Consider the following 115,343-nt stretch of genomic DNA (forward strand, 5'->3'; position numbering starts at 1 on the left):
TTGAAAATCCTTCACAAAGAGCCTTTATCCCCGATTCGAGCCGGGGGGTAGCATTCAATTTTTTCATCCCGAATTTCGATGCTAATTTTTATGTAACCGGCGATATACAACGGCCGCTGAAAAGCCGCGCATTTGCAAGCCCTTCATATTATAATACCTCATCACTGCGCATCGGCCAAAATGCTTTAAATCATTTCAATGCAAATGCCAATGCCTATGCGGTAATGCTCAAGTTTTTTACCAGCTTAAACGGTAATGTTGAAATGGGCTTTTCGGCCCAAACTAAAGTAGAAGGTAAAGGCGTGGTTTCCGATGAATCTATTGCTTTTCTTGATGGACCGTCAAATTTTGCGCGTGATAATTATGATAATATATTCAACAACCATTATAGGGTACAGATGTATGACCAGTTAAGTTATATTTACCGGGAGCAGGTTAATAAACAACTGTCGTTAGGTTTTAAGCTGAGCTACCTGTCTGGTGTTGAATATAACAAAATAGATGTGGAAGAGTCGAGCCTGCAAATTAACCGCGACCCGGCAAATCCTGACAATGACAATGCCGACGTTTATATGAGGGGACGGTATTACAGGAGCTATGTGCCCGGCAGACTAAACGGGCGCGACTTTTTACCAACGTTTCGCAACCCCGGTGCATCGATATCAATGGGTGCAACTTACCGAACAGAGGATGGGGTCCTGATACAAGGTAACATCAAAGACCTTGGCTTTATCCACTGGAACAAGCGCTCGACCATTACTGATTTTAATAACACAACAAACATAACAGATATTACATCCCAGCATCGTGATGAGAATATATATAATGCTGTATATGACTTGTTCAGGGGCAACGGAATGGTTACCTCATTTAACACAAAAACCAATGCCAAAGCCGAATTGAGCATATCCAAAAGCTACTGGCTTGATGATGAAAAAACATTCAGGTACTTCCCGACGGTTGTAGCCCAAAAAGAAATGTTCTTTTCCGGTTTTACCGGTGCAATGGTCAACTCAGTACAAAAAAACAATCTGATAGCTACCTTAACGGCCACTTATGACGATTATAAGTTGTTTAATCTCGGCGCACAAATTATGATAAAATCCCCTAATGTCGAATTTTTTATAGGTTCAGAGCGCTTACTAAATACAGGCCGTCTTACCTTGGCCGCTTTAAATAATACCAATCAAATAAATAGGGTAGGCAACTATAGCGGGGCGGATATCTTCCTGGGCTTTTCATTGAAATTTGGACGGGTAATTGAACATCCCATGAACTCCAGCTATATCCCTATGGGCGAAAAAGGATTTTTTGGCCGTTTGTTTGGCCGTATTTTTAAAACCAATAATTAAAGCGCTTTTTTTCCGGCTATAAAATCTTTAAGGTAGTAAGGCTCGTAATAAGCTACATCTTCAAATGCGCCATCAGTAAATTTTTGAGCTGCTTTTTGGGTAAGATATATTGCCGAGTTTACAAAATCATCCAAAAACAAGGCATTCGGGCTTTCACTTAAAACACCTTTGCATTTTTCGGCACCATCACCAAAAAACAAGATCTGATGATCTTTCAAATAGTTGGCAAAGCTGTTTCCTTCTATGATATCAGCAGCTGTTTCACGCGCTCTGTTGCCGGCTGCATCAAATAATGCTGTGTAAACCTCCATTCGGCGGGCATCTATCATCGGGCATAACAGCATATTACCATCAGCAGCAAACCCCGGGCTGTTAATAACGCCATAAGCCATAGCCTCAAGCGTTTCAATTGCTATCAAAGGCTTATCAAGGGCGAAGCACAATCCTTTGGCTGTAGATACACCTATCCGTAAACCGGTGTATGACCCCGGACCGCTGCTTACAGCAATAGCATCAAGCTCGTTATAAGTTACTCCCGTTTTATTCAGCAATTCATCTATATATAAAGTAATAACTTCAGCATGGATATTACGGACGTTTATTTGTTTAAAGTCCAAAACCTTGGCATCGCGGGCAAGTGCTACGGAGCAGGATGTTGTTGCTGTTTCTATTTGAAGTATAAGGCTCATATTATAAATTTATGGTACCGGATCATGCCCATGACCACCCCAGGGATTACAACTGGCAATGCGCTTTATGGTTAACCAACCACCTTTAAAAGCGCCATACTTCCTGATGGCTTCAACACCGTACTGCGAGCAGGTGGGTGTATACCGGCATGATGCAGCCGAAAGCGGAGATATAAAATATTGGTAAAATTTGATAAGGATGATGAAAACTCCCCCAACTATTGCTTTTAAAAACCTGGTGATTGTATCCATAAGCCCATTCATGTTAATTAGCCGTGACTGGTATTGCAGCAGTTAACTCACCTGAAAGCTGGGCAAGCATCCTCAGCATTTTTTTTTCGATGAAAAGGTATGGTTCAATTTCTTTGCCTACATAGCCTACCGAAACAATTATCTTTTTATCCGCTTGCTGCAGAATATCATAAAGATGCTGCTGTTTGTGGAGCCTGTACGCTTCGCGCATCAGTCGTTTTACCAAATTACGGTCAACGGCGTGTTTATAACGCTTTTTAGGAACGGAGAAAAGAATTTGCGCAGGATAGGGCTGTGGCTCGGGATTGACAAGCCAGGATACCCGGAAGGGATAACATAAAAAAGAAGAACCGTTATGAAAAAGCTTGTCAATAAGCCTTTTGTTACATAACCGTTCTTCTTTTTTAAAAGTATACATAGTTGCCATTTTTGAACCGAAGGATAAAGCAGATAAGCGGTTCCAAACCCTTATAAATAGGGTAGGGCAACCTCAATTATGCTTTGTGCCTGCCTTCGTCAGAAACAGTTAACCTTTTTCTGCCTTTAGCTCTTCTGGCTGCTAATACTCTTCTACCGTTAGCAGTTGACATGCGTTCACGGAAACCGTGTTTATTTCTTCTTTTTCTTTGAGAAGGCTGAAACGTTCTTTTCATGGCTATATTTTATTCTATTCGTCTTTTTAAAACAAGAGCGCAAATGTAGTTATTTTATTTAATAATTCAAACACTATTTTTCTTATTTATAATAACATGTGTGCTGCCGCCCGGTGGCTGCAAATCAGTGGCACTTTTTCCGGAAAACTAATTGTATACGCAATAATTAAATTCGAAATCCTGTTCATTGTCTGAACTAAATAACAGCGCTAAGCTATCATTACAAATCATATTAAATAAAAAGTTAAATTTAACATTAATTATTTGTTACAGATTCAATTTTGCAACAATGTGCAATCGCGAACTACGGCATTTGCTAAAAAAAGCTGAATAAATAGGTCCGAATCATTAACAAAGTGTAAATTCAACAGGTTATCCTAACAAATGAAATTAATCCTCTCCATACTATTTATTTCCTTATCGGCTGTTACCATAGCGCAGGAACTACCTGCAACACATTATAAAATTTACAGCACATCGGCACAAAAGATCATCACGCCCGATGATATTGTTAATGACATAGCCAATGCTGATGTGCTTTTCTTTGGCGAAGAGCATAATGATTCAACGGCGCACTATCTGGAGTTTAGCTTGTTCAAAAAGCTTTCGGAAAAATATCCGCAGAAAACAGCGCTTTCCATGGAGATGTTTCAAACTGACTGTCAGCTGGTGCTGAATGAATATCTCGCGGGGCTTATTCGCGAAAAAAATCTGGTAACAGATGCACGTACCTGGCCTAACTATAAGGATTACAAACCGCTTGTTGAACTTGCCAAATCCAATCATCTGCCGGTAATAGCAGCCAACGCTCCAACCCGCTATACCAATATGGTTACACGCGGTGGCCTTGATGCTTTAAAGCAACTTGATGCCCAGGCTAAAAGCTATCTTGCACCTCTGCCTATCGATACCGCTGCCGGGGCTTATTATGATAAATTTGCTAAAATAATGGGAGGTCATGCCTCAACGCCGGGCATGCAGATTTATCAATCGCAAAACCTTTGGGATGCTACGATGGGCTGGTCGATAGCGAAATTCCTGAAAAACCACTCCGGCTTTAAAGTATTGCAGCTTAACGGCGGCTTTCACAGTGAAGAAAAACTGGGCGCGGTAGCCCAACTTAAAAAATACGCACCCAAATTACGCGTGCTTAACATAGCAACCTACATGGATGATAGTTTTGACAAGCCCGACTGGAGCAAATTAGCCGGCATGGCCGACTATATCATTTTAACTGATCCTAAGCTGCCAAAAACTTTTTGATAGTTGATAGTTTATGGTTCATAGTGGATGGTTCATAGTCATTAGGATAAAAAAACGCGAACCATAAATTTGGTGACTATGATTGATAGTTAGGAAATAGTTGATGGTTTATAGATAGCCATATAGCACAAAAACTATGATCCATGAACCATCAACTATGAACTAAATTCCATTAAGCTTTCTTAGCCAGTAAATCGCGGATTTCGGTAAGTAAAACTTCTTCTTTAGTTGGTTCAGGTGGTGCTGCCGGGGCTGCTTCTTCTTTTTTCTTCAAAGAGTTGATACCCTTAACAATTAAAAAGATACAAAAAGCAACGATTAAAAAATCAATTACATTATTGATAAATAAACCGTAATTAATCGCGGTTTCGGGTGTTTTATCAACAGACGGTTTAAGTACGTACTTTAAATCTTTAAAATCAATACCCCCGGTTGCCATGCCAATAGGTGGCATAATAATATCTGCAACCAGCGAGGTAACAATTTTACCAAAAGCAGCGCCAATGATAACACCTACAGCAAGGTCAACCACGTTGCCCCGCATTGCAAATTCTTTAAACTCTTTTACTATTGCCATAAATTAAAGTTTGGTTACTTAAAGTTAATAATATTACATAAACTATCAATTCATATAGTTTTTTTGATAGCGCTAAAACAATTGGCATGCCTAAAACATTTAACAACTTTAAAGCAGATACCTCAAGTAATTTTTAGTTAATATTAATTTGATGTATTTTTGGCTACATCTTAATTATGCTTAAACAGAACCTTCAACAAAAACTTTTACAAAAACTTTCGCCCCAGCAAATACAATTTATAAAATTGCTGCAGGTGCCTACTGTTTCGCTTGATACCCGGATAAAAGAAGAACTGGAAGAAAACCCCGCGCTTGAAGATCTGAGCCTTACCAACCTAAACGAACCCGAAGAACAATATCCCGACCGCGACCCCGACGAAGATAATTATAACAACGATGAGGAAAAGGGCGAGATGGATGAATTTAATATTGACGACTACCTGCAGGAAGATAACGTAAACGATTACGGATCTCGCTATGATCAAAATGGTGATGATGAGGATGAGCGTAAAGAGATCCCTATTGCTGTGCAAAGCTCATTTTTTGAAAGTCTGCAAGCCCAGTTAGACCTGCTTCCCCTAAGTGATAAAGATTTCATGATTGGCAAGCAGATCATAGGCAGCCTTGATGACGACGGCTATCTGCGCCGCCCCATCATGTCGCTAACCGACGACCTTGCATTTTCACAAAATGTATTGGCTGAGGATGACGAAGTAGAAGAGATGCTCAAGGTGATCCAGGGCTTTGACCCCCCCGGGGTAGGCGCGCGCAGCTTACAGGAATGCCTGCTGATCCAGCTTAGAAAAAAAGACGCAAGCGACCCGATCGTAAAAAAAGCCATACAGGTTGTTGAACATTATTTGGATGAGTTTACCCGTAAACATTACGATAAGCTTGAAAAATCATTGAATATGAACTCCGTTGAGTTGCGTGCCGTGGTTAATGAGATCTTAAAACTCAATCCCAAACCCGGCGATTCAAACGAGATCAACACCAAGCAAATGCAGGTGATCCCTGATTTTCATATCACTAACAATGATGGCGTGCTCATCCTTACCCTCAATTCAAAAAACGCCCCCGAACTTAGGGTAAGCCGCTCATACCAGGAAATGTTTCAGCATTATGACAAGGCTTCCCAAAAGGATAAAAAGCTGAAGGAAGCAGTGCAGTTTGTAAAGCAAAAGCTTGATTCGGCCAAGTGGTTTATTGATGCTATTAAACAGCGCCAGCAAACGCTGCTTAAAACCATGAATGCCATTATGCAGTACCAGTATGAGTTTTTTCTTACCGGTGATGATAAAAACCTGAAGCCGATGATCCTGAAAGACATTGCCGACAGGATTGGAATGGATATTTCAACGGTATCCCGGGTAGCCAACTCCAAGTATGTACAAACCGAGTTTGGTACCTTTCTGCTGAAATCTTTCTTCTCCGAAGCCATCCAAACCGAAAGCGGTGAGGAAGTATCCAACAAAGAGGTTAAAAAGATTTTGGAAGAGCATATCGGCAAAGAAGATAAGCGTCACCCGCTTGCTGATGAAAAATTGACCGAAATACTCAAAGACGCCGGCTACAACATAGCCCGCCGTACCGTAGCCAAATACCGCGAACAAATGAACATCCCGGTAGCGAGGTTGAGGAAGGAGTTGTAGCTTTTTAGAGATTAGAGGTCGGAGATTAGAGATTAGTTGCAAATCAGATTTGCTTGGCAGTGTGCTTAGCGTATGAGGCGCTGAAACAAGTTACCCATGACAACTTAAAAAAGGGGTGTCATACTGAGCCCGTCGAAGTATGGCGGGCGGGCCTCTGCGCACGAGTCTTCGACAGGCTCAGACTGACAGGCCCTCTTTGTTATTTCACCTTCAGAGGCCCCGGATTTAATTTACTTAGCATGCCCCTACCAAATAAAACTCCTTAAGAACCAAGTTCTTAAGGAGTTTATATTAGCGTATTTTCAAGCTTATACATTCACAGCACAAAGCTCACGAACTTTGGCTACTACAAAATCAACTTCTTCTTTTGTATTATACTTTGAGAACGAGAAACGCACCGATGGCCGTGAAGAGCTGGCCCCTATAGCAGTTAACACGTGTGAACCAATGTCGCTACCCGAACTGCAGGCGCTGCCACCCGAAGCGGAGATCCCGGCAATATCAAGGTTAAACAGCAACATATCGCTCATTTCCATCTCGGGGAAAGCCACGTTCAATACTGTATATAAACTTTTGTCAGGGGCGGTTTCTCCGTTAAAACTTACGCCCGGAACGTTGGCAATCAGTTGCTCCATCATATAAGATTTTAAGCCCTGAATGTGGTTTTGGTGCTGTTCCATTTCGTCGTAAGCAAGTTCAAGCGCTTTGGCCAAACCAACTATACCATAAATATTTTCGGTACCGCCGCGCATGTTGCGTTCCTGGGCGCCGCCGTAAATAAATGGTTTTATTTTGATTTTATGATTGATATGCAGGAACCCCACTCCCTTAGGGCCATGCAATTTATGACCGGCACATACCACAAAATGAGCTTTAAGCTTGCTCAGGTCATGCTGGTAATGGCCCATGGTTTGCACAGTATCACAGTGATAAATGGCATTGTATGCTTCGCACAGGTCACCAATACGTTCCATGTCCGATAGGGTGCCTATTTCGTTATTGGCATGCATTAATGAAACAAAACTGCGTTCATTTTCTTTCAATAATGTTTCCAGGTGATCATAATCAATAACACCCTTGCTGTCTATATTTACCAGGCTCAATTTAATAATGCCCGATTTTTCCATTGCTTCCAGCGTGTGGAGCACTGCGTGATGCTCGGTGGGGCTGGTGATAGCATGGGTAATTTTGTGATCAATGATCCCGCACCTGATAGCCGTATTATCGGCCTCCGTACCGCTTGATGTAAAAAAGATTTCGGCGGGCGAGGTGTGCAGTAAACCGGCAATCGTTTTCCGCGAACGCTCAATTAAAGTACGGGCTTCCCGGCCGTGGGCATGTATTGACGACGGATTACCAAACTGGCTTTCCATCACCTTATACATCTCCTTCATCACATCCGGATCAAGCGGCGTAGTGGCGGCATTATCAAAATAAACGCGCATTTTTTTAAAAATTATAAATTAATGGATCAGTAACTTCAAAAACACATGCCCGGTAATTATATATAAGCAGGCAACCAACGGTATTTGCCGCCGGTTGCCTGCTATTTTTAATACCAGTAAAATTAACCTTTCAGTTGTAAGATCTCCTTAATATCGATGATGATCTTATTGGCCAAACCGTTTGCCACGGTTTCAGAATTACCTTCAGAGTAGATCCTGATAATGGGCTCGGTGTTTGACCTCCGCAAATGTACCCATTCTTTATCAAATTCTATTTTCAGGCCATCAATTGTTGAGTGGGGTTGCTTGATGTATTTTTCTTCAACTTTCGCCAAAAGGGCGTCTATATCCATTTCGGGCGTTAAAGTGATCTTGTTTTTTGAAATAAAATAACCCGGATATGACGCGCGCAAACTCGAAACCGACTTACCATATTTAGCCAGATGAGTTAAAAACAACGCGATACCAACTAAAGCGTCACGGCCGTAATGTAACTCAGGGTAGATAACCCCGCCATTACCTTCGCCGCCAATAACCGCGTTTACTTCTTTCATTTTGTTAACCACGTTAACCTCTCCAACCGCAGCCGCATGGTATTCGCCGCCTGCTTTTTCAGTTACATCGCGCAACGCACGGGTTGATGACAGGTTAGATACCGTGTTGCCCACATTGTTTTTCAAAACATAGTCGGCTACGGCAACCAGTGTATATTCTTCGCCAAACATGTTACCATCTTCGCAAACAAAGCAAAGGCGGTCCACATCCGGATCAACAGCAATACCCAAATCGGCACGTTTACCCACAACCTCTTTTGATAAAGCTATCAGGTTTTCGGGAAGCGGCTCAGGATTATGCGGAAAATTGCCATCCGGCTCACAATATAGTTCGTGAACGGTTTCAACGCCTAAAACTTTGAGCAAGGCCGGTACAAAAATACCGCCCGTTGAGTTAACACAATCTATTACCACTTTAAAGTTGGCTTTCTTTATCGCCTCAACATCAACCAGCGGCAAGGCCAATACAAGGTCGATGTGTTTTTGAAGCCAGGTATCATCATAAGTAACTTTACCCAGATCGTTTACATCGGCATAATTAAAGTCGCTGTATTCGGCAATTGTTAGCACTTCCTTGCCATCGGCATCACTGATGAACTCGCCGTTTGCATTGAGCAATTTAAGGGCGTTCCATTGTTTTGGGTTGTGGCTCGCGGTTAGGATGATTCCACCTGCTGCCTGCTCACCGGTAACGGCAACCTCAACAGTCGGCGTAGTTGATAAACCAAGATCAATAACATCAATCCCCAAACCCTGTAGTGTGCCAATAACAAGATTGTTCACCATAGCACCCGATAAACGGGCGTCGCGGCCTACCACAATCTTTTTAATCCCCGATTTTTTTACAGCCCATGATCCGTAGGCCGAAGTGAATTTTACAATATCAAGCGGTGTTAAACCATCGCCAACAGCACCGCCTATGGTGCCGCGTATTCCTGAAATAGATTTTATTAATGTCAAAATGCGAAGTTTTTGGTGTGGTAAAAGTAAAAAATATAAGCTACAAATGATATTGTTTTAAGGATTTACGCAAACGCTTGCATATAAGGTTACGGTTAATTTGTTGTTTTTTAATACGGTGCAGGGTGGTTTCAATTGTCATCCCTGCGCATTATTTTATGCTTAACGGGATAATGCTGCTGCTAAGTATTAAAATTTGAAGGATTTTTTAAGCTATTTGATAACTTTGGAAATTACAGTAAACAAACACCTATAGTAAAAAACAATGCCCGACTATCTTTTAAACCTCGACCGGCATTTATTTTATTTCATTAATCATGACCTGTCCAATTCCTTTTTCGACTGGATCATGCCCTTATTGCGTAACCCCAAATTCTGGATCCCGCTGTATATTTTCATCATCATTTTTTGTTTATGGCGATATAAAAAAACAGGCGCTGTTATTATAATGCTGCTGGCGGTATCGGCAGGCGTTGCTGATTTCACCAGTGGAGTTATTATCAAGCACAATATTCAGCGGCTTCGCCCTTGCCGTGATCCGGTTGTATCTGCAACCGATATCAGCCGTGTGCCCTGCGGTAGCGGTTATAGTTTCCCATCAACCCACGCCACCGATCATTTTGCCATGGCGATATTCCTCGGCTTTGTGTTTTTCAGAAAATGGAGGTGGGTATGGCTTTGGGCGATACTTTGGGCAGGCAGCATTTGCTTTGCACAGGTATATGTGGGGGTGCATTTCCCGGTAGATGTATTGTGCGGCGCTTTATATGGGGCCTTTGTTGGATGGCTGTTTTCATTATTGTTTAAAAAATTACAACCTGCCTTTTAATGGGATATTGGAAAATTCTGCTGCTTTTTTTTGCTGCCTTTTTTGGCGGTACTTCTGTATTTTTATTTAAAGGCGATAACCACAAAACGCTGAAACTGGTGCTGTCTTTCAGCGGGGCTTACCTGTTTGGTATTACCGTTTTGCACCTGATTCCCGATGCTTACCACGGTAATGATAACTACGTTGGCGTATTCATATTGGTCGGCTTCCTGTTTCAGATTGTGCTTGAACAATTTTCGGACGGGATTGAGCACGGCCACATGCACAAACACCCGCATGATATGGCAGTTTTCCCGATTGGCATCATGGCAAGCCTTTGCCTGCATGCTTTTTTGGAGGGAATGCCGCTTGCCCAGGGCAATCAGGACCAATTAGTTTACGGCATTGCCTTACACCATATCCCGGCAGCCTTCGCACTGGCTACAGTGTTGCTCACAAACAAACAAGGCAAAAACAAAACCATACTTTTTGTAGCGGTATTCGCGGTAATGGCGCCGGCAGGTTATTTTTTCAGCGATGCGTTAAGCAACGGAAACATCGGCAACCTGCAGCATTATTTTAACAGGATCATGGGCGTTGTTATCGGCATCTTCCTGCATATCTCCACTACCATCCTCTTTGAATCGAGTGCTGATCACCGTTTCAATATGCGTAAAATGATGGCGGTATTGGCCGGTGTGGCCATTGCGCTACTGGGCTTTTTGAAAGAGCTATAGATTATTAACGCTATTACTTTGTGTGAAATTAATTTCTATATAAACTTTTATTTTTCCAGCTCCAGGCCCCAGTCTTTCCCTTTATCAACCGCAGGAACTCCCTTATCCATCCAAACCGGCATTGGCGCGCCTTTTAAAAAGTGATCGAAGAATTGCTGCTCACGTATAGTAATATCTTTGCGGTTTTGGCGCAGTACCAGGTTATGAGCCTCGCCATTGTATTGCAGTAACCAAACAGGTTTACCTAAACGGCGTAAAGCTGTAAACATTTCAATCCCCTGGTACCATGGCACAGCGCCATCGGCATCATTACTCATGATCATTACCGGTGTTTTTACTTTAGGTAACTGGAACAAGGGCGAGTTTTCGATATACAGCTCGGGCTTTTCCCAAAGCGTGGCACCAATGCGGCTTTGTGATTTTTCGTACTGAAATTGCCTGTTCAGGCCAGATTCCCAGCGGATACCGCCATAGGCGGAAGTCATGTTAGCTACCGGCGCGCCTGCCCAGGCTGCTGCATACATATTGGTTTGGGTAATGAGGTAAGCCACCTGGTAACCGCCCCAGCTTTGGCCCTGTAAGCCAATATGTGCAGCATCAACCCATGTGTTTTTCCTTAAGGCCTCAACACCCGAATTTACAAACTCGACCGCTGATGCCCCCGGATGACCGGTTTGATAGCTGATATCAGGTGCGAAAACAAGATAGCCGTTGCTCACAAAAAATGAGATAGGCAGGCGGGAAGGAGTGGGAGCCGGAGCAATGTAATTATAAAGCCCGTCAGAAAGTTTCTCATAAAAATAAACTATCATCGGGTACTTTTTGGCCGGGTCAAAATCTTCGGGTTTGTACAGGATCCCTTGCGACTGATAGCCTTTAGGTGTCGTCCACCTCACAAGCTCGGCAGTGCCCCAGTTATATTCACTTTGCTGCGGGTTGATATTGCTTAGCTTGACCTCTTTTTTCAGATCGGATGAGAAGTACAAATCAGGCGACTGTTTATAGCTTGCTTTGGTGTAGATGTAAGCTTCGGCGTTTTTAGCTTTCAGCAGGTTATCATAACTCATTGAGGCCATGACCGCTTTTTCGGGCAGATTGTTAGTCTCAGGAAATTTCCTGAAATATCCCCATTGCCTGGTTTCTTCGTTTTGGGTTAATAGCCACATGGGCTCTTTCAGCGGGATGAATTTTTGCTCCGGGTCAGTTTGATCATACCTCATGATCAGTTTGTTTTTACGCCCGATGCCTTTGGTAAAGTTAAACGCGTCGCCCATTGCCGGGTCAAAACGCCATATGTCGTACCGGTCATAAATAAATACGGCCTTGTCTCCTGCTAACCAGCCGGCCATACCATAGGCCGAAGCATACCCTGGCACATCGTTCAGTTCGTCGCCCATTTTGGTGCCGGTTGCTTTGCTCAGGTTTATTTTTTGCCCTGTTGCAATGGTATAACAGTACCATGCCTGATCTTTGAGATCAAACCATAGTACATAATTGCCCTGCGGAGAGATATAATAACGGCCCAAAGAGGCATTAATAAACCTGTGATTGCCGCTTCGGGTATCAATTAAAATGGCTTGTTGCCTGGTACTGCCTTCCCACTGGGCCGATACGCGTGCGCCGGTGTCGGTAAGCCCTAAAACATAGCGGGCATCTTTATTTTCGGCAGTTAATATTTCTGGGATGGCCTTGTTACCTAATTGAACAGTTTTGGCGTTCGTTTCTTCAGGTTTTATCACAGCAAGATAGCTACGCTTTAGGTCGGTTTGCAGGTTTTTGAGCTGCTGGGGTTGCAGATAATCATCTTTGTAGTTCCAGATATCCAGTTTGGCTACCTCAAAATCAACCAGGGTGGTATCGGCAGGTTTGGGGATAGGCGCAGTGCCAAAGAAAAGGCTATTGCCGCTTTTGCTAAAGCTCACTTTGCCATCACCACTTACCGCCCAGTTATTGGATATGCCTGCAGTTCCGGCAGCGGCAATAACTTCCGCGCTATCTTTTGCCGTGTTGTAGTAATAAAGCTTAAAAGGTTTTACCAATGCCTTTTCCGGATTTTTTTCGGCAGTAAAAGCTACCTGGCGCCCGGCATCATCAATGCTGATGTTACGGTAATTACCCCTGCCGGTGCTTAATTGTTTAACCGTGTTTTTTTCCGAATCAAATAAATACAGACCAGATACAGTCTCTTTTTGTTTAGCCGGCGCTGTTACAGCAAACGCAATCCATTTTCCATTTTTACTGACCTGGTATTCGGTAACATATTTAAAAGAGTGTTCGGCGGCGGTTTTTAACTTTTTAATAGTTAAATCTGCACCTTCATGTGTAGGCGGGGCTACAGTTGCAGCTACCGCTTTTTTTGTGGTATCGCCTGATGCAGGTTTTTTAAGCGTATCGGCTGTTGCGAGGTAAGCAATAACAGCCGCATCTTCGGCTATTTTAAATGAACGGATGGCCGGGACTTTCCTTACGGATGATGATCCTAAAGTAATTATACCTAAAGTATCTTTAGGGAAATCCGATTGTTTTTTCTTCTTTATTTTGGCCTGCCTGGTATCCTTATAAAACGGACGGATAAGGCATACAGCAAATTTTGAATCGCTGCTTATCTTAATTGTGTCAGCTCTCGGAATTTTTACCAAAGTAGCGTTCCTGGCGTCTTTTATAATCAGTTCAGCATCGCCCTGCTGCGGCTTTATGACATAACCTATCCATTTACCATCATTGCTGATGCGTTGCCCTGCTATACTTTGCCATCCGTCAAACACAGTATGATCTAAAGGTTTTTTAGCTGTTTTTTGAGCAGATACATGAAACCCAATAGCTAATAACAGGCAGGCTGATAGTAAAAGTTTACGCATACAGGAAAGATGTCAAACCTAAATATGCTGAAAACTTATGGTTAAAAGAAATTAGTTACTGTAAAGTTACAATTGATGTGAAAGGTGAAAGGTGAAAGGTGAAAGGTGAAAGGTGAAAGGTGAAAGGTGAAAGGTGAAAGGAATTATGTTAAATAACCAAAAACAACCTTTGGCCTTTTAGCTTTCGCCTTTCACCTCAAAAATTAGCACATTGCTTTATTCAAAGCGCGGATCGCCTCATCGAAATCTTCGCGGGCTATCAAAAACTGGATATTGACCATCCTTAATGCAAAGCCACAGCTTTTGATATTGATCCCTTTTTGGGCCAGTGCTGTTGCGGATTTGGCCAGTAAGCCCGGCTGATCCATGTTGGAACCTATCAGGCAAACCATCGCCATTTTTTCCACAGCAACTTTTTCGTAATTGTCTTCCAGTTCTCCAATCAGTTTTTTATTGTAGTCCTTCTCCCATATCACTATAGAAATGCTGTTAGCGCTGGTGGCTTTGAAGCTATAGCTAACGCCAAACTTGTAAAACAACTGCATGATATGAAAATCCGTACCTACGTTACCAACCATTGAGGGATCGTAAATATCAATCATGATCACCTTATCGGTGCCGGTGATAACCTCAACACGCTTTTTATCACAAATGTATTCGCGGGTGATAAGCGTACCCGGGTGTTCCGGTTGGAAGGTGTTTTTGATCCGCAGGTCGATATCATTTATTTCCAACGGTTTTGACGCTTTTGGGTGGATAGCTTCCATGCCCACGTCGGCCAACTGATCGGCAACATCATAGTTGGTATTACCTACCGGGAAACAGTTTTCAACGCCAACCAATTGAGGGTCGGCAGTGCAAAGGTGGTATTCTTTGTGGATGATAGCTTCCTGTGGTTGTACAGCCACGGCAATTTTACTGAAAGTAACTTCCGAATAGCCGCGGTCGAACTCGCGCATAATACCTTCCGTGCCCTTAGCGTATCCGGTAACAATGGTAATGGTTTTTGAAAAATCAATATGGGCAAGGTCTTTCTTAATGCGTTGATCAATGGTTAATGCACGGTGGTCGTGAAAACCGCTCAGGTCAACCAAAGTAGCATTGATACCCATATTTTGCAGGATATTGGTAAAGTTAAAAGCCGAATGGCTTTCACCTATTGAGGCCAGGATCTCTCTCGCGGCCTGTAAAATGCCTTCTTTACCTACGTATCCCGATGCCAGGATATTAGCCAGGTTCTCCAGATAGGTTTGTGCATCGTTGATCCTTGTTTCAATGTACTTATCCGCTTCGGCTATGTTCAAACCAAGGCCTTCATAGGTTTTATTAATCTGCTTCAGGCGCGTAATCAATTGTTTTAACGGCGTATGAAAATCCTTGTAATTGGCAAGCTTGTGATATACGCCCGGCGCGCCTGTCTTTTTGTTTTCGAGCAGGAGGTTGGTTACTCCTGAAAATGCCGATACTACAAATATGCGGTTGTAAAGTTGTTCTCCGCTACGTTCAAACAGGATAATGTTTTTTATCACATCACCCAAAGCGGTCATGGATGTACCGCCAATTTTTTCTACTGTTAACATTTTATACTGAAAAGATCAGCAGTCAAATACCATAACCATACCAATTACTGTAGTTATTTATAATTGGTTGAATGTAAATAGCTTGTACTTGAACTGCTTTTTAAAAAAATAACTCATTTTGATATGCCCTATCAAAACGATTTAAATATAATGATTCAAAAGCTTTAAACCTTCAGCATTAAGCTTTCTGCTTAAACTAACTGTCCTTTTTATACAAATCACCTGCTTTTTCGGCCGACAGACGGATGCCTTTGATCATGGCTGAGCTGAAACCGTGGTGCTCCATTTCATTTAAGCCGGCAATGGTACAGCCGCTTGGTGAGGTTACCTTATCAATTTCCTGCTCGGGGTGCGATGCCAGTTGTAGTAACAAGTCGGCCGCTCCCTTGGCTGTTTGGGCTGCCATCTTTAAGGCGTCATGCGCGTGAAAGCCAATCTCTGTTCCTCCTTGTGAAGCAGCGCGGATCGACCTTAAAAAGAAAGCGATACCACAGGCACAAAGAGCTGTGGCCGAGGTCATCAATTCTTCATTGATCTGGATAGTTACACCAACCGTATCAAACAATGATTTGGTCATGTTGATATTTTTATTGGTGCCGTTATCTGTAGCGATACAGGTCATGGAGTGGCCTATCGCAATCGCGGTGTTCGGCATTGCCCTGATCACCTGTACATTGAGGTCAAGGTGCTGGCGGATATCGGCACAGCTAACGCCTGAGATAACAGATATCAATAATTGCTTATCCGGCTTTAACGAAGGTTTAATCTCATCTAACAGTTTATTGAGTTGTTGCGGCAGTACGGCCAGCACAATAATATCGGCTTTGCGTACGGCACGCAGGTTATTGTCTGACACATGATACCCCTGCTCCGCATATTGAGCCAGCGCAGCTACGTTACGACGGGTTAATGATATTTGCTGGGGTTTACAAATACCCTTTTTAACCAAACCTTTGGCTAATGAAAGCCCTATGTTACCGGAGCCTAATATTGAAATGTGCTGTTGTGCGTTCATGCGCTTTTTGTTAAACGTGTTCCAAATGGTTTGTTATCTTTCAATTGGCCCAGATCATCTGATTTGCCAATAATTACTGCCTTCACACCACAAGCAATTGCGGTAAAAGCGTTGTCAAGTTTAGGTAGCATACCACTGTGTATTATCCTTTCCACTTTTAGTTCCTCGTAGTGCTGCGGGTTAATTTCCCTGATCAGCGATTCTTCGTCATTAATATCCTTTAGCACACCCTTTTTTTCAAAGCAGTATATGAGGGTGGTTTCATATAATCCCGATAACGATACCGCCAATGCCGAAGCAATGGTATCTGCATTGGTATTTAGCAGCTGCCCTTCGCCATCATGCGTTATAGCACAGAAAACGGGGGTAAAGCCTGCTTCCATTAACCGGCTTATATTTTCGGGGTTGATAGAGTCTTTAACAATATCGCCCACAAAACCATAGTCAATAGTTTTTACCGGCCGTTTAACCGCTTTAATAAAGTTGCCATCGGCACCGGTCAGGCCTATGGCGTTGTTGCCAAAACGCTGCAACTGGGCTACAATATTTTTATTGATGAGGCCTCCATAAACCATGGTGACCACCCTCAGCGTTTCAATATCAGTGATGCGCCTGCCATCAACCATTTTCGATTCAATACCTAAATCTTCGGCCATTTGTGTGGCCACTTTTCCACCGCCATGTACCAGGATCTTCAGGCCGTCGAGCGCTTCAAAGTCCTTTAAAAAATGATATAGGTTTTCAGAGTTATCAATAACGTTTCCACCTATTTTGATTATATAAAGGCTCTTATTTGATGGTAATTTCCCCGTTTTGATATGATCTGTATCAATTTTATTCATTCCAGCTGTTAATATAACTCTTTTAGTGCCAAATTTCCACTTTTTTAAGCGGAAAACTGTTAAAATTACGAAAATATAGTGTGTTTTTTCAAAAATTGATTTAAAAATGAATAATTGGACTTGCAGTTTAAGTTTACAATTTGATTATGAAAGAATTAGTAATATTGGAAAACTTTAAGGCATTATCCTTGCTTATAACTATCAATGGAGCAAAAAAAGAATACCAGGCCGCGGGTGGCAATTATAGGGGGAGGATTTGGCGGGATCCATTTAGCTAAAAAGCTAAAAAATGCGCCCGTTGATGTACTGATGATTGACAAGCATAATTATCACACGTTTCAGCCCTTGTTGTACCAGGTGGCAGGGGGCTCCATAGCTGCCGATTCAATTGGCTTTCCATTGCGCCGGATCTTCACCAGGCAAAAGAATTTTCGCTTCGCGCTTGCTGAGGTTCAGAAGATCAATCCCGAAACTAATACGCTTGATACTGACATCGGTACCATTTATTACGATTACCTTGCTATAGCTACCGGCTCTAATACCAACTTTTTCGGTAACAAAGAGATAGAGCATTTTGCTATGCCGATGAAGAATATCCCTGAGGCCTTAAACTTAAGGAGCCTGATCCTGCAAAATCTGGAGATGTCGCTCGTATCTAAAGATCCGGAAGAAAAAGCGGCGCTAATGACCTTTGTGGTTGTAGGAGGGGGGCCAACCGGCGTGGAGCTATCTGGTGCACTTGCCGAAATGCGCGAGCTGATATTAATGAAGGATTACCATGGTTTGCGCAAACACAGCATGAGTGTTTACCTTGTTGAGGGTAAAGCGGAACTGCTGGCCGCGTTTTCGCCGGGGGCGAGGGCCAAGGCGAAAAAGTTTTTGCAGGATATGGACGTAACCATTTATAACAGCGCACATGTGGAAAGCTATAATGGCTATGAACTCAAGATAGATAATGGCACATCGCTGTTAACTCGCAATGTACTTTGGGCGGCAGGAGTAAAGGGGGAATTTCCTGAAGGTATTTCTGCCGATAATATAGCCCGGGGTAACCGCATCCTGGTTGATGAATTTAACAAGGTAAAGGGCTACGAAAATATTTATGCTATAGGTGATGTTGCCGCTATGATCACCGATGAATATCCAAACGGGCATCCAGGTGTTGCGCCTGTAGCTATCCAGCAGGGACAAAACCTGGGTGAGAACGTGTACCGAATGTTCGACCGTAAACCGTTGGTGCCCTTCAAATACAGGGATAAAGGTTCGCTTGCAACCATAGGCCGAAATAAAGCCGTGGCCGACTTAGGAAAAATTCATTTCCAGGGATTTTTTGCCTGGCTGGTATGGGGATTTGTACACATCATGTCGCTGGCAGGCTTTACCAATAAGGGTATCATATTTTTTAGCTGGGCCATCAACTATTTCACCAAAAACAGCGACAACCGACTTATTGTACGGTATTTTGATACTGAAACCCGCATGACGGATCCTGAATCAAGATAAAATCAAACAATAGACGGTTTAAATCCTTACTTGTAAGTATTTATGGATCTGTTTGTTGTAATTGCTTTATTGGTTATTGTCAGCGCGGTTTTCTCGTACCTTAATGCGCGGTTTATAAAATTGCCGGGCACTATTGGTATCGTGTTACTGGCAACAATTGCTTCTATATCGATACTTATTGTTGATAAAGTTGACTCATCAATTGCCGATTACCTGGGCACACTTGCCAAAAATATCAATTTCTCAAAAGCGGTATTGAATGTGCTGCTTGGTTTCCTGCTTTTTTCTAGCTCATTTAACTTAGATGGCCGGAAGCTGAAGAGAGAAATGCGCCCCGTATTTGTACTAAGTACATTGGGGGTTGTTATTTCGACTGCGGTGTTTGGATGCCTGTTATTTTATGTAGCCCCGTTTTTTCATATCCATATGCCGCTGATCTATTGCCTGTTGTTCGGCGCTTTGATTTCACCCACCGATCCGGTGGCGGTTGCAGCCATTATCCGTAATTCAAAGTTACCTGCCAATCTTGAAACTATTATTTCGGGCGAATCGCTTTTTAATGATGGGATAGGGCTGATCCTGTTTGTGATCATCCTGGAGGTGGCGCGGGTAGGAGAAGAGAAAATTGAACTGGCTAAGGTAGTAGCGCTTATTGTTAAAGAAATTATTGGCGGGATAGTAGCCGGGGGAATTTTAGGTTATGTCGCTCACCGGTTGATGCGCTCGGTTAAGGATTTTCAGACTATCGTATTGATCTCGCTGGCCTTAGTAATGGGTTTATCCGTATTGGCAGTTTTGCTTGATTTTTCAATTCCATTGTCGGTTGTTACAGCGGGACTGTTTGCCGGGAGCCAATCTATTAACCAGGATAATAAAGAACGGTCGCACGAGGCACTGGAGAAATTCTGGAAGCTGGTTGATGAGATACTGAACACCATTTTATTTGTAATGATTGGCTTGCAACTCGTTAACCTGCCTTTTGTAAATAATTACTGGGTAACGGGAAGCCTTTCTATAGTTACAGTTTTAATAGCCCGTTGGCTGAGTATTATGCTGCCGCTAACGTTTTTAAGGCATACTCTTAAAGTGAACTATAGCAATATCAACATTATGACCTGGGCCGGTCTGCGCGGGGCTATATCTATAGCCCTTGCGTTGTCTTTACCCAATACGCCATACCGGCACCTGATTTTGTCCGGCAGTTATTTTATTGTGATATTTTCGGTAATAGTTCAGGGATTGACGTTGAACAGAATGATAAACAGCGCTTCCAAAAAGATAGAAGAATAAACCATGCTGCGCGGGTTTGGTGCAGCGTAACCCGGTAGGATATTATTTAAGACGCGACATGTATTTGCCAATCTCCGCTTCAGTAGTGTCTGTACTTTTGCCTAATGCATTGATGATGTTTTCCCGTTCCGTTTCGCTACGGTTTTGACTAAGTTTTTGTTTGCCTTGCAGGTCGTCAACTATGATTTCGAAGGCTACTATACCTTTCATCATCCGTTGCTTATATTCGTCTGGTAAATTATTCCATTGGGTAAGATAATCGGCCTCATAATTACCGATCATCTGTGCTAACAGCTTGGCTGTTTGTTCGCCTTCAGGCAGGATTGTTGCTTTGCCGTAAGCGTGTACCGCGATATAATTCCAGGTAGGTACGTTGGTTCCCTTTTCGTAATGTTTGGGTGAGATATAAGCGTGAGGCTCAGTAAAGATCACCAATATTTCCTTTCCAATAATTTCAGCAGCCTGCGGGTTGGCCTTGGCGAAATGAGACGACAAAACAATTTTATCATCGCGTTTGCTTACCAGGAAGGGAAGATGCGTAGCAAACGGAACGTTATCAGTAGCTGTTACAATTGTTGCAAAGCTATAGCGCTGCATAAAGCTGATTGCTTCCTGTTCATCAGTTAACTGAAAATGTTTTGGCGTATACATCGGGAGGAAAGATTTAAGACGAGAAGAAACAAGAACCAAGACAGATTTGCTTTGATTCTTGCTTTTATATGAACAACAATTACTTACAAACTTTCCAGCATTTGTTTGAGCACCGCCTGTGCGGCCCAAACACGGTTGCCGGCTTCGTGTACCACAATTGAGTTTGGCCCGTCTAATATTTCGTCAGAGAGCTCCAGGTTACGGCGTACCGGTAAGCAATGCATTACTTTGGCATTGTTGGTTTGCTCCAGCTTTTTGTTAGTAAGCATCCACTCTTCGTGTTTGCCTAATATATTGCCATAAGGCTCATACGCCGACCAGTTTTTTACGTAGATGAAATCCGCGCCGGCTAAAGCCTCATCCTGATCATAAGAGATATTTGCACCCTGGGTAAAATCGGTACAAAGCTCATATCCTTTAGGCTGCACGATAGTAAAGTCGACATCCGCCTTGCACATCCACTCCGAGAATGAGTTAGGAACAGCCTGCGGCAAAGGTTTGATATGCGGCGCCCAGGTTAAAACCACTTTAGGACGCGCTGTTGTTTTGAGCTCTTCAATAGTGATCAAGTCGGCCAAACTTTGCAGCGGGTGGCGGGTAGCTGATTCCAAACTAACAACCGGCACCTTGCAAAATTCAACAAACTTATTGAAAATCATTTCGCTGTAATCTTCCTCACGGTTCCTTAAGCCAGGGAACGAACGAACGCCAATAATATCAGCGTATTGGCCCATAACGCCTGCGGCTTCACGGATATGCTCAACAGTAGTGCCATCCATGATCACGCCATCGCGAAGTTCAAGTGCCCAGCCTTCTTTATCGATATTGAGCACCATTACATTCATGCCCAGATTGATAGCAGCTTTTTGCGTACTCATGCGGGTACGCAGACTTGGGTTTAAAAACACCAGGGCAAGCGTTTTATTTTTACCAAGTTGCTGATGGGCAAAGGGATCCTGCTTAAGCGCCAATGCCTCTTTTACAAGTGCGTTAACATCAGCAACATCATTAACAGAAGAGAATAGTTTCATGAACTTTACAATTAATTGGTGTGTTTTCTGTTATCTATTTTTTTTAAGTCTCCCCTTTAGGGGAGATTTAGAGGGGCGTCTATTGATTCAATACATTTACAAAAGCTTCCAGGAACCTATCGGCATGAGCTTTAGTTAAGTTCAAAGCAGGTAATAACCTGATCACATTTGGTTTAGCTTCACCAGTAAATATATGGTGCTTGTTCAGCAATTCTTTACGCGCATGGGCCAATTCCTCAGGCAATTCAATCCCGATCATTAAACCACGACCACGAACTTCTTTAACCTGTTCCAGCTTGTTAAGCTCCTTTATTAAGTAGCCGCCAACTTCAGCAGCATTTTGCAACAGGTTATCCTGTTCCATAGTTTCAAGAACGGCTAAACCTGCAGCGCAAGCCAGATGGTTCCCACCAAAAGTAGTACCTAACATGCCATATGCCGGCTGTATTTTAGGCGAAATGATGATACCTCCCACAGGGAAACCATTACCCATGCCTTTAGCCATACTGTAGATATCAGCATTAACACCGGCAAAATCATGCGAAAAGAATTTACCTGTACGGCCGTAACCGCATTGTACAGAATCAGCAATGAATACGGCATTATACTGGTCGCACAATGAGCGAATCTTTTGCAGGAAGCCCTCTGGTGCAGCCTGGATACCACCAACCCCCTGAATACCTTCGATAATTACTGAAGAGATTTCGTTGTTTTTGAATGCTTCTTCCAGCGCTGCTTCATCGGCCCATGGCAAAAAAATCACCTTATCAGTTTCGTTGATAGGAGCGACGATCTTCGGGTTGTCTGTAACCGCCACAGCCAATGAAGTACGGCCATGAAATGATTTGCTGAAAGCAATAACTTTCTTTTTACCATTATAAAAAGAAGCCAGTTTTAAAGCATTCTCATTTGCCTCAGCACCTGAGTTACACAAAAACAACTGGTAATCTTCCTTGCCTGAAACTTTTCCCAACTTTTGAGCTAACTCTTTTTGAATAGGAATCTCGATAGAATTAGAATAAAAGCCAAGTTTATGCAATTGATCTTCTAAGCGTTTTACGTAGTGTGGATGGGTATGACCAATAGAGATCACAGCGTGACCGCCATACATGTCAAGGTATTCAGTATCGTGAGCGTCATAAACTAAACTGCCCTGGCCCCTAACTATATTAATTGGATTTATAGGATAAACATCAAATAATTTCATATCGTGTTAAGCTTAAAGCTGAAGGCTTAAGGCCGAAAGCTTTTATTTTCTTAGTGTTTTGATCAGGCTGATAAGCATGGCCTTCACTTCATTAATTAATTTATCTGTTTCCTGGTAAAGGACCTCCTCAACGTAAAGCAAGTCCTTACACATTAACAAGCAATACTCCAATTCGTGAGCTGAACCTAAAGCCTGATCTAAAAAATGAGCGAAGTCACGTTCCGTGTGTCTTCCGCATCCTTCAACTATGTTAAGCGGAATCGAGTATGACGCCCTTTTAGTTTGGCTCATCAAGTCGAATTGCTCACTTCTTGGAAATTTCGGAAGTACAGATTTGTAAACGAACATGTTAAGCGCATGTGCTTTTTTCCAAACCTCGTATTTTTTATAATCCCTCATAATTAAATGCTTTAAGCTTTCAGCCTTCGGCTTTCAGCTCTTCTAAAAGCCGATCGCCTTAAGTCGTAAGCCTGCGCGTTCATCCAGCCCGAACAATAAGTTCATGTTCTGTACTGCCTGGCCGGAAGCACCCTTAAGTAAGTTATCCATTATGCTGATAATGAATATTTTGTTGTCATGTTTTTTTACCTGGATAAAGCATTTATTAGTATTTACAATCTGCTTTAAATCGATATTGCGATTGGTGACATGTGTAAACGGATGCCCATCGTAGTAGCTTTGGTAAAGTGCTAATGCTTCTTCCTCGCTCAAATCGCTCTCAGTATAAATTGAAGCAATAATGCCACGGGTAAAATCGCCACGGTAAGGAATAAAGTTGATAGCCTTATCAAAACCGGCTTGTAGCTGCCTTAACGATTGACCGATCTCATTTAAATGCTGGTGACTGAATGCTTTGTAAACAGAAAGGTTATCATTACGCCAGGTAAAGTGTGAGGTCGGCGATAAACTTTGTCCTGCGCCGGTTGAACCTGTTGTAGCAGTAACGTGCACTTCGTTGTTTAGCAAACCTTTTGAAGCCAGTGGAAGTAAACCCAATTGCAAACAGGTAGCAAAGCAACCGGGGTTAGCAATATTAGAGGCTGTTTTAATAGCCTCACGGTTCAACTCCGGCAAGCCATACACAAAACTTTTGCCGTTTAAAGTTGAGTTTTGGTTCAGTCTGAAATCCTGGCTTAAGTCAATGATCTTAACCGAATCGGGGATAACGTTTGCTTCCAGGAACTTTTTGGCGTCACCGTGACCAACGCAAAGGAATAACACGTCAATATCTGTAGATAATTCGGCAGCGAATTTCAGATCGGTATCACCAAACAGGTCGGTATGTACCTGGTAAACATAGTTACCCGCGTTGCTGTTGCTATGAACAAAAGCTATCTCCACGTTAGGATGGTTGATCAGGATCCGGAGCATTTCGCCGCCGGTGTACCCTGCTCCGCCAATTATACCTGCACGGATGCCCCCCCCGCCCCCTAAAGGGGGAGCAAAGGAAGACTGATCAATATTTTTATTTAGTTCGCTCATAATTTTAACAATTATTCCCCCTTTAGGGGGTTAGGGGGCTAAATTTATCCGATCACTATTTGTAGATGGATATGAATATAAAATAAATTCAAGATCGCTCCGGTCGTTATTGCTGATGAAATGCTTTTGTCCCGGATGGATCTCGATACCCTGTTCGGGCTTCAATACCGTAACCTCGCCGTCTATTGAAAATGTAGCCCTTCCTTTCAAAATAAAAAATACCTGCGTGGCTTTTTCGTGGTAATGCAATTGCTCCGTAGTATCTGGTGGCATCAGTTCCTGTTTAACGGACAGGGCTTCGGTATCAATAAAGGTCCATCCGTGGCAGTCGTCGCCCCAGTTATAGTGCTTGAGGCATTGGCCCTTCGAGAAGACGCCCCCTCCGCCCCCTAAAGGGGGTACCTGAACGGTTGTTTTGTCTATAGAATCAGCCATTTGTTATTGAGCTTTTGCTCCCCCTTCAGGAGGCTGGGGGGCGGCATTTACTTTATGATAGATCATTACCTGGTTACCAAATATTTTGGAGAACCCTTTAACGTCTTCGCCGCTCCAGGCGTTGTTCATTTCGCCGTAGCTGCCAAACTTGTTCGACATCAGATCGTATGGTGATTCAATGCCTACTACCTGGAAGCGATATGGGTGTAACTGAACAAATACTTTACCTGTAACGTTTTTCTGAGTATCGGTTAAAAAAGCTTCGATATTGCGCATGATAGGGTCATGAAACTGACCTTCATGCAGCCAGTTGCCATAGAAAGATGATAACTGATCTTTCCATGAAAGCTGCCATTTGGTTAGCACATGTTTCTCTAAAGTATGGTGAGCTTTGATAATCACCATAGGAGCGGCCGCCTCAAAACCTACACGGCCTTTAATACCGATAATGGTATCACCAACGTGAATATCCCTGCCAATGCCATAAGGCTGAGCAATAGCCTGTAAGGCCTGGATAGCTTTTGTTGGATGATCGTATTTTTCATCACCGATGGCTACCAACTCGCCTTTTTCAAAAGTAAGTACAAGGTCTTTTACTTCAGATGCAGTTACCTGTGTAGGCCATGCTTCTTCTGGCAGGCCAAGGTTTGAGGTCAAAGTTTCTTTACCACCTACCGATGTACCCCAGATCCCTTTGTTGATAGAGTATTTGGCTTTCTCGAAGTTCATATCAACACCATGTTTTTTCAGGTATTCGATCTCTTCTTCGCGGCTTAGTTTCAGGTCGCGGATAGGGGTGATGATCTTCACTTCAGGTACAAGGATGTTAAAGATCATGTCGAAACGCACCTGGTCATTACCTGCGCCTGTACTGCCATGGGCAACAAATTCGGCACCAATTTCTTTAGCGTAGTTAGCAATAGCTGTAGCCTGGCTTACGCGCTCGGCACTTACAGATAGCGGGTAGGTGTTGTTTTTTAATACATTGCCGTAAATTAAAAAGCGTACGCAGGTATTGTAAAAGTTTTCGGTTTCATCAACCACATGGTGAGAAGTAACGCCCATTTTATAAGCGCGTTCTTCAACGCCTTTTAACTCTTCCTCGCTAAAACCGCCGGTATTTACAATAACCGAGTGAACCTCATAACCAAGGTCCTGTGTTAAATAAATACAGCAAAAAGAGGTATCTAAACCTCCGCTATAAGCTAATACTACTTTTTTCTTCATGTTTTTGGTGAGCTTAAAGCTAAAGGCACAAGGCTCAAAGCTTTACTTATCAATTATGGTGATCTGTTTTATTAATTTACAGGTATTAACCTTTTACCTAATCCTTAAACATCATGTTTTATACGTTTCTTTATGGCGTTCTCAATACGCTCAAGCAAAGTCGCTTTGTGCGTAATGCGCTGCATTTTCTCCTCGTATTCCTTTTGTTTTTCGGCAGGATCAAAAAGCATGGCGGTGCACATGCAGTTTTTGCGGTTTTTGCTGGTTAAAATGTCAAAGTTTACGCAGCTTTTGCAGCCGGCCCAAAAATTTTCGTCCTGGGTTAGTTCCGAATAGGTAACCGGCTCGTAACCAAGCTCCGAGTTGATCTTCATTACCGCCAAACCGGTTGTTAACCCAAATATTTTGGCATTAGGGTATTTGGTACGCGATAACTGGAAAATTCGGTGTTTGATGGCTTTTGCCAATCCCGCCTTACGGAATTGCGGATTAACAATAAGTCCCGAGTTAGCAACAAAGTCGCCATGGCTCCAGGTTTCAATATAGCAGAAACCGGCCCAGGTACCGTCTTTATGCAGGGCTATAACAGCCTTGCCTTCCAGCATTTTATTAGCAACGTATTCGGGCGAGCGTGTAGCTATACCAGTTCCGCGCGCCTTGGCCGATTCGGCCATCTCATCGCAAATCATAGTGGCATAATCTACATGCTGTGCAGTAGCAACCTGAATATCAAAATCTTGTATTGTCATTTAAATAGATAATTACCGTGAAATTAATTGGCTTTACAAGCCTTAAATAATTAGATGGTTTTTTTAAAAAGACGTTTAAAAAACTCTTTTTGTGTGGACAGGAGAAAAATTAATTCAAACCCGTGGCATGTAGGTCCTTCGTCGGAGAGGGCAGTTTAAAAAAACAGTTGAACCCAAGGCAGCAGCAACCGGAGCAAAATTTGCTCTTGTAGCGGGCTTATTTAAGCTTGGTGTATTCATTTTTTTGTTGAATTACTGTGTTTTTAATTTGCTGCAAATTAGGCTATAAAATTTTATTTATACAAGAAAAAAATGTGATTATTTGTTGGTTGGTGAATGGTTGATTAAGTTTATTGAATGAGTGGTTGGTTTGTTGTTGTAACTCGCAGATTTACAGCAATAACTATTCACCTAATCAACCCAATCAACCGTTCACCTCCCTGCCACAATATCATTGATGATCATATCAGCATGAACGCGGGAGTTTTCGATGAACCAAAGATGGGTGTCAAGGCCGCCGCAAACCACGCCTGCAAGGTATAAACCAGGCATGTTTGTTTCCATGGTTTCGGGGTTGTATTGGGGGATGAATTTATCTTCAGAAAGTATAATACCAAGCTTTTTCAGGAACTCAAAATTGGGTTTATAGCCTGTCATCGCCATTACAAAATCATTAGGGATAGTGATCAGTCCATCGGGCGTTTGAATATCCACTTCGTTTTCACGAATGGCCTCGAGATTAGAATTAAAGTAAGCTTTAATGCTACCTTCTTTAATTCGGTTAATAATGTCGGGCCGCACCCAGTATTTAACCCGGTTGCTCACTTCGCTGCCGCGGATCACCAGTGTTACCTCGGCCCCTTTACGGTAGGTTTCAAGGGCCACATCAATAGCCGAATTGCTTGAGCCAACCACCACCACTTTTTGCAGGGTATAATAATGAGGATCCTGGTAGTAGTGTTTTACTTTGGGGAGGTTTTCGCCGGGGATATTGAGGTTTACCGCAATATCATAAAAGCCGGTTGAAAGGATTACTTTTTTAGCCTGGTAGGTTGCTTTTTTTGTGGTTATGCTGTAAAAGCCATTTTCCGGCTTTACTTCAGTAACTTCTTCAAAAAGATGAATGGGCAGGTTATTTGAAAGTGCTACGCGGCGATAATATTCCAAAGCATCATTGCGGGTAGGCTTGTTATGTACAGTAACAAAGGGAACGCCGCCGATCTCCAATTTTTCAGATGTGGAAAAAAACGTCATGGTAGCGGGATAGTTGTACAATGAATTTACAAGCGTGCCTTTTTCAATAATTACGAAACTTAAACCGGCTTTTTGAGCAGCAAGTCCGCAAGCTAAACCTATCGGGCCACCGCCAATAATAAATATATCAAGCATTTTATGTACTTTATGAAATTTAAGAAATCATGAACCTGTACAGGTTCGGGCATGTTTGCCGGTGCGGCAAAAATAAGAAAATAAAAAAGGGTAAGCTACTTTTATCGCGCCGCTCAACTCTCTACCCTTGCTGCGTTCCCACCCTGGGGGAGTTCAAGAGGAGCTGGCCGTAAAAGACTTACCCCGGCGCAAATATAGAAAAAGGTAGCGTTTATGGTTAAGAAAATGTTAAAAAAGGCTTATCTGTTGATTTATAGATGGATAATTTTTAATTTGCCTTGCTATAGCCAGATTATCATACTTCGTTAACACGTTTTCATCTCCCCGAAATTCAAATTCCCGATAATTTTTTGCGTGCTGATCGAGATTCAGCAGTAAATTTTTCAAAATAGTAAGCCGGTTCACAACAAATTTTACCTTCATTTCCCTTTTTTGAAAATAGGGCCAAAGCAGGTTAAATTGTTCGGGTGTGATGGCCCTTGCTATGGTAATATGAGGTATGGTACTGCTATCGCCGACAATACCCTTCAATAGTTTAATCCAATATTTATTTTGTTCGGTGAGCTTAAGCCTGGCAAAAATGGTTTTGTTATAGTCATTACTCTCATTAAAGCAATCAAATCCATCTGTTTCAAAAACAACGGGAGGCAGCAAACTAAGTTTACGGCTCAAAAACGAGAAGCCCTGAACGTCTACATCAAGCGGTTTGCGCGGATAATTGTTTATGGTGATATGCGACCGGGCATGCATGCTGGGATAATTACCGATAACACGTTTTGCTTCGCTTTTTAATTTCCGGATCATAACATCTACATGATCAGGTATCGGGAGGATAAAATGATAAAATGCGTAGTCCATGATTGTTAAATTTTAAATGAATAAATTGATTTGATCAGGGTCGCCGGCTTTAAGCAGTTCCAGTTCATCGCGGGTATAACCGGGGCCGGTCATGTTTTTAAATTCAAAAGTTTTAAACTTATCCCATTTGGCAAAGGCGTCAAGTGTATCGCGTTTCAATATGGTAAGTTCTTTGATCCAAAAAGGCTCCACCAATTTTTTATGCTTAAAATGCGGCCAAAGTGTGTCGAAATCTTTTTCGGCAATATCACGCACAACCGTTATATGTGGGATAAGATTTTTTTTAATGCGCAGCTTCTTTTTTAAGGTGTTAAACCATTCGTCGGTAGCGGGTGTTGCGCGGATGTTGGCATAAATGGTCATGCGGCTGTGCAAGTGGGTAAAATGATAAAAACCATCCATATGCAGCAATACCGGTGGCATGGTATTCAGGGCCTGTTCCATCAATTCCAGGTTTTTATCGGCCATAAAGGGCTTTTGCCTCTCCAGGTGTTGTATAGAGATATGAGCAGGCGAATCCATGCTTTTGTAACTGCCAATAAGCCTCGCCGATGCCTTTTTGTAACGCGCAATCTTATGCTTCACCGTGTCGGGAGGCGATAATAACAGCAGGTAGTTTTCATATATACTCATTTGCTTCACAATTTCTATATGTCAAATATGCTAATAAAATTAGCAAAATACAAAAAATGTTAGCATTTTTGGTATGTGGAAGTTAAACGTCATATTGTACACATTGATCTTGATTCGTTCTTCGTTTCGGTAGAGCGGAAGTTTCATCCTGAACTGATCGGTAAGCCTGTGATTATAGGGGGCTCGGCCGAAAGGGGAGTTGTGGCTTCCTGCAGTTATGAGGCGAGGGCTTTTGGTGTGCATTCGGCTATGCCTACCCGACAAGCTTTAAAGCTTTGTCCGCATGCCATTCTTATTCGCGGTTCGCACGGGCGCTATGGCGAAGCCTCACGCGAGGTTACGCAGATCATTCACGATACGGTACCCCTGTATCAAAAAACATCGGTTGATGAGTTTTACATTGATTACACCGGTATGGACCGTTTTTTTGATTGTTACCATGAAGCCACCAAACTTAGGCAGAAAGTAATTAAAGAAACGGGCCTGCCTATATCCTTCGGTATGGCATCGGGTAAAACGATAGCCAAAATGGCCACTAACCAGGCCAAGCCTAACGGACAAATGTTTGTAAAGCATGGTGATGAGCTGAAGTTCCTGGCGCCGCTTAACATTGGTAAGATACCCGGCCTCGGCGAAAGTACCCGCAATAAGTTATATCAATACGGCATCGAAAAAATAGGTGATCTGCAACGTACCAATATCCGCTTCCTGGAAACTGTTTTTGGTAAATACGGGCATTCGCTTTGGGAAAAAGCCAATGGTATCGATCATAGCGAAATCGTTCCGCATTCCGACAGGAAATCCATCAGCACCGAGCATACTTTCCATACTAATGTGTCTGATCACCGCACACTTGAAACTATTTTAGTATCCATGACCGAAGAGCTGTCATCCAAACTACGACGGGAAAATAAGCTTTCATCATGCCTGGCTATTAAGTTGCGATACGGTAATTTTGAAACCCATACCCAACAGCAAAAAATAGCACTTACGGCGGCAGAACACATCCTGATTCCCGGTGTAAAAAACCTGCTTAAAATGGCCTGGGACCAGCACCGGCCCATCAGGTTGATAGGTGTACGGTTGAGCGATCTTTGTACGGGCAGTTACCAGATCAACCTGTTTGAGGATAATGAGGAACGCATCAAACTTTACCAGGCCATGGACCAGATCAATTTCAAGTTCGGCGATAAAACCATCTGCCGGGCGGCAGGGATGGAAATTGGTACAAGGAATTTTAATCCGTTTATGCGCGGCTGACACCCCCTCTAAATCTCCCCCTAGGGGGAGACTTTGTTTAAAGCCCTCCCCATGGGGAGGGTTGGGTGGGGTTTTCAACCAATGGTCAAAGGTTTTTTACCATTGGTCAAAGTAATTTTATGGGGCAAGGGGTTGTGACTTCTTTTGATAAAAAAAGAAATCATGGAAACCACACAACGTCAAACCTACCTCGATTGGTTGAGGATCTTATCCATATTGGGGGTGTTATTTTTTCATTCGGCAATGCCTTTTGTTGCTGAGGATGGCTGGCACATCAAAAACCACGAAACCAGCAACCTGATGATGGAATCAAATCACTTTTTGCACCTTTTTCGCATGCCGCTGCTCTTTTTTATTTCAGGTACCGTGAGTTACTACATGATGCAGCGGCGCTCTACACTCAGTTTCATCGGTTTGCGTTTCCGCCGTCTTTTTATTCCGCTTTTGGTGGGCATGTTCATCATTGTGCCACCGCAAATTTACATGGAACGATTGGCCAATGGCTACAAAGGCTCATTCCTGGATTTTTATCCCAGTACATTTAACTTTCAGCCATATCCCAAAGGCAATTTCAGCTGGCACCATCTTTGGTTTATTGCCTATCTGTTTCTTTATGACCTCATTTTCGCGCCTTTATTTGCCTGGATGATCTCGCCCAAAAGCAATGGTTTTAAACAAAAGCTTGCCATTTTGGCCCGGGGGAAATGGGTTTATTTATTGATGCTGCCCGGAATCCTTTGGTTTACCTTCACCAGCTGGGACCTCCCCGAAACCAACGACCTGTTCCATGATGGCAGTTACTTTGTTTACTGGTTATTGTTCCTCCTGGCAGGTTTTATCTGTATCCTTCAATCTAAACTGATGGATAGCCTTGAGCGCAACCGCCGTTTTGCTTTAACCATCGGTTTTTTAAGTCTGATGACATGGGAAGTAATGCGCTGGAACGGTATCGAACCCTTGCATCCCTACTGGCCTTTTCAAAATATCGCATTCTCCTATGCTTTTACCGCATTGCGCCCAATTATTGCCTGGGGATGGGTGTTGGCGCTGGTTGGCTATGGCAAACATTATTTAAATAAGCCTCATAACGCGCTCAATTATTTAAACCAGGCGGTATATCCGTTTTACATATTGCACCAAACCGTTATTGTATTAATTGCCTATTATATTGTGCAAACGCAAAATGAAAGCATCCTATCAAAATATATTTATACGGTGGGTATTACCTTTTTTGTAACGATGCTTACCTATCATTTGTTAGTACGCCCTTATGCTTTAACCCGGTTTTTATTCGGTATGAAACCAAAGGAAAAACTCAAAACTGTGCCGATTCGGGAGATAGTAGAGACAAAACCCGAACCTATTCTTTCTGCCTTAAATTTGTAATTTGCTGATATGAAATTTTTCAGGAAGTACATTTTTCCGGCACTCTATGGCCTACTGGTTTATTTTACCATCAGGCTATTGCATGATACTGACATTGGTCAGCATTTTTGGGAAAGAGATTTTTATGTTAATGGCATTGAAATGGCCTGTTCAATATTGGTTGGCTATTTGGCAATCTATATTTTTGAACGGCTTTTTAAGTACCATGACAGGCACCGGACGGTACAGCTATCCTACGGAGCTGTAGTTAGGGAGTTGGCCATATTGGTGGGAGCAAATTTGATATTAGTGAACGTCGTATTTGTTCCGATGGTCATGGCTCTGCACGTAAGCCAGGGCATAGATGAGCTGATGCCCTGGGCAGATGTGGCCGATATTAATATGATCCCCACTTTGTACGCTATTGTTTATTATGGAATTGCACGTAGCAGCACCTGGCTAAAGGCCTATGTAAATAATAAGATGCAACTGGAAAAGCTCACCAACGATCAGCTGGAAACCGAATTGAAGTTTCTAAAAGCTCAATATCATCCGCATTTTTTATTTAATGCCCTGAATACTATTTATTTCCAGATGGATGAAGATGTGCCCGGCGCAAAAAAGAGTACCGAGTTACTATCCAGCCTGTTGCGCTATCAGCTTTATGACCAACACCAGCAAGTGCCCGTTAAGCAGGAGCTGGAGTATCTTGAAAATTATATCCACCTGCAGCAGATCAGGGCGAGCAGCAAAATGCAGCTCAGTGTTAATTTTGAAGGATGTTTAACGGATCAGCTCATCTATCCGCTGCTTTTGCTTCCACTGGTTGAAAACGCCTTTAAATATATGGGTGGTGAATATAAAATAGCCATTGAAGGCTGCATTATTGACAATAGATTTGTTTTTAAAGTTTATAATGATGTACCCGCAAATATGAAAGCCCCCGATAATTACAGCGGTATTGGTTTGGAAAACTTAAGCCGCAGGCTGCAATTGCTTTATCCGGATAAACATAAACTAACTGCTGGCCGCGAAGAAGATCATTACACAGCAGTACTTGAATTGAATATATAAAAGATGGCATTAATTAGCTGCATTATTACCGACGATGAACCCTTTGCCCGTAAGGGCCTGGAAGGCTATGTTAAAAAAGCTGGCTTTCTCGACCTGAAAGCGCAATGTGAAGACGCTATGGAATTAGGAGCGTTGTTAGCGCAGCAACCTGTAGACCTGCTGTTCCTGGATATCCAGATGCCGCATTTAACCGGCGTTGAATTTATTCGTTCGCTGCCCAATCCGCCAAAAGTGATCTTTACTACCGCGTTTAAAGAATACGCTACTGATGGTTTTGACCTGGATGTGCTCGACTATCTCCTTAAACCTATACCGTTTGAGCGCTTTATGAAGGCAGCCTTTAAAGCTAAGGATTACTTTGATTTAAGGAACAATACAGATAGGGTAGATTATCTGTTTGTTAAAAGCAATGGTAAGCTCGAGAAGATAATTTTTGACGAAGTGTTGTTCATTAAAGGCATGGAAAACTATGTTGAGGTTTATACCCCGGCGCGTAAGATTATAACCCACAGTACCCTGCGGGCCTTTGCCGAAAAACTGCCTCCACGTAAATTCATGCAAACCCATAAGTCATATATAGTTGCCAATAGCAAAATCACATCGATAGAAGGAAATATGTTGCATATAGGCACATTTGAGGTGCCAATCAGCAGGCAGCTTAAAGAGCAGGTGATGCATGCGTTGATTAATCAGGGCAGATAGTAATCAAGTTTTAACAATAGGATCAGAAATTTCTACGCGAATTGCTTTTCATACCTGTCCCAATTAATCGAGTTACACGAACTTTTCAATAGCGTAAATTTGAAATTGGTGTAATTAGGTTAATTCGGAAAAACAGTGCGGGAGTTTTTATTTGTTCGATTCTTCTTAGAAACTGTCAAAGCTTGAAGAATATCGTTTACGGGTAGATAAAACTTCATTGCCGTTGGTTTTAACCAACGGAATAATGAGTAGCAACATGAGGGCTTCAGCCCAAATTCGCTTGCACAATTAGGCTAAAGCCAAGACTTTTTAGCTTTTTATTCCGTTGGTTAAAACCAACGGCAATGAATATTCTGTTTTTTTAAACAGCTGCTCACCATGCATTTTAAAGTAATTTCCCTGTGTATAATTAAAACTATTTTGTAATATGCATTATTCTACTGACGCATTACTTACAAAACCTCATGGGCGGCAAAAAACTGTTCAACGCTTTATCCTTTTTTTTAACAGCAGGCTTGTGCTTAGCCGGCAATATTTCGTATGCTCAAACCCCTGCCGATAGTATTAAACTGGCCATTGAGCCATCTTATAATAATGTAAGCGGTACCCACCAATTTTTTTTAGGCGATAATTACCGCAAGCTTTGGGCGGCACCCGTCACCTTGCCGGTATTTCACCTTACCGCCGAAAAGGGTGGACTTAAAATACTGCAAAGAGGCGGGGGGAAGCAAACAAAATCATTACGCCTGCAGGATCCTACCGGCCAGCAATGGGTACTGCGCACCATTCAAAAGTATCCTGAAAAAGGTCTGCCTGTTGATCTGCGGCCAACGGTAGCCAAAGATATCCTGCAAGATCAGGTATCGGCTGCACACCCATTCTCGGCACTCACAGTACCGCCGCTGGCCGAAGCGCTTGGGGTTCCGCATTCTAATCCTAAAATTGTTTATGTACCCGATGATTCTGCTTTTGGTGAGTATCAAAAGGATTTTGCTAATCAGGTGTTTTTATTTGAACAGCGCGAGCCGCTCGATGCCGAAAAAACAGATAATACCGAAAAGGTACAACGCAAACTGCAGGATGACAATGATAACCGTGTTGACCAAAAGATTGTGCTGCGCGCCCGCTTGCTTGATATGCTTTTGGGCGATTGGGACAGGCACGAAGACCAATGGCGCTGGGAAAAAATAGATGTTAAGCATGAAACCGTTTACGAGCCCGTTCCGCGCGACCGTGACCAGGTGTACTATAAAACTTCGGGCGTATTGCCCTGGATAGTAGCACATCAATGGCTTAAATCAAAATTTCAGGGTTATAGTGACGAGATCAGGGATATCAATGGATGGAATTTCAATGCCCGCTATTTCGACCGCTATTTCCTGAACCAGTTGAGCGAAGACGATTGGAAAGAACAGATAGCCTATGTGCAAAGCAAACTGACCGATGACCTGATCAAAAAAGCGGTGCATTTTATGCCCGATACTATCTACAAACTTTCTGGGCCTGAGATCATCAGCAAAATGATAGCGAGGCGTAACATCCTGCAAAAACAGGCACTCGAATATTATAAATTCATCTCCATATATGTAGATGTACCAGCGAGTGATAAAACGGACAAATTTACTGTGGCTCATGAAACTAATGGTGACATCACGCTTACTATAGATAAGATAAAGAAAGACGGCAGCGTTGATAAGGTTACCTACCAGCGTACTTTTAAACCCGATGTAACCAAAGAGATCAGGATGTATGGTTTTGATGGCGATGATTTATTTAAGGTGACGGGCTCAACGCCATCACCCATAACTGTGCGGATGATAGGGGGGCAGGGCATGGATACGTTTGCTGTAGACAGCAGTTTAAATAATAAAGGCAAAACCTATATTTATGATCGTTCGGATCAAAAAAATGTACTTCCTCCTTCATCGCTGGCTAAAAACCGTACATCAACAGACACGGCGGTAAATAGCTATGATAAAACTGCCTTTAAGTTCGACAGGTTTGAGCCTATTATCCTGGCTAATTACAGTAATGATATTGGCATTTTGTTGATTGGAGGTTTCTCATACGAGCGGCACGGGTTTCGCAAGGAACCCTATGCTTTCCGCGAAGAATTTTTGACCAATTATTCACTGGGGCGTAAATCATTTTTGTTTACCTATACCGCCGACTGGAAAAAAGCCGTCGGTGAAAACGACCTGAAGATTAACCTGCTTTCGCGCGGGCCAAGCAACCTCAGCAATTTTTTCGGAATAGGAAATAACACAGTTTTTGAGAATAAGGACGACAGGAAGATCTCCTACTATCGTAATCGCTACGACTATGTTACCGGCGACGTTTCCCTGCACCGCAGTTTTGGAAACCTACACGTGAGCGCCGGCGTTGCAGGGCAGTTTTACAACAGCAAAGCCTCCAACAACACCGAAAGATTTTTGAATGGCTATAATGCCGCGTTTCCGGATGAGAAGGTATTTGGCACTAAGGTCTACGGCGGCTTAACAGCCAACGCAACGGTTGATACGCGGAATAAGCTGATCATCCCTACACAAGGCATTTTATGGACAACCACTGTGAGCGGCTTTAGCGGCGGAGGTTCTGGAAGTCATAACACCTACGGGCAGGTATTGTCTGAGTTTAGTTTCTATTTAAATCCCGACAAGGACTCGGTATTGGTAATAGCTAACCGCACGGGATTAGGTACTACGGTAGGGAATGCAGCATATTTTCAGCAGATGAAATTAGGCGGGGCGCAAAACTTCCGCGGCTTTCATACCAACAGGTTTACCGGTCGTACTATAGCCTATAACAACCTGGAGATGCGGTTAAAAGTATTGGATTTTACTTCATACCTGTTGCCGGGCTCATTGGGTTTAATCGGTTTTAATGATGTAGGCAGGGTATGGGTCCCCGGCGAATCATCGGACAGGTGGCACGATGGGTATGGCGGCGGTTTGTATATTATTCCAGCGCAATTGGTGCTGATTGAAGCCGTAATGGGCTTTTCAAAAGAAGGCTCGTTGCCTTATATATCTATTGGGTTTAGATTTTAAAATAGCTGCCACGGGTTTAGCGCAGCGTAACCGGTGGTTGAGCATGTTAAAAGCCTTCAGCTTTAGCTAAATTAACCGCATTTTTTGGTGGCGGCGTTCTGTCAGCACCTTTCGGTCAATTTTAAGTTTTAGCAAAAAAATCAGAAAAACAACCAAAAAATCACCCAAAAGCGGGGGTAAAGAAAGTGCTTTTTGAAACGCATGTTTTTATTCTCAAAAGTTTTATTCTTTGATTATCAGCTATTAGTGGTGTTTCGGGTGGAATATTAAATTATTGATTATCAGTGTGTTTAATTTTCAATGTGTTTCATGTTTTTACACTCAAAAAATGGAACAGTTAAAAAACGGAGTCTGCATGATTTCATTTTTTTATGGAGAACGGCGATTTTGGGACAGGCACTTTTTTACAATTATATCATAAAAATAATTACACTATCAGTCCCATAGATTACCTGCTTTTATATATTTGCATATGAATCACCTCATAGCACCATCTATCTTAGCGGCCGATTTTGCCAACCTGCAACGCGATATTGAAATGATCAATAACAGCGAAGCCGACTGGATCCACGTTGATATTATGGATGGCATGTTTGTTCCAAATATCTCTTTTGGCTTCCCGGTTGTAAGCGCAGTAAAAAAACACGCTTCCAAACCGCTCGATGTTCACCTGATGATAGTTGACCCCGATCGTTATCTTAAGGCATTTAAAGATGCCGGTGCCGATAGTATTACTGTTCACCAGGAAACCTGTCCGCATTTGCACCGCACCATTCAGGCTATTAAGCAATTAGGTTGCAAGGCAGCGGTTGCCATCAATCCGGCCACACCTGTATCTACTTTGGAAGATATCCTTGCGGATTTGGACATGGTTTTGATCATGTCGGTTAACCCAGGCTTTGGCGGACAGCATTTTATTGAAAATACCTACAAAAAAATTAAAGAACTCAGGACACTAAGTGCCGAAAAAAATCCTGGCCTGTTAATTGAGATTGACGGAGGGGTGGATGCTAACAATATCACAAAACTGATAGAAGCCGGAGCAAATGTGTTTGTTGCAGGTACTTCAGTGTTCTCGTCGGCCAACCAGGTGGCCGCAATTTCAAAACTCAAACATCCCTAAAAGTTATTATAATGATAATAATTAAACCAGCCCTGTAGGGTTGGTTTAATTATTTGCAATCAAAGGCCCGTTTGTTGATTAATTGTATATTTTTTCAAAAAATGTAAATAATGTCTATATATTTTGTCAAATTAATTAACTTCGGCCCAACAAAATACAAACTTCCTAATAGTGTATTTAGAACCTACAATTCGTTAATATTATGAAACATAATTTTGGTGCCGGACCCGGCATTCTACCACACGAAGTTTTAAAGCAAGCTTCAGAAGCAGTTATTGATTTTAATGGTACTGGACTCTCTTTGCTTGAAATTTCGCACCGATCAAAAGAGTTTGAGGCCGTTTTAGACGAAGCTGTTAGCCTGGTAAAAGAATTGTTCAACGTTCCTGAAGGTTATTCGGTATTGTTTCTGCAAGGCGGTGCCAGCACCCAATTTGCTTTAGCTCCTTACAACCTGTTACCAGAAGGCGGTAAAGCTGCTTATGTTGAAACCGGTGTTTGGGCTAATAAAGCTTTAAAAGAAGCCAAGTATTTTGGCGAAGTACAGGTTGTAGCTTCATCAAAAGAGGCCAACTTTACTTACATCCCTAAGGATTTTGAAATCCCGGCTGATGCTGCTTATATTCACATTACTTCTAACAATACCATTTACGGTACGCAGTTACAGGAGTTCTTTAAATCGCCAATTCCAGTGGTTTGCGATATGTCGTCAGATATTTTCAGCCGCGTGGTTAACGTTGCCGATTTTGGTTTGATTTATGCCGGTGCTCAGAAAAACATGGGTCCTGCAGGTGTTACTTTGGTTATTGTTAAGGACGACCTGCTGGGTAAAACCGGTCGCAAAATCCCCGCAATGTTCAACTACCAAACTCAAATTGAAGGTGGTTCAATGTATAATACCCCACCGGTATTTGCTATCTACGTATCAATGCTTACCCTTAAGTGGCTAAAAGCAAAAGGCGGTGTACCGGCAATTGAGCAGGAAAACATTACCAAAGCACGTGTACTTTACGAAGAAATTGACCGCAACCCATTGTTCAAAGCAGTGGCCGCCGTTGAAGACCGTTCAAAAATGAACGTTTGCTTCGTAATGGAAAACCCTGAGTTGGAAAAACCATTCCTGAAACTTGCCGAAGAACGCGGTATAGTAGGTATCAAAGGCCACAGGAGCGTAGGTGGTTTCCGCGCCTCAATTTACAACGCATTGCCAATAAGCAGCATCTATGTGCTGATTGACGTAATGCAGGAATTTGCTGAAAAGAATAAGTAGCCCCCTAACCCCCTAAAGGGGGAACAACAATTTTAAATAATTACCCCCGGCCCTTAAAGATGTGGAATAATCACTCCCCCTTTAGGGGGCCGGGGGGCAAAACTTTAGACATGATCAAAATATTAGCTAATGACGGTATCGACCCGATAGGTAAGAAAATGCTGGAAGATGCCGGCTTTTTCGTTGATACCAACAATATCCCACAGGACGAGCTTCCTGAAAAATTGAAAAACTATGATGCTATTACCGTACGTAGCGCTACTAAAGTGCGTAAGGCATTGATCGACGCTACCCCTAATCTTAAACTGATTGGTCGTGGTGGTGTAGGTGTTGATAATATTGATGTTGATTATGCCAAAGAAAAAGGCATTGGTGTTTACAACACGCCAGCATCTTCTTCATTATCAGTTGCTGAGTTGGTATTCGCCAGCTTATTTGGAGCTGTACGCTTTTTACCTGATAGCAACCGTAAAATGCCCGTTGATGGTAGTACCAAATTTAACGACCTGAAAAAAGCTTATGCTAAAGGCGTTGAGCTTCGCGGTAAAACTTTAGGTATCGTAGGTTTTGGTCGTATCGGCAGGGAAGTAGCTAAAATAGCTATCGGTGTTGGTATGGATGTTTTAGCTTATGACCTTTTTGATTTTAACCCCGAGCTGGATCTTGTTTTAGGCGGTGGTATCACTGTTAAAGCATCTGTTAAAAAAGCTACACTTGATGAAATCATCACTACTGCAGATTTCATTACCCTACATACTCCATTTATCGACAAAGCTCTTTTTGGTGCTGAGGAATTGGCTAAAACTAAAAAAGGTGTTGGCCTGGTAAACATCTCACGCGGTGGTTTAATTGATGAACTTGCTTTGGTTGACGCTCTAAACAGCGGCCAGGTTTCATTTGCAGCACTTGACGTGTTCGACAATGAGCCAGCCCCTCGCGCTGAAATCTTAACCCATCCAAAAATTTCCTTAACCCCACACATTGGTGCTGCTACCAACGAGGCTCAGGAAAGGATCGGTGTAGAGCTTGCAAGCTTAATTATCGAGCATTTCAAAAAAGCATAACACGAATTTGCTCTAATTAGAGCGAATTACACGAATACAAACTATAAAACAAACGGCACGAATTTCATCAATTCGTGCCGTTTGTTTTATATCTTATGTCATTAGGAGCGTAGCGTGGCAATCGCATGCTTTACAGGGCCGCTATGCTTCCGTGCGATTGCTTCGTTTCTCGCAATGACATCGAATATTATGTATTTAAATTATATAACTAACACCTTTCTCCGGCAAAGTAACTCCGTAGCCTTCTTTTTCAAGGTCATTGGCTAATAGCTGCATACTTTCACCTTCACCATGTACCAGGAATATGTGTTTGAGCTTTGCTTTATCAATGGCTTTTACGGTATTCATCAGGTCGTCATGGTCACCGTGGGCGCTTAGTACGTCGGTTTGTTTGATGGTGGCATAAACGGCCAGTTCACGGTCTTTAATGTGGACGATAGAATCTCCCCGTAACAAACGATGGCCTAATGTTCCTTTGGCGCAGTAGCCAATGAACAGGATGGTGGCGTAGTAATTTTGGATGTTATAAAAAAGATGGTCCTGGATGCGGCCGCCTTCAAGCATTCCTGCAGATGAGATAATGATGCAGGGTTCCCAATAATTAGAGATCTGCCGGCTATCCTTCAGGGTTTCTACATAGGTGAGGTTATCAAACTCAAATTCGTCGCCACGTTTTTGGTAAAACTCCTGTGCTTCCTGGTTAACATGATTATGGTATTTTCTGAATACCTCGGTAGCCTGTGTAGCCATCGGACTATCAACAAAAACTTTAACCGGCGGCAGTAAACCAGTGCTAAAGATCTTGTTCAACGTATAAACCAAAGATTGTGTACGCCCGATGCTGAATGCCGGGATAATTAAACGGCCCTGCTCTTTAATACAGGCTTTTTCAATAACCTCTATCAGGGTTTGTTCAACTGTTTTGTCTTTACTGTGGTAGCGGCCGCCATAAGTTGCTTCCGAAACCAGGAAATCAACAGGAGGGAGGGGCTGCGGATCATTCAAAACAGGGTAATTCTTCCTGCCAATATCGCCGGTAAAAGCTATTGATTTTTCTTCGCCTTTATCATTTACGTTAAATACAGCTGCTGCTGCGCCCAACAGGTGGCCTACCGGTACAAAAGTTAGCTCAATATCGCCGGTAATCCTAAACGGTTTGTTAAATCCTATGGTAACAAAGCGCTCAACCGTGTCCATCACATGCTTTTGCATGTATAGTGGTTGGGCATGCGTATTGAATTTGCCTCTGCCACGTTTGTGGTGACCGCCCTTGCTTGCCGCTTTGCGCATGAATATGTTTACAGAATCGAGCAGCAATAATTCAGTCAGGTCTGCCGTGGGAGGGGTGCATAAGATCTGTCCCTCAAAACCTAAGCGGATCAGGGTAGGCAGGTTGCCCGAATGGTCGATGTGAGCGTGGGTAAGTACTACCACGTCAATGTCTTCGGGCCGAAAAGGAAAGTTTTCGTTAGATATGATACTGCGGTCCTTTTCATAATCAAGTCCGCAATCTACTAAAATTTTATATTGTCCAACCTCGAGCAAATGCATGCTCCCGGTTACCTGCCGGGCCGCCCCGTGTATAGTTAGTTTCATTTTTATAAGTGATACCTGTGCTAAAGCGGGTATCGATAATTATATTACGTTGTAAGTAATCTTCAGTTTGTGAATATAACGGTTTACACCCGCTTTATTGCGAGTGTAAACGTATTAATGCTTTATAAGTTTAGTTATAAACCAATAAGTTTTAAGGAGTGTTACTAAGCCTGGTTACTTTCAAACTGAAGCTGGCTTAAGTATTTATAAAGACCTTGTTCATTGCCGATGAGTTCGACGTGGCTGCCGCTTTCAACTATATGGCCTTTTTCAAGTACGATGATCTTATCTGCTTCGCGGATAGTTGATAGACGGTGAGCTATGATGATCGACGTACGATCTTTCATTAATTCCTCAAGCGCCTCCTGTACAAGGCGTTCCGACTCAGAGTCTAACGATGATGTAGCCTCGTCAAGTATCAGTATAGATGGGTTTTTAAGGAGCGCCCTTGCAATGGCAATCCGCTGTCTTTGTCCGCCTGATAATTTAACACCACGCTCGCCAACAATAGTTTCATAACCCTCGGGGAAGGACGAGATAAATTGATGCGCGTTGGCACGTTTGGCGGCTTGTATGATATCCTCTTTTGATGCATTGAGCCTGCCGTAGGCAATGTTTTCCATTATGGTGCCTCCAAACAATAATACATCCTGCGGAACAATAGCTACCTGGTTACGGATATCAGTAAGGGTGTAATTGTCGGCTGGCTTGCCATCAAATAAGATATTTCCGTTTTGCGGGTGATAAAATTGTAAGATCAATGATGCCATGGTAGATTTACCGGAACCGCTTGGCCCAACAATAGCAACACGCTGCCCTGCATCAGCATTAAAAGAAATGCCTTTTAATACAGTTATTTCCTGGCGTGAAGGATATGTAAATACCACATTGTCAAAAGCAAGGTCGCCTTTAATGGGTTGTTTAATGCCATTTTCGCTTTCAATAATCGAAATAGCTTCGCCTTGTTCGTGAAGGATCTCAAGTACACGCTCACTTGCGCCAACCGCTTTTTGCAGATTGGCATACAGATCTGGAAAGCTACCCATGGCGGCGCCTACAAATATCGAGTACATGATAAAAGTAGTAAGGTCGCCAACATATATTTCATGATTGGCCACCAATACCGAGCCGTACCAGATTACACCAACAAAGGTGCCGAACAAGCAGAATACGATGAATGAGGCAAAGGTACCCCTGAATTTTGCACCCCTAACAGCGATGTTAACCACCTTACGCAGAATTTTATCGTACCGATTAGCTTCGTAGGCCTCGTTAACAAATGCCTTTACATTAGCAATACCTTGCAGCGTTTCTTCAACTATGGTATTTGATTCGGCTAATTTGTCCTGAGCCTCGCGAGATAGCTTACGGATATACCTTCCGAAGAATACAGCGAATGCAACCAGGAATGGCAATATAGCTAATAGCGCAAGTGTAAGTTTGATAGACACGATGGCCAGTAAGGTAGTGCTGCCTATCATGATCACCAACTGGCGGATCATTTCGGCAAAAGTAGTGGTCAATGTATCCTGGATTTGGGAAAGATCGGCAGAAATACGGCTGTTCAATTCACCAACCCTACGGTTGGCAAAAAAGTTCATGGGCAAGGTAATAAGCTTAAAATAGGTATCACGCCTGATATCGGCTAAAGATTTTTCGGCCACCTGCACAAACCAAACCACCCTGAAAAATGATACAAAAGCCTGTGCAAATAATATAATAAAACCCATGATGGCAATAGCGTTTAAGCCATGCGGCAGGTATTTGTATTTATAAATGCCTTGTGCTGCATCAATCAATGCGCCCAGAATGGCGGGGAATGCCAAGCCTACCAGGCTTGACAAAAACAGGAAAACTAATCCGGCTATGAATTTAACCCGGTAAGGTTTTAAGTAAGTGAGCAGTTTAGCTACGTTGCGCAGGCTGCTCCTGTTTATTTTTGCTTTAGGTAATTCTGCTTCGGCCTTGCTGCCACTGTTCAGTCGTCCTCTTGCCATGTATGCGTTTGAATGTTATGAGCCGCGAATTTACGCTTTAACACGGTTCTTTTTAACAAGCAGAAATAAAATTGACGCAATCATGAAAAGTATCACTAATACAAATATGTTTTGCCGGGTTTTGAAGTGCTCTTCTGAATTGTTTAACTGTTGTTTAAGATGCGCATTTTGTTGCTTTAACCTGTTAATTACCTGTATATAACCGGCAGCTGTAGTTTCTGCCTCCTTGCTGTGACTTTGGATCTGCCTTTGCTGAAAATCACGGTATTCAAGCAGGATCTTGAGCTCTTTAAAAATTGCATCATCTGTTTTAGCGATATCCATCAGGATGCCGGCCGAACGTCTGACATCACCTTTGGTTTGAAAGCCGAAAATGCCGGTATGCTGGCCCAGGCTTTGGTCATATTGCCCGAATTTTTGTTTACGGGCCGCCAGCATATTATTTATTTTTTTACGCTGAAGCTGGTAAGCTACAGAATCGGAGTTAACGGGGATTTGGGCCGATGCCCAACCGGTTGTTATCAAGCAAAATAAAAAAATCAGTACAGTTTTTTTCATTTATATAAATACCTTATTGAAATTCAATGATCACCTTATCATTCAGGTTCAGGCCCAGAAGGCCACTTGCATTGCCTTTATTTATGGCAATTTCCAAATGGTCACTGATACCAAACAAACAAAGTTTTTCGCCAACGGGTACTTCATTATAATGCCAGCTTAAATGGTTTATGGTTTCGTTGCGCTTAAAATTGAGCACAAAACGCCTGCCTTGCTGTACGCTGTTAAAAAACTCCTTGGTTATATTGGTTATCACATTCTGAAATGAATCGATATAAATTACAACACCTTTGATCATGTTTTTTTCAATAACAGGCTGCAAATTCATTTTGTTTTCAATATCGCTCACCGGCAGGCCTATTTCATCCAGCTTGCCGCCTTTGGCTAAATGGCAGGCCGTTTTAACAAAGATATCGGCCAGGGGGAAGTGGAGGAATTTAAGGTCCTGCATAATGTTGATCTCAACTATCTCTTCAGGCTCCTGGTCAAACATCAGCGAAAAAATACCGTTATCAGCCCCCACAAAGTAGTGCTTTTTGTAGCGGATAGCGAGGTATTTGGTATGGTCATTATAAACGGTATCAATACCGATAAGGTGTACGGTATCTTCCGGGAAATAATGAAAACTGTTTTTAAGTATAAAAGCGGCCTGCTGTACATTAAAGGCTGCAACACTGTTGGTAATATCAACAATATTTACTGTAGGCAACAATTTGTAGATACTGCCTTTTAACGCAGCCTGGTAAATATCTTTATCGCCTAAATCAGTAGTTAATGTTATAATTGCCATTAATTTTATAAATATTTATTGCTAATCTTGTAGTAGCATTTGAAGCTACAAATATTCAATTTTTAATTCATAAAAATCCGTAACTAAAAAATCAAATTAGTATTGAACGAACTTAAGCTATCAATTGAAAACGTAAACCCTGCAGTACTGTGGGGGCCTAATAATGATCATTTTGAGATCATTAAGAAACAATACCCCAAGCTTAAAATAGTTGCCCGCGGCAGTGAAGTGAAGGTTTTGGGCGATGATAACGAACTGAATATTTTCCAGGAAAAATTTTCCCATCTGATAAATCATGTTGAGAAATTTGAAAATCTCAACATAACTGATCTCGAGCGGATCCTTGGTTCGAAGGTTAACAATGCCGCTACATCCGAACCCGCTGCTGCAGATAAATTTGCGAGTGGTGAAGTGATTGTGTTTGGGCCTAACGGCGTAATGGTTAAGGCGCGTACCACCAATCAGCGCCGCATGGTTGATAGTATTAACAAAAGCGATATCCTTTTTGCAATCGGGCCTGCGGGTACCGGTAAAACGTATACCGCGGTGGCATTGGCCGTAAGGGCACTTAAAAACAAAGAGATTAAACGCATTATACTAACCCGCCCGGCGGTTGAAGCAGGGGAGAACCTTGGTTTTTTACCCGGCGACCTCAAAGAAAAGATCGACCCATACCTGAGGCCTTTATATGATGCGCTTGATGATATGATCCCGGCCGAAAAACTGAAGGTTTACCTGGAGAACCGCACCATTGAGATTGCACCGCTGGCCTTTATGCGCGGCCGTACCCTTGATAACTGTTTTGTTATTTTGGACGAAGCCCAGAATGCCACCGATATGCAGCTTAAGATGTTCCTGACACGTATGGGGCCATCAGCTAAATTTATTGTAACCGGCGACGTAACACAGATTGATTTGCCAAAAAAACAACAATCCGGCCTGCACACTGCTTTAAGGATCCTGACCGATATCAAAGGTATCGAGATAGTATACTTGAGCGGCGAAGACGTAGTAAGGCACAAATTAGTACGTAAGATATTAGAAGCTTACGGAGATATACAGTAATTAGTTGATTAGAGGTTGGTGGTTAGAGATTAGTTGCAAAGCTCATTTCTAACTAACAACCTTTAGTCTTCAATATAAAGTGATTTGAGGCTATTGAAAGGGAAGCAAACTTGCAAATCCTAATCTCTAACCTCCAATCTCTAATCACTAAAAACAATGAACTCAATAAAAGAAACACATTTCAGCTTTCCGGGGCAAACGGCTTTTTACAAGGGGAAAGTACGCGATGTTTATACGATAGATAATAAATACCTGGCCATGGTTGTTACCGACCGGATTTCGGCCTTTGATGTTGTATTACCTGAAGCTATTCCGTTTAAAGGACAGGTGCTTAACCAAATAGCAGCCCGTTTTTTAAAGGCTACAGCCGATATTGTTCCGAACTGGGTTATTTCTGTTCCGGACCCAAGTGTTACCATTGGTCGTATTTGCGAGCCGTTTAAGGTAGAGATGGTGATCCGTGGTTACCTGGCCGGTCATGCTGCCCGGGAGTACAGCGCAGGCAGGCATCATGTATGTGGAGTGGCTTTGCCTGAAGGCTTAAAGGAGAATGACATACTGCCTCAACCTATCATTACGCCTACCACTAAAGCATCAGTAGGGCATGACGAAGATATTTCACGCGAGGAGATCCTGTCAAGAGGCATTGTATCGGAAGAAGATTATGTAAAGCTTGAGGCCTATACCCAGGCGCTATTTAAACGTGGTACCGAGATTGCAGCGAAACAAGGCTTAATATTGGTAGATACCAAATATGAGTTTGGTAAAGTTGATGGTCAGATTTACCTGATCGACGAGATCCACACGCCTGATTCTTCAAGATATTTTTATAAAGAAGGGTACGAGGAACGTCAGCAAAAAGGTGAGCCGCAGAAACAGCTTTCTAAAGAGTTTGTACGCAAATGGCTTATCGAAAATGGCTTCCAGGGTAAAGAAGGGCAAGTAGTGCCGGTTATGACCGAAGAGATTGTTAATTCGATATCTGAGCGTTATATAGAGCTTTACGAAAAGATTATTGGCGAGCCATTTGTTAAGCCTGCCGAAGGGAATGTATTAGCCCGTGTTGAAACAGCAATTAATAACGCGTTGAGCGTTATGTAATTTTAAAATATCCATAAAATATTTATCTTAGCTTATTAAATTTAATAAGAATGAAATTTACTGTAGATAAACATGAGAAATATATATTATTGAAACTTAATGAATCAAAATTAAATTCAATAGTAACGCCTCAGTTAAAATCAGAACTGATTTTGATCAATACAGAGGGGCAGCGCAACATCATTCTCGACTTGTCGCAGGTGAAATATGCCGATTCATCAGGCTTAAGCAGTTTGTTGGTTGGTCACCGCTTGTGTAAAAATGCTACGGGTTCATTTATTTTGGCGGGTTTAAATGACGCAGTTGCGCGTTTAATAACCATATCACAATTGGATAATGTATTAACCATTGTCCCAACCGCCGAAGAGGGTGTCGATCTTATTTTTATGGAAGAGATTGAAAAGGAATTAAAAAAGGAAGCAAGATAAACCATTTGATTGTTTACCTATTATGAAATTTGAGGTAACAATACTTGGCAGCAGCTCCGCAACCCCCATCTTTAACAGAAATCCTACTTCACAGGTGCTCAATATCAATGAGCGCCTGTATTTAATAGACTGCGGCGAAGGCACTCAGCAACAAATGCTCCGTTTTGATATCAAAGCCAGTCGAATTGATCATATTTTTATAAGTCATCTTCACGGCGATCATTATTTAGGCCTGGTTGGTTTATTATCATCCATGCACCTTAACGGTCGTAAAAAGGCGCTTAAACTGGTATGCCCCGTGCAGTTGAAAGAAATAATTGATCTGCAATTAAGATATTCAGATACCGAACTGCAATTCCCTGTTGAATATATATTTACCAATGCCCAACAAAGTGAAGTGGTGATCAATAATAGTGATGTTGTAGTTGAAACGATACCGCTTGATCACCGCATTGCCTGTACCGGCTTCCTGTTTAAGGAAAAGAAAAGACTTCGTAAACTTATTAAGGAGAAAATAGAAAGTCTCGACATCCCGGTTGCCTATTATTCGGTATTGAAAAAAGGGGGGGATTATACTGATGAAAAAGGCAAAGTTTACAAAAATGAAGAGCTAACTATCGATTCGGCCGAGCCTAAAACCTATGCCTACTGCTCCGATACAATGTATAATGAAAACTATTTCGGCCAAATCGCCAACGCCACATTGCTTTATCACGAGGCTACTTTTTTAAATGATATGCTTGACAGGGCAGTTATAACCCATCACACCACCGCGTTGCAAGCCGGAGAGATAGCCCTGAAAACCAATGCTAAAAAACTGCTCATAGGCCATTTTTCGGCCCGTTATAAAACCCTGAATGAGTTACTGGATGAGGCTAAAATAAATTTCCCCTCAACTGAACTTGCAATTGAGGGGAAAACCTTTTTTATAGAATAAAGCTAAAAGCTTAAGGCAGAAAGCCAAAAGCAGGCTTTTAGCTTTCCTTAATCTTTCTTACCGCCAAAAACAGAGAAGCTTACATAACGTTTTGGATGTGCTTTCAGATCAATAAACAGGTTATTGAGGTTGTTTGATGCATCTGTAAGGTTTTTGTACATTTTATCGTCGTTAAGCAAAAGGCCCAAAGAACCCTGACCGGAGTTAATTTTGGCAATAGTTGCCTGCAAATCGGCCATAGCTTTATTTGCATTATCAAGTGTTTGTTTCAGGTTAGCAGCAGCAACGTCATTACTTACTTTTTCAAAGTTAGCTGTCATTCCGTTTAGGTGTGCTGTGCTTGTCTTTAAGCTGCCTGATACTTCCTCGGCATTGGTAAGTATGGCGTCGATATGTCCGGTTTGTGAACCTACCAGGTGGTCTATTTTTTTGGTAGTACCTTCGAGTGTTTGCAATGAGTTGGCAATGCTCATGAAGCTGCGGTCGATGTTTTTCTGAAAGTTAGGATTCAGGATCTTGTTAACAGCGCTCAGTGACGAATCGAGTTTAGACATCAGCATCTCTGCCTTTTTTTGTATGGGCTGCAGGCTTTCCGCAAGGCTGCCCTGAATATCGGCTTTAAGTGTATCCTGGTCTTCGGCGGGCACATTGCTGTTACCTAACTCAAAAACAATGGCTTTACTGCCCAACAGATCGGTACTTTCAAGCTTGGCGAGGGTGTTTTTAGGCACAACCACATCTGGCTCAATTTTAAATTCAACCACGGTACGCCCGTCTGGCTGAAGCTTCATTTTAGAGATGCGGCCTATCTGGTAACCGTTTACCAATACTGGTTTTGAAACGGTTAAACCTTCAACGCTGTTATAAATAGCATAGTATTTATTTGATCCTGAAAAAACATCATTACCGCGTAAATAACTGTAACCTAATATGAGTATGGTAATTGCTATTGCCGTAAGTGCACCAATTTTGGTTTCGTTAGAGATTTTCATTAAGTAGAGTTTATGCGTTAATTGTGTTTAAGGCTATAAACCTGCAACCAGGCTTATATGTTTTATGATGTACGTTTTATTTACAAGGAAGGTAACAGTTTGGCTTTTATAATTATTGCGAAATCTGTTCCATTTCTTTTTTATAGGTTGTTAATGCACGGATAATTGAAGCTACAATCTCATTTTGTCCTTCTTCTGAATTAAGGTACTTTTCATCGTCGGGGTTATTGATGTAGCCGGTTTCAACCAATACTGATGGCATTGCGCTGTGGCAAAGTACGTAAATGCCCTGCTCCCTGATCCCTTCGCTACGCCTTCCATCGGTATCAACAAACTCGCCGTTAATTAAAGTCGCCAGCTTGATACTCTGCTGTCTGAACTTTCTCTTATACTCGTTTGTTAAAATAATGGTCATGGGGTCGTTCGGGTCCAGTGCGCCGCCGTCGAGTTCGGTTTCTTCGCCAACCTGGTTTTTTTGAATGGCGTTTTCCTCTTCGCGGGTACGGTGTAAACCATAAACTAAAATCAGTACGCCTTTGCCCGACCTGTCCGGAACCCTAACGGTACGGTACACCGCTTTATGACGTTTGGTGCCAACTTTTTCGCGAACGGTTCTGTCTGATAGCGAATTGCAATGCAGGGAAATGAAGAGCTGCCCTTTGTTTTCATTGGCTATTTCAGCCCTGCGTTCAAACGAAACATCATCTTCGGTAGTACGGGTCATTACAGCTTTAACACCGCTTAATTCTTTTTCTATAGCGGCTTGCAATTTAAAGCCGATAGCCAGCGTTACATTCCTTTCTGACGAATAAGAGCCCGATGCACCGTGTGAATAATGACCTGTAGAGGCTGATGGTTTACCACCATGCCCGGGGTCGATAATAATGGTTTTAATCTTAAAACCGGTACTGTTGACAACAGTGTCTGTTTGACGGGGAAGACTATTGGTTAAAACAGAACTGTATGATTTAAAGGGAAAAAATGAAAGGAGAACCAGCAACACCCACAAACTATAAATCAATCTTTTCAATGCCTTATTTTTCATTATTTTTGAACGCTGTTAACTATATCTGCAAAAATACTATTCATAATCAATTTTGAAATTCATAACCTTTTTTTTTCTGCTTGCAATTATATTAATAGTAAACGGACTTGCTGCTAATGCCGGCACTGTTTTAAATAACAGCCATGGCAGGAGGCCTTTAACTGATACTATTATCAAACTTGATTCGCTTCGTGATAAGAAACTTCTTAAAGGTAAACAATCCGGCTCAATAACGCCGCTACGAAACGGTAAGCCGGTAAATTCTTTACCTGCAAATGATACCACTAAAAAGAATAAAGGCGGCCTGCAATCAGAAGTAAAGGCAACTGCCGAGGACTCGACCCACTCAGACCGGGAGCACCAGGTTACCTATTTTTACGGCAAGGCCCGTGTAACCTATGAAGATTTTGAGCTTGACGCAGATTATATCAGGGTTGATGATAAAAACCACCTCATATTTGCTCGGGGAAGCATTGATCCGCGTACGCACCAATATATCCGCAGGCCTATCATGAAGCAAAAAACGGATAAGCCCGTAGCATCCGATTCGCTGATTTTTAATTATCAAACAAAAAAAGTAAAGATATATAATCCTGCATCCGAACAGGAAGGCAACTTTATTTCGGGCGGACAGGCAAAAAAACTCAATGATGATGAGGTTGCGTACCGTAACGTTATTTTCAGTACCTGCGATTTGCCTTACCCAGATACACACTTTGGTATAGTGATTACACGTGGTATCGGCGAAAAGAAACGTATTATATCCGGGCCCGCTTACCTGGAGATTGAAGGGGTCCCTTTACCGCTTGCCATTCCTTTCGGTTTTTTCCCTAAGCCGGATACCAGGACATCAGGTGTTATTTTGCCAACTTTTGGTGAGGACAACACCCTGGGTTTCTATTTAAAAGGGCTTGGATACTATATTGGTATAAGTGATTATGTTGATTTGACTACCACCGGGTCTATCTACTCAAAAGGCTCGTATGAACTAAGCAGCACGGCACGATATCTTAAGCGTTATAAATATACAGGCAACGTTACGCTAAGCTTTGGCTCGCATAACTATGGCCTTGAGGGCGACCCGGCCACTAAAGACGCGCATATTTATTGGTCGCACGTGCAGGATGCCAATGCTAATCCCGGTTCAACATTCAGTGCTTCGGTTGATGCAGGTACTTCCGGTTTTTTTAGGAACACGCCATCGGCAAGTAACTATAATGTTAACTCCATTGCTCAAAGTAGTTTACGCTCAAGTATCGCTTATGGTAAAACCTGGGCAGGTACACCGTTTAACTTAAGTGTAGGCATTTCGCATAGCCAGGATATAGCCCGTAAAACGGTGAATATCGAGTTGCCCACTATTGCCTTCGGTATGTCGTCAATAAACCCATTCGACTCTAAAAACAGGGTTGGCGAACAAAAATGGTATCAAAAAATTACCGTGAGCTATAATTTGGTAGGTACCAACAAGCTTAACGATATACCCGAGTCCCAATTATTTAAAGGCGAAACTTTATCAAAACGGTTACAAAATGGTTTTCAGCATACCATCCCGGTTAGTTTGGGCTTAAACGTATTAAAGTACTTTCAGTTTAATAACAGTGTTAACTATACCGAACGCTGGTATTTTCAAAGCATTAATGAACGATTTGAAAGGGGAAGCATTGCCGGTTCAAACCAATTAATTATTGATACTATACCTGGTTTTAAGCGTGCCGGCGAGTATAGTATCAGTACAGGCATATCAACTAAATTGTACGGTACTATAAACTTTAAACATGGTAACCTGAAAGCAATCAGGCACGTGGCAACTCCGTCAATAAGTTTTAGCTATCGTCCCGACTTCAGCGACCCGAGCTTTGGCTATTACAAAACAGCTGTTAGTACAGCCACGGTTCCTTATCCGTATACCTATCAAAAATATTCTATTTTTCAAAATGGAGTTTACGGCGGCCCCTCAGCGGGTAAGCAGGCGGGTTTAAACTTTTCGGTAGATAACACGATAGAAGCTAAGGTAAAAGCTAAAAGCACTGATACATCAGGCACCGACCGAAAGATCATGATTTTACAAGGTTTGTCGTTCTCCACCTTTTACAATTTTGCAGCCGACTCAATGAAACTTTCTGATATTTCATTTTCGGGGCATACCGCTATTTTTAATCAAAAATTAAGTATCAGTTTTTCGGGAGTGTTTAGCCCATATGTAACCAAGGTAAGCGATTCAATCTCCAATAATCAGATTGTAAGAACAAGCCGTTACATAAACAGGTATGCCTGGCAGGATGGCAAATTCCCAACTTTAACAGGTTTGAACATCTCTATGGGGGGGAGTTTGAATTCAACCAAGGCAACTCCGGGGAATGCGGCCCTGAATACTATCGCAACCATGAATCCCACCCAGGCGCAGAGACTGGCCCTGGTAAACAGCGATCCGAATGCATATGTTGACTTTAATGTGCCGTGGAATATCTCGCTTAACTACAGTTTTAGCTATCAAAACTACTTAAACAACAAAACAACCAGTAATACGCTCCAAATTTCGGGTGATGTGAACCTTACGCAAAAGTGGAAGATCCAATACTCTACTACGTATGATATAAAGGCGGCTAAATTTGCAAGCGCTACCTCGTTTTCAATATACCGCGATTTGCATTGCTGGGATCTGGCCTTTCAATGGATCCCCTTCGGTGTATACAAAATGTATAACGTAACTTTAAAAGTGAAAGCCTCTATTTTGCAGGATTTGAAACTAAGCAAGAAAAGCGATTACAATCCACAATCATCTTTTTATTAATATAAATAATGCTGGCAGAAATAATAACCATCGGCGACGAGATACTTATCGGACAAATTGTTGATACCAATTCGGCCTGGATGGCTACCGAACTTAACAAGATCGGGATAAGGGTAAAGCAGATCTCATCAATAAGCGACGATAAAGAACATATCCTGAAGGCGTTAGCCGAAGCAGCAAGCCGGGTCAGTATCATTTTTATTACCGGTGGACTTGGGCCCACAAAAGATGATATCACCAAAAAAACATTAGCCGAATACTTTGGTGTTGAACTTGTTGAAAACGAGGATGCATTTGCTAATGTAGAACGCATTTTTGCCAAATATAACCGCCCGTTACTGGAGATCAACAGGCAACAAGCGCTTGTTCCTGCCAATTGCGAAGTTGTGCTTAATGAAAACGGCACTGCTCCGGGTATGTGGTTTAATCACAATGGAGTTATCTACATGTCGATGCCGGGTGTGCCATTTGAGATGATGTACATGATGGAAGGGCAGGTATTGCCTAAAATTAAGGCTACCCTGAAGCTTCCCGTAATCATTCATAAAACGCTGCTAACCGTTGGTGAGGGTGAATCATTTTTGGCCGAACGGATTGCAGATATCGAAAATGACTTGCCATCGAATATTAAACTGGCCTACCTGCCAAAGTTAGGGCAGGTGCGTTTACGATTAAGCGCTTTTGGCGAAGAGGAAGCTGCTTTGCAAAAAGAAGTTGATGCATTTGCCACCAGGTTTATTGAGCGCATCGGTTCACCGTTTGTTATTGATCAGGACATCCCGCTTGAAAAAGCCATCCTTGATTTGATGGAAAGTAACGACCTTACTTTATCAGTAGCCGAAAGCTGTACCGGTGGTTATCTTTCGCACTTGTTTACCCAACATCCGGGTTCATCGCAGGTGTTTTTAGGCGGCGCGGTTTCTTATTCGTACGAGTTAAAGGAAAGTATTTTGGGAGTAAAGAACGAAACTTTGTGGCAACATGGAGCCGTTAGTGAAGAAACTGTAAAAGAAATGGTAGAGGGTGCACTGTTAAATTTCAAGTCGGATTTGGCTGTTGCTATTACAGGCGTAGCCGGTCCGGGCGGCGGTACGGAAGATAAACCCGTTGGTACTGTGTGGATTGCAGTTGCCGCAAAAGAGAAATCATTAATAAAGAAATACACATTTGGCAGTAAACGCAGGCAAAACATTGAACGAAGTGCTGTGATGGCGCTGTCAATGTTGAATACTTTGCTTACTGAAATTAAAAAGTAAAGATTTAAATACATAATTTTGGGGTTAAACTATATTCTACTGTATGGCCAAATACCAGCTGTTATTGCCAAAAATGGGGGAGAGCGTTGCTGAGGCAACCGTTATCAAATGGGTTAAAAATCCGGGTGATAAGGTAAATGCCGATGACGCGGTAATGGAAATCGCTACCGATAAAGTCGATTCTGATGTACCTTCGCCTGTAACGGGTAAGTTAGTTGAACAACTGTATAAAGAAAATGATGTTGTACAGGTAGGTGCGGTTATAGCTATCATTGAAACTGATGAAGCTGAAACTGCCCCGGTAGTTGCCCAGCCTGAAGAGGTTGCGCCACAACCTCCCGAAGAACCGAAAATAGCAGACTCAACTTATCACGAAACTGTTCCGGCTAAAGAAGTTAAAAAAACTCCTGAACCGGAACTAAGCGAAATTCAGCCGGAAAATTTATCCGGCATTCCTGGTATTGATCAGCTTGAGCAAAAAAGTTCGCCTGCTGCTCCGGTATTTAAATCCGAAGGGCGTTTTTATTCGCCCCTTGTAAGAAATATTGCCACGCAGGAAGGTATCAGTATCGGGGAGTTGGACAGCATCCCCGGGACGGGGTCGGATGGCCGTTTAACCAAAGATGACCTGCTGAACTATCTGCAGGCAAAAACTTCATCAGTTCCAAATACACATTCGTCAGCTCATGTTGAGTCGTTTACTACTCAAACTGCCGGGCAACCTGTAAAAACAGTTGAGCCTGCTGAAGAAGCACGACCGGCTGCTGAACCGGCGCCGCAACCTATAATTACTGCGGCTCCTGAACCTGCAAAAACCGAAACGCCAAAAGCTGCCCCTGTTGAGCAGCAGCCTGCTCCGGCTGTTTCTGTATCCGGCAGTGATGAGATTATAGAGATGGACAGGGTGCGCCGTTTAATCGCCGATCATATGGTGATGAGCAAACAAACATCGCCGCATGTTACCTCATTTGTTGAAGCCGATGTCACTAACCTGGTGTTATGGCGCGAAAAAGTAAAGAACAGCTTTGAAAAACGTGAAGGCGAAAAAATAACCTTTACGCCTATATTTATTGAGGCAGTAGCGAAAGCGATCAAGGATTTCCCAATGATCAATGTATCTGTTAACGGTACTCAGATCATTAAAAAAGCGGCAATCAACATCAGCATGGCTACGGCTTTACCAAACGGTAACCTGATTGTACCGGTAATTAAAAAAGCAGATGAGCTTAACCTTGTTGGTTTAACAAAAGCCGTTAATGACCTCGCGAACCGTGCACGCAACGGTAAGTTATTGCCCGATGATGTAAAAGAGGGCACATTTACGATTACCAACGTTGGCTCATTTGGTAACGTAATGGGTACACCTATAATCAACCAGCCGCAGGTTGCCATTTTAGCTGTTGGCGCTATCAAGAAAAAACCTGCAGTTATTGAAACAAAAGAAGGCGATATGATCGCTATACGCCACATGATGTTCCTTTCATTATCATATGATCACCGCGTTGTAGATGGAGCTTTGGGTGGCTCGTTTGTAAGGCGTGTGGCCGATTATTTAGAGAAGTGGGATAGTAACAGGGAGGTATAAATTCTTAAATACATAAAAACATGCACGCCGGGCAAACTGTTCGGCGTGTCGTGTTTTTAGACCATGCGTTTCATTATTGACAAAATTGAATTTTAAATTTGTACTAATGAAGCACATAAATAACCACGAGGGTCCAAAACCCCGTAAATGATGCTTATTGGGTAAATTGTGTGAAAATTCGTATTAACTTTGCCTTTGAAAATGGCTTACAAGTATACTGATAATTACCGCGAACAGGGTGCCCGTAAAAGGCTTGTGGATGTTTTGAGAAAGAAGGGGATTGGCGACGAACACGTTTTAGAGGCTATTGGCAAGGTAAAACGTCATTGCTTTTTTGATGAAACTTTCTGGAACCAGGCTTACAGGGATATTGCGTTCCCGATAGGCGAAGGACAAACCATATCGCAGCCCTATACTGTGGCCTATCAGACCGAGCTATTGCATATCCGAAAAGGAGATAAAGTACTTGAAATAGGCACAGGCTCGGGATATCAAACCTGTGTCCTGCTTGAACTTGGAGCTAATGTTTACACTATTGAACGCCAGGAAAAGCTCTATCACCGCACCAAATACGTATTGCCAAATGAAATGGGTTACAATGCCCGTTTTTTCCTGGGAGATGGCTCTGTTGGGATAGCCGAACACGCACCTTATGATAAGATCATTGTTACCGCCGGAGCACCCACCGTGCCCGAAGTGCTGTTAAAGCAACTAAAAATAGGCGGCATCCTGGTTATCCCGGTTGGGGATGAAGAAACCCAAAAGATGGTTACAATACTAAAAGTGGGAGATAACGATTATGAAAAGATTGTGCTGGACACCTTTAGGTTTGTACCATTGGTAGGGGATAAGGCTTGGTAGGAGATTTCGGATTTCGAATTTTCGATTTCGGAATTAAGAATTATCATGATTTCATTTAAATAAATCCGAAATCGAAATTCCCAATTCCGAAATCAATTTACCTTTTCATCACCCTGTCCAGTTCAATCTTGGTATCGCGTTCCTTCATGGTTTCGCGTTTATCGTATGTCTTTTTACCTTGTGCAAGGCCAATTTCAAGTTTGGCAAATCCCCGTTCGCTGATAAATAATGCCAGGGGGACTATGGTCAACCCCCGTTCTTCGCCACGGGTCTGGAGTTTTTTTAGCTCTTTTTTATTTAACAGCAGGATGCGGTCGCGCTTGGCCTCATGGTTATAGAACGAGCCGAATGAATATTCAGAGATATGCAGGTTGCGTACATATAACTGGTTATTAATGAATGTACAAAAAGCGTCATTAATGTTAGCCTTCCCCTGCCTTATCGACTTGATCTCGGTGCCGAGCAACTGTATGCCTGCCACATACTTATCAAGTATATGATACTCAAAGTAGGCTTTTTTATTTTTTATATAGATGTTATCCTGGCTCATAATTATTCAGCCGCAAACTTACAAAATTAGTTTGACTGTGGCTTTACCACTAGTACCGGCACATTAACCTTGTGCCTTACAGAGTTTACAGTGGTGCCAAATATGAGGTCTTTCAAAGCTTTGTGTCCGTGCGAGCCCATGACAATGAAATCAATTTTTTCATTTTTTACAATTTCGGCTATGGCACTGGCCGGATTGCCGTAACCAATTTGTCCCTGGGCATTGTAGCCAAGGTTTTTTAACGTGCAAACATATTTATCGAGGTTGTTAAAATCAATTTGGGTTTCATTATCCAGCACCTGGCCGCCATAGTAACGCGCACCAGCAGTTTCAACAACGTGTATCAATGTATAATCGGCTTTTTTACCTCCCTGCATAATAGCATGCCGGAGGCAATCGGTATCATTCTTTGAAAAATCTATGGTTATAGCTATGTGGCTGTAAGTTATCGCATCAAGCTCGGTAATGGCATTGGCTATCCCATGTGGTACAATAGCCGGCCTGTCATGATGTTTAAATAATAGTGGCCGTATAAAAACGTAGATCAGTAATAGCGCTATGCCGATAATAATGGGAACCACTACGGCATAAATCCATACCGGTGATGGGGTTCCGTTTACCCAATCGCCAATTTGTTCATATACCAGTTTGGCGTTTAATGCAACGATTAATAAAGCACTTGCCCACGCCAATGTTCTTGTCTGGAAATTGATGGTAAACTTGCCCATTCTTTTTCGGTCGGAGGTGAAATGGATGAGGGGGATTACCGCAAAACCCAACTGAAGGCTTAATACAACCTGGCTTAAGATCAGGAGTTTTCCTAAACCTTCCTCGCCATAAAAAAGTATGGTGAACACTGCCGGTACAATAGCCAATACACGGGTAAGCAGGCGGCGTAACCAGGGCTCTATCCGCAAGTTAATGTGCCCTTCCATAATGATTTGGCCGGCAAGTGTACCGGTAATGGTTGAGCTTTGCCCCGAGGCAATAAGCGCTATGGCAAATAAAGTAGGCGCTATTGCACCGAAAATATGCTCCAGCAGCTTAAATGCATCCTGTATCTCTGCTACTTCAAAATAGCCGTTCCTGAAAAAGGCGCTTGCTGCTAATATCAAAATAGCCGCATTTACAAAAAAAGCAAGATTAAGGGCTATAACAGTATCAAAAAGATTAAACTTAATCGCCGCCCTGAAGCCTTCTTCGCTACGGGTTATTTGGCGGGTTTGCACCAGTGACGAATGCAGGTATAAGTTATGCGGCATTACCGTAGCGCCAATAATGCCTATAGCTATATAAAGCATTTGCTGGCTTATTTTATCACCTTTAAACAGATTGCCGGGAATAAAACCCTTTGCTACTTCTATTACATCGGGCTTAACAATAAACATTTCGACCAAAAAAGAGAGCCCGACTATAAAGATCATCGAAATAATAAAGCCTTCGAGCTTGCGCATACCCTTATTCATGAGGTAGAGCATCAGTACAGTATCGGTGATGGTAAGCGATACACCCCAGATTAACGGAAGATGAAACAATAGCTTTAAACCAATGGCCATGCCGATAATTTCGGCCAGGTCGCAGGCTATAATGGCTATTTGTGCCAGCATATACAGGCAAAAGTTTACAAAACGAGGATAGGCATTTTTGGAGGCCTGTGCAAGGTCGAGCCCGCGCACTATCCCCAACCGGGCTGCCAGTGATTGCAGCAGAAGAGCAATCATGTTGGATATAAACAATACCCAGATCAGCTTATATCCAAAAGCGCTGCCTCCTGCGATATCCGTTGCCCAATTTCCAGGATCCATATAGCCTACGCTCACCAGGTAAGCCGGGCCCAGGAAAGCCATTAGCTTTCGCCAGCCATTTTTGTTTTCGGTGGTTACTGATCCGTGTACATTGCCTAAAGATTCGTTGTGTGTATTGTTCATAGGGCTATAAGCAAGTTGTTGGCTACTTCGCGGCTGATATGCACTTCTTTATTGCCGGTTTGTACCACTACCGAATGGTCATATTCAATAATATCAGTTATCATTATTTTGCAGCCGATAGTAAGCTGTTTTTTATCGAGGTATTGTAAAAAGGATGAACTATGGTCGCGTACGCCTGAAATTATACCGCTTTGGTTAACTGTTACTGCCGAAACCGGTTTTAACTCGTGCGTGTTAAAACGGCCGTTACAGTCAGGTATAGGGTCGCCGTGTGGGTCATGTTTTGGATAACCCATAAACTTGTCAAGGCGGTCAATTAACTCTTCAGACGAGATATGTTCCATCTCTTCGGCAAGGTCATGAACCTGGTCCCATTTAAAATTGAGTTTCTCTACCAGAAAGTACTCCCACAGCCGGTGTTTGCGGATAATGCTTATCGCTATTTTCTCGCCGGAAGGGGTGAGGCTTACTCCCTGGTAGGGGGTGTAATTGATGAGCGCTTTATCTGCAAGTTTTTTAAGCATGTCGGTAACCGAAGACGCTTTGGTATTTAGCGAGGATGCGATCTGATTTGTACTCGCATTTCCATCATTTACAGAGAGATGATAGATGGATTTTAAGTAGTTTTCCTCGGCTAAAGTGTTCATTTAAACAAATCTAATAAAAAATTTAGACTAATCTAAAAAAATAAACGTTAGGAAATATGTTTTCGTTGAAGTACTTTAACGAAAAATTAAATTTTGCGAAGCAAGGAAAATACTATATTTGCATACAACTATGGCCGCCGAATTAGATAAAATAGACCTACAAATACTCAAGATTTTACAGGAAAACGGAAGGATAACCAACCTCCAGTTGTCTAACGAGATAGGGCTTTCGCCAGCACCTACTCTTGAACGCGTGCGTAAACTTGAGAACGCAGAATACATTAAAAGCTATCATGCGCTGGTAGATGAAGAGAAGTTAGGATTAGGAATCAAAACCTTTATCCAGATCTCCCTTGATTTTCATCAGAAAAACACCATTCAAACTTTTTTGGATGAAATTAAGAATATTAAAGAGGTAACCGAGTGTCATCACGTAACTGGCCAGTGTGATTTTCTGTTAAAGGTATACGTACGCGACATCAAATCATACGAGCAACTCATCATGGAAAAGATCAGCCGTATTACTGTGGTGAAAACTTTCCAAACAATGATGATCATGTCTACCAGTAAAAAAGAGCCTATAGTGCCGCTGGAGTATTAGATAAGAGTCAAGACTATAAGAATCAAGAGTCAAGAAGAAGGATTAAATATCCTTCATTTCTTGACTCTTTTTATTTTTAGCTTCTTTTAATCTTGATTTCTTGACTCTTGACGTCTTGATTCTTTCCCCTAATGTATTTGCCAGTCAATTTCTTTTTTACCTTCTTTTTTCAATATCTCATTAGTTTTTGAAAATGGTTTGCTGCCAAAAAAACCACGATCGGCTGAGAAAGGCGAGGGGTGCGGAGAGCGAATAATAAAATGTTTCTTCTCGTCAATCAAAACCGCTTTTGATTGGGCAAAAGCTCCCCACAGTATAAACACGATACCTTCTTTTTTATCGGAAATGGTTTTGATTACTTCATCGGTAAATTCTTCCCATCCTCTTTTTTGGTGCGAACCTGCATTGCCTGCCCTAACGGTTAGTGTAGCGTTCAGTAACAACACACCTTGTTTAGCCCATTCTTCGAGGTTGCCATGTGCGGGGATTTTAAATCCGGGAATATCGTTTTGCAGCTCTTTGTAAATGTTTATTAATGATCGGGGAATAGCAATGCCCTTTTGTACTGAAAAGGAAAGACCATGGGCCTGGTGAGCGCCATGATAAGGGTCCTGACCTAATATAACCACTTTAACATCCTCAAAAGGTGTATTATTGAAAGCGTTGAAGATTTCGCCGTTTTTAGGATAAACAACTTGCCCTGATTGCTGCTCTTCTTTTAAAAATTGTTTAAGTTTTATCATGTAAGGTTTGTCAAATTCCTGCTGTAAAACCTCAAGCCATGATGGTGGTAATGCAATCGCCATAAATATTTATATAGAAGTTGGTTTAGCGTACAAATAAACAGATATTTGCGCTAATATTAGTATCACAAATTATGTCAAATATTGTTCGGTTAGTTATTGCTTGTGTAGTGATGGGTGCGGCGGTTGCCCTTTGTGCATTCGGTTTTTGGGGATGGGGTATTTTTGTTCTGTTAATGGGCGGTATTATACTGCTTAGCTTCTTCTTTAACGAGAATATGATCATCGCCCAGTATTTTTTGCGTAAGGAAAATTCTGAAAAGTCGGAAGTATGGTTGTTGAAAATTACCGATTACGAAAAACAGCTGCACAAAAACCAGCACGGTTACTACAACTTGCTGATCGGTTTGATCGAATCACGCAAGGCGCCAATGAAATCAGAGAAATATTTTAAGAAAGCTCTGTCGCTGGGTATGAAAATGTCGCACAATATAGCCTTGGCGAAGTTGAGCCTGGCCGGCATTTCAATGGCTAAGCGTAACAAGCGCGAGGCGCAAATGTATTTGTCAGAAGCTTCAAAAGATGACAAGAACAAGTTGCTTACCGAACAGATCAAAATGATGAAAGGCCAATTAGCCCAGATGGATAAGCAAGTAGTAAGAGGTGGATATCGTCAGTTCTAAGAAAAAGAACAGATAGAAAAAGGTATAAAAAATAAAAGGGACGCGAAAACCGCGTCCCTTTTATTTTTCTTCAATGGCGCTGAAATAATCAGGCGTAGCTGAATGGTTTTGATAAGGCTGAACGTAGCTGTCTGTGTATGATGAATATTCAGTTTCTTCAGACGGATTGGCCACTTCAACAAGCTTCAATAAACTCCTGATGAACGACAGGTTAAAATTGCTCCTGTTAAGTTTGATCAGGTATTCGTTTTCGGTGATTTCCAATATTGAGTTGGTCATGATATTTGTATATATGTGTTTATTACAATAATAGCCAACTCTTTTTAAATGAAAGTGTTATTTTTTTTAAGCTTTTGTTAAGAAATTATAACCGCTGATTTGAGAGATTACGCTGATGGCGTTGATTTTCTTATCGGGGCCCTTGATTTTCTTGATTAAAAGATTTTATGATATATCATAAACTAAAATGGCCTGCGCGATGCAGGCCATTATTAAATATCTGGGTAATCCTAAAATCCTACAAATCAAGGTTCAGGTTTTTATTCAAACCAGGCCATTACCACTTCTTTAGTCGGCATGGTAATATCCAGTTTTAGTTTTTTACGCATCCCGCCAAGGTCGTTAAATACCTTGTTCGGGTTGCCTGCCTTTAGTTCTTCAACGGTGTTAAAGCCCATTTTATTCAATACCGGTACCCATTCGGCTGGTACACCGATGTTTATAAAATCATCAGCAGTAACAACTTTGGCTTTTTTCTCCGGACGCATTTGAGGGAAGAATAATACTTCCTGGATGGTGCTTTGATTGGTCATCAGCATCACCAGCCTGTCGATACCGATACCTAAACCAGATGTCGGCGGCATGCCATATTCAAGCGCACGTAAAAAGTCATCATCCATAGCCATAGCCTCATCATCACCGCGACCGGCCAAAATCAACTGTTCTTCCAAACGTTCACGCTGATCGATAGGGTCGTTAAGCTCAGAGTAGGCGTTCGCTATCTCCTTACCATTCACGAACAATTCAAAACGCTCAACCAAACCCTCTTTAGTGCGGTGTTTTTTGGCAAGCGGAGTCATTTCGATAGGGTAGTCGGTAATATAAGTAGGCTGGATCAGGTGATGCTCAACTTTAGCGCTGAAGATCTCATCGATCAGTTTGCCTTTGCCCATGCTTGGGTTTACTTCTATTTTTAATTCTTCGCAAACCTCGCGTAAGCCTGATTCGTCCATTGCAGATACATCGATACCGGTGTATTTCAGGATCGAGTCATACATCGATAATTTTTCGTAAGGGCCTGCAAAGTTAATTTCATTGCTGCCAACCTGTACAACCGGGATGCCGTGAACTGCTCTTGCAACGGTTTCCAAACATTCTTCAACCATGGCCATCATCCATATGTAGTCTTTGTAGGCTACATAGATTTCCATGGCCGTAAACTCAGGGTTGTGGGTACGGTCCATGCCCTCGTTACGGAACATTTTACCAAACTCATAAACACCATCAAAGCCGGCTACAATAAGCCTTTTTAAGTAAAGCTCGTTGGCGATACGTAAAAACAACGGCATATCAAGCGTGTTATGGTGTGTAGCAAACGGACGGGCCGCTGCACCACCATGTACAGGCTGCAGGATTGGGGTTTCAACTTCCATCCAGCCCTGATTATTGAAGTAACCACGCATAGCGCTGATCACTTTTGAGCGGTTGATGAAGATTTGTTTATAATCAGGGTTAACAGTTAAGTCAACATAACGCTGGCGGTAACGCAACTCCGGGTCTGTAAAACCATCATGGATGGTCCCGTCATCCTCACGTTTAACAACCGGCAGCGGTTTCAACGATTTTGAAAGCACAACCAACTCACGTACGTGAACTGAAATTTCACCTGTTTGAGTAGTGAACACGTAGCCCTTCACGCCAACGTAATCGCCGATGTCAAGGAGTTTTTTAAATACGGTGTTATATAATGTTTTGTCCTCATCAGGGCAAATATCATCGCGTTTCAGATAGATCTGCACGCGACCAGTCGAATCCTGTAATTCAGCAAACGACGCGCTGCCCATAATCCTGCGGGTCATGATCCTGCCAGCAATTACAACATCCTGGTAGGCCTCGGGTTTATCCTTAAAATTATCTGCTATATCCTGTGCCCAGGCGTTAACATTAAAAGCTTCGGCAGGGTATGGGTTAATACCCAGTGCACGTAACTGTTGTAAGGATTCGCGGCGAATAATTTCCTGTTCGGATAATGCAATACTCATGTGATGTACGGTATTTTAATAAAGGTGCAAAAATAGGTTTTTTATCTATCATTTTTAATCAAACATTTGTTTGATGTTAAAGAAGTATTCGAGGATACTTAAGCCGTAGCAACTATACAAATCCACTACTTGTATCAAATATTTTACCCCTGCAAAATAATCGGGCTTAAAAACGTGTTACTTTAGCAAAACCATTATAACACTCCCAAAACCATGAAAAAAGTTTCTGCCCTTATTTTATTGATCTCGGCGTTCGCCATTAAAGTGTTTGCGCAAACCGACGCTGGTTTGTATGATCCAAATACTAAACCTCAACTCATAGCCAAACAATTCTCCTTTACCGAGGGGCCGGCTGTCGACAAAAAAGGCAACGTATTTTTCACAGATCAGCCTAATAACAAGATCTGGAAATATGATACCGATGGTAAGCTTTCTGTTTTCCTGGATAGTGCCGGCCGCTCAAACGGGATGTATTTTGATAAGAAAGGAAACCTCATTAGCTGTGCTGATGCTGATGATCAGCTATGGTCAATCAACCCTAAAGGAAAGGTTACCGTTTTGCTGAAAGATTACCAGGGACATAAATTTAACGGCCCTAATGATGTTTGGGTTCGCCCCGATGGAGGAATCTATATAACCGATCCCTACTATCAGCGTGATTACTGGACTCGTAAACAGCCCGATCTTGACGGCCAAAAACTATACTTTCTGGCCAAAGGTAAAGCACCGGCTGTAATGGTTGATGATAAATTTGTTCGCCCTAATGGTATCATCGGCACGCCGGATGGCAAGACCTTGTATGTGGCCGATATTGGTGATAACAAAACCTATCGTTATGATATCAATAAAGATGGTACATTATCTAACCGCACCCTGTTTATAGCCATGGGCTGCGACGGGATGACAATCGACGAGCATGGTAATATTTACATGTGCGGTAAAGGAGTTACCATAGTTAACCCCAAAGGCGAAAAAATAGGCCACATAGATATTGATGAACCATGGACTGCCAACATCTGTTTCGGAGGTAAGAATAAGGACATCTTATTTATGACAGCCTCAAAAGCCGTTTACGTTTTAAAAATGAATGTAAAAGGAGTTGACTGATCTAACCTCCAAACAATACCCATCAAAATGGAAATCAATAAGTGTTCAACTTTTTTAAGGTTGAACACTTATTGTTATTTGTGAGTTGTAATTGCTTGATAATCAATAGTTATTTTTTATTGATTGCACCCGCTTGAATGGTTTTTGGTTGATTATCAATGAGTTGTGTTTTTCTGTTTTTGAAAGTTGAACACCAGTTTTTCAAAAATTGAACACCCAAAAAACCCTAAAGCCAAAAGCCGGGATATCCCGGCTTTTGGCTTTATTACTTATATAAGTTTTACGATCCTGAAGCGCCGGTATCAACCTTAACTTCAAGCGCCGTCCTAACCGAAGCAGGCAGGCTTGATAATAGGGTATAACCCGTTGCTGTTTCAATATCCTTAATGGTAGTGATATATTTGGTCCAGTCAGAATTGATGGTATTGATATTAGGCGTGTTTACTGCAATAACCCTCGTTGAAGCAGTAACCCTTGCCACATCACCATCGCCTTTAGGCAGGATCAGGGCTACTTTCCAAACGTTGCCTGGTACATTTACGTGACCATTATTGATGGTATTGGCAGCACCGTTTGAGCCTGTACCACCTGTACCGTAGCTACCCATAATGATGTAAACCTCGTTACCGGCCGCCACTTGTTCGCGCAGGTAATTTTCAAGATTGGCCCAGGTTTGCTGGTTATTTTGCGGTGCCTGCGGTATCATATTGGTCATCAGGAAGGTTGAGGAATTAGCGTTGGCTGAACTGGTGCGATCGGCCGAGGGACAGTTATGCCCCCTGTCGAACCCGCTGCCCGAATAGCTGTTGCTTTCTACCTGGTACCAACCAGCAGGAATCCCGCTCCAGCCTGCAAAATTATCCAAACGACCAGTCGCGTTGGTGGTATTGGTCGCGTCAAGGTGCCAGCTTACCCAGTTTGGTTCGCCTTTGGTGGCGTTGTATGATTCTACGTAATACTTCTGGTCTATCAGGTAGTTATCCTTAGATGCCAGTGTTGAAAGGGCATTTGAGGGGTTGCCAAAAAGCAGGTTGCTATTATCGCCGCTTGCAGGCGGGGCGTCGGCGCCGGCAGTAACGTCCCTTGGTGTTGCTGAGTTTGATGTGCCGGTAGTATCGCTGCCGCCCGTATCGGGTATGCCAACGGTGATGCCCGGATCGCCGGTACCCTTAAAGGTAATATCGTCAATATTGATGCGGGTTGTGCCAGCTTTTTTGATCTCAAACCTAACTTTACCCGTAACGCTCACTTTAAATGAGTCGGTTACCAGTGTGGTATTGGTTTCAGTAATATCGGTACCTACCTGCGTGTAATTCGCCCCGCCGTCTGTCGACATTAGCAACTGCCAGGTGGATGTGGCATCGCTGCCATATTTACCGTGTTTAATGTATAACGTAGTAAGGCCTTTGATATCAAAATTCATGGCGATATCCCCGGTACGGAGCCTTACAGATTTACTGCCATCTTTAAGGTCGGCAGCGAGGTTGCCTATCAGCGCATCGCTAAAATTCCAGCTTCCGGTGCTTAGGGTTACATCGGCTGCTGCGTAGGCGGTTTTACTGCCCTGTTCAAAACCTTCGGTAATGGAATAAGGAACCGGGGCAGGAGGACTTGCTGTAGTATCGCCGGTTTTTGGTGGAGTAGGCGAGTTTTTAAGGTCTTTGGAACATCCGGCAAAGGTTAAAGCTAAACCCAGACCGATAAGTAAGTTGTTAATTTTCATAGTGTGTTTTTTATGATAGATAAATACAATGCATAGCAAATGCGTTTACGCTGCGTAAATTTTTAAACCGGAAAGATTTAGGGGAACTAAAAGAAACAGGAGTAGGCATTCACATGCTCCTCTTGAGATATTATTGTGGCTTTACAAGGCCGGTGCACTGCTTGCACGCAAATAGTTAAAACTTAAATATTAACACCACCGGCTTTGGCAGTTGCCATAAGCACCATATCAGCCTTTCAAAATTGAACTTTATGCATTCAATTTAGGTTAAATCAATGTTAGTAAATAGGTTTTGAATAGTAACTTTTCAGTTGCAAAGTAGCGGTATAAACAACACCAGCTGGGTTGTAGCTTTATTGTAAAGGATTGATTTTTAAAATAAAAATCCCTTACACCGGTTAAGGTATAAGGGATTTATCCGCCTGTTGTTATGTTAATTTATTGTTTTGGCTTGCCATCGGCATCAAGTTCAACAATCGGGTAGCCCAGTTTTTGCAGGCCCGGATAGATCCTTGCCTTGTCGCCGACAACCAAAATGATCATGTTGTCGGGATTGAGGTATTTTGAAGCAAGGCCATTGATCTCGGCGGGAGTAATGGTTGATAAGATCTTGCTTTGCTCGTCAACAAAAGTAGGTTTAAGGCCGTACTCCTGGATGCGTGATAAAAACGCCGCTTTTTGCGCGTTGGTTTCATAACGGCGGGCATCACTCTGGCCGATAGAAGTTTGGGTGAACTTCAATTCTTCGGGTGTAATTCCTGTTTTTTGGTAGTTGGTGATCTCCTTCATAAACTCAACCACCGAGCTATCGGTAGCCGTAGCCAATACGCCGGCCGCGGCGGTGAAGTCGCCGCCATATCTACCCGAACTGAAAGATGAACGGGCACCATATGTCCAGCCTTTTTTCTCACGCAGGTTAAGATTGATGTGACTGTTGAAAGCGCCCCCTAAAATGTAGTTGGCTATGTTCAGCTTATAATAATCGCCTGTTGCATCATAGTTTAGTTTATCCAGATACCCGATACGGATTTCAGATTGTGCCGCGCCCGGGATATCAACCAGGTATAGCGTGGTTTTATCAAATGTTTTACCTTCAGCAGGTGCCGGGATGTTCACCTTTTTATCCTTCCAGGTATTGAGGAAAGCGAGTGCGCTTTTTGCAGATGCCTCGCTAACATCTCCTACCACAACAATTTTGGTCAGCGATGGCGAAAAGTTTTTATCGTAATAGTCCTGAACATCCTGCAACGTTATACCTGCAACAGTTTCTTCATTACCGCCCGCAGCGTAAGTGCGTACGTTATCGGTACCATAAAGGATTTTGCTGTAAACTGTGCTGGCTACGCCTGCAGGTTGGGTTTTAGCTTGTTTAAAGCCTTCCAAAGTTTGCTTCTTGATCCTGTCGAGCGCGTCCTGGGTGAATTTAGGGTGATATAACCTTTCTTCAAGCAGGGACATTGTCTTGCCCAGGTTTTTGGTGAGCGACGATACCTCAGCATCAATCTGATCTAAACTGGCATAAAAAGTGATACTGCTGCCCAGTTTATCCAGTTCGGAGTTGAAATCTTCGGCAGTGTATTTCTGCGTTTCTTCATTCATCATGCGGCCGACAATACCTGCCAGGCCTGCTTTTGATGGATCATTGATGGCAAACAAGCCACCGCCTTTAATAGAGATCGACATAGATACCGATGGGATCTCGTTATTTTGCGTACCGATGATATTGATGCCATTTGATGTATTGGCCGACCATATAGCCGGAACTTTAATGGCCGGGTTAGGGCCAACGCCCGGTTTTGCAGTGCGATCAAAACTATCTTTAGGCTTATGATAGGTTAAACCATTATAACCATAATCCGGTGCTTTGTAACCTGTGGTATCAACAGTAAAATTATCGGGTGCTACAGGCTGCATATTACCGCCTTTAGGCAATACGCTTAATATTACCGCCGGTTTTCCTTTAATGTACTGGTTGTAAACGCGCATCACATCCTCTTTGGTAACCGCGCGGATAGCAGCAAGTTCGCGGCCAATTTGGTTGGGGTTACCGGTAAAGGTTTGTGCCTGCGCCAGTTCAGATACTTTACCGCTTACGCTCGATAAGCTGTTGATATAATCGGCCTCGGCGGTGGCTTTAAAGCGGGCCAGGTCATCGTCACTTACGCCTTTTTTCTCAAACTCGGCTAAGGATTCATCTACCAGTTTTTTGGCATCAGCCAGCGTTTGACCCGGGAAAGGTACAACCCGCATGCTGATCTCACCGGCCAGTTCGGTATTGGACGAACTCATGGTGGCCTGTGCCGCCTTACGGGTTTTCACAAAGTTTTTGTAAAAGATAGAGTTACGGCCCTGCCCGATGATAGCCGACAAAGCATCAAGAGGCGACATGTCTTTATCATAGATCTTTACGCCGGGATAGCTTACAGACAATAAGGGGAACTTGGCGTAATTATCTGTGTAGGATACATACCTGTCGGCTTTTAACACAGGTGCAGGTAAAGACATATTCTTTACCAGAGGCCCTCTTGGGATCCCGCCGAAATATTTGCTCACCCAGGCCAGCGTTTGTTTGGGGTTAAGATCGCCGCCAATGGTTAGCGTGGCATTATTAGGGCCGTACCATCTCAGGAAAAAGTTTTTAAGATCGTTTACGCCTACTTTATTCAACTCCTCAATATATCCAATGGTAAGCCATGAATAGGGGTGACCATACGGATAAAGTGTTTTTGAAGCATACTGGCCAACTAAACCGTACGGGCGGTTATCATAGTTTTGCCCGCGTTCGTTTTTTACGGTTGCGCGCTGCACCTCAAATTTTTGCTGGGTAACAGCATCGAGCAGGAAGCCCATCCTGTCCGACTCCAGCCAAAGCATTTTTTCCAGCTGATTGGCAGGTACGGTTTCATAATAGTTGGTACGGTCGCGGTTAGTTGATCCGTTTAGGGTACCGCCGGCTTCGGTAATGATCTTAAAATGATCGCCATTGGCTACATGATCAGATCCCTGGAACATCATGTGCTCAAAGAAGTGAGCGAAGCCCGATTTACCGATCTCCTCACGGGCCGAACCTACGTGATAGGTGATATCTACATGAACCAGCGGATCGGAGTGGTCTTCGGCCAAAATAACCGTAAGGCCATTGGGTAATACATATTTTTCATAGGGGATCACCAGCTCGGTTCCCTTACGGGTAACCTTTTCAATAAGCTTTGGTTGCGCGGCGGTTTGGGCAACCGCGTTAAACGCCAGTACAGCAATTGATGGAGTGATCAATGCGTGCTTTAAAAGTTTGATCATTTGTGTTAATTGTTTAAGTATTAGTCAGTCAACCGGTGTTTCGTTTGGTAAACACCGGAACCACTATATTAAGCAATTTATACTACTGGTTAATATTGTTGCGATGTAATTTGATTTGTGTAACGGATTTGTGACGGGTGTGGTACTGATTTTTCTGAAATGTGATGTTATTAAAAAACGTCATTGCGAGTAACCATCAGGGAAGCCCTGAAAAAAAATGAAATGACATGCATTGCGATGAGAAGTAAGATATTTGTCTTGAACATCGGGCAAACTACACACCCCGTATAACCCTTGGGGCCTTTAAGAGCCCGCTTGCGAGTTTGGGACTGTCGCTTTTTGCAAAAAACATTATAGGGAACCACCAGTTCTGACCAACTGGTGGTTTACCGCGCTTTTAAGCTTAGACTTTTTAAAGCGGCAGAGTTTGCCCTGTTTTTTAAAAATATGGGCAAAGCTAAACAAAACAAAAAGAAGAAGGGGGCAGGAACTCCTGCAGGTTCAAAAAAGATGGAACGATTTGGGATTCTTTACCCCAGATCAGCCGGGATCGATGTAGGGAGTATGCTCATGGTCGTATCTTACACTGATTCCAGGGATCAGATCCACCTGAAACAGTTTGACAGTTTTACCTCCAGTCTTAATAAACTGGCCGACTTGCTACAGGGGGAAAAGGTGGAGATCGTAACGATGGAATCAACCGCCAACTATTGGATGCCCCTGCATAGTATCCTTGAGTCCCGGGGCATAAAGGTGGTGATGATCAACCCAAGCCATTATCGGAATGTATCGGCACGAAAAACGGATATTAATGATGCACAGTGGTTGCATAAGCTGCTTACCCATGGTCTTTTACGCGAATCACATATTGCTCCGGCCTGTTACCAGGACCTGCGGCAATATATCCATGAAAGGCAGATCTGCCAGGACCAAAAAAGCGATACACTCAACCGTATCCAAAACACCCTGACCAAAATGAATATCAAGTTCCAGCACCTGATCAGCGATATTGAAGGTGTATGCGGCATGAAGCTTTTGCGGATGATCTGCTCAGGGATCTCAGATCCGGAAAAACTGCTTTGTAGTATCGATCATAAACGGCTGAAAGCAAGTCAGCAGGAATTGCTCCATTCTCTTGAGGGAGACTACCGGGACAGCCAGATCAATACACTTAGGGGCAGCCTAAAGGCATACGACTTTTTTAAAGAGCAGATGCTTTATTACGAACAGCACATCGAACAAACGCTTAAACTATTGGCACCGGAGATAAAAAGCTCAAAGAAACAAGGCATGGTCCGCAAGAATCAATATCATATCAACTTAAAAGATTACCTGGTAGCAATTTTGGGCGTGGACCTGACAGCAGTGGAAGGCTTGGATGAGATCGGCTTGCTAACGATACTGGCAGTAACAGGGCCTGAGATGAGCAAATGGCCTACCGCAGGCCATTTTACAAGTTGGTTAAACCTGTCACCCCGTCCTAAAATAACAGGAGGCAAGCTCGTAGGCTATGAAAAACGGATCACCCACAACCCGGCTACGCAGGCTTTCAGGTTGGCGGCAAACTGCCTGTGGCAAAGCAAGGGGCCGTTAGGGCAGCAATACCGAAAATTAGCTGCAACTAAGGGAAAGGCAAAAGCTATTAAAGCAGTGGCCAGGAAAATAGCCGTGATATTTTATAATATGGTACTTAAACAGGAAGCCTACGATGTCACTAAAGTCCAGCAAGATGTAGAGGTTCAAAAGGCAAGAAAGATCAGCCGTCTGCAAAAAGAAGCGCAAAAACTTGGTCTTACACTCCAAAAAGCAGCTTGATTATGAATCTCTTACAGACACGTCATTATAAGGTACGAAGCAATCCCAAACTATACAGATCGGCTCTGTAGATCGGGGATTGCTTCGTCGTGCCTTCTCGCAATGACGATTCTTTTTTAGATAATTGAAATGCGCTTATCTCCAGCCGCCGCCCACAGCCTGGTATAAATTAACCGAGCTTAAGAAAATATCCCGCTTAATACCGGCCAGTTCAAGCTCGGCATCAAGTACGCTGCGTTGCGCGGTGATAATTTCAAGGTAATTGGCCCGGCCAACAAGGTATAAATCGTTAGCTACAGACAAGGCATTGTTTAGCGATTGCAGCTCCTGTTGTTTAAATTCAAAAGCGCGGTTAAAATTCTCTATCCCGCTCAAATTATTCTTCACTTCCTGGAAACCTGAAAGGATACTTTTTTGATAGTTGTAAACCGCTATTTTCTGCTCGGCTATAGTCCGCTCATATTCTGCCTTGATAGCTTTGCGGTTGAAAATGGGGGCGGTGATACCCCCTAAAATACCATAGGTAAATGAAGCCGGATCAAACAAGAGGTTTGCCCTGAAACTGTTATAGCCAACATAGGGAGTTAAAGTTAAAGTAGGGAAAAAGTTTGCCCTTGCAGCTTTGATATCCGCGTTCATGGCGGTAAGCTCCAGCTCCGCGCTTCGGATATCCGGGCGGTTCAGTAACATTTGCGATGGAACTCCTGTACCAACAACCACTGGTAGTTTCGTTTTCATGATAGAGGTGTCCCGTGTTACCGTGCCCGAATAACTTCCCGTTAAAAAACGAAGCTGGTTTTCAGTCTCGGTAATTTGCTGCCGGGTAGTGTATTCTAATCCCTTGGTGCGGGCTAACTGGGCCTCAAATTGTTGAACAGCCAACTCTGTAGCGCGGCCACCAAGTTTTTGAATTTTAACGATCTCCAGCGCATGCTCCTGCAGCCTGATATTTTTTTTGATGATGCCTAATTCGGTATCGTAAGCCAGTAACTGATAATAAAGCCCGGCAATTTGGGCTGTAAGTGCGGTTGTTACCAGGTGGTATCCGCTTTGACTGGCCAGGAAACGGGCAAAGGCGGCCTTTTTCTGGTTATTCAGCTTGCCCCAAAGGTCAACCTCCCATGAGCTTTGAAAGCCCAGGAAATAGTTAGGTACAGGATTGGGGATATGCTGATCGCTATTGATGTTGTTTGAAAAATTGGTGTCGTAATTACCTACGCCGTTTTGGGTATAATCACCATATTTTTCAACCCCAGCATTGGCGGCGAGGTTTATGGTAGGTAAAAGCTTTGATGCGTTGAACCGTAGATTGGCCCGCGCGGCTTCAACCCTTTGCAGGGCGCTTAACAAATCGGGGTTTGCTTTAAGGGCTGTGTCAATGAGGTTAACGAGCCTCTGATCGGCAAAAAACTGGCCTATTGGTAAGGCTGCAATGGTTGCCGTATCAGTACTGTTATTGAATGACGACGGCAGATTAGCAGCCGCTTCCTGCCCCGTGACCGGTTTATAGCTTTTACAGCCGGCCATGATCACCATCAAAAGTGCTGTATTGAGTATATAGAAAATTGCTTTTTTTAGCATTGCAGATCTTGATTAATTATTAACGATATCGAGCTCATGGTGAGCTGCTTCTGTGGCTGGTTTTTGCTTTTTATTGCGTTCGGCCAAACCCGCGAAGATGACATATAAACCCGGAATAAGGGTCAATCCGAAAATAGTTCCCATCAGCATACCTCCGGCAGCAGCGGTACCTATCGACCGGTTACCCATTGCACCGGCGCCACTTGCTACGCAAAGCGGTATCAAACCGGCAATGAATGCCAGCGATGTCATAAGGATTGGCCGTAAACGGGATACTGCACCTTCAATAGCGGCTTTTAGCACGCTCAATCCTTCTTTTTGCCGCTGGATAGCGAACTCAACTATCAGGATGGCATTTTTACCTAACAAGCCGATAAGCATTACCAGTGCTACCTGGGCATAAATGTTGTTTTCGAGCCCGGTGATCTTCAGGAAGAAGAACGCGCCGAAAATACCTGTAGGCAGTGAAAGGATAACCGGAAGCGGAAGCAAAAAGCTTTCATACTGGGCAGCCAGCAACAGGTAAACGAATATCAAACAGATCACAAAAATGTAAATAGCCTGGTTACCGGATAGGATCTGCTCACGCGTCATACCCGACCATTCAAAAGCATAGCCTTTCGGCAGTTTTTCGGCAGCGATACGTTCAATGGCTTTGATGGCGTCGCCACTGCTGAAACCTTTATCAGCGTCACCCGTAACCATGGCCGATGTATACATATTATAGCGGGTGAGCTGTTCGGGGCCGAAAACCTTCTCCATTTTAATGAATGTGGAGAACGGTACCATTTCGCCTTTATCGTTCTTAACCTGCAGGTTTAAAACATCTTCGGGGCGCGAACGGTACTCGGGCGCGGCCTGTACCATCACCTTATACATCTGCCCGAACCGGATGAAATTGGAAGCATAAAAACTCCCCATCAATGTTTGCAGGGTCGACATCGCTTTATCAATCGTAATGCCCTTTTGAGCCGCTGTTTGCTGATCGACAGAGATCATATACTGCGGAAAGTTAGGATCAAAGCTGGTAAATGCCCCGGCAATTTCCGGTGAGGCGTTAAGCGCATTTACAAAGTTTTTGGTTACATCGGCGGCTTTTTGCAGATCACCCTGGCCGCTTTTATCAAGTACCCGTATCTCGAAACCGCTGGCGTTACCAAAGCCCGGTACGGTAGGCGGGGGGAAGAACTGAATGGATGCATCGCCGATATTCTTCGTTTTAGCGGTTAGTTCGGCAATAATATCATCCAATGATTCACTGCGCTCATCCCATGGTTTAAGGTTGATCATGGCCATACCGTAGGAGGCACCGGCAATCTCATTCACCAAACTGTAACCCGAAAGGGTTGAAACCGATTCGATAGATTTCATCGATTTGGTTTTGGCTTCGATCTCTTTCAGCACCTGTTCGGTACGCTCAACTGTAGCACCTGCCGGGGTGGTTACGTTCACGTAAAGCATACCCTGGTCTTCAGTTGGGATAAAGCCCGTTGGCAAAATAGCGCTTGTACCCCAGGTAAGGATAAAGAAGCCCGCCAGCAATATCAAAGTAATACCCTTGCGCGGCGACAGATAGGTCATGAAGGTTGAATACCTGTTCTGCAACCCATCATACCGTTTATTGAAACCGCCAAAAAAGCGCTGCATCAAACTTTTCTTTTTTGAAGCAGGGCTATGTTTCAGCATGATAGCACAAAGGGCAGGGGTGAGCGTCAACGCATTGACGCCCGATATCACAATGGAAATAGCCAGCGTAAGCGAAAACTGCCGGTAAAATACCCCAACAGGCCCCGACATAAAGGCCACCGGCACAAACACCGCCGACATTACCAGCGTAATAGCCACAATAGCACCGCTGATCTCGCGCATGGCGCTTACAGTGGCATCCATGGCGTTCATGTGGTTTTCGGTCATCTTTACGTGTACGGCTTCAACTACAACAATCGCGTTATCCACCACAATACCGATGGCTAATACCAATGCGAACAGCGTGAGCAGGTTGATGGAGAACCCCAGCATCTGCATAAAAAACAGTGAACCAATGAGGGCTACAGGTACAGCCAGGGCGGGAATTAACGTGGACCGGAAATCCTGCAGGAAAATGAATACTACAATGAAAACCAGGATAAAAGCCTCAACCAGCGTACGTAATACTTCATGTATTGATGCATCCAAAAAGCGCGATACATCATAGTTTACGTTAAAGGTCATCCCGGCCGGAAATGAGCTTTCCTTAAGCTCGGCCATGCGGGTTTTAATGTTGTTGATCACCTCGCGGGCATTAGAACCGGGGCGTTGTTTTATCATGATTGATGCCGAAGGCTTGCCATCAGTATTGGAAACCATACTGTAGGTTAGGGAACCGAATTCAACATCAGCAATTTCTTTCAATCTTAATACCGAACCGTCGTCTTCGGCGCGGATCACAATATTTTCGTATTGCTTGGGCTCAAAGAATTTACCCGGGTAGCGCAATACATATTGTAGCATTTGCGGGGTTTTATCTGAGCTTTGGCCGGTTTTGCCCGGCGCGGCCTCCACGTTCTGGGCACGGATGGCATCTATCACCTCATCGGTTGATACCTTGTAGGCCATCATCCTGTCGGGCTTAAGCCATACCCGCATGGAATATTCCTTGGCGCCCATGATCTCGGCACGGCCTACACCATCAATTCGTTTAAGTTCCTGTAAAACGTTGATATCGGTGAAGTTATAAATAAACTTTTCGTCCATGCTGGTGTCCTGGCTCATGATGTTCAGGTACATCAGCATACTGTTTACTTCTTTTTCTGTGGTAACGCCGGCTTTAATCACTTCTTCCGGCATTTCGTCAATAATGGTGGCTACGCGGTTTTGAACGTTAACCGCGGCCTGGTCGGGGTCAACCCCAACGTTAAAGTAGATCTGGATCACCGTTAAGCCATCGTTACTGCAAACTGTCGACATGTAGGTCATCCCCGGCACACCGTTAATGGCACGCTCCAACGGGGTAGCCACGGCCTTGGCACATACCTCGGCATTGGCACCTGTATAGTTGGCCGTTACAGTTACCGATGGCGGCACAATATCCGGGAACTGGGTAACTGGAAGCGTTATCAACGCCAGCACACCCAGCATGGTAATTATCAATGAGATAACAAGCGACAGCACTGGCCGCTTTATGAAAGTTTCGAACATAGTTTGTTAGGGTAAGTGTACAATAAACCCGCGCCGCGCGTTTTACGCGGCCGGAAAAAGGAAACATCAGCAATAATTATTTCATTGCCAGCAATGAGTCTTTTGCCATTTTCCTTGGTTTAATGATCATGCCGTCACGTACGTTCTGCGCTCCCTGGTACAAGATCCTGTCGCCTGCTTTCAGGCCGTCTTTTACAATGTAATAGGTGGAGAAACGGGTTTGCGGCGAAAAGGCCTGCATGTGCAGTTTGTTATCCTTATCAACTATGTATACGTAACTTTTATCCTGGATATCAAACACCGACTGTTGCGGCACCATGACTACACCATTGGCTTTGGTAGATATGAAAAGCTTACCGGTAGCACCATGCCTCAATAGCTTGTTCGGATTAGGGAATTTTGCCCTGAAATTGATTGAGCCCGTTTTTTGCTCAATTTCAGCTTCTACCGTTTCTATTTCGCCCTGGTAGGGGAAGTCCAGGCCATCTGCTAATACCAGCTTAACCTTATCACTTGTTTGGCCGGGAGCTGATTCCTTTTTGCGGATATATTGTAAGTATTCATTTTCCGGAAAGCTAAAATAAGCATACATGGAGCTGATATCCGACAGACTGGTAAGCAATGTGCCTTCATCAATCAAACTGCCCGATTTAAGCGGGATCCTATCGATGATGCCATCAAACGGCGCATGGATGTAAGTGTAAGCCAGTTGGTCTTCGGCGCTTTGTACCATAGAGCGTGCTTCTTCAATGGTTGCCCGGTCAGCACTCATCTTTGATTCAGCAACTTCCAGTTCAGACTTGGATATTACTTTCTTGTCAACCAGTAGTTTAACCCTTGCTACCTCAAGTTCGGTTGCTTTGGCAGCGGCCACGGCATTACTTAACGCGGCTTTAGCTTTTGACAGGTTTACTTTAAATTCCTGGTCGTTAAGTTTAAATAAAAGCTGGCCTTTTTTAACCTGCTTTCCCTCATCGATATATATTTTTTCGAGGAAGCCGCGAACGCGCGAACGGATCTCGATATTTTTTTGTGCCTGGATATCGGCAACGTATGATTTTTGAAGAACGGTATCCTGCGTATTTAACGTAAGTACAGGCAGCTGAAGCGTATCGGAAGCGGCAGCTTCGTTATTGGTTTTGGCTTTGGTTGAGCAACCCGTGACAAGTATGCCGGCGGCCATGGCCAGCAAGGGTATATAAATGATGATCCTTTTCATTTTTTTCCGGATAGATTATAGGCATAGCAGTGCTAATCACGTACTGTTAGCCAATGTTAAAATTTGATTTATAAAAACATGGATTTGCCGCAAAGGGCATCTGAAACGGAAAAGGGATCAGAACGGGCTGAGCCTGAAAAGGAAATTGTAATATGCAGGCAAAAAGCCTTTGATGGATTTATTCTGGTTTTGTCGTTTTTCGACTAATGATATAATATCGGCAAGTGAGGCCTGCTGACCAGGCATTAGTGCCGATGAATAATTTACCCGACTGGGTAAAAAGCGTATGATGGTACGGTTATGATGAGCTTCGTTAGTATCCGAATCGGGTGAATCGTCCTGAACCTCCTGCTGCTGAATTTGACCGATGATCCTTTGATGGGTACGGGAAATTAAATCGGCAGCCTGGCCGGATTTTTTGTAGTGGGTTAAAATTGATTCGGCGTTAGCAGGGGCTACAGCTATTGCAAGCTGGAAAAAAAATAATGCAAAGAATATTTTTTTTATCGTCGACGCCATGATTGCGAAAATACTAAAATATTTGAAGCTATCGAAATAGGTTTGTATTTTTTTTGATATAAAATGACTTTATTTTTATTTTTTGTTGCTGTTTTTTAGGATTTTATCTTTTTATAACTCAATTTTTACTTCGGTAGTTTTTATTTAATGATTTCATAACAGCAAAAACGGTTATTTGTTCATGCTTCCTTAATACTGCCTAGTAATATAACTTGCAAGCTTTACTCAACGAATAATTGTATTTTAGCTACATGCTGCATCACGTTATTATTCAATGTGCCTGCCTGTTGGTAGTTATCCTTTTTGTGGTAATGCTTGGGCAAAAAATCAAAATAGCTTATCCCATACTATTGGTTTTAGTCGGTTTACCTCTTGGTTTCGTTCCTTTTCTGAAAGGTATCGAAATACAGCCCGATCTGATCTTTGTTATTTTTCTACCGCCTTTGCTATATGAATCGGCGTGGAACACTTCCTGGAAGGATTTCTGGAAATGGCGCAGGGTGATCTCCAGTTTTGCATTTTTGATCGTTATTTTAACGTCATGTTTAATCGCGGTTGTGTCAAACAGCCTGATAGCAGGTTTTACCCTGCCCCTGGGTTTTTTGCTCGGGGGGATAATTTCCCCACCCGACGCGGTGTCGGCAAGTACTATCCTGAAAAATATAAAAGTGCCCAAGCGGTTTATTGCCATTGTTGAGGGTGAAAGCCTATTGAACGATGCATCAAGTTTAGTGATATTCAGGTTTGCGCTTGCCGCGGTTGTTACCGGCAAATTTGCGTTAGGACAGGCAACGCTAAGTTTTGTACTGGTGATTGTAATGGGTATCGTTATAGGATTGGCAGTAGGTTTGGTTTTTTATACCATACACAGGTGGTTGCCAACTACGGCCAATATTGATATTATCCTTACGTTTATTACACCCTATGCCATGTATATGGCGGCTGAAGAGTTTCACTTTTCGGGAGTGCTGGCTGTAGTAAGCGGCGGTTTGTTCCTGTCGTCACAACGGCACGTGATATTAAGTTACCGCAGCCGGTTACAGGGAGTTAATGTTTGGGAAACAGTAGCATTTGTTTTAAACGGGTTTGTGTTTATACTGATAGGGTTAGAGTTTCCGGTAATTATCAAGGCGCTTGGGCCCGAAGGTTTGAAACCGGCGATAAATTATAGCCTCATTATAACCGGTGTACTGATACTGGCCCGTTTAGCCAGTACTTTTGGGGCCTCTGTATTTACCGTATTCATTAGCCGTTACATTACTACAGCCGATCCGAGTCCGGGCTGGAAGGGGCCGTTATTGCTGGGTTGGGCAGGGATGCGGGGTGTGGTTTCACTTGCCGCTGCCTTGAGTATCCCCGAGCTTTTGCCGTCGGGCGCCGCCTTTCCTCAACGCAACCTCATCTTGTTTATCACATTTGTGGTGATCATGTTTACCCTGGTGGTTCAGGGCCTTACGTTGCCCTTATTGGTGAAGTTTGTGAATATGCCCGATCGTGATTACATAGGTTCGCACGAGCAGCAAAAACAATTAGTCAGGAAGAAGTTATCGAAGTTGGCATTACAAATACTTGAAGATAAATATGCCGACAGATTAGAAGGTAACGATATGATCAAGGCATTTAGGTTAAGATTGAGTGCTGATATGGAACTGCTGAAAGACTGGGAAAAAGATGGCAGTGAACAACGCGCCGATAATTTTTATCATGACTACCGCGTAATTTTAAATGATGTAATGGATCAGCAGCGGGCCTTGTTACTTACACTGAATAAAAAAGAAAATATCAGCGATGATATTGTAAAGCAGCAATTGGATCTGCTTGATTTGGAAGAAGAGAAATTAAGGCAGCATTTTGAGGTGGTATAGCCTATTATTTCTTTCATGCATAATGGCTACTTTTGCCGCTCTATATACATCAAACTATAATGAACTGGGATCAACTGTTATCGGCAAAACGCTGGGGTTACGAGGATAAATATATTGCAAACCATATCGATGCACGATCGGAGTTTCAGCGGGATTACGACCGGATAATTTTTTCATCACCCTTCAGGAGGTTACAAAACAAAACCCAGGTATTCCCTTTACCCGGAAGCATTTTTGTACATAACCGGCTTACCCATAGTTTGGAGGTAGCCAGTGTGGGCCGCTCGTTAGGGCGGATGCATTTTAACAGGATGCTTAAAGAAGATCCAGATGTAGAAAAGAAATATCCGCTGATCAGTGAGATCGGTAATATGGTGGCTGCCGCCTGCTTAGCCCATGATTTGGGTAATCCCGCCTTTGGCCATTCAGGCGAATCAGCCATTTCACATTATTTTGCAGAAGGAGCAGGTAAGGATTATAAAGACACTGTTACTGCGCAGCAATGGGAAGATCTCACTCATTTTGAAGGCAACGCCAATGCCCTGAGATTATTGACGCATCCGTTTGCCGGTAAAGGCCGGGGGAGTTTGGCATTAACTTATTCAACCATCGCTTCTATTGCAAAATACCCGTGTTCATCTGTCGCCGGGCATAAAAAGGGTATCATCTACCGAAAGAAATATGGTTTCTTTGCTTCCGAGCAACAGGACTTTGAAAAGATAGCCAATGATTTGGGTTTGATCAGGGTAGAGGACGATGAACTTATTTACAAAAGGCATCCATTAGTATACCTTGTTGAGGCGGCTGATGATATTTGCTACAATGTCGTTGATCTTGAAGATGCCCATCGCCTTAAAATACTCTCCTATGAGGAAGTGAAAGCATTGCTAATGCCATTGTGTACTATTCCCAGGATGGAAGAGCGACTGGAAGAGTTTGATGATACAGACGCCAAAGTTGGCTATTTGAGGGCAATAGCAATAAATACCCTGGTAAATCAATGTTCAAATCTGTTTTACGACAAACAGGAAGAGATCATGAATGGTGATTTTAATTCGGCACTGATGGATGCAATTGAAGAACCACTCCGGTCTGCCATGAAAGCGATCGAAAAGGTTTCTGTAAAAAAGATCTACAACTATAGCCCGGTAGTGCAAAAGGAAGTTGCCGGTTATAAGGTAATGGGTGGTTTATTGGAAGAGTTTGTCCCTGCTTATTTAAAAAATAATTCAAAATACCACGAGAAACTGATCGAACTGATCCCTAAACAGTTTTTAACCAAAGCCAACGACGATTATTCAAAGATCCAGACCGTTCTTGACTTTGTTTCGGGCATGACCGATCTGTATGCGGTTGAGTTGTTCAGAAAAATCAAGGGGATTTCGTTCCCGTCGATGAGCTGATATACACGAATGGCTTTGCGAGGTGTTTATAATTGTATCGAATTACACGAATTATATCAAATAGCTAATTCGTGTAATTCGATTTAATTCGCAATAATTCGTGTAAATAATTATTATTGCTTACTATGCCGAAAGAGATCCTGCCTGTACAGATGCATACCATGGAGCAATTACTTGCCCCGCTTGGTGTTACCAATCAGTATAAAGGCCTGCATATCATGTCGTTTAATCCGGGGGATATTGAGGTGCCTATTTTGCACCCCTTCCGGTCAGACCATTTTTTTTTAACGCTTGTTCATGAAGGTGAGTTATCAATTAATGCCAACCTTTTGGAGTATAACTTAAAAAAGAACAATATCCTGATGGTAGCTCCCAATACCGTTCGCCAGTTTCTGAATGTTTCGCCAGATTGCAGGCTTACCTCGATCATATTTACCTCGGCTTATCTATCTGCTACCAGTATCCACACAAAAAATGTAGAAGCGTTTGATTTTTTATCATCGCAGGTAAATCCGTTACTGGTTATTGATCAGGATTCGGCCGATAACCTTATATCAATTATGAAGATCCTTGAAAGTAAAATGGATAATCGTAATGATCTGGCATTCCAGGATGAAGTTGTGCTAAGCATTTTTACCGGTTTTATTTATGAGATAGGCGCGCTATATCAAAAGCAACAAAAAATAGCGGAAGTAAAGGGTACACGAAAGGAGGAACTGACTTTTCGGTTTCTAAAAATCCTTCCGCAGCATTTTAAGGAAGAAAGAAGCGTACAGGCTTATGCTGCCATGCTGAATATCACCCCTAAATACCTTTCGCAAACTGTAAAGGAAATAACCGGCAAAACCGCGGGCGAGTTCATTGACGAGATTGTGATCCTGGAAGCTAAAGTCGCCCTTAACGACCCCTCGTTAACCATAGCCCAGATTGCTACCTATCTCAACTTTGCCGATCAGTTCTTTTTTAGCAAGTTTTTCAAAAAACAATGCGGTACCAGTCCCAGTAAATACCGTCAAACGCCCTGATAATAAACGATTGTCATTTCCTTTAGATTAGCTTCAACAAAATAATAAGGGTTATTATTATTGTTGAAGCTTTCTTTTTGCTTCTTTTTCTTTGTTAATAACCTTAGATTTTGTGGATAAAGTTAACAGCGGTAAAGGCGCATTATTGTCATTTCCAGGCTTGTAGGCCTATCGTTCGATTTACTCCTTTACCGCTTGTTTTAAACTGTGGCATCAAATAGAAATTAGAGTTTACGAGGCTCATTAGTAAGGAATTGATGTAGTTTAAAACATGTTAACTGTTTACTAACATAAACAGGGTAAAGATATGGAATTTGAATTTTTCATTGGCATCGATGTGTCCAAAAACGAATTGGACTTTGCTGTCCAGCAAGGCAGCCGGTTTTTATTCCACCAGGAAATTGCTAACGCTCCGGCAGCAATCAATACATTTCTCAAGGAGTTGGGAAAGCTTCTTGGGTTCAGCTTAAGCAAAGCTATTTTCTGCATGGAGCATACTGGTATTTATAACAACCATGCTTTGGCTTGCCTGCATAAAAAGAAGGCACATATTTGCTTAGAAGCAGCTACCCAGATCAAGAACTCATTAGGGAATATCCGGGGCAAGAATGACAAGGTAGATGCCATGCGCATCGCCTGGTATGCTTATAAGGAGCGGGAAGGACTGCGTTTATGGGAGCCTAAGCGCGAAGCTGTGCAGCAACTTGCCCATCTTGCAGCTACCCGGTTACGGTTAATAACTGTTAAAAAACAGTTGAAAGTGCCACTAAAAGAGCATGTATCTTTCAGTCCCGGCAAAACCAGCAAGCAGAACATACAAGCCTGTAGCCATTCCTTAAAGGCGATCGAAGGGGACATAGCCAGGACAGAGCGGGCTATTGAGGAAATTATTAAAGCGGACAAAGAATTAACCCGGATATTCAAACTGGCAACTTCAGTAAGTGGCATTGGCAAAGTAACCGCCGTACAGGTCATTGTTACTACCAACGAATTCAAGGATATTAGCGACCCTAAAAAGTTCGCTTGCTATTCAGGCGTAGCACCGTTTACAGATGACTCCGGTAAGCTTATTAAAAAGGCAAGGGTATCGCATATGGCCAACAAAAAAGTCAAAACGCTCCTACATCTTGCCGCTATAGTTGCCATACAGCATAACCAAGATCTAAAACGCTTTTACGAACGTAAGGTATTGCAGGAGAAAAAGAATAAAATGAGTGTCATTAATGCAGTTAGGAACAAACTCATATTACGCCTTTTCGCCTGCGTCAACCAAAACAGACCTTACGAAAAAAATTATCAAAAATTAGTTGCTTAAATCATAGAAATCGAACGAGCCTTGGGTGGGATCGTGCACCGGCGGTGAGGAGAAATCTTCTACGAGCGTCGCTGCGGTTATACATGGCGGATAAGATTTCTCCTCGCGCCCGGCTTTTCCCTGCGCTGGCTCGTTCGAAATGACATTTTTTTACATGAAAACTTGTGGGCACACTGTAGCTCTCCGGAGGAGTTCTCTTCGCCCAATCTCAAAGATCCATCAAATAATCCTTGCTGTTATAATTTTAATTGCAAATGATAAGTATCGTTGCAACGCTGTAATTATTATTACCATTCCATTACAATGTTTTTAGTGAAAACGACTTTTTGACATATTGCGCCATCCTTTAAACATTCTGCAAAAACGATAATTGAGCCACTTTTGCCCTGTCATCAGTTGTTGATGCAGCCGGGCGTAATAGTGTGCCCGGTTAAACGCCAGGTTTGTTTATGCCGATAAGGGACACAGGTGCCGAACAATTAATTAAGGACACCGCTAAACACATTTTTTTTGCCGAGGGCCGGCTCCACGCCAATACCCAGGATATTGCCGACGCTGCCGGTGTAAGCCGCACCTTGTTAAATTATTATTTCCGCACTAAGGATGTTTTAATTGAACAGGTGTTTAAGGAAGCAATGCTTGCTTTAACAACTCGTCTCGACGCTGTTATGGCATCCGACATGCCATTTAAAAGCAAGGTTGAAAGCTTTATAGAATTGTTTTTAACTGAGGCCAACAATTATCCCTACCAGGAAACTTTTCTGATCACCGAGATCAATTCAAACATCTGTAAGTACACAAACGAGGCCAGGCCGCACCATATCAATAAGTTCATGGAGCAGATCAGCGCCGAAATGGAGGCTGGTAATATTGAACGGATGGACCCCATGCATTTTGTGCTGAACCTGTTTTCGCTGATGTCATACCCGCTTATCATGGGGCCCATATATAAAAAGGCGTTTAACCTGAGCAATGAAAGTTATACCTGCCTCATTAATGAGCGAAAGAAGATGATCTGTAAAATGATTTTCCAGTAAAAAATTTATCCGGTGATTAACGCAATCGTCAAACAAAATAATTTAACACACATCACAATGTCTTCAATATCAATTCACTCCAATAACTGCAAGTTTATATTTATGAAAAATACAGTTCAACTGCTAACTGGCTTTGGGGCCGCCTTAATTCTACTGTCGTCATGCGGCGCCAGCCAAAACCAGGGCGGTGCCATGGCTGCGGGAGCTCCCCAGCCACCGCAAAGCTACCCGGTTTTTAAGATTAGTTTACATGACGCTACGCTGAACAACGAATATCCTGCCACGCTTCAGGGGCAGCAAAATATAGAGATCCGTCCTAAAGTTGATGGTTATGTTGATAAGATCTACATTGACGAGGGCAGTGTTGTAAAAAAGGGCCAGCTGCTTTTTAAGCTCAGCGCGCCGCAATACGCCCAGGACGTAAACACCGCGACCGCGGCCATAGCCAGTGCCGAAGCTGATGTAAGCGCTGCTCAACTACAGGTTAACAAAACCAGGCCGTTGGTTGAAAAAGATATCATCAGCCATTATGAGCTTGAATCGGCCGAGTACACATTAAAAGCCCGCAAGGCCACCCTCGCCCAGGCAAAAGCCAGTTTAGCAAACGCCAAAACTAATTTAGGTTATACGGTAATAACCAGCCCGGTTGATGGCGTGGTAGGGGCCATTCCTTATAAATTAGGTAGCCTCATCACCGGTTCAACCGCGCAGCCATTAACAACAGTATCTAATATCGGTAAGGTGTATGCCTACTTCGCGCTGAATGAAAAGCAGCTGCTTGATTTTTCGAGAACGGTAAAAGGAAAAACCATGAATGAAAAGCTGGCCAACACGCCGCCTGTTTCACTGGTATTGCCGGATGGCAGTACCTATGCCGAAAAAGGTAAAGTGGAAACCATCAGCGGTTTAATTAATACCGAAACCGGATCGGCAAGTTACCGGGCCGCATTCCCAAACCCTGTTGGCCTGATCCGCAGCGGCGGAAGTGCTACTATACAGATCCCCCAGACTGTAAAAGATGCAGTGCTGATCCCTCAAAAGGCCGCTTATGAGCTGCAGGGAAAGCATTTTGTTTATGTGGTTGACGGAAAAGGAGCGGTTAAAAATACCGAAGTGAGCGTTATGGACCTCACCACAGGCCAGTATTATGTAGTTACCGAAGGCCTTAAGGCAGGTGATACCATTGTAGCCGATGGCGCAGGCAGTTTAAAAGACGGCATGGTTATCAAACCGGAAGTACAGGAAAACGCCGCGGTATATAAAGATCTAAAATAATTTTCACAACACCGGCCGGATTCCTTTTTACCCGGCACCAACATAAACAATATGTTACGTACATTCATTGAACGACCAGTACTATCTACCGTAATATCGGTAATTATAGTCATACTGGGTATCCTGGGCCTTACAACCTTGCCCATATCAGAATACCCCGATATAGCACCGCCTACCGTGCAGGTATCCGCATCATACCAGGGCGCTAATGCCGAAGTGGTAATGAAAAGTGTTATCGTACCGCTCGAAGAGCAAATTAACGGCGTGGAGAACATGACCTACATGACCTCTACTGCAAGTAATGACGGCAGCGCTGTTATCACTGTTTATTTTAAACAAGGTACCGACCCCGACCTGGCGGCGGTAAACGTGCAGAACAGGGTGTCAAAAGCCACCAGTTTATTACCGGCCGAAGTTACAAAGGCGGGTGTTACCACCAGTAAACGGCAAAGCAGTATGGTGGTGGTATTTTCCCTGTCGAGCGATAATAAAAGCTACGACGAGAAATTTTTGCAGAACTATGCCAACATTAACGTGCTGCCGCAGATCAAGCGTATCAGCGGTGTAGGTGACGCGTCATCATTTGGCATACAGGATTATTCCATGCGTATTTGGTTAAAGCCCGATGTAATGGCCACCTACGGCCTTGTACCAGATGATGTGAACAGCGCCCTGGCCGAGCAGAACATTGAAGCAGCGCCGGGTAAAGTAGGAGAGAACGATAATCAGTCATTCCAGTATGTATTGAAATATAAAGGCAGGCTTACCAGTGTGCCCGAGTTTGAAAACATCGTGATCCGCTCATCAACCAAGGGGCAGCTGTTGCGCCTGAAAGATATAGCGCGGGTTGAGCTTGGCGCGCAAAGTTACGCCAATGCTACTACCATGAATGGCAAACCTGCAGTAGCTATAGCCATTTATCAAACTGCTGGTTCAAACGCGCATGAGTTAATTAAAAACTGCGAGCAGACCATTGAGGCCGCGTCGAAAACGTTCCCTGCGGGCATTAGTTATACTTCCCTTTTTAGTGTTAATGACTTTTTAGATGCTTCGATAGAAAAAGTTGTGCACACCCTGATTGAAGCATTTGTATTGGTGTTTATCGTAGTATTCGTATTCCTTCAGGATTTCCGTTCCACACTGATCCCGGCTATCGCGGTGCCTGTGGCTATCGTGGGTACTTTTTTCTTTCTGCAGCTGTTTGGTTTTACCATTAACCTGCTCACCCTGTTTGCCATGGTGCTGGCCATTGGTATAGTGGTGGATGATGCCATAGTGGTGGTTGAGGCCGTACACGCCAAGCTTGATCATGGGGCTAAGTCGGCAAAAGCGGCTACAATCAGCGCCATGAATGACATCAGCGGCGCTATAGTATCCATCACTTTGGTAATGGCTGCCGTGTTTATCCCGGTAACGTTCATTACCGGTTCAACCGGGGTGTTTTATAAACAGTTTGGTTTAACGCTTGCTGTCGCGATTTTTATATCGGCAGTAAACGCTTTAACATTAAGCCCGGCATTGTGCGCGCTGTTATTGAAACCGCATCCCGAAGGCGAGCATCATAAAACAGGCCTGTTACAAAGATTTTATACAGCCTTTAATACCAGTTTTGATACAATTACCCGCAAATACAAAAAATCTGTAAGCTTTCTTGCGGCCAAAAAATGGCTATCGATTGCCGGCATTGCGGTTTTTGGGTTGATATTTTGGTTCCTGCTAAAAACAACGCCATCGGGCTTTGTGCCTAATGAAGATCAGGGTTTTATTATTGGCGATATCTCATTGCCGCCTGCCGCATCACTGGAGCGTACTACCGAGGTTATCGACAAGGTATCAGGTATGGTAAGGTCCCTGCCAGAAGTGGAATCGACTATCAGGGTTGCCGGCCAGGGTATACTGAGCGGCGCGGGTGGCTCATATGGCTTAATCATGGTTAAGCTGAAACCCTGGGACAAACGCACGGCCAAAGGATCTGATGTGAACACCGTTATTGGCAAACTATTTGGCATGACAGCCGGAATTAAAGGTGCTACCGTCCTGTTCTTTGCCCCGCCAACTTTGCAGGGCTTTGGTAACAGCAGCGGTTTCGAGTTCCAGATGCAGGACAAAACCGGCGGCGACATTGTGAAATTTGCCGAAATAAACGGCAAGTTCCTGGGCGCATTAAACCAGCGTCCCGAAATTCAATATGCGTCCACGTTTTTTAACACCAACTTCCCGCAGTTTTTGGTTGATGTTAACGTGGCTAAATGTAAGGATGCCGGTATTACTGTAAACTCGGTATTAAGCGCTTTACAGGGATATTTTGGCGGTGTTTATGCCTCCAACTTCAATGAGTTTGGCAAGCAATACCGTGTAATGATCCAGGCAGATGCCGCTTACAGGGGTACCACCGGCAGCCTGAACAACATGTATGTGCGCAATGCCAATAATACAATGGCGCCCATATCTGAGTTTGTTACGCTGAAAAAGGTTTATGGCCCTGAATCAGTTAACCGTTTTAACCTGTTTACTTCTATTTCGGTAAACGGCGCTCCGAAACCGGGCTTCAGCACGGGCGATGCCATTAAAGCCATACAGGAAGTAGGTGCAAAAACATTGCCTGCCGGTTATGGATTTGAATTTTCGGGCCTTACCCGCGAGGAGATTGCCAGCGGCAGCCAAACTATTTTTATTTTCCTGCTGTGTTTGGTGTTTGTGTACTTCTTATTAAGTGCACAGTACGAGAGTTATATTCTGCCATTTGCAGTATTACTGTCACTGCCCATAGGTTTGGCCGGCGCGTTTATTTTCGCCAGGATCTTCGGCATCCAAAACAATATTTATTTGCAGATCACCCTCATTATGCTCATCGGTCTGTTAGCCAAAAATGCCATCCTGATAGTTGAGTTTGCGGTAGCCCGCAGGCGTAACGGCGAAAGCATTGTGCAGGCCGCTATTGATGGCTCGGTTGCCCGTTTAAGGCCTATTTTGATGACATCTTTCGCATTTATACTGGGCTTAGTCCCGCTAATGATTGCATCAGGAGCAGGTGCCGAAGGTAACCGCTCAATAGGTACAGGCGCTGTAGGCGGGATGTTGATCGGTACCATATTCGGTGTGTTTGTGATCCCGGTACTGTTCATCATCTTCCAATCACTCCAGGAACGCGTAAGCGGTAAACCTGTTGGAAAAGAAATAGAGATTGAGGCCGAAACGATAGCCTGACCGCAAAATTTTTAAGAACAATAAATAAGCAAAAAAATGATCCATTCATATAAACGGCAAATATTGGCCACGCTGGCAGCAACGGCGGTATTTGCCTCATGTGTTACAAAAAAATACCAGCAGCCGGTAGTAAATACCGATAAGTTGTATCGCGATACAACTATCAGCGATACCACATCAATGGCCAGCATGCCGGTAAGCCAGCTATTTTCTGATACCGTACTGGTAAACCTGATCCAGGAGGGGCTACGTGAAAACCTCGATTTAAAAACTGCCGTACAGCGCATTAACGAGGCCCAGGCAACATTTAACCAAAGCAAGGCGGCATATCTGCCAAGCCTGGAAGGGAGCGGAACTGTTACAAGAGCAAAGACATCAGCAGCAAGCTTAAATTTTCCGCCTGAGTTTGCCAGCTCCTTCAACCTGAAAACCACTACTTACCAGGCAGCATTAAGTACCAGTTGGGAAGCCGATATCTGGGGTAAATTAAGCAGTTCGAAAAGAGCGGCGCTGGCATCACTGCTGCAAAGTGACGCTGCTAAAAGAGCGGTTCAAACCCAGCTCATAGCCGATATAGCAAACGCTTATTATAACCTGCTGGCGCTTGATGAGCAATTGGCTATCACTCAGCAAACGCTTACCATACGGGTAAAAGATGTAGAGACCGTAAAAGCCCTGAAGGAAGGTGCTGTGGTAAACGGAGCGGCCGTTGTACAAAGCGAAGCTAACCGCTATGCCGCCGAGGTTACCATACCCGATCTTAAACAAAGCATCCGCGAAGCCGAGAACGCATTAAGTATTTTACTGGCAAGAGCACCCGGTACTATCAAACGTACAACGCTAAGCGAACAGAAACCTGTGGCCGACCTGAAAACGGGCATCCCATCCCAGCTCTTAAAAAATCGCCCGGATGTGCAGGAAGCTGAGTTTGCATTCAGGAGCGCGTTTGAGAATACAAACCTGGCACGTACTTATTTTTATCCGCAGCTTACCATTACCGGGCAGGCCGGTTTATCAACCCTGCAGTTGAAGAACTTTTTTGATCATTCCATATTTTACAACTTTGTTGGCGGCATTACCCAGCCCATTTTTAACAAAGGTCAAAACCGGGCGCGTTTAAGAACAGCGCAAGCCCAGCAACAGGAAGCTTATTATGCTTACCAAAAATCATTACTCACGGCGGGGCAGGAGGTAACCAACGCGTTGTTCTCCTACCAAAACGCCATTGAAAAACAAGGCTCAAGGGTTAAACAGTTGCAGGCGCTTGAAAAATCGGTTGATTATACCAAAGAGTTGCTGCGTTACAGCTCGGCAACTAACTATACCGATGTTTTAACTTCAGAACAAAACTTGCTTGCCGCCCAGTTAAGCGGCGTTAACGATCATTTGCAGGAATTGCAAGCCATAGTTAACCTTTACCGCGCTTTAGGGGGCGGTTGGAAATAGATGATATTGGCACCATGTTAATCATGAAGCCCGGTTTGCAATTGAGCTGCCGGGCTTCTTTTATAACCTGTGGTGATTTTGACATATTTTGAAGTTATTTAAACATTTATTATCTATGCCAACTAATTGCTTTTTGTAAAGCCTGTTATCATACAATCATCTAAACCAAATTGATAATTTAATTATGGTTAATTATTTATTAATGAATAAATTAAAGTGAATTTTGCTTGTGATTGAGAAGTTAAAACATGGGAAGTAAAGAACGGATATTATGGCAAAAGGATGATACCCGCCGAAAGATACTGGACGCTGCGTTGGATATGATCAAGTGTGAGGGATGTGATGCGTTAAGTATGCGGAAACTTGCTGAGCATATCGAGTACACGGCTCCTGCTATTTACGAGTATTTTGAAAGCAAGGAAGCTTTGTATACCGAGCTTGCCCGCAAGGGGCACCTGAAGCTGGCAGCTATGGTAAAGCTGGCAAAAGAGGCACATACAGACGCCATTGAACAGATGGAGGCTATGTGGTTGGCTTACTGGAACTTTGCAATTGCCTATAAGGAGCTTTACCAGCTGATGTTTGCTGTTGGTACAGGTTGCAGCCCGGTAGAAAACCGGATAGCGGAAGCATTGGTTTTTCCGGAGATGGTTTCTGAAGTGATACGGGCGCTGTATGCACCCCGGGAGGTAAGTGAGGAGGAAGTTCAAAAAAAATACTACACCTACTGGGCCGTAATTCATGGATTGATAGCCATTAACATGATCCAGCTCACGCGGGATGAAAAAATGAACCAGGAGATCCTGATTGGCGCTATCAGGGGGATCACCGCTTTGATAACTACCTAACGCTATGATTGATAAGGAGCGGGTTTTAAATGGGAGTGAAGCGCTTTTTCTTGAAGCAGGGATAAAAAGCATTACCATGGATGATATTGCCCGGCATCTGGGGATCTCCAAAAAAACAATTTACCAGCATTTCAGGGACAAAAATGAACTTGTTACTGCTCTTGTAAAAAAGCGGCTGAGCGATGATGAGGCAATGCTTTGCTCAATTATTAGTGACACGGGTAATATGATGGATGAGATGGTTGAGCTCACCAAATGTACAGGGGAGATCTTTTCGAGGGTTAACCCTGCTGTTTTGTTCGATCTGCAAAAGTACCATCACGAAGGCTGGATGTTATACCTGAAATTTAAAACAGGCTTCATGGTCAATATCATTGAGAAGCTGTTAAAAAAAGGTATCGATCAAGGGTATGTCCGTCCCGAAATTGATACCAGAATAATTGCCATTATGCGGGTTAACCAGATTGAACTTGGTTTTAACGCCTCCGTATATCCTCATGCCGAATTTAATTTATGGGATGTCCAGCTGCAGCTTTTAAACCATTTTAACTATGGCGTTTGTACGTTAAAAGGTATCGCCGTTTTAAATAATGCCGACTGATAGTTACCGTTGAGGCCTTATGGTCCGGATACCATTTTCGCCTGCAATAATTGCCCTGCCGGCCATTTGGTAAAATAAAGAGTGTTCAACAATACCCGGTATCATTTTAACCAGGGTATTTAATTTAACCGGTTCGGGCAGTTCAGTAAATTGTACATCGATCAGCATATTACCATTATCTGATATCAAAGCCCCATCTTTCTGTGTGCTCATACGTTGGGTAAGCGTAGCCTGGGGAAATAGGATTGCCAGTTTTGCCAGTACAATTTGTAAAGCCTGGGGTAATATCTCTATAACCAGCGGATATGTAGCGTTAAGTTGGGCTGAGAATTTTCCCTCATCGCCCAGCAAAATAAATTCATGCGCCATTGAGGCAAGGACCTTTTCGGTAGTATGGATGCCGCCGCCGCTTTTCAGGGCGTTTAGTTCGCTGTCAAACTGGTCGCAGCCATCAAAATAGATATCGAGTTTATTAAGCAAGGCAGGCGACTGAATGCGCAAACCGTATGTGCTTAGCAGTTGAGTTGTTTTGAATGATGATGAGGTAAATATTAAGGAAGCCGCAAGCTTACGATCCTGGGCTAACATATTAACCAAATGAGCTATGGTGCTCCCGGCTCCCAAACCAATAATTTGATTGGGGGTAATCAAGGTTAAAGCGGCTTTAGCTGCTTCCAGTTTATAATCCGTCATGGCGCTAAGATACAGCACCTGCCGCTAATAACCTTTGTTAATTTACTCTTTTAGTCGTCTATGCCCTCCCACAACTGACTATGTGCTGTTGATATGATATGCTTTTTCATGTTATTGTTTATTTAATGATTTTAACCGTCTTTAATAATGAAGACGAATCAAAACCGGGAACATTTTAAAACAGCATACATTTTTTGTAATCTGTTAGGATGGTATTATCGCATATCAAAATACACCCCGTAAATATTAAAACCTGTTATAAAAACAGCGTTAGCAGATGTGACGCTAATTTTGCCCTCAGTATTTTTAAAGAATTGTTTACCTGCTTTCTAACAGTTAATGGGCTTATTTCCAATATTTCGGCAATTTCGTTGTGCGACAGGTTTGAATCCCTGCTTAACTCAAATATCAGTTTCATTTTTGGAGGTAAAGAGCTTACTTCGGCCTTAATCAGGGCAATAAGTTCTTTATTTCTTAAATTTTCATCCGTTGTAGATTCGCAGGTTTCCTTAAAATTAATTAATGAGGTAATGTAATTGGCTTTTACTTTCTCGTGCTTAAAAACGTTTAAAACCTTGTTCCGTATAGCGGTACATAAATAAGCCTGCAAACTGCCTTTAATATCAATTGATGTTCTTTGGTCCCATAAATGGATAAAAAGCTCCTGTAAAATATCTTTAACAGTATCCCTGTCCGGCAATCTTTTATACGCATGCTGATATAACGCTCCGTAATAGCGCGAATGAATCGCCGTAAAAGCAGATATGTCATCTTGCCTTAACAGCGTTATCAAATCGTCGTCACTATATTTACCGTACAAAGCCATTAAAGTTTACATTGATTATAAATTTGCAAAGCGATATTTATTGATTGATGACCATTGAGGCCCGGGATAAACGAATCGCCTGAAACCGGGTCCCTGTTTATCTAATCGTATAATTGTTGTTACAAATTAAGAGGACTGGAGTGATTTTAAGCGCTAAAGTTCTACGCAACCGTTTGCGTTAATTTGGGCGAATCAGCTTTAACAAAAAGGTTCTTGCCCTCAATGCGAGCGCTATGTCGCTTTAATCCGCTGATTAAGAGCGCTATTTTTAACTGATTGGTAAAGATTTTACCGTCGGGGTAATTAATACAGGCTTTCAATAACAACACTTCGCTGTTATAAAACTCAAAAAACATATTTATGAGCCTTGTTGCGATAAACAAACGTTTGCGTTGAATTTATTTTTGACAAATTCTTATGTCTGAAAGCATTAACGACCCGATACGGCCACTTGGAATAGCTAAACCAAAAGTCAGTTTTCAATAAGCTTTCTTACAGTAATAGGAGGTGATATCTTCCCCAACCTATCATCGGGTAAATTATTTTCAATTTTTTAATTTTTATCTACTCCCTCCCCCCGGTAGTAGTTGTATATGGGGTAATAAGGATGATATATCCTTTAACGATTATGCAACCACAAGACATCGAAGATTTAATAGAACGGTATAACAGCGGCATGACTACTCCGGCAGAGAACGCTTTGGTTGAAAGCTGGTATTTAAAATACAAGCACGGCGATCCTTATTTGTCGCAGGAGCAATTGGAAGAAGATCAGAAAGAGAGCCTTGATAATCTGCTGAATGAAATACAGGGAAGGACAAAAAGGATACAATTATCGCGTTGGGCAATAGCTGCTTCAATACTTTTTTTTATGGCTGTGGGGGGATACTTTTTTAGCATTAATAATAATTCCCGCCGGCAAATAGCTGCAGTTAAGCCTCAGAAACAGGATGTAGCCCCCGGCGGAAACAAAGCCATATTAACATTAGGGGATGGGAGTACCATTGTATTAAATGGTGCAAAGATTGGAAAACTCGCACGTCAGGGTAACATCGTTATAAAAAAAGCCGCCGACGGCCAAATTAGTTATAGGGATGTTGTTGTGGACTTCCATCCGTCAAAGAACATTATATATAACACCGCCGCTACGCCGCAAGGCGGGCAGTATCAATTTATTTTGGCTGATGGTACTAAAGTATGGTTAAACGCATCGTCATCAATAAAATACCCGGTAGTTTTTAATGGTAACGAACGCAGGGTAGAACTTACCGGCGAGGCCTATTTTGAAGTTGCACACAATGCCAAAAAGCCGTTCAAAGTTATTTCAAACGGGCAAACAGTAGAGGTATTAGGCACCCACTTCAATATCAATGCTTATAATGATGAGCAGGCTGTTAAAACTACCCTGCTCGAAGGCAGTGTAAAAGTATCGGCCGGGAAAGTGAGTAATATCATTAAACCTGGGCAGCAGGCAAGGTTTGATCACGGCCTGATCGATGTTATGAATGTAGATGCGGATGAAGTGGTGGCCTGGAAAAACGGATTTTTCTTTTTTGAAGACAATAATATTCAGGAAGTAATGCGGCAGCTTTCGCGCTGGTATGGTGTGGAGATCAAATATGAAGGACAATTACCCTCGCGGAGATTCTCGGGCGAAATTTCCAGGAACGTCAATCTGTCACAAATACTGGATATTCTGAGCTTTAAGCAAATACATTACAAAATAGATGGGAAAACAATTATTGTAATGAACTAACACCTGTAATTAACCAATTATTCACCTCAAAATAAAAGGAACCATATGGAAAAATAAATACACACCCGGCCTTCAAAATTTAGGCCCATCCCCACAAGGTTAACTCAAAAAAAACGCATCCCGAGGGCAATCGGAATGCGGTTAAATATTGAGTTAACCCTCCCCGCAAAACGGGAATATGTTTAGTGTCTCTAACTATCTGTTAACCCAACTCAACAAAAGTATGAAATTAAATGCTTTTTTAATGGCCATGCGTTGTCCGTGGCCGCGCAAAATGTTATTAGTTATGAAATTGACTACCTTGATCATGTTAGTTGCCCTTCTTGAATGTAGTGCAAAAGTGTATAGTCAAAAAATTAACCTGGATGAAACAAATTCCTCACTGAAAAAAGTACTTAACCAGATAAATAAACAAACAGGATATGTGTTTTTTTATGATTCAAAAGATGTACAGAATAAAAGTGTAACCATTCATCTGAAAGATGCCTCAATAGATGAGGCATTAAAGGAATGTCTTAAAAATCAGTCCTTAACTTATAAAAAGGTTAATAACAACATTGTTCTTCAGCAAATTGAAAAGACTGTTGATAATGTGGTTACCAGCTTAAATGTAAGCCCGGTTAAGATAAGCGGGCAGGTATTTGATAACAAAAATATACCGCTGGCCGGCGTGACTATTTCAGTAAAGGGAAGTCAAGCCATCACAATATCCGACGCCAGTGGTAAATTCAACATAGAGGTTCCGGATGGGAACGCAACACTTGTTTTTTCATTTGTTGGCTATGTGAAAAAAGAATTGCAGGTTACTCCCGGTACACCTATGCTGGTAAGGATGGAAGCCGATGTAAGCGGGCTCAGCGAAATAGTTGTGGTTGCCTATGGTACGCAGAAAAAAGAAAACCTGACAGGTGCAATAGGTGTAATTAAATCATCTGCACTTGAAAACCGCCCTACATCTTCCCCAGCCAATTTGTTGCAAGGCCTGTCGCCGGGCGTTACCGTTACTACGCAGGGTAGTTATCCCGGCGCAAGCGCTAATATTAAAATCAGGGAATCCTCCACCTGGCAGGGCGGAACAGACCCGCTATACGTGATAGACGGTTTTGTAAGGGATGCAACCACATTTGCCACCATTAACCCAGCCGATATCGATAATATCAGTATCCTGAAAGATGCCGCATCAACCGCGATTTATGGTATCAGGGGCGGTAACGGTGTTGTTTTGATTACAACAAAACATGGCGTAGCTAATAAGACCTTTATATCCTACAATGCATCATATACCATGAATAACCGTGAAATTACACCACGGAGAATGAACGCTTTTGATGCTTATACTTTTGCCAATGAGGCATTTGCCCAAAAAGGTTTGCCGGCAAACGATCCAAGCTACTATACGCCTGATGAATTAGATTATTTCAAAACACATTCGTACGATTGGTTAAAAGATACCTGGCGTAATCCATGGAACACTTCACATAACTTAGCCGTAAGCGGTGGTTCGCAAGCAGCCAGGTACTACATCTCGGCAGGTTATTTCCAGCAGGAAGGGGCAACCTCAAACTCCTTCCGTAAATATAATTTAACAGCAAAAATAGATGGACAAATCTCCGAGCGATGGAGCTATAATTTAAATATCCAAAGTGAATGGAATAACGGCAGCCGTCCATTCTGGGCCTATGATTATGGGGATTTCAATTTGTCGAACATGTACAACAGGTTGTTAATGGTAAATCCCGGCCGGCCCTCTTTTATTAATGGCCTTCCCGTTGGCAACTTTGATAACACCAATACCGCCAACCTGGCAAAGGGAAATGGTGGCTACACCAAGCCGTCGGGCAATAATATCACCCCGGTTTTTCAATTGAAATATGATATCCCCGGCATAACTGGACTATCAGCAAAAGGTACTTTCGCTTACAATACCACTAACAATTACACCAAAGCATGGCGTAATGCACCTTACATTTATTATTTCCAAACCGGTGGCGACCATAACCACATCGTTACCGATAAATTAGATTTAACACGATCTGGAGGGTACCAGATATTAGACCAGGCCCAGATTTCGGGAATAGGTGCACCTACCGAATTGCAGGAGTCGTATTCGCAGTCATCTAATTACCAACTGGATTTGATGTTGAATTATGACCGATCTTTTGGCCTTCATAATATCAGCGCGTTTGCCGGCTATGAACAATCGGCATACCGGGGCCATTATTCAACCATTTGGGATGACAATTACAGCAACCCAAACTATCAGCAAATTAATGGTGGCTCAACCAATAGCACCGACTGGTACATCAGGGGTGATCAGAACCAGCCTACAGGCTTCGCTTCCTATTTTGGCAGGGTCGATTACAATTACGCCTCAAAATATTTGCTTGGCTTTACCATGAGGGCCGATGGTTCTTATATCTTTCCGTCAAATAAGCGTTGGGGATATTTCCCGGCCGTTTCAGCAGGCTGGAATATCGCCAATGAAAACTTCTTTGCAAATTATACTAAAGTCCTTGATGTTTTGAAGCTGCGTTTTTCTTACGGTATAACAGGCACAGATAATACCGCTCCATGGCAGTGGCAACAAACCTACAACTTTAACGCAAACTCAGGTATTTATATAGGATCCGGGCTTCCGCCTTCAACAACGTTGGGTTCAACTATCAACCCCAATATCACATGGGAAAAAAATCATAACTACAACCTGGGTTTAGACTTTGGCATGCCAAAAAGAATCCTTACCGGAACTGTTGATTTATGGTACAAAAAAACCACCGATATTCTTGGCGCACGTGTAGCTTCGGTCCCAAGTACGGTTGGAGCAAGCTTGCCTGCAGTTAATTATGGGATAGCATCGGCACGGGGTATTGAGCTATCTCTTAGCCACGAACGGCACATCAATGACTTTTTCTATCGCGTGTCTGGCAACTGGTCATATTCTGCTAACAAATATCTGAAGGTTGACCAGGCAGCGTCAGTTCGTGGTTACCAGAACCTGATCGGACAACCAATTAACGGGATTATATGGGGATATGTATCCGACGGAATTATCAGAACGCAGCAGGATGTAGATAATATTTTAAAGGCTAACGGCCCTAATTTCACCATATTTGGCAGCAAGCCACAGCCCGGGATGTTGATGTACAAGGACATCAGGGGCCCGCTGGGTACCGATTCGCCTGATGGGAAAATTGATGGAAATGACCAGCAAATTATTTCAAAAAACGGCATACCGCGTGTTAATTATGGCTTCAACTTCACATTTGGCTGGAAAGGACTTAACCTCACCGCTGTATTTGCTGGTTTGGGCCGTTACGACATTATGCCTACCGATGTTTACTACAGGCGGCCTTTGCCTGGCAATGATAATTTAACCATCTGGAAAAATGCATGGACTCCGCAAACAGCCTCTACCGCTACCATGCCAAGCCCTATTATGACCGACTGGCAAGGCACAAGCAACAGCGAGGTGTCATCTACATTCTGGTTAAAAAATGGCGCTTTCCTGCGGTTAAAGTCCTTAATTGTTGACTATAGTTTGCCGGTAAGCTTGTTGTTGAAAATAAAAGTTAAAGCTGTGAAGGTTTATTTCAGCGGCGAAAACCTGTATCAATGGAACCATGTAACCGATTGGGACCCTGAACTGGGCGGCGACTTTAGAATGTACCCTGTATTAAGAGGGTTTACCTGCGGGCTTAATGTAACACTTTAAACATTAAATTATTAGATCATGAAACTTAAATTCAATATACTATTCGTTTTATTGGGGATAATTGCTTTAACAATATCCTGTAAAAAGGTATTTGATGTTGATCATCCGGGAGGCCCAATTACGCCAGAGCAGGAATGGGGCAGTCCTGATTTTGTAAAAGGATATGTAACCAATTTCTATAATATTTTACCTTCCTGGAACAGAAATGAAGAACTGGCCGGCGAAGCTTATTCTGGTGGCAGCGGCGGCAATGGCCTTAACTCTTTTCTTAAAGGCACTTATACAAGCCAAAGCGGTTACCCCGACAGGGTTTGGGACTGGGGAAGGGTAAGGTCTATCAATAACTTTTTTGCAAATATTGATAAAAGTAAATCTGCTCTATCTGATGCCGATTATAAAAGCCTGAAAGGCCAGGCATACTTCTTCCGCGCATATTTATACTACAGGATGGTAAAAGTATTAGGAGGGGTGCCAATCATTACCGCGGTTCAGGACCCAACAGCCGATATAAATACTTTACTGGTAAAAAGAAATTCGTCACTTGAGTGTTTTGATTTTATTGGCAAACAGTTGGATAGCGCAATTAATTTATTGCCGGCTACCTGGGGTTCAAATGATATTGGCCGGGTTACCAAAGGCGCGGCTATGGCGGTAAAAGGCGAAGCCCTGTTACTAAAAGCAAGCCCCCTGTTTTGCAAAACACCTAATGCCACTTATTGGAATGATGCTTATAGTGCCTTGCTGGCCGCTAAAACTGAGTTAGATGCTGATGGTTATGGCTTATATACCGATAATACTGCAAAACCAAATGAAAACATGTGGTATGATAAGGCCGGGGCTGCTAAGGAAATGGTTTTGAGCTTACGCTACCATTATCCCGAAAAAACAAATGGCTTTCAACAAGGGCAAAGGCCTTTAACTGAAACCTCTGGCGCTGCAGGCTCCTGTGATCCTACCTGGGAGATGGTGCAGGCTTATCCCATGAAAAATGGTCTCCCAATTTCCGACCCGGCTTCGGGATATGACCCTACAGAGTTTTGGAAGGACAGGGATCCGCGCTTCTATCAAACAATTGTGTATAATGGCGCCAGGTATGATTTTGCGGATATTACACCACGTGTGCAATGGATTTTTAACACGATAGCCGGGGATGATGCCTACAAAGCCACACCCAATTATAATATCACTGGTTTTTATTGCCGTAAGGGGATTGATACCACATTGGGTTCAAGCGTTTGGAACCGCCAGGCTTTTGATTGGCCTATCATCAGGTATGCTGAGGTTTTACTTAACCTTGCTGAGGCTGCTAATGAAGTACAGCACCCGGCCGAAGCAAGGGCCTATATTATTCAAATCCGCCAAAGGGCCCATATAACAGCAGGAGCAGGAAATTATGGATTGGCTGCATCGGTTGGCTCTGATTATCAGGCCACATTGAACGCTGTTATGACCGAACGGGCTATAGAGTTTGCTTTTGAAGGAAAACGATTTTGGGATTTAAGGCGCAGGCGGATGTTTAATGTACTGAATAGCATGGGTACGCTGCACGCTTACGGGCCGTACTTTAACAGCGCGGCTGCATCCTCTCAATATGGTATTAATATTACGCAAAGTAATAGCGGGATTGCCGCACAGCTTTCTAATCTGATAGTCAATTCACCAGCATCGTTTGATCGTAACGCTTTTCTTAAGGCTATTACCAATTACAAATATGAGCCGATAGATCCTGGTGCCACCAGTCAAATCAATATACCCGATGCCTATTATTTCGGTCCTATTGATCCGCAGTATATTTTACAAAACAAAAATCTGCAGCAAAATATAGGATGGGATGGCGGAACATTTAATCCGGTGATACAATAGGTGCCGAATGTGTTTTATTTTTTAAGTGTACTTCCGGTAATGAGACTACCTGAGGTTTAGTTGAAGAGGCGTCCCTGTATGGTGGTACAGGGCGCCCTCTTTTATCATTGATCAGAAAGCGGTACTTAGAAATTGGAAATGCTTTTTAGTTAATTATATATGAGTTTTTATAACATGATAAATAAATTGAACACAGGTTTTTTAGTTCTCCTGGCGTTCAGTATGATGCTGGTAATTCACCCGCAGGCAAATGCACAAACCATTACTTTAAACACAAAGTTTGTCACGCTTAGTATAAACAAACGTGGGTTCATTACCAGTATTAAGGATAAATCATCCCATAAAGAATATTGCCCTGCCGGTAAAGTTTCTGCCTTGCTTAGTCTGTACAAAGGCGAAAACTATATACTGCCGGTATCCGCTGCATTTAACACGCTCAATAAGCGTATAACGCTACACTATCCTAATGGTTCGGTGGCAACGGTGCAAACTGATGAAAAAGGGGAGTATGTACGATTGAAACTGGTATCGCTTAAGCCGCGAAACGGGGTTGATAATATCGTTTGGGGCCCTTATAAATTAACTATCTCTAAAACAATAGGAGATATCCTGGGCGTAGTGAGAGATGATGATTTCGCATTTGGCATACTGGGTTTAAATGACAATACCACCAGCGGCCCTCCAACAGGAGGCGACATGTCTTTCATGTACTATTTTATTCATTCGCCTGATCTCCTGAAATACCCCTTGCCTCCAAATCTTAAGGAAGGTCAAACTTTCACAATCGGCGGAGATGGGATAAATGATGTGGCGTTTTATTCACATCCGGAAGAGTATTACCGGATGAACTACGGAAACGGGGCAAGACTTGAACCCGCTTTTGGTTCTACAGTTTGCATGCATTCAAGAGACCGGAGAAAGGAACAGATGATACGCTTCCCGGTGTTGCCCGATAATTTGGATGGGAAGGTAAATTCGGCCAGGTACCAGTTGGTGCCGCCGGTTAATGCCGATTACATCGGGTCGTCGGTTGCTTTGCTTGCCTGTCCCGATTCTGTCGGGCTCCGCACTATCGAACAAATAGTTTTAAAGGAAGGGCTGCCGCATCCCGAAATTGATGGTCAATGGATCAAAGACCCTAAAGCATATCGCCCTGATATTGCATGGCATGGCGCTCATGACAGCCTGATCACCTATGCTCATCAATTAGCCATCAAAGGCGTACAGGATGAAGGATGGGGCGAATATTATCCCAACCCGCAAAATCGCTGGACTAACAGAAAAATAAATTTCAACAACGCGGCTCCCATGAACATTCCGGACTATGGTGCATTGATGAAGAAAAATGGGATCAGGTATGGACTGCATACCCTGTGCGAGTTTCTGCAGCCTGATAATAACAGCGATGTGGCCCCGGTACCGAGCGATAGCCTGGCCATTATGCAGCGCACTTCCATAACCAAAAATCTTACTGATCAGGACACGGTTATAACGGTGGCCGACAGGGCCTATTTCAACGAGTTTGGTGGATGGGAAGGTAACCATACCAATGTGCTGAAAATAGGGAAGGAGCTTATAGAATACAATGGCATTAGCGAGAGCAAGCCTTACACCTTTTTACATATCAAAAGGGGGCTTTACGGAACAAAAAGAGGTACCTATAAAAAGGGTACTACAATAGTAAAGCTGCAGCCTAACTGCTATCGTGGTTTTGTTCCGGATATGAATTTGCAAAAAGTATATGCAGATTATTATGGCAAGTGGCTCACAGAAGGAGGGATGGATTATATTGATTTTGATGGCCTGGAGAGTTGTATATACCAGGGACAGGGGCAATATTCCTTTAAACAGTTTTTCAGGAAATTATTTGATACCTATGCAAAAAATGGAGGTGATTACCTCCGCGTAATGGGAAGTGCGGTTTATGAAGGCAACTGGCATTATATGAGCGTTTGCAATGTTGGCGGCGGCAATAATATGTTTAATCCGGTATTGAACCAATGGGGAATAGAGGGGAAAGATATGCGATATGTTTTTGAGAGCAGTTATTTACCTGCAACATTCGGAATAGTTGATTTGCACAGTGATTGGAGTTTATATGACGCAGAAAACCTGGAAGCCAAATCAATTGGTTGGAATGCAACTTATATGCTTGGTTTGAGCCAGCACACTGTTGAAAATTGCCCGGAAAAGAATAACATTTTCAAGGCATACCGCGCCTGGGAAAATGCAAGGGCCTCGAATGTTTTCACCAAAGCGGTAAAAGAGCGTTTAAAAAATTTAAACTATAAATTTCACCTGGTGCAAAACGGCGAAAAGTCTTTCGTTTTATATCCTGTACGTGAAACCCGCTTTCCTGACCAGCAATACACTATCGAAAAAAATACCTGCCGGTTAAATAATGAATTTGATGCGCAGCCGCTGGATTGTGCGATACGGATATCATCAACCGAAAAAGACGGATATGCTGATGGCATCAGGATCACTTTTCAGGACGGTACAGAACTTTCAATCGACAAAAAAATTACCAATGGCGAATTTATTATCCTGAAGGATAATGCTTGCTATGTAGCGGATAAGAACAGAAAGAAGATCGCTGAAATTCCTACTCAGGGCAATTTGAGCCTTCCGCACGGGGCATCGTCAATCCAGGTTAGCGCCTTGCATAACAGCAATCAAAAAGTAAATATGGAACTGCTGGTTTCATCCGTAGGTCCGGGTATAGCACTTTGATGATTTAACATGAACTTTAACAAAAAAAGCTGCCTTTCCGCATTCATAATTTATACATGCTTAACAGGCATTGCCCACGCGCAGGGAGCAAAAAAGCTTATAACTCCGGATTTTTTAAAAGCGGTGCATGGAAATATACGTGTAAGCGCTATCCAATATGAGGGCACCAAAGCATTAAATAAATTTGTGTTCGGGAACAACAGCCTTACAACAGACAGTGCCCAGTGGTTGCTTAACTTAACCGCAAAACAGGGTGCAAGCGCCGGGATACTGGATATCACCGCTGATATTAAGTTAAAAGAAGGCCATGCAGCTGCCACGGCCCTGGAGGTATCTTTTGACTTCAGCCGTTGGAGCAGGAAGAATTATGTTATGATGCCTGCAAGTATGTATAACGGGAACAGGTATCCTGCTATTGGAAACGGGTACAATCCACCCTACACCAGGGACATGTACTATAACCCCAAAGTACCGCTAACCATTTCAAATAACCCCAGGTTATCCGCAGAACCCGATAAAGCATCGCTGGTGCAGTTACAAACCGGCAATGCAGCAACGCCGGCAATGTGCTTCTATTCACCATCGCTAAAGAAAGGCTTTATCCTGTTGACCACCCAGCAGACCCAGTTGGGCAACAGTGGCCTTACCATTGCAGAAAATGCAAAACAAGATAGTTGCAGCTTTCGCATTTCGGCACCGGCGGTGCGCAGACTGGCGCCCGGGTTTGGGGATTTTCATGAAAGTGGCGATAAAGCACGCGACTGGAAACCCGGCGACCATGTAACCATCGCGATGAGATTGTGCGTATTTGATGCCCGCAACATACCCGATTTGCTTACGAAGTTTATGCAGGTACGTAAGGATATAACCGGGCCAAATAGCCCCCGCAATATATTGCCTATGAGTAAGGTACTTGCAGTAGGTTCGGCTATATGCAGCGGTAATTTTATACATGTTCCTGCCGGTAGTTATTACAAGCCCGAAAATAATGACGATTTTCAGTTGGGTTGGGTGAGCGGTATGATGAATACCTATCCTATGCTGGCGCTTAATAATGCAAAAGAACGTGAGCGGGTGGCGGAAGAGATCGACTTTGTTGTGAATAAACTTCAGGGGAAAAGCGGCTTTTTTTATGGCGGAATAGAAGCAAATGGCCGCCTGCTTTTTGAAAAAATGCACCCCGATTTCGCGGAAGGCCAGGCTATGGTACGCAAAAACAGTGACGCTTTATTGTGGCTGATGAAACATCTGTTGCTGCTGAAAGCGCAGGGTTTTGGAAATATAATTAAGCCCGAATGGGAGTCGGCCGCTAAGAAACTGGCCGAAGCTTTTACTAACACCTGGAAAAGATACGGCGAGTTTGGGCAGTACATCGTACCCGAAACTGGCGAGATAGCCGTATTTAACTCCACGGCGGGAGCGATAGCGCCCGGCGGGCTCGCCATTGCGGCAAATTACTTTAATCATCCGGAGTGGCTTGGAATAGCCAGGGATGCTGCCAATTATTATTACCAGCGCGATGTGGTAAACCAGGGCCTCACCGGCGGCGACTGCGGGGATATTAGCATGGATGCTAATTCAGAATCGGCATTTGGTTTTTTAGAATCATTGATGGCCTTATATAACGTTACCGGCGATAAAAGCTGGTTGCAAAAAGCTGAGGTAGAAGCGGCGCTTTGCTCAACCTGGGTGTTGTCCTATGATCCTGTTTTTCCAGCCGGCAGCCAGATCGCGAAGTTGAACTGCCATATGGCCGGGGCAGTTTGGGCCAGTATTCAAAATAAACATTCGGCTCCGGGTATTTGTGAAGCCTCGGGCGATTACCTGTTCAAATTATACCGTGCAACAGGTAACAAATTATATGCAGATTTGATAAGGGATATTCAACATGCGCACGCCGAAGCAGTAAATATGCCAGGTCATTATACTACAAACAACCTTATCGGATCGAGCATGGAACGAATTCAGCCCAGCGACGCCGAAGGCGGGGGGAGCGTTGGCAATTTCATAAACACCCGGAATTCGTGGACGGAAACCAACGGTATGTTAATGGCGATTGAATTGCCCGGAATTTATCTTCAGACAGATAAGGGAAAACTCCTGGTTTTTGATCATGTGCACGCTGCTGTTTTGAAGAAGGATAAGAAATCGACCACGTTGCTGGTGAGCAACAACACTGGGTATGATGCCAACGTAGCCGTTTTTGCAGAAAGCAGCGCCCAGGCGCAGAGGCCGCTTCCATATACAGCGTTTTTACATTGGCCTAAAGTGATGGTAAAAGCAGGACAAAAAGTACAGCTGCAAATCAAAGCCGGCAACAAAATTTTGGCCATTAAAACACTCAACTAAAAACATGACAAACACTGTCGACTCAAAAAAAAGGCGGGACCTGGTAAAGGGGATAGGCTTGCTCGCCATATCATTGCCATTGGGAGTAAAACGCGAACCGAATGCTTTGGCCGGTCCGCATGAAAAGAAACGGGTATTAAGGGTAGCGCATATTACAGGTGTACATATCCGCCCCGAATACAATGCGCCGGAACGTTTCGGGCGCTGCATTGAAGAAATAAAGAAACATAAGGTCGATTTTTTTCTAAACGGAGGTGATTCCATATTCGCTGCCGACTATAATAATATTACCCGTGAACGGGTCAACGAACAGTGGGCGATATGGAAAAACGCCCGTGAAAGATTTAAGGGATATGAAGTATACAGTTGTTTGGGTAATCATGATATGTGGTGGGCTTGCCCTGACAAATCCGACAGCATGTATGGCAAACCGCATGTTATCGCTCAGCTTGAAATGCCGGGCCGCTTTTACAGTTTTGAAAAGCATGGGTGGCATTTTATCATTCTCGACAGTAATAATGATAATGCAGGTTCATTAGATGCTGAACAGCGAAAATGGCTGGAGAACGACCTGGCGTCACTGCGGCGCGGCACCCCCGTTTTGTGTATGAGCCATTACCCGATTTTGGGCGTAAGCACCATAATGGAAGGTGGCAACCATACAGATGCGAGATATATCACTAATTTATTTAATAAACATCGCGACAAAACAATCACGTGTATAAGCGGCCATATCCATTTACTTGATGAGGCCGGTTATGATGGCGTTCGCTACTATTGTAACGGCGCCTTAAGTGGATTTTGGTGGGAAGACGGCGATAGTGATTCGGCGGCTAAATGTTATTACCGCGAAACCCCGCCCGGCTATGCTATATTAGATTTATTTGAGGATGGAAGCGTAAGTAACCGCTATTATCCGCATTCGTTCTGACCGAACAGGTTATATCCGTATAGTATTGCTTTTAAAATATGGAACAAATTGAAAAGAAATAAATGAAAAGAAAGCTGTTTTTTTCGACGATTGCTTTTTGGGGCATCATCAACATCGCCAGTTCACAAGAAGCGAATTATAAATTACCCGCCTGGAAGGAAAATGACAGGCCGATCCTTTCTCAGGATTGGCTGGTAAGCCCTGTTCAGCAAAAAGCCGATGTTTATGCTGATGGTAAAAACATTATTTTGAGCAATGGTTTGGTAAAAAGGACCTTCCGGATTCAGCAAAATGTGGCTTGTATTGATTACAGCAATATGAGCAACGGCCAGCAATTGCTGAGGGCTGTAAAGCCCGAAGCAAAGTTAACCGTTGATGGCAGAGAATATAATATCGGGGGCCTTTACGGGCAAAAGGAGAATGCTTATCTGCTGCCCGAATGGGTTGGCGGATTCAAAGGCAATGAAAATGATTTTCAATTTCAATCGTTTTCGGTAACGAATATTCCTCCTTACATCCGTTGGAAACCGCGGGGATGGGCGCTTAATACCGCACCTGGCTCCGGTAAAATGCTGTCATTTACCTATAAATCAAATGTTGATGGTTTAAAAGATCTGCTTGTTACTGTACATTATGAACTGTATAATAACATTCCTCTTATTGTAAAATGGCTTTCGGTTGAGAATAAAGGAAATAAAGCTATAATGTTAAATAGAGTAATCAATGAGGTGCTTGCAACGGTAGAGGAGGAAAGTGCCGTAGTTGGTTCGCCGGCGCAAATGGAAAAACAGCACGGCCTCTATTTGGAGACAAATTATGCCTTTAATAATTCTATGCGATATGATATCAGCGACCAAACTACCCATTGGAAAGCCGATAGTAGTTATACATCACAGGTAAATTATAATTATCAAACCCCGTGTTTGTTGGAGGTATACCCGGAAAAGGCTACTGGTATAGCGTTGGGAAAGGGGCAGGTTTTTAATTCCGTTCGCACTTATGAGTTACTGATGGATAGTTATGACCGTGAAAGGCGGGGATTGGCTATCAGGAAAATGTACAGCACTATAGCGCCATGGACAACCGAAAATCCCATCTTTATGCACCTCGTAAGCCATAATGATGAAGACGTAAAAAAGGCTATAGACCAATGCGCGGCGACAGGGTATGAAGCCCTGATCCTCAGCTTTGGAAGCCATTGCAATATGGAAGACAGTTCGGCTGTCAACATACAACGCTGGAAAACACTGTCTGATTACGCGCATAGTAAACACATCCTGATAGGGGGCTATTCTTTATTTAGTTCGAGGCGGATCAGCGATGAAGATGATGTGATCGATCCGGTAACAAAAAAGCCGGATGCCGCTGCTTTCTTTGGTAATGCCCCTTGTTTGGGCAGCAAATGGGGCCTGGCTTATCTGGATAAGTTAAAATATTTTATCAGTAAAACCGGGTTCGACATTTTTGAAAATGACGGCCCTTATCCCGGCGATGTTTGTGCTTCAACTACACACCCCGGCCATAAAAACCTGGATGATAGCCAATGGCAGCAAATGGAACTGCAAAAAGGTTTATATCATTGGTGCAATGAGCACGGTGTTTATGTAAACGCTCCCGACTGGTATTTTCTGGATGGCACCAATAAAATTGCCTTAGGCTACCGCGAAGTTAACTTTTCTTTGCCGCGTGATCAGCAAATGATCCTGAACCGACAGAATATTTTTGATGGTACCTGGGAAAAGACCCCTGCCATGGGCTGGGGGTTTGTGCCGCTTACCCGGTATCAGGGTGGTGGCCCCGAAGCCGTGCTGGAACCGCTTTCGGATCATTTGAAAGATTATGAACAATTGATGGTGCAATATTACGGGGCGGGAGTTCAGGCCTGTTACCGCGGACCAAGATTGTACGACACCGAAGCTACCCGGAAGATGGTAGTAAGTGTCATTGATTGGTATAAAAAATATCGCAGTATCCTAAATTCTGAGATTATTCATCTTCGCCGGGCCGATGGCAGAGATTGGGATGGTTTGCTGCACGTGAATCCGAAACTGGGTACAAAAGGAATGATCATGCTTTACAACCCGCTTAAAGTTGCGATTACAAGAACCATTAAGGTACCCCTATACTACACAGGTTTAACAAGTTCGGCCCTGCTTAGGGAAAAGGGAGGGATAGCTAAAAAGTATCCTGTTGACAGGAAATATGAGATCACGCTAACCTTCAACATAGCGCCCGGGAGTTATACATGGTTTACTATTGAATAAATGGCTACGGATATGGTTAAAACCACCGGAGAAGCAACAAAATTACCCTCCAGTTTTTTCAATTGTTATTTACAACCACATCGAAATTCATTTGAATGATCTCAACAAAAAAATTAATCACGTACATCACGTTCTTTGTTTTAATACAATCGGGCCTGTACGCCCAGGTGAATAATATTGCGCCGAATATCATACCGGCGGTTCATCAGTGGCAGGCAGGTAACGGTAGTTTTATTATCAGCGCTGCTACGCTATTTAAGTTTAAGCCATCTGTTCCAACGCGAAAAACCGTTGCGATATTCCTTGAAGACCTGGCTGCGTTGCAAGGCAAGGAGCAACTATCCGGGTTAAAGGCAAAAGGAGGGAAGAATAATATTGTCATAAAAATCAAACCTCAGCGTCACTTAACTCAAGTCCAAAGGGAATCTTATCACCTGGAAATCAAACCGGATAAGATCATTATAAAGGCAATGGATGGGGTCGGTGTTTTTTATGCTACCCGGACTTTGTTACAGTTAATTGAACAGAGTGCCGATAAGCAAAGTATTCCTTGTTATATTATTTCAGATATCCCTGCTTACCCTTTTAGGGGATTTATGCTGGATGTTGGGCGCAAATTTTTCCCGGTATCGCAGCTGAAAGATTACATATGCCGCATGAGCTGGTATAAAATGAACCAATTACAATTGCATTTAAACGATCAGGCTTTTCACGGCCAGCATTACGCGGCTTTCAGGATCCAAAGTAAAACATATCCGCAGCTAACGGCAACAGATGGATTTTACACACAGCAGGAAATCAGGGAATTGATACAATACGCCGCAGATCGTGGCATAAATATTATCCCTGAAATTGATGCGCCCGCCCATGCCATGAGTATTTTGGATATTGCCCCCGAGCTGAAAAATGAAAAGTTGCAGGACGGGCAACTGGATGTATTAAATCCCAAAACCACCGCCATGATGGAAAAGATCTTCGATGAATTTGTGCCGTTATTTCCATCGCCGTATTTCCATATCGGAACTGACGAATACAGATTTAAAAAGGCTACTACGATAGAAGACCGTAAGACTTTTGCAGCAGGCTTTTGTAACTATATCAATCATTTCAACAGATACATAGGTGCTAAAGGGAAAAAAGTAATGATATGGTCCGGATACAACGAAATGCCGGGATTTACCCCTATTGATAGCAATATAATGATTGATATGTGGTTGGGTAATAATGCGAAGGAGGAGATTAAAGCGGGTCACCAGGTGGTACAATCAACTGACGGGTGGCTGTATATTGTTCCGGGTACAAATTACTATGGCGTAGATAATAAGTTTTTGTATGAAAAATGGGCACCGAATGATTTCGGGCCAAACCAGCAGCTAAACCCGGGCGAACCTTATTTGTTAGGGGCGAAGCTGCATGTATGGAATGATCTTGGGCCAATGGGTTTTACCTATCATGAAACGGCAGACGAGGTTGCGGTAGCTTTACCCGTAATGGCCGAAAAACTATGGGGCAATAAAATGTTACCCACTTTTGATGAATTTACAAAGAGAGTTGATGACCTGAAAAACGTACCACAAGTAAATGATACAAGGCTACTGGATGCTTACAAAAACAGTGATCCAATCATTGACGTCGATTTCATAGAAAATACTTTACCCGACGCTGTAAATAAACACCTAATAAAACCGTTAATCGGTTATGAGTCAAAATCTGTATTGGCGCTTGATGGGCATGATTTTGTTCGGCTAAACTTACCAGCCGACGAGTTAGAACAACCCTGGACACTGAGCTTCCGGGTTAAAAAAACAGATACCCGCGATACAACGACGGTACTGTTCGAATCGCCCTACGGAACAATTTTCCTGAACCTTAAAGATAAAAAATCAGGCAAGACCGGTTTAGGTATCGCCCGGACTGTTGGCTATAAAGAGTACGCAGGTGAGGGTGAAGATTTTTACCGGCAGGTATTTAATAGCATTGTCCCTGTAAATAAATGGACGCAGATAACCTTGACCGGCGGGCATAACACCTGTACTTTGTACATCGATGGCAAAGAAACAGAGTCAGTCGAAAAGCAATTCGTTTGTCCGCTAAAAACAATAGGCAGCAGTTGCGGCCATCTTTCAGCTTCAGCGTTTTTAACTAATATAAAAGTATTCGGCCGAATATTGAACAGAGATGAAATAATGACATTGTATTTAAATGCTAAACTATTAGTCGATTAATTAAAGAAAATAGGTTACCATTCCAAATAGCTGGTATTGATTGTTCATAGCCAGCCGTTTTAATTTGATGATCAGGTAGAACGAAATACAGCTTATTATTGGCCGGGGTGTAGAAAAAATGAGCCTCTGATGCTAAATTTGCTTTCCTTATACGCGGGCTATTCAAACAGTGCGAAGATTAAAACAACCATTACCCTTTTGTTGCATCGATGATGGTTTAATTGAAAACGGCTTAGAAATTTCAAAAACAGCTTGCAAAAAAAAGAGTTCACCAATTAGCGGCATGCAAAGTCATTGAAATAACATAAGCGAAATTTTTTCATTAATAAATTTTATTGAGACCGAAGGGTCTCTATATTTGTATTGTCATGAAAAAAGGAGAAAGCACCCGGCAACGTATAATTGAGGAAGCCGCAATGATATTTAACAAAAAAGGTATTGCCGGCACTTCTGTCAGCGATATTATGGAAGCTACAAAACTGGCGAAAGGAGGCATATACCGGCAATTTGAAAATAAAGAGGCAATTGTGATGGAAGCTTTTAATTTCCTTTCGAAAAGACTGATTAATGCGATCGATGACAAGATTAAAAGCCAAACCAATGCAAAGGACAAATTATTTGCAGTGCTTGATCTTTATCAGGACCGTTTAGCGCTTGCAGAAAACGGCGGATGCCCATTATTAAATTTTGGCGTGGAAACTGACGATACCGATCACATTATCAGGGATCGCGTTGCACTTGGCATCAAATCAATACAGGATAGATTTGCCCGAATAATTTCAGAGGGTATACAAACAGGTGAATTTAAAAAGCATATTGACCCACATGAATTTGGTATATATATGTTTAATTTATTGGAAGGCACGATACTTACCAGCCGGGTGTTTTCTAATAAAGGCCAAATGAAAATGGTTACTGACATGCTCAGGAGCGAAGTCCTGAGCTTCTTGGAATAAATTTTTTTGATATTGTTGAGACCTTTTGGTCTCTTCTTGGATGTTAATTTTAAAACTTAGTACAATGAAAGCAATTCAATTTACGCAACACGGGGCTTATGAAAATTTAAAGCTTATAGAACTCCCCGCACCCGATTTACTGCAGGGACAATTATTAGTAAAAGTTAATTTCGCAGCAATTAACCCGGTAGATAATACAATCAGGGCCGGGCTTATCCCACAAGCTCAAAGGCTGCCTATGATTTTAGGCAACGAGGCCGCAGGGATTGTTGTAAAAGGTAACAATCAGTTCCCCAACGGAACACGAGTTATTATATCGGCCTTTACCCCGGCGGGTGCCATAAGGGGCATCGCATCTGACGGAGCATGGCAAAGTCATCTCGCTTTATATCCTGAAGAATTAATTAAAACACCGGCAAACCTATCAGACCAGGAGGCTGCTTCAGTTTTTGTAGGTTTTTTTTCTGCTCAGGCCTGTTTAAATAAAGCGGATTTTGCACCGGGCAAAACTGTGCTTTCTCTGGCAGTGGGTGGCGCAGTTGGCAATGCGGGCGTGCAGCTGGCTAAGGCACATGGTGCATCATTGGTAATAACAACAGCAGGATCGGCCTCAAAAGCAAAAGCTGCGGAATTAGCAGGTTTTGAAAATGTAATTAATTTGGAAAATGAAAGTATTAACGAAGGCGTTATGCGTATTACCGGTGGAAAAGGGGTTGACATCGTTATTGATAGTGTTGGTGGTAATTTAACCGGCAACGCTATTAAGGCCCTGGCCAGAAATGGCATCATCGTAAACATTGGGTATTCTGCAGGGGCACAGTTTACAGCAAACATTACTGATTTTGTGTGGAAGGGCCTTCAAATGCGGGGGCAAAGCCTTTCGGGCTGGTTTACAGCCGAGCAACAGCAATATGTATGGAACCAGCTATTACCATTACTTGCTAACGGCTCTGTAAAACCAACGGTAGCAAAAGTGTTTGATGCCGCCGATGCACCGGAAGCCCAGCGTTATTTAATAGAGGAAAAGCCTTTTGGAAAGGTGTTAATCAAATTTTAAATCAGCTCATTGCGTATTAAACCACTTAAAGCCGCTTTAACCACCGGCCTTTAGGAGTTCATTTATCGTTTTGGTTACGAATTTTAGCACGGGGGATTGATCTTCCGGTAGCCCGCAGATGATCATCAAGCTTATTTCACGCAATGAGATGAAAAAGCGGCTGAATGCTTACATTTGGCTATCTGACTATGAAAACGACCTTACTGGCGTATCCTTGCGTCTTTATTTTGATATGCTGTGCTTTCGTACAGCAGGAGCCGCTCCGCCGCTTCGAGCTGAAGGGGTATGCACAAGGTACCACATATAGTATCGTGTATTATGCGCCCGACAGCCTGGTGAATACAGCGCAAACGGATAGCCTGTTAAAGCGTTTTGATCAGTCGGTGTCCCTATATCAGCCTAATTCGCTTATCTGTCAGTTCAACCGTTCTGCAAAAGGTATCCGTATAGATGAAATTTTTCGTGTGCTGATCACCCGTGCGCTGCAGATCAGCCACGCA

General features: G+C 43.0%; 90 protein-coding genes and 1 other RNA gene (2 of these 91 running past the window's edge). 48 read left to right on the top strand and 43 right to left on the bottom strand.

All coding sequences use genetic code 11. The annotated features are described in order from the left end of the window. On the top strand, positions 1 to 1,352 hold the 3' portion of the coding sequence (locus J3L18_RS06225; RefSeq protein WP_129571218.1) for a DUF5723 family protein. The gene continues 103 nt to the left of window position 1, outside the view; only the last 1,352 of its 1,455 coding nucleotides appear in the window; its start codon lies off the left edge, out of view; the stop codon is at positions 1,350 to 1,352. Here the strand turns inward: J3L18_RS06225 and tsaB are convergent. The 4 genes from tsaB to rpmH form a co-directional block, all read right to left on the bottom strand. Further along, on the bottom strand, positions 1,349 to 2,041 hold the full coding sequence (gene tsaB / locus J3L18_RS06230; protein WP_129571219.1) for a tRNA (adenosine(37)-N6)-threonylcarbamoyltransferase complex dimerization subunit type 1 TsaB: 693 nt from the start codon (positions 2,039 to 2,041) through the stop codon (positions 1,349 to 1,351). The two genes, J3L18_RS06225 and tsaB, sit on opposite strands and share 4 nt — an antisense overlap. A 9-nt stretch (positions 2,042 to 2,050) precedes the next feature. Next, complete coding sequence (yidD, locus tag J3L18_RS06235; protein ID WP_167516103.1) at positions 2,051 to 2,293, bottom strand: membrane protein insertion efficiency factor YidD; 243 nt, start codon at positions 2,291 to 2,293, stop codon at positions 2,051 to 2,053. Between the two features lie 13 nt (positions 2,294 to 2,306). Further along, a complete protein-coding gene (locus J3L18_RS06240) occupies positions 2,307 to 2,711 on the bottom strand; it encodes a ribonuclease P protein component (protein ID WP_090527060.1) in 405 nt (134 codons plus the stop codon). Between the two features lie 76 nt (positions 2,712 to 2,787). Beyond that, positions 2,788 to 2,946: a 50S ribosomal protein L34 gene (rpmH, locus tag J3L18_RS06245; protein WP_083878950.1), complete on the bottom strand. Its 159-nt coding sequence runs from the start codon at positions 2,944 to 2,946 to the stop codon at positions 2,788 to 2,790. A gap of 384 nt (positions 2,947 to 3,330) precedes the next feature. On the opposite strand from rpmH, the gene J3L18_RS06250 reads away from it, so the two are divergent. Continuing rightward, positions 3,331 to 4,209: a ChaN family lipoprotein gene (locus J3L18_RS06250; protein ID WP_129571220.1), complete on the top strand. Its 879-nt coding sequence runs from the start codon at positions 3,331 to 3,333 to the stop codon at positions 4,207 to 4,209. A 172-nt stretch (positions 4,210 to 4,381) separates the two neighbouring features. On the opposite strand, the gene mscL is transcribed toward J3L18_RS06250, so the two are convergent. Next, on the bottom strand, positions 4,382 to 4,786 hold the full coding sequence (gene mscL, locus J3L18_RS06255) for a large-conductance mechanosensitive channel protein MscL (protein WP_129571221.1): 405 nt from the start codon (positions 4,784 to 4,786) through the stop codon (positions 4,382 to 4,384). 176 nt (positions 4,787 to 4,962) lie between these two features. On the opposite strand from mscL, the gene rpoN reads away from it, so the two are divergent. Next, positions 4,963 to 6,438 (top strand): RNA polymerase factor sigma-54, encoded by a 1,476-nt coding sequence (gene rpoN / locus J3L18_RS06260; RefSeq protein ID WP_091162668.1) that lies wholly within the window; start codon positions 4,963 to 4,965, stop codon positions 6,436 to 6,438. A 308-nt stretch (positions 6,439 to 6,746) separates the two neighbouring features. Here rpoN and J3L18_RS06265 read toward each other — a convergent pair whose 3' ends face one another. Continuing rightward, positions 6,747 to 7,883: a cysteine desulfurase family protein gene (locus J3L18_RS06265; protein ID WP_129571222.1), complete on the bottom strand. Its 1,137-nt coding sequence runs from the start codon at positions 7,881 to 7,883 to the stop codon at positions 6,747 to 6,749. 122 nt (positions 7,884 to 8,005) lie between these two features. Then, positions 8,006 to 9,397 carry a phosphoglucosamine mutase gene (gene glmM, locus J3L18_RS06270; protein ID WP_129571223.1) on the bottom strand — a complete coding sequence of 464 codons (1,392 nt, stop codon included), beginning with the start codon at positions 9,395 to 9,397 and terminating at the stop codon, positions 8,006 to 8,008. Positions 9,398 to 9,662: 265 nt separating this feature from the next. Between glmM and J3L18_RS06275 the strand changes: the two genes are divergently transcribed. Together J3L18_RS06275 and J3L18_RS06280 are read left to right on the top strand one after the other, a co-directional pair. After that, positions 9,663 to 10,226, top strand: a complete 564-nt coding sequence (locus tag J3L18_RS06275; RefSeq protein ID WP_129571224.1) for a phosphatase PAP2 family protein — start codon at positions 9,663 to 9,665, stop codon at positions 10,224 to 10,226. Continuing rightward, entirely contained in the window at positions 10,226 to 10,942 is a 717-nt protein-coding gene (locus J3L18_RS06280; protein WP_129571225.1) for a ZIP family metal transporter, read from the top strand. The genes J3L18_RS06275 and J3L18_RS06280 overlap by 1 nt, the downstream gene beginning before the upstream one ends. Before the next feature lie 47 nt (positions 10,943 to 10,989). Here J3L18_RS06280 and J3L18_RS06285 read toward each other — a convergent pair whose 3' ends face one another. The 4 genes from J3L18_RS06285 to argB all read right to left on the bottom strand — a co-directional run bounded on the left by J3L18_RS06285 (position 10,990) and on the right by argB (position 17,237). Further along, positions 10,990 to 13,800 carry a S9 family peptidase gene (locus J3L18_RS06285; RefSeq protein WP_129571226.1) on the bottom strand — a complete coding sequence of 937 codons (2,811 nt, stop codon included), beginning with the start codon at positions 13,798 to 13,800 and terminating at the stop codon, positions 10,990 to 10,992. A 203-nt stretch (positions 13,801 to 14,003) separates the two neighbouring features. Continuing rightward, a complete protein-coding gene (locus tag J3L18_RS06290; RefSeq protein ID WP_129571227.1) occupies positions 14,004 to 15,380 on the bottom strand; it encodes an aspartate kinase in 1,377 nt (458 codons plus the stop codon). Between the two features lie 196 nt (positions 15,381 to 15,576). Further along, positions 15,577 to 16,395, bottom strand: coding sequence for a pyrroline-5-carboxylate reductase (proC, locus tag J3L18_RS06295; RefSeq protein ID WP_090527080.1), 819 nt, complete (start codon positions 16,393 to 16,395; stop codon positions 15,577 to 15,579). After that, the gene (gene argB / locus J3L18_RS06300; protein ID WP_112654289.1) at positions 16,392 to 17,237 is read right to left on the bottom strand and encodes an acetylglutamate kinase; all 846 of its coding nucleotides are present in this window, start codon (positions 17,235 to 17,237) and stop codon (positions 16,392 to 16,394) included. The genes proC and argB overlap by 4 nt, the downstream gene beginning before the upstream one ends. Positions 17,238 to 17,441: 204 nt before the next feature. On the opposite strand from argB, the gene J3L18_RS06305 reads away from it, so the two are divergent. Both J3L18_RS06305 and J3L18_RS06310 read left to right on the top strand, forming a co-directional pair. Continuing rightward, positions 17,442 to 18,740: an NAD(P)/FAD-dependent oxidoreductase gene (locus tag J3L18_RS06305; protein ID WP_129571228.1), complete on the top strand. Its 1,299-nt coding sequence runs from the start codon at positions 17,442 to 17,444 to the stop codon at positions 18,738 to 18,740. Positions 18,741 to 18,782: 42 nt separating this feature from the next. Beyond that, positions 18,783 to 20,030 (top strand): cation:proton antiporter, encoded by a 1,248-nt coding sequence (locus tag J3L18_RS06310; RefSeq protein ID WP_129571229.1) that lies wholly within the window; start codon positions 18,783 to 18,785, stop codon positions 20,028 to 20,030. Positions 20,031 to 20,072: 42 nt separating this feature from the next. On the opposite strand, the gene J3L18_RS06315 is transcribed toward J3L18_RS06310, so the two are convergent. From J3L18_RS06315 to J3L18_RS06370, 12 genes are all read right to left on the bottom strand, one after another. After that, positions 20,073 to 20,681 (bottom strand): FMN-binding negative transcriptional regulator, encoded by a 609-nt coding sequence (locus J3L18_RS06315; protein WP_129571230.1) that lies wholly within the window; start codon positions 20,679 to 20,681, stop codon positions 20,073 to 20,075. Positions 20,682 to 20,764: 83 nt separating this feature from the next. Then, positions 20,765 to 21,712, bottom strand: coding sequence for an N-acetylornithine carbamoyltransferase (locus J3L18_RS06320; protein WP_129571231.1), 948 nt, complete (start codon positions 21,710 to 21,712; stop codon positions 20,765 to 20,767). A 79-nt stretch (positions 21,713 to 21,791) separates the two neighbouring features. Further along, positions 21,792 to 22,919, bottom strand: a complete 1,128-nt coding sequence (locus J3L18_RS06325) for an aspartate aminotransferase family protein (protein ID WP_129571232.1) — start codon at positions 22,917 to 22,919, stop codon at positions 21,792 to 21,794. A 42-nt stretch (positions 22,920 to 22,961) separates the two neighbouring features. Further along, positions 22,962 to 23,318 (bottom strand): four helix bundle protein, encoded by a 357-nt coding sequence (locus J3L18_RS06330; protein ID WP_129571233.1) that lies wholly within the window; start codon positions 23,316 to 23,318, stop codon positions 22,962 to 22,964. A 42-nt stretch (positions 23,319 to 23,360) separates the two neighbouring features. Next, positions 23,361 to 24,290 (bottom strand): N-acetyl-gamma-glutamyl-phosphate reductase, encoded by a 930-nt coding sequence (gene argC / locus J3L18_RS06335; protein WP_243771485.1) that lies wholly within the window; start codon positions 24,288 to 24,290, stop codon positions 23,361 to 23,363. Between the two features lie 141 nt (positions 24,291 to 24,431). Beyond that, positions 24,432 to 24,836 (bottom strand): cupin domain-containing protein, encoded by a 405-nt coding sequence (locus tag J3L18_RS06340; RefSeq protein ID WP_129571235.1) that lies wholly within the window; start codon positions 24,834 to 24,836, stop codon positions 24,432 to 24,434. Positions 24,837 to 24,839: 3 nt separating this feature from the next. After that, positions 24,840 to 26,063, bottom strand: a complete 1,224-nt coding sequence (gene argG / locus J3L18_RS06345) for an argininosuccinate synthase (RefSeq protein ID WP_129571236.1) — start codon at positions 26,061 to 26,063, stop codon at positions 24,840 to 24,842. Positions 26,064 to 26,167: 104 nt separating this feature from the next. Further along, positions 26,168 to 26,812 (bottom strand): N-acetyltransferase, encoded by a 645-nt coding sequence (locus tag J3L18_RS06350; protein WP_090527097.1) that lies wholly within the window; start codon positions 26,810 to 26,812, stop codon positions 26,168 to 26,170. 432 nt (positions 26,813 to 27,244) lie between these two features. Next, positions 27,245 to 28,201, bottom strand: coding sequence for a YpdA family putative bacillithiol disulfide reductase (locus J3L18_RS06355; RefSeq protein ID WP_129571237.1), 957 nt, complete (start codon positions 28,199 to 28,201; stop codon positions 27,245 to 27,247). Positions 28,202 to 28,286: 85 nt separating this feature from the next. Further along, an RNA gene (gene ffs / locus J3L18_RS06360) (signal recognition particle sRNA small type) lies at positions 28,287 to 28,385 on the bottom strand. A 44-nt stretch (positions 28,386 to 28,429) separates the two neighbouring features. Beyond that, positions 28,430 to 29,059 carry a 2'-5' RNA ligase family protein gene (locus J3L18_RS06365; protein WP_129571238.1) on the bottom strand — a complete coding sequence of 210 codons (630 nt, stop codon included), beginning with the start codon at positions 29,057 to 29,059 and terminating at the stop codon, positions 28,430 to 28,432. Between the two features lie 12 nt (positions 29,060 to 29,071). Beyond that, complete coding sequence (locus tag J3L18_RS06370) at positions 29,072 to 29,692, bottom strand: 2'-5' RNA ligase family protein (RefSeq protein ID WP_129571239.1); 621 nt, start codon at positions 29,690 to 29,692, stop codon at positions 29,072 to 29,074. 75 nt (positions 29,693 to 29,767) lie between these two features. Here J3L18_RS06370 and dinB point away from each other — a divergent pair, with 75 nt between their 5' ends. From dinB to J3L18_RS06410, 8 genes are all read left to right on the top strand, one after another. After that, entirely contained in the window at positions 29,768 to 30,952 is a 1,185-nt protein-coding gene (gene dinB / locus J3L18_RS06375) for a DNA polymerase IV (RefSeq protein ID WP_129571240.1), read from the top strand. 162 nt (positions 30,953 to 31,114) lie between these two features. Next, positions 31,115 to 32,338, top strand: a complete 1,224-nt coding sequence (locus J3L18_RS06380) for an acyltransferase family protein (protein ID WP_129571241.1) — start codon at positions 31,115 to 31,117, stop codon at positions 32,336 to 32,338. Between the two features lie 9 nt (positions 32,339 to 32,347). Continuing rightward, positions 32,348 to 33,391 (top strand): sensor histidine kinase, encoded by a 1,044-nt coding sequence (locus J3L18_RS06385; protein WP_129571242.1) that lies wholly within the window; start codon positions 32,348 to 32,350, stop codon positions 33,389 to 33,391. Between the two features lie 3 nt (positions 33,392 to 33,394). Beyond that, positions 33,395 to 34,093 carry a LytR/AlgR family response regulator transcription factor gene (locus J3L18_RS06390; RefSeq protein ID WP_129571243.1) on the top strand — a complete coding sequence of 233 codons (699 nt, stop codon included), beginning with the start codon at positions 33,395 to 33,397 and terminating at the stop codon, positions 34,091 to 34,093. A 464-nt stretch (positions 34,094 to 34,557) separates the two neighbouring features. Next, positions 34,558 to 37,143 carry a BamA/TamA family outer membrane protein gene (locus tag J3L18_RS06395; RefSeq protein WP_223266269.1) on the top strand — a complete coding sequence of 862 codons (2,586 nt, stop codon included), beginning with the start codon at positions 34,558 to 34,560 and terminating at the stop codon, positions 37,141 to 37,143. 472 nt (positions 37,144 to 37,615) lie between these two features. After that, positions 37,616 to 38,266 (top strand): ribulose-phosphate 3-epimerase, encoded by a 651-nt coding sequence (gene rpe / locus J3L18_RS06400; protein ID WP_129571244.1) that lies wholly within the window; start codon positions 37,616 to 37,618, stop codon positions 38,264 to 38,266. Positions 38,267 to 38,468: 202 nt separating this feature from the next. After that, the gene (gene serC, locus J3L18_RS06405) at positions 38,469 to 39,536 is read left to right on the top strand and encodes a 3-phosphoserine/phosphohydroxythreonine transaminase (protein ID WP_129571245.1); all 1,068 of its coding nucleotides are present in this window, start codon (positions 38,469 to 38,471) and stop codon (positions 39,534 to 39,536) included. Positions 39,537 to 39,646: 110 nt separating this feature from the next. Next, a complete protein-coding gene (locus J3L18_RS06410) occupies positions 39,647 to 40,600 on the top strand; it encodes a D-2-hydroxyacid dehydrogenase (protein ID WP_189549418.1) in 954 nt (317 codons plus the stop codon). Between the two features lie 195 nt (positions 40,601 to 40,795). Here J3L18_RS06410 and J3L18_RS06415 read toward each other — a convergent pair whose 3' ends face one another. From J3L18_RS06415 to J3L18_RS06430, 4 genes are all read right to left on the bottom strand, one after another. After that, positions 40,796 to 42,196, bottom strand: coding sequence for an MBL fold metallo-hydrolase (locus J3L18_RS06415; protein ID WP_129571690.1), 1,401 nt, complete (start codon positions 42,194 to 42,196; stop codon positions 40,796 to 40,798). A 164-nt stretch (positions 42,197 to 42,360) separates the two neighbouring features. After that, positions 42,361 to 44,193 carry an ABC transporter ATP-binding protein gene (locus tag J3L18_RS06420; RefSeq protein ID WP_129571691.1) on the bottom strand — a complete coding sequence of 611 codons (1,833 nt, stop codon included), beginning with the start codon at positions 44,191 to 44,193 and terminating at the stop codon, positions 42,361 to 42,363. Between the two features lie 30 nt (positions 44,194 to 44,223). Then, complete coding sequence (locus tag J3L18_RS06425) at positions 44,224 to 44,751, bottom strand: hypothetical protein (RefSeq protein ID WP_223266301.1); 528 nt, start codon at positions 44,749 to 44,751, stop codon at positions 44,224 to 44,226. Between the two features lie 13 nt (positions 44,752 to 44,764). Then, positions 44,765 to 45,541: an SAM hydrolase/SAM-dependent halogenase family protein gene (locus J3L18_RS06430; RefSeq protein WP_091162693.1), complete on the bottom strand. Its 777-nt coding sequence runs from the start codon at positions 45,539 to 45,541 to the stop codon at positions 44,765 to 44,767. Positions 45,542 to 45,643: 102 nt separating this feature from the next. On the opposite strand from J3L18_RS06430, the gene J3L18_RS06435 reads away from it, so the two are divergent. From J3L18_RS06435 to J3L18_RS06450, 4 genes are all read left to right on the top strand, one after another. After that, entirely contained in the window at positions 45,644 to 46,606 is a 963-nt protein-coding gene (locus J3L18_RS06435) for a PhoH family protein (protein WP_129571692.1), read from the top strand. A gap of 156 nt (positions 46,607 to 46,762) precedes the next feature. Further along, on the top strand, positions 46,763 to 47,707 hold the full coding sequence (locus tag J3L18_RS06440) for a phosphoribosylaminoimidazolesuccinocarboxamide synthase (RefSeq protein ID WP_129571693.1): 945 nt from the start codon (positions 46,763 to 46,765) through the stop codon (positions 47,705 to 47,707). Between the two features lie 50 nt (positions 47,708 to 47,757). Next, positions 47,758 to 48,135, top strand: coding sequence for an STAS domain-containing protein (locus tag J3L18_RS06445; protein ID WP_090527130.1), 378 nt, complete (start codon positions 47,758 to 47,760; stop codon positions 48,133 to 48,135). 22 nt (positions 48,136 to 48,157) lie between these two features. Further along, entirely contained in the window at positions 48,158 to 49,072 is a 915-nt protein-coding gene (locus J3L18_RS06450) for a ribonuclease Z (protein ID WP_129571694.1), read from the top strand. A 47-nt stretch (positions 49,073 to 49,119) separates the two neighbouring features. Here the strand turns inward: J3L18_RS06450 and J3L18_RS06455 are convergent, their stop codons facing one another. Together J3L18_RS06455 and J3L18_RS06460 are read right to left on the bottom strand one after the other, a co-directional pair. Then, complete coding sequence (locus J3L18_RS06455) at positions 49,120 to 50,064, bottom strand: MlaD family protein (protein WP_090527134.1); 945 nt, start codon at positions 50,062 to 50,064, stop codon at positions 49,120 to 49,122. 112 nt (positions 50,065 to 50,176) lie between these two features. Further along, positions 50,177 to 51,109 carry an N-acetylmuramoyl-L-alanine amidase family protein gene (locus tag J3L18_RS06460; RefSeq protein ID WP_129571695.1) on the bottom strand — a complete coding sequence of 311 codons (933 nt, stop codon included), beginning with the start codon at positions 51,107 to 51,109 and terminating at the stop codon, positions 50,177 to 50,179. A gap of 52 nt (positions 51,110 to 51,161) precedes the next feature. Here J3L18_RS06460 and J3L18_RS06465 point away from each other — a divergent pair, with 52 nt between their 5' ends. The 4 genes from J3L18_RS06465 to J3L18_RS06480 all read left to right on the top strand — a co-directional run bounded on the left by J3L18_RS06465 (position 51,162) and on the right by J3L18_RS06480 (position 57,605). Then, the gene (locus J3L18_RS06465) at positions 51,162 to 53,903 is read left to right on the top strand and encodes a putative LPS assembly protein LptD (protein ID WP_129571696.1); all 2,742 of its coding nucleotides are present in this window, start codon (positions 51,162 to 51,164) and stop codon (positions 53,901 to 53,903) included. Positions 53,904 to 53,911: 8 nt separating this feature from the next. Further along, positions 53,912 to 55,159: a competence/damage-inducible protein A gene (locus tag J3L18_RS06470; protein ID WP_129571697.1), complete on the top strand. Its 1,248-nt coding sequence runs from the start codon at positions 53,912 to 53,914 to the stop codon at positions 55,157 to 55,159. Positions 55,160 to 55,202: 43 nt separating this feature from the next. Further along, positions 55,203 to 56,744, top strand: a complete 1,542-nt coding sequence (locus J3L18_RS06475) for a 2-oxo acid dehydrogenase subunit E2 (protein WP_129571698.1) — start codon at positions 55,203 to 55,205, stop codon at positions 56,742 to 56,744. 201 nt (positions 56,745 to 56,945) lie between these two features. Then, on the top strand, positions 56,946 to 57,605 hold the full coding sequence (locus J3L18_RS06480) for a protein-L-isoaspartate(D-aspartate) O-methyltransferase (RefSeq protein WP_091162701.1): 660 nt from the start codon (positions 56,946 to 56,948) through the stop codon (positions 57,603 to 57,605). Positions 57,606 to 57,702: 97 nt separating this feature from the next. Here the strand turns inward: J3L18_RS06480 and smpB are convergent, their stop codons facing one another. Genes smpB through J3L18_RS06495 form a run of 3 tightly spaced genes read right to left on the bottom strand, consistent with a single transcriptional unit; the run spans position 57,703 to position 60,730 of the window. Further along, positions 57,703 to 58,155, bottom strand: coding sequence for an SsrA-binding protein SmpB (gene smpB / locus J3L18_RS06485; RefSeq protein ID WP_090527145.1), 453 nt, complete (start codon positions 58,153 to 58,155; stop codon positions 57,703 to 57,705). Positions 58,156 to 58,181: 26 nt separating this feature from the next. Beyond that, positions 58,182 to 60,083 (bottom strand): Nramp family divalent metal transporter, encoded by a 1,902-nt coding sequence (locus J3L18_RS06490; protein WP_129571699.1) that lies wholly within the window; start codon positions 60,081 to 60,083, stop codon positions 58,182 to 58,184. Then, positions 60,080 to 60,730 (bottom strand): metal-dependent transcriptional regulator, encoded by a 651-nt coding sequence (locus tag J3L18_RS06495; RefSeq protein WP_091162703.1) that lies wholly within the window; start codon positions 60,728 to 60,730, stop codon positions 60,080 to 60,082. Before J3L18_RS06495 ends, J3L18_RS06490 begins: the two co-directional genes overlap by 4 nt. A gap of 130 nt (positions 60,731 to 60,860) precedes the next feature. On the opposite strand from J3L18_RS06495, the gene J3L18_RS06500 reads away from it, so the two are divergent. After that, positions 60,861 to 61,331: an Lrp/AsnC family transcriptional regulator gene (locus tag J3L18_RS06500; RefSeq protein ID WP_022832833.1), complete on the top strand. Its 471-nt coding sequence runs from the start codon at positions 60,861 to 60,863 to the stop codon at positions 61,329 to 61,331. Positions 61,332 to 61,459: 128 nt separating this feature from the next. Here the strand turns inward: J3L18_RS06500 and ung are convergent, their stop codons facing one another. After that, entirely contained in the window at positions 61,460 to 62,137 is a 678-nt protein-coding gene (gene ung, locus J3L18_RS06505; protein WP_129571700.1) for a uracil-DNA glycosylase, read from the bottom strand. Positions 62,138 to 62,208: 71 nt separating this feature from the next. Between ung and J3L18_RS06510 the strand changes: the two genes are divergently transcribed. Further along, a complete protein-coding gene (locus J3L18_RS06510; protein ID WP_091162705.1) occupies positions 62,209 to 62,757 on the top strand; it encodes a hypothetical protein in 549 nt (182 codons plus the stop codon). Positions 62,758 to 62,817: 60 nt separating this feature from the next. Here the strand turns inward: J3L18_RS06510 and J3L18_RS06515 are convergent, their stop codons facing one another. Then, positions 62,818 to 63,036, bottom strand: a complete 219-nt coding sequence (locus J3L18_RS06515; RefSeq protein ID WP_129571701.1) for a hypothetical protein — start codon at positions 63,034 to 63,036, stop codon at positions 62,818 to 62,820. Positions 63,037 to 63,296: 260 nt separating this feature from the next. Then, positions 63,297 to 65,018: a lysine--tRNA ligase gene (gene lysS / locus J3L18_RS06520; RefSeq protein WP_129571702.1), complete on the bottom strand. Its 1,722-nt coding sequence runs from the start codon at positions 65,016 to 65,018 to the stop codon at positions 63,297 to 63,299. A 213-nt stretch (positions 65,019 to 65,231) separates the two neighbouring features. Between lysS and J3L18_RS06525 the strand changes: the two genes are divergently transcribed. Then, positions 65,232 to 66,125, top strand: a complete 894-nt coding sequence (locus J3L18_RS06525) for an SMP-30/gluconolactonase/LRE family protein (RefSeq protein ID WP_129571703.1) — start codon at positions 65,232 to 65,234, stop codon at positions 66,123 to 66,125. Between the two features lie 280 nt (positions 66,126 to 66,405). Here J3L18_RS06525 and J3L18_RS06530 read toward each other — a convergent pair whose 3' ends face one another. Both J3L18_RS06530 and J3L18_RS06535 read right to left on the bottom strand, forming a co-directional pair. After that, positions 66,406 to 67,848: a DNA/RNA non-specific endonuclease gene (locus tag J3L18_RS06530; protein ID WP_129571704.1), complete on the bottom strand. Its 1,443-nt coding sequence runs from the start codon at positions 67,846 to 67,848 to the stop codon at positions 66,406 to 66,408. A gap of 438 nt (positions 67,849 to 68,286) precedes the next feature. Continuing rightward, a complete protein-coding gene (locus J3L18_RS06535; protein WP_129571705.1) occupies positions 68,287 to 71,145 on the bottom strand; it encodes a M16 family metallopeptidase in 2,859 nt (952 codons plus the stop codon). Between the two features lie 447 nt (positions 71,146 to 71,592). Here J3L18_RS06535 and J3L18_RS06540 point away from each other — a divergent pair, with 447 nt between their 5' ends. Next, positions 71,593 to 72,960, top strand: coding sequence for an IS110 family RNA-guided transposase (locus J3L18_RS06540; RefSeq protein WP_223266314.1), 1,368 nt, complete (start codon positions 71,593 to 71,595; stop codon positions 72,958 to 72,960). A gap of 135 nt (positions 72,961 to 73,095) precedes the next feature. Here J3L18_RS06540 and J3L18_RS06545 read toward each other — a convergent pair whose 3' ends face one another. The 4 genes from J3L18_RS06545 to J3L18_RS06560 form a co-directional block, all read right to left on the bottom strand. After that, the gene (locus J3L18_RS06545) at positions 73,096 to 74,541 is read right to left on the bottom strand and encodes a TolC family protein (protein WP_311085626.1); all 1,446 of its coding nucleotides are present in this window, start codon (positions 74,539 to 74,541) and stop codon (positions 73,096 to 73,098) included. A 12-nt stretch (positions 74,542 to 74,553) separates the two neighbouring features. Further along, positions 74,554 to 77,718, bottom strand: coding sequence for an efflux RND transporter permease subunit (locus tag J3L18_RS06550; RefSeq protein ID WP_129568620.1), 3,165 nt, complete (start codon positions 77,716 to 77,718; stop codon positions 74,554 to 74,556). A gap of 76 nt (positions 77,719 to 77,794) precedes the next feature. Continuing rightward, complete coding sequence (locus tag J3L18_RS06555) at positions 77,795 to 78,937, bottom strand: efflux RND transporter periplasmic adaptor subunit (protein ID WP_129568619.1); 1,143 nt, start codon at positions 78,935 to 78,937, stop codon at positions 77,795 to 77,797. A 117-nt stretch (positions 78,938 to 79,054) separates the two neighbouring features. Continuing rightward, on the bottom strand, positions 79,055 to 79,456 hold the full coding sequence (locus J3L18_RS06560) for a hypothetical protein (RefSeq protein ID WP_129568618.1): 402 nt from the start codon (positions 79,454 to 79,456) through the stop codon (positions 79,055 to 79,057). A 251-nt stretch (positions 79,457 to 79,707) separates the two neighbouring features. On the opposite strand from J3L18_RS06560, the gene J3L18_RS06565 reads away from it, so the two are divergent. The 10 genes from J3L18_RS06565 (at position 79,708) to J3L18_RS06610 (ending at position 93,478) form a co-directional block, all read left to right on the top strand. Further along, positions 79,708 to 81,321, top strand: a complete 1,614-nt coding sequence (locus J3L18_RS06565; protein ID WP_189549122.1) for a Na+/H+ antiporter — start codon at positions 79,708 to 79,710, stop codon at positions 81,319 to 81,321. Between the two features lie 59 nt (positions 81,322 to 81,380). Continuing rightward, complete coding sequence (locus tag J3L18_RS06570) at positions 81,381 to 82,724, top strand: deoxyguanosinetriphosphate triphosphohydrolase (protein ID WP_189549120.1); 1,344 nt, start codon at positions 81,381 to 81,383, stop codon at positions 82,722 to 82,724. Positions 82,725 to 82,849: 125 nt separating this feature from the next. After that, positions 82,850 to 83,749: a helix-turn-helix domain-containing protein gene (locus tag J3L18_RS06575; RefSeq protein ID WP_129568617.1), complete on the top strand. Its 900-nt coding sequence runs from the start codon at positions 82,850 to 82,852 to the stop codon at positions 83,747 to 83,749. Positions 83,750 to 84,056: 307 nt separating this feature from the next. Continuing rightward, positions 84,057 to 85,064, top strand: coding sequence for an IS110 family RNA-guided transposase (locus J3L18_RS06580; RefSeq protein ID WP_129571973.1), 1,008 nt, complete (start codon positions 84,057 to 84,059; stop codon positions 85,062 to 85,064). A 449-nt stretch (positions 85,065 to 85,513) separates the two neighbouring features. Beyond that, positions 85,514 to 86,101 carry a TetR/AcrR family transcriptional regulator gene (locus J3L18_RS06585; RefSeq protein WP_129570881.1) on the top strand — a complete coding sequence of 196 codons (588 nt, stop codon included), beginning with the start codon at positions 85,514 to 85,516 and terminating at the stop codon, positions 86,099 to 86,101. 102 nt (positions 86,102 to 86,203) lie between these two features. Beyond that, entirely contained in the window at positions 86,204 to 87,376 is a 1,173-nt protein-coding gene (locus tag J3L18_RS06590; protein ID WP_129570882.1) for an efflux RND transporter periplasmic adaptor subunit, read from the top strand. Between the two features lie 51 nt (positions 87,377 to 87,427). Next, on the top strand, positions 87,428 to 90,583 hold the full coding sequence (locus tag J3L18_RS06595) for an efflux RND transporter permease subunit (protein ID WP_129570883.1): 3,156 nt from the start codon (positions 87,428 to 87,430) through the stop codon (positions 90,581 to 90,583). Between the two features lie 36 nt (positions 90,584 to 90,619). Continuing rightward, a complete protein-coding gene (locus J3L18_RS06600; protein WP_129570884.1) occupies positions 90,620 to 92,029 on the top strand; it encodes an efflux transporter outer membrane subunit in 1,410 nt (469 codons plus the stop codon). Between the two features lie 248 nt (positions 92,030 to 92,277). Next, positions 92,278 to 92,877 (top strand): TetR/AcrR family transcriptional regulator, encoded by a 600-nt coding sequence (locus J3L18_RS06605; RefSeq protein ID WP_129570885.1) that lies wholly within the window; start codon positions 92,278 to 92,280, stop codon positions 92,875 to 92,877. Positions 92,878 to 92,881: 4 nt separating this feature from the next. Continuing rightward, complete coding sequence (locus J3L18_RS06610; protein ID WP_129570886.1) at positions 92,882 to 93,478, top strand: TetR/AcrR family transcriptional regulator; 597 nt, start codon at positions 92,882 to 92,884, stop codon at positions 93,476 to 93,478. Between the two features lie 3 nt (positions 93,479 to 93,481). Here J3L18_RS06610 and rpiA read toward each other — a convergent pair whose 3' ends face one another. Together rpiA and J3L18_RS06620 are read right to left on the bottom strand one after the other, a co-directional pair. Then, positions 93,482 to 94,171 carry a ribose 5-phosphate isomerase A gene (rpiA, locus tag J3L18_RS06615; protein ID WP_091162721.1) on the bottom strand — a complete coding sequence of 230 codons (690 nt, stop codon included), beginning with the start codon at positions 94,169 to 94,171 and terminating at the stop codon, positions 93,482 to 93,484. A gap of 256 nt (positions 94,172 to 94,427) precedes the next feature. Continuing rightward, on the bottom strand, positions 94,428 to 94,997 hold the full coding sequence (locus J3L18_RS06620; protein ID WP_091162722.1) for an RNA polymerase sigma-70 factor: 570 nt from the start codon (positions 94,995 to 94,997) through the stop codon (positions 94,428 to 94,430). 628 nt (positions 94,998 to 95,625) lie between these two features. Between J3L18_RS06620 and J3L18_RS06625 the strand changes: the two genes are divergently transcribed. From J3L18_RS06625 to J3L18_RS06675, 11 genes are all read left to right on the top strand, one after another. After that, complete coding sequence (locus J3L18_RS06625) at positions 95,626 to 96,753, top strand: FecR family protein (RefSeq protein ID WP_189549384.1); 1,128 nt, start codon at positions 95,626 to 95,628, stop codon at positions 96,751 to 96,753. Positions 96,754 to 97,039: 286 nt separating this feature from the next. After that, positions 97,040 to 100,465 (top strand): SusC/RagA family TonB-linked outer membrane protein, encoded by a 3,426-nt coding sequence (locus J3L18_RS06630; protein WP_189549386.1) that lies wholly within the window; start codon positions 97,040 to 97,042, stop codon positions 100,463 to 100,465. An 18-nt stretch (positions 100,466 to 100,483) separates the two neighbouring features. Then, positions 100,484 to 102,328, top strand: a complete 1,845-nt coding sequence (locus J3L18_RS06635) for a RagB/SusD family nutrient uptake outer membrane protein (protein WP_091162726.1) — start codon at positions 100,484 to 100,486, stop codon at positions 102,326 to 102,328. Positions 102,329 to 102,502: 174 nt separating this feature from the next. After that, on the top strand, positions 102,503 to 105,061 hold the full coding sequence (locus J3L18_RS06640) for a hypothetical protein (RefSeq protein ID WP_129570889.1): 2,559 nt from the start codon (positions 102,503 to 102,505) through the stop codon (positions 105,059 to 105,061). Positions 105,062 to 105,070: 9 nt separating this feature from the next. Further along, the gene (locus tag J3L18_RS06645; protein WP_129570890.1) at positions 105,071 to 107,410 is read left to right on the top strand and encodes an AGE family epimerase/isomerase; all 2,340 of its coding nucleotides are present in this window, start codon (positions 105,071 to 105,073) and stop codon (positions 107,408 to 107,410) included. Between the two features lie 4 nt (positions 107,411 to 107,414). Further along, positions 107,415 to 108,341, top strand: a complete 927-nt coding sequence (locus J3L18_RS06650; RefSeq protein ID WP_129570891.1) for a metallophosphoesterase family protein — start codon at positions 107,415 to 107,417, stop codon at positions 108,339 to 108,341. A gap of 62 nt (positions 108,342 to 108,403) precedes the next feature. After that, complete coding sequence (locus J3L18_RS06655) at positions 108,404 to 110,605, top strand: alpha-galactosidase (RefSeq protein WP_208102493.1); 2,202 nt, start codon at positions 108,404 to 108,406, stop codon at positions 110,603 to 110,605. 95 nt (positions 110,606 to 110,700) lie between these two features. Next, positions 110,701 to 112,830: a beta-N-acetylhexosaminidase gene (locus J3L18_RS06660; RefSeq protein ID WP_129570892.1), complete on the top strand. Its 2,130-nt coding sequence runs from the start codon at positions 110,701 to 110,703 to the stop codon at positions 112,828 to 112,830. Positions 112,831 to 113,198: 368 nt separating this feature from the next. After that, complete coding sequence (locus tag J3L18_RS06665; RefSeq protein ID WP_129570893.1) at positions 113,199 to 113,786, top strand: TetR/AcrR family transcriptional regulator; 588 nt, start codon at positions 113,199 to 113,201, stop codon at positions 113,784 to 113,786. Between the two features lie 64 nt (positions 113,787 to 113,850). After that, entirely contained in the window at positions 113,851 to 114,843 is a 993-nt protein-coding gene (locus tag J3L18_RS06670) for a quinone oxidoreductase family protein (RefSeq protein ID WP_189549387.1), read from the top strand. Positions 114,844 to 115,031: 188 nt separating this feature from the next. Continuing rightward, on the top strand, positions 115,032 to 115,343 hold the start of the coding sequence (locus J3L18_RS06675; protein WP_129570895.1) for an FAD:protein FMN transferase. It continues 696 nt past the right edge of the window; the window shows 312 of its 1,008 coding nt (coding positions 1–312); its start codon is at positions 115,032 to 115,034; the stop codon falls past the right edge of the window.

This window comes from Mucilaginibacter gossypii (assembly GCF_017569325.2).
In the GTDB taxonomy this organism is placed as follows: Bacteria; Bacteroidota; Bacteroidia; order Sphingobacteriales; family Sphingobacteriaceae; genus Mucilaginibacter; species Mucilaginibacter gossypii.

Excerpts from the sequence above, each read along its gene's own strand:
- J3L18_RS06600 (WP_129570884.1), top strand. The coding sequence starts at position 90,620 with ATGATCCATTCATATAAACGGCAAATATTGGCCACGCTGGCAGCAACG.
- J3L18_RS06365 (WP_129571238.1), bottom strand. The coding sequence starts at position 29,059 with ATGGACTACGCATTTTATCATTTTATCCTCCCGATACCTGATCATGTA.
- J3L18_RS06605 (WP_129570885.1), top strand. The coding sequence starts at position 92,278 with ATGGGAAGTAAAGAACGGATATTATGGCAAAAGGATGATACCCGCCGA.
- J3L18_RS06630 (WP_189549386.1), top strand. The coding sequence starts at position 97,040 with ATGAAATTGACTACCTTGATCATGTTAGTTGCCCTTCTTGAATGTAGT.
- J3L18_RS06580 (WP_129571973.1), top strand. The coding sequence starts at position 84,057 with ATGGAATTTGAATTTTTCATTGGCATCGATGTGTCCAAAAACGAATTG.
- J3L18_RS06575 (WP_129568617.1), top strand. The coding sequence starts at position 82,850 with ATGCCGAAAGAGATCCTGCCTGTACAGATGCATACCATGGAGCAATTA.
- mscL (WP_129571221.1), bottom strand. The coding sequence starts at position 4,786 with ATGGCAATAGTAAAAGAGTTTAAAGAATTTGCAATGCGGGGCAACGTG.
- J3L18_RS06590 (WP_129570882.1), top strand. The coding sequence starts at position 86,204 with ATGAAAAATACAGTTCAACTGCTAACTGGCTTTGGGGCCGCCTTAATT.
- J3L18_RS06460 (WP_129571695.1), bottom strand. The coding sequence starts at position 51,109 with ATGAAAAATAAGGCATTGAAAAGATTGATTTATAGTTTGTGGGTGTTG.
- J3L18_RS06430 (WP_091162693.1), bottom strand. The coding sequence starts at position 45,541 with ATGGCAATTATAACATTAACTACTGATTTAGGCGATAAAGATATTTAC.
- J3L18_RS06655 (WP_208102493.1), top strand. The coding sequence starts at position 108,404 with ATGAAAAGAAAGCTGTTTTTTTCGACGATTGCTTTTTGGGGCATCATC.
- ung (WP_129571700.1), bottom strand. The coding sequence starts at position 62,137 with ATGGCGATTGCATTACCACCATCATGGCTTGAGGTTTTACAGCAGGAA.
- J3L18_RS06240 (WP_090527060.1), bottom strand. The coding sequence starts at position 2,711 with ATGTATACTTTTAAAAAAGAAGAACGGTTATGTAACAAAAGGCTTATT.
- J3L18_RS06640 (WP_129570889.1), top strand. The coding sequence starts at position 102,503 with ATGATAAATAAATTGAACACAGGTTTTTTAGTTCTCCTGGCGTTCAGT.
- J3L18_RS06455 (WP_090527134.1), bottom strand. The coding sequence starts at position 50,064 with ATGAAAATCTCTAACGAAACCAAAATTGGTGCACTTACGGCAATAGCA.
- J3L18_RS06610 (WP_129570886.1), top strand. The coding sequence starts at position 92,882 with ATGATTGATAAGGAGCGGGTTTTAAATGGGAGTGAAGCGCTTTTTCTT.
- J3L18_RS06325 (WP_129571232.1), bottom strand. The coding sequence starts at position 22,919 with ATGAAATTATTTGATGTTTATCCTATAAATCCAATTAATATAGTTAGG.
- J3L18_RS06290 (WP_129571227.1), bottom strand. The coding sequence starts at position 15,380 with ATGTTAACAGTAGAAAAAATTGGCGGTACATCCATGACCGCTTTGGGT.
- J3L18_RS06445 (WP_090527130.1), top strand. The coding sequence starts at position 47,758 with ATGAAATTTACTGTAGATAAACATGAGAAATATATATTATTGAAACTT.
- J3L18_RS06310 (WP_129571229.1), top strand. The coding sequence starts at position 18,783 with ATGGATCTGTTTGTTGTAATTGCTTTATTGGTTATTGTCAGCGCGGTT.
- J3L18_RS06330 (WP_129571233.1), bottom strand. The coding sequence starts at position 23,318 with ATGAGGGATTATAAAAAATACGAGGTTTGGAAAAAAGCACATGCGCTT.
- J3L18_RS06490 (WP_129571699.1), bottom strand. The coding sequence starts at position 60,083 with ATGAACAATACACACAACGAATCTTTAGGCAATGTACACGGATCAGTA.
- J3L18_RS06420 (WP_129571691.1), bottom strand. The coding sequence starts at position 44,193 with ATGGCAAGAGGACGACTGAACAGTGGCAGCAAGGCCGAAGCAGAATTA.
- J3L18_RS06470 (WP_129571697.1), top strand. The coding sequence starts at position 53,912 with ATGCTGGCAGAAATAATAACCATCGGCGACGAGATACTTATCGGACAA.
- J3L18_RS06415 (WP_129571690.1), bottom strand. The coding sequence starts at position 42,196 with ATGAAACTAACTATACACGGGGCGGCCCGGCAGGTAACCGGGAGCATG.
- J3L18_RS06315 (WP_129571230.1), bottom strand. The coding sequence starts at position 20,681 with ATGTATACGCCAAAACATTTTCAGTTAACTGATGAACAGGAAGCAATC.
- tsaB (WP_129571219.1), bottom strand. The coding sequence starts at position 2,041 with ATGAGCCTTATACTTCAAATAGAAACAGCAACAACATCCTGCTCCGTA.
- J3L18_RS06535 (WP_129571705.1), bottom strand. The coding sequence starts at position 71,145 with ATGATCAAACTTTTAAAGCACGCATTGATCACTCCATCAATTGCTGTA.
- J3L18_RS06480 (WP_091162701.1), top strand. The coding sequence starts at position 56,946 with ATGGCTTACAAGTATACTGATAATTACCGCGAACAGGGTGCCCGTAAA.
- J3L18_RS06515 (WP_129571701.1), bottom strand. The coding sequence starts at position 63,036 with ATGACCAACTCAATATTGGAAATCACCGAAAACGAATACCTGATCAAA.
- J3L18_RS06380 (WP_129571241.1), top strand. The coding sequence starts at position 31,115 with ATGGAAACCACACAACGTCAAACCTACCTCGATTGGTTGAGGATCTTA.
- rpiA (WP_091162721.1), bottom strand. The coding sequence starts at position 94,171 with ATGACGGATTATAAACTGGAAGCAGCTAAAGCCGCTTTAACCTTGATT.
- J3L18_RS06530 (WP_129571704.1), bottom strand. The coding sequence starts at position 67,848 with ATGAAAATTAACAACTTACTTATCGGTCTGGGTTTAGCTTTAACCTTT.
- J3L18_RS06670 (WP_189549387.1), top strand. The coding sequence starts at position 113,851 with ATGAAAGCAATTCAATTTACGCAACACGGGGCTTATGAAAATTTAAAG.
- argB (WP_112654289.1), bottom strand. The coding sequence starts at position 17,237 with ATGAATAAAATTGATACAGATCATATCAAAACGGGGAAATTACCATCA.
- argC (WP_243771485.1), bottom strand. The coding sequence starts at position 24,290 with ATGCTCCGGATCCTGATCAACCATCCTAACGTGGAGATAGCTTTTGTT.
- J3L18_RS06570 (WP_189549120.1), top strand. The coding sequence starts at position 81,381 with ATGAACTGGGATCAACTGTTATCGGCAAAACGCTGGGGTTACGAGGAT.
- J3L18_RS06650 (WP_129570891.1), top strand. The coding sequence starts at position 107,415 with ATGACAAACACTGTCGACTCAAAAAAAAGGCGGGACCTGGTAAAGGGG.
- J3L18_RS06275 (WP_129571224.1), top strand. The coding sequence starts at position 9,663 with ATGCCCGACTATCTTTTAAACCTCGACCGGCATTTATTTTATTTCATT.
- J3L18_RS06440 (WP_129571693.1), top strand. The coding sequence starts at position 46,763 with ATGAACTCAATAAAAGAAACACATTTCAGCTTTCCGGGGCAAACGGCT.
- J3L18_RS06645 (WP_129570890.1), top strand. The coding sequence starts at position 105,071 with ATGAACTTTAACAAAAAAAGCTGCCTTTCCGCATTCATAATTTATACA.
- yidD (WP_167516103.1), bottom strand. The coding sequence starts at position 2,293 with ATGGATACAATCACCAGGTTTTTAAAAGCAATAGTTGGGGGAGTTTTC.
- J3L18_RS06265 (WP_129571222.1), bottom strand. The coding sequence starts at position 7,883 with ATGCGCGTTTATTTTGATAATGCCGCCACTACGCCGCTTGATCCGGAT.
- J3L18_RS06545 (WP_311085626.1), bottom strand. The coding sequence starts at position 74,541 with ATGCTAAAAAAAGCAATTTTCTATATACTCAATACAGCACTTTTGATG.
- J3L18_RS06425 (WP_223266301.1), bottom strand. The coding sequence starts at position 44,751 with ATGAAAAAAACTGTACTGATTTTTTTATTTTGCTTGATAACAACCGGT.
- J3L18_RS06285 (WP_129571226.1), bottom strand. The coding sequence starts at position 13,800 with ATGCGTAAACTTTTACTATCAGCCTGCCTGTTATTAGCTATTGGGTTT.
- J3L18_RS06475 (WP_129571698.1), top strand. The coding sequence starts at position 55,203 with ATGGCCAAATACCAGCTGTTATTGCCAAAAATGGGGGAGAGCGTTGCT.
- J3L18_RS06385 (WP_129571242.1), top strand. The coding sequence starts at position 32,348 with ATGAAATTTTTCAGGAAGTACATTTTTCCGGCACTCTATGGCCTACTG.
- J3L18_RS06550 (WP_129568620.1), bottom strand. The coding sequence starts at position 77,718 with ATGTTCGAAACTTTCATAAAGCGGCCAGTGCTGTCGCTTGTTATCTCA.
- J3L18_RS06495 (WP_091162703.1), bottom strand. The coding sequence starts at position 60,730 with ATGAACACTTTAGCCGAGGAAAACTACTTAAAATCCATCTATCATCTC.
- J3L18_RS06525 (WP_129571703.1), top strand. The coding sequence starts at position 65,232 with ATGAAAAAAGTTTCTGCCCTTATTTTATTGATCTCGGCGTTCGCCATT.
- J3L18_RS06250 (WP_129571220.1), top strand. The coding sequence starts at position 3,331 with ATGAAATTAATCCTCTCCATACTATTTATTTCCTTATCGGCTGTTACC.
- rpe (WP_129571244.1), top strand. The coding sequence starts at position 37,616 with ATGAATCACCTCATAGCACCATCTATCTTAGCGGCCGATTTTGCCAAC.
- J3L18_RS06565 (WP_189549122.1), top strand. The coding sequence starts at position 79,708 with ATGCTGCATCACGTTATTATTCAATGTGCCTGCCTGTTGGTAGTTATC.
- J3L18_RS06625 (WP_189549384.1), top strand. The coding sequence starts at position 95,626 with ATGCAACCACAAGACATCGAAGATTTAATAGAACGGTATAACAGCGGC.
- argG (WP_129571236.1), bottom strand. The coding sequence starts at position 26,063 with ATGAAGAAAAAAGTAGTATTAGCTTATAGCGGAGGTTTAGATACCTCT.
- J3L18_RS06555 (WP_129568619.1), bottom strand. The coding sequence starts at position 78,937 with ATGAAAAGGATCATCATTTATATACCCTTGCTGGCCATGGCCGCCGGC.
- J3L18_RS06560 (WP_129568618.1), bottom strand. The coding sequence starts at position 79,456 with ATGGCGTCGACGATAAAAAAAATATTCTTTGCATTATTTTTTTTCCAG.
- serC (WP_129571245.1), top strand. The coding sequence starts at position 38,469 with ATGAAACATAATTTTGGTGCCGGACCCGGCATTCTACCACACGAAGTT.
- J3L18_RS06370 (WP_129571239.1), bottom strand. The coding sequence starts at position 29,692 with ATGAGTATATATGAAAACTACCTGCTGTTATTATCGCCTCCCGACACG.
- J3L18_RS06585 (WP_129570881.1), top strand. The coding sequence starts at position 85,514 with ATGCCGATAAGGGACACAGGTGCCGAACAATTAATTAAGGACACCGCT.
- J3L18_RS06355 (WP_129571237.1), bottom strand. The coding sequence starts at position 28,201 with ATGCTTGATATATTTATTATTGGCGGTGGCCCGATAGGTTTAGCTTGC.
- J3L18_RS06350 (WP_090527097.1), bottom strand. The coding sequence starts at position 26,812 with ATGACAATACAAGATTTTGATATTCAGGTTGCTACTGCACAGCATGTA.
- proC (WP_090527080.1), bottom strand. The coding sequence starts at position 16,395 with ATGAACGCACAACAGCACATTTCAATATTAGGCTCCGGTAACATAGGG.
- J3L18_RS06390 (WP_129571243.1), top strand. The coding sequence starts at position 33,395 with ATGGCATTAATTAGCTGCATTATTACCGACGATGAACCCTTTGCCCGT.
- J3L18_RS06595 (WP_129570883.1), top strand. The coding sequence starts at position 87,428 with ATGTTACGTACATTCATTGAACGACCAGTACTATCTACCGTAATATCG.
- J3L18_RS06305 (WP_129571228.1), top strand. The coding sequence starts at position 17,442 with ATGGAGCAAAAAAAGAATACCAGGCCGCGGGTGGCAATTATAGGGGGA.
- J3L18_RS06540 (WP_223266314.1), top strand. The coding sequence starts at position 71,593 with ATGGGCAAAGCTAAACAAAACAAAAAGAAGAAGGGGGCAGGAACTCCT.
- lysS (WP_129571702.1), bottom strand. The coding sequence starts at position 65,018 with ATGAGTATTGCATTATCCGAACAGGAAATTATTCGCCGCGAATCCTTA.
- J3L18_RS06635 (WP_091162726.1), top strand. The coding sequence starts at position 100,484 with ATGAAACTTAAATTCAATATACTATTCGTTTTATTGGGGATAATTGCT.
- J3L18_RS06410 (WP_189549418.1), top strand. The coding sequence starts at position 39,647 with ATGATCAAAATATTAGCTAATGACGGTATCGACCCGATAGGTAAGAAA.
- J3L18_RS06500 (WP_022832833.1), top strand. The coding sequence starts at position 60,861 with ATGGCCGCCGAATTAGATAAAATAGACCTACAAATACTCAAGATTTTA.
- J3L18_RS06665 (WP_129570893.1), top strand. The coding sequence starts at position 113,199 with ATGAAAAAAGGAGAAAGCACCCGGCAACGTATAATTGAGGAAGCCGCA.
- J3L18_RS06450 (WP_129571694.1), top strand. The coding sequence starts at position 48,158 with ATGAAATTTGAGGTAACAATACTTGGCAGCAGCTCCGCAACCCCCATC.
- J3L18_RS06280 (WP_129571225.1), top strand. The coding sequence starts at position 10,226 with ATGGGATATTGGAAAATTCTGCTGCTTTTTTTTGCTGCCTTTTTTGGC.
- J3L18_RS06340 (WP_129571235.1), bottom strand. The coding sequence starts at position 24,836 with ATGGCTGATTCTATAGACAAAACAACCGTTCAGGTACCCCCTTTAGGG.
- J3L18_RS06320 (WP_129571231.1), bottom strand. The coding sequence starts at position 21,712 with ATGAAACTATTCTCTTCTGTTAATGATGTTGCTGATGTTAACGCACTT.
- rpmH (WP_083878950.1), bottom strand. The coding sequence starts at position 2,946 with ATGAAAAGAACGTTTCAGCCTTCTCAAAGAAAAAGAAGAAATAAACAC.
- rpoN (WP_091162668.1), top strand. The coding sequence starts at position 4,963 with ATGCTTAAACAGAACCTTCAACAAAAACTTTTACAAAAACTTTCGCCC.
- J3L18_RS06660 (WP_129570892.1), top strand. The coding sequence starts at position 110,701 with ATGATCTCAACAAAAAAATTAATCACGTACATCACGTTCTTTGTTTTA.
- J3L18_RS06620 (WP_091162722.1), bottom strand. The coding sequence starts at position 94,997 with ATGGCTTTGTACGGTAAATATAGTGACGACGATTTGATAACGCTGTTA.
- J3L18_RS06510 (WP_091162705.1), top strand. The coding sequence starts at position 62,209 with ATGTCAAATATTGTTCGGTTAGTTATTGCTTGTGTAGTGATGGGTGCG.
- smpB (WP_090527145.1), bottom strand. The coding sequence starts at position 58,155 with ATGAGCCAGGATAACATCTATATAAAAAATAAAAAAGCCTACTTTGAG.
- J3L18_RS06395 (WP_223266269.1), top strand. The coding sequence starts at position 34,558 with ATGGGCGGCAAAAAACTGTTCAACGCTTTATCCTTTTTTTTAACAGCA.